This is a genomic window from Xenorhabdus sp. KK7.4, from assembly GCF_963876465.1.
Taxonomy (GTDB): Bacteria; Pseudomonadota; Gammaproteobacteria; order Enterobacterales; family Enterobacteriaceae; genus Xenorhabdus; species Xenorhabdus stockiae.
This window is the reverse complement of record NZ_CAWNQF010000122.1, coordinates 1-115,343: the sequence shown is the minus strand read 5'-3', so window position 1 is coordinate 115,343 and position 115,343 is coordinate 1. Positions and strand designations below refer to the sequence as shown.

The following is a 115,343-nucleotide window of genomic DNA, read 5'->3' as shown; positions in this document are numbered from 1 at the left end:
TCAATGACTTCTTCGATAGACATACTGGTTGAATCCAGTATTAAGGCATCCTGTGCAGGCACTAACGGCGCAACTGCCCGATTGCGATCGCGGAAATCTCGCTCCTGTATTTCGGACAAAAGGCTTTCAAAGTTAACACTAAAACCATTTTCCTGCAACTGTAACATGCGCCTGCGGGCACGTTCTTCCGCACTGGCGTCAAGAAAAATTTTCACGGGTGCGTCAGGAAAAACAACCGTTCCCATATCACGTCCGTCAGCAATCAGCCCCGGGAGAAGACGAAATGCCCTCTGCCGACGAAGTAATGCTTCACGTACACGAGGAAATGTTGCTGTCTGTGAAGCGGTATTACCAACCGCTTCAGTGCGGATTTCATTGCTGACATCTTCACCTTCGAGAATAACCCTGAGCCTGCCGTTTGCAGGGACAAAGCGAACATCCAGATTTGCAGCCAGAGGAACCAGGGCGTCTTCAGACTTGATATCCACCTGATGGTGAATAGCTGCCAGTGCCAGCACGCGATAAATGGCTCCTGAGTCAAGTAATTGCCAATTCAATGCCTCAGCCAGTGCCTGGCATAGAGTTCCTTTGCCAGCACCACTCGGACCATCAACGGTTATTACCGGGGCTATTATCGTCATTCATTCTCCTCCTTTTTGCTTTGCATGGCGCTTGTCGGCTCTTTTCTACACAGAATATTTCCCTATACAGAAAACAGGTCACTCACCTAATGCAGAACACTGCTCAATAAGCGAGCAGCAAAAATATGAGCTTATTATACCTACTCGGAGAATGAGTGGAATAAATACATCATCATTAATCAACAATTTTCACTAGGAGTATCACTGATAGATTTAAGTTGCTTAAAATAATCGGGGAATGTCTTGGCTGTACAGCCGGGATCAAGGATCGTCACAGGGGTATCTGAAAGAGCCACTAATGAAAAACACATTGCTACCCGGTGATCATTGTAGGTTTCAATTTCCGCATGGTTAAGTTTTGCTGGTGGAATAATGCGAATGTAATCATGCCCTTCTTCTACTTCAGCTCCCACTTTACGTAGTTCTGTTGCCATCGCATTAAGACGATCAGTCTCTTTTACCCGCCAGTTATAGATATTGCGGATGACTGTTTCACCTTTAGCAAACAATGCCGTTGTCGCGATAGTCATGGCCGCATCAGGAATGGCATTCATATCCATATCGATACCAGTCAGTGTGCCACGTTCACATTCTACAAAATCATCTTCCTTACGTATGATCGCGCCCATCTTTTCCAGAACATCGGCAAATTTTGTATCACCCTGTAAACTGTTTTTACCAATACCTGTAACACGCACGGTTCCGCCTTTAATTGCTGCGGCAGCAAGAAAATATGATGCGGAAGAAGCATCACCTTCAACCAGATAGCGCCCGGGAGACTGGTACTTCTGTTGCCCTTTGATCCGAAAAACCTGATAGTGATCATTTTCTACAGTTACCCCGAAACTGTTCATTAATGCCAGCGTAATATCAATGTATGGTTTAGAAACCAAATCTCCTTTGATATCAATTTCGCTATCATTTAATGCTAAAGGAGCGGCCATTAGTAATGCGGTCAGAAATTGACTGGAAACACTGCCATCAACAGTCACTTTTCCACCTGAGAAACCACCTCTAATTCGCACTGGTGGGTAATTTTCCTGCTCAAGATAGTCAATTTTTGCCCCAGCCTGACATAAAGCCTCCACTAAATGACCAATCGGACGCTCTTTCATCCGTGGCTCACCGGTTAACACTATGTCATTATTTCCGAGACACAATGCCGCAGCCAGTGGGCGCATCGCTGTTCCTGCATTTCCCAAAAACAGTTCCAGCTCATTTTTATCGGTTATTACTCCACCAATACCATCAACCTCACAGGTAGTACGATCTTCAGATAGCCGATAAGTAATACCCAGTGCTGTTAACGCATTGAGCATATGGCGAATATCATCACTATCCAATAAATTGGTCAGGCATGTTGTTCCCTGAGCAAGAGCAGCAAGTAACAACGCACGATTGGAAACACTTTTAGAGCCGGGTAAGTTAATAGTTCCATGAATGTGAGAGATGGGTTGTAACGTCAGGGATTGCATAAACGGCAGGACTCCGGTTGGTAATTCTTGTATTTTTAATTAGTTATCGATTTAAAAGATTCATATCGGGGGATTCATCCCCCCGATAAAGAAAATCATTATGCATTACGGCGTTCAAAATCAGCCATAAACTCAACCAATGCCAGTACCCCTTCATGAGGCATCGCATTATAAATTGAAGCTCTGGCACCTCCGGCAACTTTGTGCCCTTTCAATGCATGCAAACCATGCGCATGGGCTTCTTCTAAAAACTTACCGTCGAGAGCAGGATTAGCTAACTGGAAAGGTATATTCATAATAGAGCGGTTTTGTGGCGCAACACCGTTGATATAAAAATCACTGTTATCAATCGCCTGATACAGAGATTTCGCTTTGGCATGATTGCGTTTCTTGATTTCTTGTAATCCACCCTGCTCTTTCAGCCACTTGAACACCATACCGGAGAGATACCATGCAAATGTTGGTGGTGTGTTATACATAGAATCGTTGTTCACCTGTACGGTGTAATCCAGAATGGATGGCGTGTGCTTATGGGCCTTACCCAATAAATCTTCACGAATAATAACGACGGTAATCCCTGCCGGACCAATGTTTTTCTGGGCACCTGCATAAATAACACCATAGCGGCTCACATCAATGGGTGCGGAAAGAATGGTTGAAGAATAATCAGCAACAACAATTTTATCATCACCAAAATCAGGCTCTTCAAAAATAGCAATACCACCAATGGTTTCATTAGGGCAATAATGCACATAAGCTGCATCATTACTCAAATCCCATTCACTCATTGGTTTCACACTTTTAACGCCATCTGTTTCAGTAAGAATATTAATGACATTGGGTGTACAATATTTTGCGGCTTCTTTAGCTGCACTTTCTGCCCAATAACCGCCAACGATATAGTCTGCTGACGTTTTATCACCAAGCAGATTTAATGGTAGAGCTGAAAACTGACCACGGGCACCACCATGACAGAACAGGACTTTGTAATTTTCAGGTATCGATAATAAATCCCGGAGATCTTTTTCTGCTTCGGACGCAACCGACATAAACTCTTTACTGCGATGACTGATTTCCATAACGGATGTTCCCAGTCCATGCCAGTTACAAAGTTCCTGCTCTGCACGACGTAATACTTCTGCTGGTAACATGGCTGGACCAGCACTGAAATTATATACCTGACTCATTAACTCCACCCTATCATTACGGATACAATAAAATCGGATGTATTGGTTTTATCACTCCCGCTCTACCTCTGCAATGGTTATTACTAGATTGTTACCAACTAAATCATAATGGCTACCGGGGATTCTCTCCCTTGCTCATGCAACACATCTTGAACACATTGTTTATACTCAAAAACTCAGGAATTAAATAAAATACATTCAACTATTACTCCGAAATACTATCGTTCTGATTATATAAACCCAGCCTATTTAAATAAGAACATTACTATCAAATTATATGTAACACGGGTTTAAATTAATCATAATAAAATATCAATTAGGCATACTCTGTTAATCTGAGATAATTAAAAATAAACCACATGTTTTATTAAGTTAAAATATAAACTTTCTTTTTGGCTCTATGTACAATGAGAAGAAAACATATTTAAAAGAACAAAAACAATAACCTTATAATTCCTACGTTATAAAAAATTCAACACATTAATGAAGGACATTAAAAAACAGAAAGACGCCTAAAAGCACCTTTCTGTATATTTAATTCAGGAATTAATATTTAGAAAACATTTCCTGAATTTTTGCTGTGTCAGCAGTCTGAGTCAGAGCCAATTGCAGAAGAACGCGAGCTTTCTGAGGGTTCAGGCGTTCTGATGCAACAAAACCGTATTTGCTGTCATTGACTTCAGCATTCTGAGTAGTGAAACCGAAAGGAATACGGCTGGAACGAACAACAACAACACCATCTTTAGCTGCTTGTGACAAAGAGTCCAGAATAGACTTATAGATGTTACCGTTACCAACGCCAGCACTGATAATACCTTTATAACCATTCTCTACAAATGCTTTAACCGGCAAATCGGAAGCATTAGAGTAGTTATACACAATACCTACTTTTGGCAGTTCAGTCAGTTTGCTGACATCAAAAACAGCTTTATCTGCTTTCACTGGTGCTGCAGAGTAGTAGTTTACTTTACCGTTATGAATGAAGCCTTGTGGGCCTGCGTTCACGGCCTGGAAAGCCTGAACTTCAGTTGTGCTCAGTTTACCGATGTCACGTCCATGAATTACAGAATCATTCATAGCAAGTAAAACACCACGGTTTGCAGAATCTTTATCTGACGCTACAACAACAGCATTATAGAGGTTCAATGGACCGTCAGCACCCAGAGCCGTTGATGGACGCATTGCGCCAACCATTACGATAGGTTTATGACACTGAGTGGTCAGATCGAGGAAATAAGCAGTTTCTTCCATGGTATCAGTACCGTGGGTGATGACAAAACCGTCAGTTTTATCACAGTCTGCATTGATCTTTTTCGCCAGAGTCAGCCAAACCTGATCGTTCATGTCCTGAGAACCGATGCTAACAACCTGCTCGCCTTGCAGATTAGCAATATTTTTGATAGCAGGAACAGCATTCAGCAATGAATCAACACCGACTTGACCCGCAGTGTAGCTGGATTTAGTTGCAGACTCACCACCACCAGCGATTGTGCCACCCGTTGCCAGAACAGTAATGTTTGGCAGTGCAAATGCAGAACCGCTGACTAAAGCCAAAAAGCTGGCTATTGCTGTTTTTTTAATACTTTTCATCATTCAACCTCTTGTAAAAAAAGCTATTCTAGTATGTATTGGGGAAATAAATAAACTCTAATTAACAATAATTTTTGGGAATTAAATAGAGGAGACAAAAAAAACGCCGTATGATATGTAACTCTTTACAGAAATCAAAGTGAATAATGATGACGCAGACCTACATTCCAGGCAAAGATGCCGCATTAGAAGACTCTATTAATAATTTCCAACAGAAACTGAGCACACTGGGTTTCAATATTGAAGAAGCCTCATGGCTGAACCCTGTTCCTAATGTCTGGTCAGTACATATCCGTGATCGTGACTGCCCACTCTGTTTTACTAACGGCAAAGGAGCCAGTAAAAAAGCGGCATTGGCCTCTGCGTTAGGTGAATACTTTGAACGTCTATCAACTAACTATTTTTTCGCTGATTTTTATCTTGGTAAAGCCGTAGCTCAGGGCGATTTTGTTCATTACCCGAACGAAAAATGGTTCCCTTTACCTGAAGATGATTCCCTGCCAGCAGGTATTCTGGACGAACATCTGCACCGTTTTTACAACCCGGATAATGAACTTTATGCCAGCCAGCTGGTTGATTTACAGTCTGGTAATGAAGAACGAGGGATCTGTGCTCTGCCGTTTACCCGCCAGTCTGATCATGAAACCGTCTATATTCCAATGAACATTGTTGGGAACCTGTATGTTTCAAATGGCATGTCAGCCGGTAATACCAAGAATGAAGCCCGTGTTCAGGGGCTGTCCGAGGTATTCGAACGTTATGTGAAAAACCGCATCATCGCAGAATGCATTAGCCTGCCTGAAATTCCGCAGACTATCATGGATCGCTATCCCGGCGTTGTAGCATCAGTCAATAAATTACAGGAAGAAGGCTTCCCGCTTTATTGCTACGATGCTTCTCTGGGCGGTCATTTCCCGGTTATCTGCGTTGTTCTGTTTAACCCGAATAACGGTACCTGTTTCGCCTCTTTTGGTGCTCATCCTGAATTTGGCGTTGCACTGGAGCGTACCGTCACTGAGCTTTTACAGGGTCGCAGCCTGAAAGATCTGGATGTCTTCACTGCACCAACTTTTGATGATGAAGAAGTTTCTGAGCACACTAATCTCGAAACCCATTTCATTGACTCAAGCGGAGCAATCAGCTGGGATCTGTTCAAACAGGATGCTGATTACGAATTTGCCGACTGGAATTTCAGTGGTACAACCGAAGAAGAATTTGCAACCCTGATGGGCATTTTCAATACTCTGAGTGCCGAAGTCTATATTGCTGACTATGAGCATCTTGGTGTTTATGCCTGCCGTATTCTGGTACCGGGGATGTCAGATATTTATCCGGTTGAAGATTTGCACATTGCTAATAATACGATGGGAACTCACCTGCGTGATACCATTCTGGCCTTACCGGATAGCCAGTGGCAGCCTGAAGAGTATCTGGCGTTTCTTGAGCAGATAGACGAAGAAGGGCTGGATGATTTTACCCGTGTTCGCGAATTGTTAGGGATCGCCTCAGATAAAGACAATGGCTGGAGTAATTTAAGGATTGGTGAACTAAAATCTATGCTGGCGCTGGCTGGTAATGATCTGGAGCAAGCTCTGATCTGGGTTGAGTGGACACAAGATTTCAACTCTTCTGTCTTCACCGCCGAAAGAGCAAATTATTATCGCTGCCTACATACATTGCTGCTATTAAACCAGGAAGAAGATCGTAATCCAAGCCAGTATTATCAGGCATTTGTCAAAATGTATGGTCAGGATACAGTTGATGCCGCCTCTTCAGCTCTAACTGGTAAAAATTGTTTCCACGGGCTGTGGTCTGTCGATTCAGAATTAAAAGCATTACCCGCTCATCAGGCATTATTAAATGCTTATGAAAAACTACAAAAAGCTAAACGCACTTTTTGGTGTAAATAATCTGAAATATATAAACTGTTAAATTAATGCTTACTAATTAACAAAAGTAAAAATCAGGTTAAATTGAATTTTATTTAAAATAACAAATAAATGACAATTTAACCTGTTATTTTACCTTTCGTCTATTTCACACCGAATTCCTTATATAAAATTTTTTTATAAATTTTAAAAAATATTTTTAATTTAAAAATCAATTTGTTAGAATCGAAAAACGTTATTTAGCTGGTCATATATCACTGAACTTTCAATTTAATATGATCCATATCAAATTCATGTCAGTGTCCGTTTGTTACTATCATTACGTGCTATAATTAACCTAAGATAAAGAGAGTGTTAGTATGAAAACTGACGACACTTTTAACCTATTTCCACCTGCTGTAATGGCACAAATTGCTGATGATAGTGGTGTCTATAAAGTCAACAAAAATCCAGCAGTGACTTATTTATCAGCAATTATGGCTGGTGTATTTATTTCCATTGCATTTGTTTTTTATATTACGGCTACAACAGGAACTTCTTCTATTCCCTATGGTTTAGCAAAATTAACCGGTGGAGTATGTTTCTCTTTAGGGCTGATGCTGGTCGTCGTATTTGGTGTCGACCTCTTCACTTCCACAGTGTTAACTATTGTTTCGAAAGCAACCGGCCGTATTACCTGGTCACAAATGTTCAGAAACTGGCTACACGTTTATATCGGTAATCTGATCGGTGCCCTGTTCTTTGTCACCTTGATGTGGCTGTCAGGCCAATATGCCGTTGCCAATGGTTTCTGGGGGCTGAATGTATTACAGGTCGCTGACCACAAAATGCACCATACCTTTGTCGAGGCTTTGTGCTTAGGCATTCTGGCTAACCTGATGGTATGCCTTGCCGTCTGGATGAGCTACGCAGGCCGCAGCCTTATTGATAAATTATCTGCATTAATTCTGCCAATTGGTATGTTCGTTGCCAGCGGCTTTGAACACAGCATTGCTAACATGTTTTTAATTCCTTTCGGGATTGTTATTAAAGAATTCGCTCCAACTGAGTTTTGGGAAAAAGTCGGAGCAACACCAGAGCAATTTCCCCAACTGACAATTTCAAATTTCATTACTGATAATCTGATCCCTGTAACGATGGGTAACATCATCGGCGGTTCGATATTGGTTGGGTTGACTTACTGGTTCATTTATTTACGTGGCAGCCGCTGATCTTCATTTGCTTCCACACCCAATTTTTTACAAGTTCTACTGTTAAAAGGTAAAAATATCATGTCCGAGTTAAATGAAAAATTCTCCGTAGCATGGCAAGGCTTTAACGAGGGTAACTGGCAAAATGAAGTCAATGTTCGTGACTTTATTCAGAAAAACTATACTCCGTATGAAGGTGATGAATCATTCCTTGCGGGTGCCACAAAAGCGACAGATATTTTGTGGGAAAAAGTCATGGAAGGTATCAAAATTGAAAACCGCACTCATGCGCCGGTTGATTTTGATACTAACGTTGCATCTACAATAACCTCCCATGATGCTGGTTATATTGAAAAAACTCTGGAACAAATTGTTGGCCTGCAAACTGAAGCGCCTCTGAAACGTGCCATTATCCCATTCGGCGGGATCAAAATGGTTGAAGGTTCCTGCAAGGCATATGATCGGGAGCTGGATCCGAAACTGAAACAAATTTTTACTGAATACCGTAAAACTCACAATCAGGGTGTATTTGATGTTTATACCCCTGATATTCTGAAATGCCGTAAATCAGGTGTATTGACAGGTCTTCCAGATGCTTACGGTCGTGGTCGTATCATCGGTGATTACCGTCGTGTTGCTCTGTACGGTATTGATTTTCTGCGTGATGAAAAATATGCACAATTCACTTCATTGCAGGAAAAACTGGAAAACGGTGAAGACCTTGAAGCAACTATCCGCCTGCGTGAAGAAATTTCAGAACAGTATCGCGCTCTAGGCCAGATTAAAGAGATGGCAGCTAAATATGGCTACGATATCTCTGCCCCGGCGACTAATGCCAAAGAAGCAGTACAGTGGACTTATTTCGCTTATCTGGCGGCAGTAAAATCCCAAAATGGTGCTGCGATGTCTTTCGGTCGTGTATCCAGTTTTCTGGATATCTACATCGAGCGTGATATACAGGCAGGAAAACTGACAGAGCAAGATGCGCAAGAACTGATCGACCATTTGGTCATGAAACTGCGTATGGTTCGTTTCCTGCGTACTCCAGAATACGATGAACTGTTCTCCGGCGACCCAATTTGGGCAACTGAATCTATCGCTGGTATGGGCCTGGATGGTCGTACTCTTGTTACCAAAAACAGTTTCCGTTTCCTGAATACCCTGTACACAATGGGACCATCTCCGGAACCTAACATGACCATCCTGTGGTCTGAAAAATTGCCTGCTAATTTCAAAAAATACGCGGCAAAAGTATCCATTGATACTTCATCTCTGCAATATGAAAACGATGACCTGATGCGTCCTGATTTCAGCAGCGATGACTATGCTATTGCATGTTGTGTCAGCCCGATGATTGTTGGTAAACAAATGCAGTTCTTCGGTGCCCGCGCAAACCTGGCAAAAACCATGCTGTATGCCATCAACGGCGGTATGGATGAAAAACTGAAAATGCAGGTTGGTCCAAAAGAAGAGCCAATAAAAGATAACGTTTTGGATTATGACACCGTCACCGAACGTATGGATCACTTTATGGACTGGCTGGCAAAACAGTATGTCACCGCGCTGAATATCATCCACTATATGCATGATAAATACAGCTATGAAGCTTCTTTAATGGCACTTCATGATCGTGATGTTCACCGTACGATGGCATGTGGTATTGCAGGATTATCTGTAGCAGCCGATTCTTTGTCCGCGATCAAATATGCAAAAGTAACCCCAATCCGTGACGAAAACGGTCTGGCTGTTGATTTCAAAATTGAAGGTGAATATCCACAGTTTGGTAATAATGACGCGCGTGTTGATGATATCGCTTGTGATTTGGTTGAACGCTTCATGAAGAAAATTCAGAAGTTACAAACCTATCGCAATGCAACTCCAACTCAGTCTGTGTTAACTATTACTTCTAACGTTGTTTATGGTAAAAAAACCGGTAACACGCCAGATGGACGTCGTGCAGGTGCACCATTCGGTCCGGGTGCTAACCCAATGCATGGCCGTGACCAGAAAGGGGCAATTGCTTCACTGACTTCAGTGGCTAAACTGCCATTTGCTTACGCAAAAGATGGTATTTCTTATACCTTCTCCATCGTGCCTAATGCGTTAGGTAAAAATGATGACGTGCGCAGAGCCAACTTGGCAGCTCTGATGGATGGTTATTTCCATCATGAAGCCAGCAATATTGAAGGTGGCCAACACCTGAATGTTAACGTCATGAACCGCGAGATGTTACTGGATGCTATGGAAAATCCTGAGAAATATCCTCAATTGACAATCCGTGTATCCGGCTATGCTGTACGCTTTAACTCTCTGACTAAAGAACAGCAACAGGATGTGATTACCCGTACATTTACCCAGACAATGTAAACATCCTGCTGCGTATTACCTCAAAAATGTCATTGTTTTAATAAGACAATTTTGATGAAATGAAACAGCATACACTTCAAGGCCCCTTTGCAATCGGGGCCTTTATTATCCTGTCAGTTTTTGGAGAGATCTTCCCATGCCCGTACTTGGCCGTATCCACTCTTTTGAATCCTGCGGAACCGTTGATGGCCCGGGTATTCGTTTTATTGTATTTTTTCAGGGTTGCCTGATGCGTTGCCTTTATTGCCATAATCGCGATACATGGGACACTCACACTGGTAAAGCGGTAACAGTCGAAGAACTTATAAAAGAAGCGACAACTTATCGTCATTTTATGAATGCCTCCGGAGGTGGAGTGACAGCTTCAGGTGGGGAAGCAATCCTTCAGGCTGAATTCGTTCGTGACTGGTTCAGGGCTTGCCACGCCGAGGGGATTCATACCTGTTTAGACACTAATGGCTTTGTCCGACGGTATGAGCCGGTAATTGATGAGCTACTGGATGATACTGATTTAGTCATGCTGGATCTGAAACACCTTAACGATGATATTCATCGGGAACTGGTTGGTGTTTCCAATCATAGAACACTCGAATTTGCCCGTTATCTGGCAAAACGCAATCAAAAAACGTGGATCCGTTATGTCGTTGTTCCCGGATGGTCGGATGATGACAAATCTGTCCATATGCTGGGAGAGTTCACCAAGGATATGAAGAACATCGAAAAAATTGAGTTACTTCCCTATCATGAACTGGGTAAACATAAATGGGTTGCTATGGGTGAAGAATATAAGCTGGAAGACGTAAAACCACCGTCGAAAGAGACGATGGAAAGAGTAAAAGAAATTCTGATGAGCTATGGCCATCAGGTTATTTATTAATTAAATAGACTCATCGGCTTTCAAGTAATCCCCGGCGGGTTGCGATATAACTCAAAACCCATTGGATTAGGTGCATATTTATTATTTCTCAAAATAAATAACTACTGGCTCAATCATAAATTGCAGCCAGTTTTTTGCCCCAGATATCCTTTTATTTAACTATCGTTTAGTTTAAATTTTGACATTTTCCTGCCTTATTTCCCTCATAAACTATACTAGTTAATAGTTATAGAAAATCAGCCAATAATACATAAATCATCCTTCATATTTGGCGAGTAAATAAATTTAATTTTTACACACAAGAGGGCTACCCAATGAGGAATATAATCATTTCTATTTTAGCAGCTTATACCTTTTTTATTTCTTTGAGTACACAAGCAAGTGAAACAGAATTAAAGTCAGATAAACAAATATACCATTCTAATGATAAAATTTTATTAAGTTACAATGAAACAACGACTAGATATAAAAATTGGATTGGGATCTGGAAATTTAAAGCTACTTCCAATGCCCGTCTAAACTCTTCAGGTAGTGATTCCTGGTATCAGGACTCCACTAGTAGACCATATAAATTGAAATATATTATTGGAAAAAAAGGAATATACTCCCTGAATGCCAACACACTAAGCCCCGGACGCTATATTGCTTTTTTACTCAAAGGAAAAAATGACAATCAACTAAGTCATCCTGTCATTTTTGATATCGCAGATAAGAACAATAATATTCAACTAAAAGCTCTTACATTAAATATCTGGCAGGAAGGAACTCAAGTTACAGGAGGTTATGGTGGAATAGTAAATACAATTATAAACTCAAACGCCGATATTATTTCACTTAGTGAAGTAAGAAACTATCATTCTGATTTTACTTCACAGTTATCAAAAAGTCTTAATGATAAAGGCTATAAATATTATACTTATAGATCAGGAAATGATGTCGGTATTCTTTCGAAATATCCTATTAATCAACATAGTGATATTAATAGCTTTACAAAAGCATCAATTAATATAAGTGGAGAAAATATTGAGTTTTATGCAGGGCATTTAGATTACCACAATTATGCCACTTACCTACCCAGAGGATATGATGCAAATAACTGGAGTGAACTACCAAATGGCCCTGATACTAATCTAAACGATATCTTGAATGTAAATAATAATTCTGGACGCCCTGCTTCAATTCAGGCATTTATCCCTGATGCTAAGAATGAACTTAATAATAAAAAAATCGTTATCATGGCTGGTGATTTTAATGAGCCTTCCTGGCTGGATTGGACTGAGGCAACCAAAGAACTATTTGATCATCATGGAGCTATCGTTCCTTGGACAAGTACCAAATTACTAGCCGAAGCTGGCTATCTTGATACCTATCGCACTAAATACCCTGATCCAGTTAAATATCCCGGTTTTACTTGGGTAGCAAATAATCCAGATGTCGCAATCAATAAGCTTACCTGGGCACCAAAAGCAGATGAACGTGATCGGATTGATTATATTTTTTACTATCCTAGCCCACAGTTACTGGTGAAAGATGCGTTCATTGTCGGCCCTTCCAGTAGCATAGTTAAAAGCCAAAGGGTTAAAGAATCTTCGGATGATAAATTTGTAACACCAAAAGGAGTATGGCCATCCGATCATAAAGGCGTTTTAATTACATTTAATCTGAAAATCAAATAAATTTTAAATGAAAAATTATATTATATGATTATCTAACTACTAGTTTCATATGAAATTATCTTGAAATAGTACTGATTTAAAATAACTTATATAGTAAATACCCACTTTAATACAAAGGGCATTAACCTAAAATATTAAATAATCTTATTCCTCAATATAAATGAAAAATAGAATGATAATCCTTTAATCGGAAATAAATTAACCCTTGTTGATTAATGGCTTTCATGGAACAATTCTACCTAACTTATCCAGAAATCTTCCAGGATGGATTTAGTTAATATTTAATTTGGAAATTATCATTCAATCAAATAAAGCGAAAAAAATGAATAATCAAGATCTCGAACTCAACTCTGGGGAAGGTAATATTTCCCTAACTAAAGAAAAAGAAATTTTCATTCGTGAAGGTCAGGCTGTAGGTGCTGGTGCTGCAACTGAATGGATTGGCGATGCCTGGAAGCAAATCCATTACAGTGGATACTGTTTACATTAGTCTATTTCGCCATTATTTCAGTATTGAATTTTATTCCATTTATTAATTTTTTAGTGGGTTTATTTGGTCCGGTACTTGTTGCTGGTGTTATCGCTGCTGCTGAAAAACAGAGGACTACAGGGGACTTTAAGATAGATTTACTCTTTTACGGATTTAAAGAAAAATTAGGTTCACTGGTTGCTGTTGGTGCTCTTTACATAGGAATATGTGCACTTGGAATCATTGCTGCTATTTTTATTGCAGGCTTTGGCATGATCGATTTTATTTTAGCCTCTCAAGAGGTAAATCCAGACCCATTACTATTGATTCAGGCTATCCCTTCTTTTATGTGGGCGTGTCTTGTGTTCTGTGTTTTCGCCATTATTGCTCTTGCGTTTATCTGGTTTGCCCCTGCACTGATTATTATCAATAATCTGAAATTTGGTGACGCAGTGTCAATGAGTCTGAGTGCTGTAAAGAAAAATTTATTGGGTGGTTTTCTGTTTTTCTTACTCATGGGTATTATGATGTTTGCATCAGCGATCCCCTTACTTTTAGGCTTCATTATTACCTTGCCCATGAGCCTTATTGTTTATTATACAACGTACCGCAGCATTTTTTATGCACAGGAAGAAAAACAAACACAATCAGATTTAATTGTCTAAAGTTTTTTCTTTCAATATCTATAATAAGCGCTATTTCAGTGTTTATTATTTTTCTCTAACTAAAAACGTATATGTCATTAAATAAAAAAGCGCCTCACTAGGCGCTTTTTTATTACTTAGAATAATCAGTTATTAACCAATATATTCCAGTCCATTCATATAAGGGCGTAATACTGCCGGAACTTCAATTCGGCCATCTTCCTGCTGATAGTTTTCCATCACTGCAACCAGAGTACGACCAACAGCCAGACCTGAGCCATTCAGTGTATGTACCAGCTGGGTTTTCTTATCATCTTTACTGCGGAAACGAGACTGCATACGACGAGCCTGAAAATCCCACATGTTAGAACAAGATGAAATTTCACGATAAGTATTCTGGGCCGGTAGCCACACTTCCAAATCGTAAGTTTTTCTTGAACTTGCACTCATATCTCCGGTACACAACAACATCTTACGGTACGGCAGGTTTAGTAACTGCAATACTTTTTCCGCATGTCCCGTCAGTTCTTCCAGTGCTTCCATTGATTTCTCAGGATGGACAATCTGAACCAGCTCGATTTTATCAAACTGGTGCATACGGATCAGGCCACGGGTATCACGACCATAAGAACCCGCTTCAGATCGGAAACAAGGCGTATGTGCCGTCATTCTCAAAGGAAGATCTTTCTCATCCAGAATTTCACCACGCACTAAGTTAGTCACCGGTACTTCCGCAGTCGGGATCAGCGCATAGTTACTACCAGATTCTTCTTCCAGCGCTTTAGTATGGAATAAATCTTCACCAAATTTAGGCAGCTGACCTGTACCAAACAGAGTGTCATGGTTGACCAAATAAGGAACATAGGTTTCCAGATAACCATGTTGTTCAGTATGCAAATTCAGCATAAACTGCGCCAATGCACGGTGCAAACGGGCAATCTGGCCTTTCATTACCACAAAACGCGCACCAGTTAATTTCACTGCTGCCGCAAAATCAAGACCATCAGTCAATTCACCCAATGATACGTGATCTTTCACTTCAAAATTATACTGATGCGGCTCACCCCAACGGCTGATCTCTACGTTATCGCTGTCATCTTTACCATCAGGAGAAGAATCATCAGGAATATTCGGCATACTCAGTGCAAGATCACGGATCTCAACCTGTAATGCTTCCAATTCCGCTTTTGCTGTATCCAGCTTTTCTCCCAATTGATTTACTTCCTGACGCAGTGGTTCAATATCCTCACCACGGGCTTTCGCTGCACCAATAGATTTCGATCGGGAATTACGTTCTGCTTGCAGGGTTTCAGTTTCAACTTGTAAAACTTTACGGCGCTCTTCTTGTTTACGCACCGTCTCCACATCAAGGGTATAACCCCTGCGAGCCAGTTTTTCGGCGACTGCGTCTAGCTCATTACGCAGCATATTTGGATCGAGCATGCTATTCCTGTGCTTGTTTGTTATTGAGAAAAAAGTTATTGGTAAAACAGTAATAAAATCAGTCTAGACTAAGCAGACTGATAGAGGTTTTTTAACATACCAACATTACCGTATCAGCCACATTAACGATAGCGTTTTATTGGACTATTTTGATCCTGCGCCATTAGCCAGTTTAATTTTTCACCGATTTTACCTTCCAATCCTCTGTTAGTCGGATGGTAATAAGTTGTCTTTTGCATCTCAGGCGGAAAATAAATCTCTCCAGCGGCATAAGCATTAGGCTCATCATGCGCATAACGGTATGCTTCACCATATCCCATTTCTTTCATCAGCTTCGTTGGGGCATTACGCAAATGAGCCGGGACATCATAATCAGGCTTCTCCTGAGCATCGGCCATAGCCGCTTTAAATGCAGTATAAACAGCATTGCTTTTAGGGGCACAGGCAAGATAAACAATCGCCTGCGCAATGGCCCGCTCTCCTTCTGTGGCTCCGACACGCGTGAAACAATCCCATGCAGCAATGGCTACCTGCATCCCACGAGGATCTGCATTACCAACATCTTCAGAAGCTATCGCCAGTAAACGTCGGGCAACATAAAGTGGATCACCGCCGGCAGTAATGATCCGCGCATACCAATAAAGTGCAGCATCTGGTGCTGAACCGCGAATTGATTTATGTAAGGCCGATATTAAATCGTAATATCTGTCACCTTTATTATCAAAGCGTGCACTTCTTTCCCCACTGACCTCTTTCAGTAGTTCAATTGTCAGAGTCCGCTGACCTTTCGCATCAATTTCTGCCATATCTGACATCATTTCCAGCAGATTCAGTGAACGGCGCGCATCACCGGCTACCAGCTCTGCGAGTATCTGCCGGGTATCTTCCGGCAACACAATATTTTGTCCACCAAGACCACGTTCTTTATCATTTATGGCCTGAGTCAGCACTTGTTCTATTTCTGCTGGCGAAAGGGATTTCAGTAAATAGACTCGTGCCCGTGATAACAGAGCTGAATTTAATTCAAAGGAGGGATTTTCGGTTGTAGCACCAATAAATGTAATTGTGCCATCTTCAATATGTGGCAGAAATGCATCTTGCTGGCTTTTATTAAATCGGTGAACTTCATCAACAAATAGAATTGTTCTACGACCTGCATTGCGATTTTGCCGTGCTTTTTCGATGGATTCCCGGATCTCTTTGATACCAGAAGTCACCGCAGAAATACGTTCAATATCTGCCTGCGCATAATAACCAATGATTTCAGCTAATGTGGTCTTTCCCGTGCCAGGTGGTCCCCATAAAATCATAGAATGGAGTTGACCCGCACGAATAGCTCTCGGTAGAGGTTTACCTTCCGCTAATAAATGTTGCTGACCAATATAGTGATCTAACGTGATTGGCCGCATTTTTGCGGCCAATGGCTGAAATTCATTCTGTGAAAAATCAAGAGAAAGATTGTTCAATTAAACCTCACTGGCGTTGATCGTCCAGTGTCACACCTTCTGGCAGAGTGAATTTAAATTTTGACGCATCTACACTCGTGTTCTGCTGTCCTTTCAACTGATAAGCACTTTTCTGTCCATCTTGTTCAACAGCAGTAAATTTCTGAATAGTGCCATCTGGTGTCACTGTGATTGAAAAATACTTAAGATTCCTGCTAGCACTCTTAGGTGTCAACTCAAAATGATTACCATTTTGGGTCACTTTGTATTGTTTCCAATCAGCTGAATCATTACGGGCAATCAACATAAATGGCGTATTCCCCGTAGCATCTTTCAGCCAATTGGCCGTAACTTGTTCGACAAAGGGATTATAAAACCACAATGTCTTACCGTCAGAAATCAAAGTACTTTCATCAGGTGATGTCATATGCCAGTTAAACAAATTAGGGCGTTTAACCCAAAGTTGACCTTCACCATTTTGAATCGCTGAGCCATCATTACTGGTAACTGTCTGGGTAAAATTTGCATGAAAGCTATTTACCTTACTCAAACGTTCCTGCAAATCATGGGCAGCATCAGCCCATGCAGAACTCACGCTCAATCCCATCATCAGACAGCCAATCAACATCAGTTTTTTCATGTGTGAGTACCTTCAATTCATATTATTATCAGTGTTCGTGTGGCGGAGGAGCTAAAACTTCACGATTACCATTATGACCCGGCGTACTGACAATTTGCTGAGCTTCCATCTGTTCTACGATACGGGCTGCCCGGTTATAGCCAATGCGGAATTGGCGTTGTACTCCGGAAATAGACACCCGACGTTTTTCAATCACAAATTCTACCGCCTGATCGAACAGAGGATCCAACTCTTCATCACTATCCAATCCCAAACCGCCTTCGCCATCTTCACCCCCTTTAATAATACTATCAATATATTGAGGGCGACCACGTGCTTTCCAGTCATTAACAACTTCATGAACTTCCTGATCACGCACGAAAGCCCCGTGAACACGTACAGGAATAGATGAATTTGGCGCTAAATAAAGCATATCCCCCATACCAAGCAGTGATTCTGCACCTCCCTGATCAAGAATAGTACGGGAATCAATTTTACTGGAAACGGTGAAGGCAATTCGCGTGGGAATATTAGCCTTAATCAGACCTGTAATAATATCAACAGAAGGACGCTGGGTTGCCAGCACCAGATGGATACCAGCAGCCCTTGCTTTCTGGGCCAGACGGGCAATCAACTCTTCTACTTTTTTCCCTACTGTCATCATTAGGTCGGCAAACTCATCGACCATCACAACGATATAAGGCTCTTTTTTCAGAACAGGGTGTTCCACATCCATGCTGTCACCGGGTTTCCAGAATGGATCAGGAATAGGACGGCCCATTTGCTCTGCCTGTTTGATCTTATCGTTATAACCTGCAATATTGCGCACACCTAAAGCTGACATCAGTTTATAACGGCGTTCCATTTCATTAACACACCAGCGTAATGCGTTAGCAGCATCTTTCATATCTGTAACGACTTCAGTCAACAGATGAGGTATGCCTTCATAAACAGACAGTTCAAGCATTTTCGGGTCGATCATGATAAAGCGAACATCTTCGGGTTTTGCTTTATACAGGATGCTGAGGATCATCGCATTAACCCCCACAGATTTACCCGAACCGGTCGTCCCTGCAACCAGTAAGTGCGGCATCTTCCCTAAATCAGCCACAACAGGCTGCCCCCCGATATCTTTCCCTAAAACGATGGTTAAAGGAGAGGGGTTATCACGGAATTTTTCACAGTCCAATACTTCTCGCAAATAAACGGTCTGACGTTTTTTATTAGGTAATTCCAGACCGACGTAAGGCAGTCCCGGTATAACCTCTACAATCCTGACAGCTACAGCCGAAAGTGAACGAGCAAGATCACGGGATAAATTGGAAATACGCGAAGCTTTAACTCCGGGAGCCAGGTCCAGCTCGAACCGGGTAATCACAGGGCCAGGCGAAAACCCGACAACATCAGCTTTAACCCGATAATCGTTCAGGCGGGATTCAATTAAACGTGAAGTCTGTTCCAGAGCGAACATGTCGACAGGTTCTTCTTCTGCTGGCGGAGCAGCCAGAAGATCAAGAGAAGGCATCGGTGTAGTTGGTTTAGGTAATGGTTGATCATTACGCACCAAAAATGGATGGAACAGGCTTTGCTGCGGTTGCTGCGGTTGCTGCGGTTGCTGCGGTTGCTGCGGTTGCTGCGGTTGCTGCGGTTGCTGCGGTTGCTGCGGTTGCTGCGGTTGCTGCGCAAAATTATGCCGGATTTCTGCCTCATGTGAAGCACTCGGAACAGGAGAAGTTGCTGAAACACTTGAAACAGGCGGAACATTTTTTTCCTGTTCTGGTTGTGCAATATCTTCTACCGGTCTGAACTCAGAAGGCATAAATAGTGGCTCTGTCGGTTCTGATTTATCTGAACTATCAATTTGTGAAAGATATTCAAACACCGATTTTTCAGGCTGTTGGAAAGCGGTAGTCTGGTTTTGGTAGCGCTCACTCTGCTGCTGCTCAAATGCTTCCCGCAACATTTCTTCCTGCTCTGCCTGCTCGTCAACATTACTGATAGGTCGCTCAACTGGAGCCTCTACCGCTGTATCGTCATATGTGCTATCAAGAATAGTCTCGTTTTGAGCATAGTTAGACAGCTCTGCATTCTCTTTAGGCTCTTTTTCAACATCACTGCCGTAACGCTCACGTTGCTGATCAAGAAATTGCTGGCGCAGCATATCTTGTTGTTGCGCATCCATTTTCTGTTCTTCAGCCTCAGCATTGAGCTCTTCCTGTCTCTCTTTTTCTTTTCGCTGCAAATGTTCAGCCAAACGATGAGAAGGAACTTTAACGCCATATAATTCACGGCGAGTCGGTATCCGTACTGGATTCGGCCTCGGCATCTCGGGACCAATACCTTGTTTTACCTGGGGATTTCTTACTGACACAGCAGAAGTTGTGGCAGGAAGCTGTAACTCATCTCCATTATCAGGTGATGGCGACACAGCTAGAATATCCTGCGCTGTATCCACTGTAGCTGAATGAATATTGGCTGGAGATAAGTCAGATTCCGGCACAGTATGCGATGCATTACTGAACTCTGCGGTTATATTCCTTACTTGCTCATCACCCGGCAGTTCAAATGTATAACGGGTAGGTTCTGCTTCCTGAGTATTCTCAGCCTGCTCTGATATAACCTGAGCTGTTTCCGGAACAATAGAAACCAGAGGTTCAGATGAAGCACTCTCAGATGCAATGCTTTCAGATGAAATACTGACAGGAGAAAGGCTTTCTTCTGATTCTTCGCTTTCTGGCTGCTTTGAGTTAATATTCGCTAATTCTGTTACCGTTGGTGTTGCCAACAACGCATCGTCTTCATCGAAAGTACCTGAATTCTGCATAGTGTCAGTGGTAGCAGGTTTATTCCCATTATGACCGGATTCTTCTTCAGTTCCAGAGGAAGCGGATACCGCTTCTTTTTCCAGTGCCAGTTCTTCCTGTTCTTCATCATATTCAGATTCAGGACGGCTACGATTAAGCACAAAGCTAATTGAATCGAGAATACAAGCGCCAATTTTTTCTGCAATAGTAAGCCAGGACCAGCCAGTAAATAGCGTAAATCCGATAATCCAAATACCAAGCAGGGCCAGAGTCGTACCCAGAATATTGAGCCACGGCAAAACAGCGTTACTGAATAAACTGCCAACTACACCACCTGACGCAAAATCATTGAAATCATCAATATTAAGTTCTGCTAAACCACATGAAGTCAGGATAAGTGCCAAAGCACCAATAATACGTAATGCGAGCGTGAAAAAATCTACATACTCTTGCCTATCTTTCTGACGGAAAGCATTCCAACACCCTAAAAAGATCAATGGCGGGACTGCATAGGCAAGAATACCGAATGCGGAAAATAGTATGTCTGATAACCACGCACCAACACTGCCACCTAAATTATGGACAGGCTCATGCCAGGCAGTTTGGGACCAGCTGGGATCGGAAGGGTGAAAACTGACAAGTGCTACCATTAAGTAGACGGCACATATAGCAATAACCAACAGAATGGCTTCCAGAAGCCTGCGGCCACTGCTGACTCTTTTTAATTTAACACGTTTGTCTTCTGTATATTCCTGGTTCAAGAAAGGCTCTCCAGGTTTTCCTGTAGATTAAACGGAACAACGCTGAGGGCAGCTCAGCGTTGAAACTGTATGCATAAACAGGAGTGTACCTAACTTTTTCCTGTTTTGCATCTATACACTGTACATTGTAGACAAAAGCTTAACGAGTCTTAATTACCAGACGGTTACTCTGTTTCACTTCTTCCATAACTACATAAGTACGAGTATCGTTAACACCCGGAAGGCGTAGCAGGGTTTCACCCAGCAATTTACGGTACGCAGACATATCTGGTACACGTGTTTTCAGTAAGTAGTCAAAATCTCCAGAAACTAAATGACACTCTTGAATTTCTTCAAGTTTTTGTACGGCAGTATTGAACTGCTCAAAAACATCTGCTGCTCCGCGATTCAGGGTGATTTCAACGAATACCAGCAATGATGCATCCAGGTAGTGAGGATTCAACAACGCCGTATAACCAGAAATAAAACCCTGACGCTCTAAACGACGTACACGCTCCAGACAAGGAGTTGGTGATAACCCTACTCGTTTGGATAATTCCACATTAGAAATACGGCCGTCTTTCTGCAATTCATTAAGGATATTACGGTCTATGCGATCAAGATCTTTTCCTGGACGCTTCTTATTATCTATCATCTTATTGCTCTCTCTTTATATTCCTACACCCATAACATTTTCCCTATCTCTTTTAAGCAGTTGAGCTGGAAAAGATGTCTTCAAAGGCTAAAGCTCAATCTGTAACCAAGGTTTGGGGCCTGCACGTAATCTTCCAGAACACAATTTCCCAGAACTCGATTAACCAAAATACGACTTACTAGAACACCGTCTTCCAGAATGTAATTTCCCAAAACACGATTTTCCCAAAACATTGGGTTTCCCAGAAAGCAGCTTATCGGCAATTTTTAATATTCTATGAGAAAATCATCCCCTCAGAATTGTCTATTCTATAGAAACAATTGATTAGCGAGGTAGATAATTATCTCTTACACAGATGTTTTCGCAAATGCATAGCCGATTGTCAAAGTAAATGAACAAAAATCAGAACAACATACCAAACAAATTTTCGGTAAATCGCCTTAGCCGCTCGTTTCATGACTAAAACGCATAAATGATGTTCAATTCAAAATGTTAAGCACTTACTCCTTACATTCCCATTACATCATAGTTACTATCTATCGGTAAAATCGTTAATAACATGAATATTTTATCTGATAATCGCTTTTTTTAACTTATCATTTCTCCTACAATCCCTAAATCCACGATATGTGATAATGGAAATGAGGTATTCATGAGTACAGCCAAACACAGTAAGCTCATCATTCTTGGCTCAGGTCCTGCTGGTTATACTGCTGCTGTTTATGCAGCCCGTGCTAATCTAAGTCCCGTACTCATTACAGGGGTTGAGAAAGGCGGCCAATTAACCACCACGACTGAAGTTGAAAACTGGCCCGGTGACCCTGAAGGGCTGACAGGCCCTGGCTTGATGGAGCGTATGTTCCAACACGCTGAAAAGTTTCAGACAGAAATTGTTTCCGACCACATTCGGAAAGTTGATTTCTCAAAAAGACCATTCCATCTGTATGGTGATGATCAAGAATATAGCTGTGATGCTCTGATCATCGCAACTGGTGCTTCGGCTCGCTATTTAGGCTTACCTTCCGAGGAAGAATTCAAGGGACGTGGTGTTTCTGCCTGTGCAACCTGTGATGGTTTCTTCTACCGTAAACAAAAAGTTGCCGTTGTCGGTGGTGGTAATACCGCTGTTGAAGAAGCATTGTATCTGGCAAACATTGCATCTGAAGTTCACCTGATACACCGTCGTGATACTTTCCGTTCAGAGAAGATCCTGATTGATCGTTTAATGGATAAAGTTAAAAACGGCAATATTATTCTGCACACCGACCGCACTCTGGACGAAGTTTTGGGTGATGAGATGGGTGTAACAGGTGTTCGTATCCGCGATACTAAGAGCGATAACACCGAAGAACTGGATGTTGCCGGTGTTTTCATTGCTATCGGCCACAGCCCGAATACCGATATTTTTGCAGGGCAGCTTGAATTGGAAAACGGTTATATCAAAGTCCAGTCAGGTTTGCATGGAAATGCCACTCAGACTTCCATTCCGGGTATTTTTGCCGCTGGTGACGTAATGGACCATGTTTATCGTCAGGCGATTACGTCTGCCGGTACTGGCTGTATGGCAGCACTGGATGCTGAACGTTTTCTGGACGGGCTGGCAACCAAATAAAATTATCTTCCCTTCAAAGCGCTATTCCGGTAGCGCTTTTTAATAGGACGCATTTTTTGTAAGTAACATTTTGTAGATAGCTTAGTGTCGTAGATAACATGGTGTTGTAAATAAAATAGTGCGCGGAAGCTGGCAAGGTGGTTACCAGCTTGTTTTGATACTTTGTATCATCTGTTAATCTGAAATTTTTCTTATGGACAAAACAAGACAATCTGAACTGGTTCGATGGCTGAAGCAACAAAGTACTCCAGCTCGTCGATGGCTTCGTCTATCCATGCTATTAGGCCTGATTAGTGGCCTACTGATTATCTCTCAGGCCTGGCTGCTCGCTTCCATTCTTCAGGCGCTTGTCATGGATCATGTTCCCCGTGAAAATCTCATCAGCCAATTTGCGATGCTACTGGCTTCTTTTACCCTGCGAGCGATTGTCAATGCTATTCGGGAGCGTATCGGCTTTATCTGTGGCAAGGTTGTACGTCAGCAAATCCGCAGCATGGTTTTGGATAAGCTGACCCAATTAGGGCCTGTCTGGGTAAAAGGTAAACCTGCTGGCAGCTGGGCAACGATTATTCTGGAACAGATCGAGGATATGCAGGATTTTTATTCCCGCTATTTACCTCAAATGACCCTCGCAGCCACTATTCCAGTGCTTATTCTAATGACAGTATTTCCAATCAATTGGGCTGCCGGTGTTATTTTATTGGTAACAGCACCTTTGATTCCGCTTTTTATGGCATTAGTCGGATTAGGAGCAGCAGATGCAAATCGACGCAATTTTATTGCACTCAGCCGGTTAAGCGGTAATTTTCTTGATCGTTTGCGTGGTCTCGAAACATTACGCTTATTCCATCGGGGAAAAGCTGAAGTTAAGCAAATTACCGAATCAACTGAAGATTTTCGCCTCAGAACGATGGAAGTGCTGCGCATGGCGTTTTTATCTTCTGCAGTACTAGAGTTTTTTGCTGCTGTTTCTATTGCCGTTGTGGCTGTCTATTTTGGTTTTTCTTATCTGGGAGAATTGCATTTTGGCAGTTATGGCCTTGGTGTCACTCTATTTGCCGGTTTTCTGGCGCTTATCCTGGCGCCGGAATTTTTTCAGCCGCTACGTGATCTGGGCACTTTCTACCATGCTAAAGCTCAGGCTATCGGTGCGGCGGAATCACTTTTCACTCTGTTAACCAGCGATGGGGAACATGCCTCATACGGCGGGAAAAAAATCCTGTCAGATAAAAATGCTGTCAGTATTGAAGCAAATGAGCTGGAAATTTTGTCGCACGATGGTCACCGTCTTGCCGGCCCTTTGAACTTTACGATTGAGCAGCATCAGCGTATTGCATTAGTGGGTAAAAGCGGTGCGGGAAAAAGTTCTCTTATAAATGTCTTACTCGGTTTTCTTCCTTATCGCGGCTCACTAAAAATCAATGGAAGTGAACTCAATGAACTTGATCTCGACAAATGGCGTGAACAATTAAGCTGGGTTGGGCAAAACCCTCACCTGCCAGAACAGACCATACTTGATAATATCCGTCTTGGTCAGTTTGATGCGACACAGGAACAAATTCAGAGTGTCATGCAACAAGCCTATGTTACGGAGTTTGTCTCTGAACTGCCCGATGGCATAAACACCGTTATTGGTGATAATGCAGCACGGCTATCTGTTGGGCAGGCACAGCGTATTGCTGTCGCCAGGGCTTTATTGCATCCCTGTCAGCTTCTGCTGCTGGACGAACCCGCCGCCAGTCTTGATGCTCACAGTGAACAACGGGTAATGACAGCCTTGAATCAGGCATCCAGTCAGCAAACCACGCTGTTGGTTACACACTTACTGGAAGAAACGCCGGAATATGATCAAATCTGGGTGATGGAAAGTGGACTCATTATCGAAAAAGGCAACTATGAAAGCCTGAGACAATCTCAAGGCACATTTTCCCGTCTGTTGTCTCATCGCAGTATGGAGCTTTAATCATGCGTATATTACTTCCATTTCTCGCACTATATCGCCGCCACTGGTTTCTCATCAGCTTAGGGATGGTTTTAGCAACACTAACTCTGTTAGCCAGTATTGGCTTACTTACACTGTCTGGCTGGTTTTTGGCCGGTACGGCTGTGGCGGGCTTTGCCGGAAAATATACCTTTAATTACATGCTGCCTGCTGCGGGTGTCCGGGGTGCCGCAATTTTCCGCACTGCTGGACGTTATGGAGAACGACTGGTTAGTCATGATGCTACATTTCGAGTATTGGCCCATCTGCGGGTATTTACCTTTGAGAAAATCCTGCCACTTTCGCCGGGAGGGATTGCCCGTTTTCGTCAGGGGGAGCTATTAAACAGGATTGTGGCTGATGTAGAAACATTAGATCACCTCTATCTTCGTGTCCTGTCTCCATTGCTTGCTGCACTCGCTGTGATTGTAGTTCTGACATTAGGCCTAGGCTTTCTTGACTGGACTCTCGCCTATACTCTCGGCGGTATTATGCTGGGGTTATTACTGATCTTACCTTTTGTGTTTTATCACGCAGGTAAACCTTATGGCAGGAATATCACAGCATTACGTGGGCAGTATCGAACTTTACTCACCAGTACATTGCAAGGTCAGGCAGAATTAACCGTATTCGGTGCTCTTAAACGTTTTCGCCAGACAATGTCCGAAGTTGAATATCAATGGCTAAAAAGCCAACAACAGCAAGCCAGCCTGACCGGGCTTTCTCAGGCCATCATGATTTTTGCTACTGGCATGACGGTAACGTTAATACTGTGGCTGGCATCAGCTGATGTAGGCGGAAATAATCAACCCGGTGCATTGATTGCCCTGTTTACATTCTGTGCCCTTTCAGCGTTTGAATCCCTGGGACCAGTTACTGTTGCATTCCAGCACATGGGACAGGTGATCTTGTCAGCAACCCGCGTTTCTCAGCTAATGCATCAGAAAGCCGAAGTCACCTTTCCTGCAAACGGGCCAAAAAGTACAGGCAATCTCAGTCTTGAGATAAAAAACATAGAATTCACTTATCCTAACCAGCCTATGCCTGTATTACAGGATATTGCACTGTCTCTTCAGGCAGGTGAACATATCGCCTTATTAGGTAAAACTGGCTGCGGTAAATCGACTCTTTTACAATTATTAACCCGGGCGTGGGATATTGATAACGGAGAAATTCTACTCAACCAACAGCCTATTTCTCTTTATGATGAAGCCACACTGCGATCAATGATATCAGTCGTTCCTCAACGGATACATGTGTTCAGTCATACTCTGCGGGAAAATCTGTTGATGGCAAAACCGGGTGCCACAGATGAAGAATTAGAAACGGTATTGCAACAGGTTGGCTTAGGAAACTTGCTAGAAAACAATGAAAAGCTAAACTGTTGGATGGGCGAAGGCGGACGTCAGCTTTCAGGTGGTGAACAACGCCGCTTGGGTATTGCCAGAGCCTTACTACATAACTCACCACTCATGCTTCTGGATGAACCAACAGAAGGGCTTGATGCAGATACCGAACAACAAATTCTGGCACTATTGCGCCATCGTTGTCAGGATAAAACACTTATTGTAATTACCCATCGGTTAACAGGCTTACAACACATGGATCGGATCTGTGTGATGGATGGGGGACGTATCATTGAGCAAGGACAACACGATGTGTTATTGTCCCAACAAGGACGCTACTACCAATTCTATCAACGACAGAGCTATCCTGATCAGGAGTAATAAGTTTTATGTTGATAGCTCAATTGGATAACTCATATGAATTTCCCCATCCAGATACTGCGCTGGCAGAACCAAATGGCTTGTTAGCATTTGGGGGTGATCTAAGTGCAGAACGATTAAAGACCGCATATCGCAAAGGCATTTTTCCGTGGTTTTCACCGAATGAACTTCCTTTGTGGTGGTCTCCCGACCCCAGGGCTGTCCTGATCCCTGGAGAATTACATACCGGCCGAACTTTGCGACGTTTTATTCGCAAACATCCTTACCAAATTACGGTAAACTATGCTTTTGAACAGGTGGTCTATGGTTGTGCCCAGAGACAAGAAGGCACATGGATCGGTTCTGACATTCAATTGGGTTACCAAACACTGCATCAGGAGGGTTTAGCTCACTCAGTTGAAGTTTGGCATAAACAACAGCTCGTCGGCGGGTTATATGGTGTTAATATAGGAACACTATTTTGCGGTGAATCGATGTTTAGCAAAATGGAGAATGCATCCAAGTGCGCTTTTGTGGCATTCTATCACCATTTTTTGCGTCATGGCGGCCAACTGTTTGATTGCCAGGTGCTAAACCACCATACAGAATCACTGGGCGCTAAAAATATTCCAAGGAAAGAGTTTCTCCGGCATCTTGATCAATACCAAAAGCAATCATTGCAAGCTGGCTGTTGGGATGCGCAAACGTTGGAGTTATAGTCAATACTTGGTGGTTTATGCTGTTCACGGTGGGAGTGTCAATACCATTATGAGGAAAATAATGGTGTAAAATACGACATTCCTTTACATAATGAGGGTTTTTCGGCATTATCTTGCCGGTTAAAAACTATGGTTGTTACATTTAGAGGATTAGATGGCCAAAGAAGACAATATTGAAATGCAAGGTACTGTGTTAGACACACTGCCAAACACCATGTTTCGTGTCGAATTAGAGAACGGACACGTCGTTACTGCTCACATTTCAGGCAAAATGCGTAAAAACTATATCCGCATCCTGACTGGAGACAAGGTTACAGTTGAACTAACTCCATATGACCTGAGCAAAGGCCGTATCATCTTCCGTAGCCGCTGATTCCGATACCTTCTTACACACCACAGGTTATGTATTTTCAACATTCGCCTGTGGTGTTGCTCTTAACTTAGTTGCTAGTTTTGCATATACCGTACTGATTATAGTACGGCATCTTCTGATTTTTTCTTGTTTGATTTTCGTACGCTTTTGAAATCGTATTTCAGTGCATTTTTATCTTTATCAAGACTAATTCTGACTGAACCTCCATGCACTAAAGAGCCAAACAACAACTCGTTAGCTAATGGCTTTTTCAGGCTATCCTGAATCACACGGGCCATCGGACGGGCACCCATCGCTTTATCATACCCTTTATCACATAACCACTGACGGGCATCTGTGCTGATTTCCAGAGACACACCTTTTTCATCCAGTTGAACCTGCAATTCAACAATGAATTTATCAACCACTTGTTGAATAACTTCCGCAGAAAGTGAGTCAAACCAGATAATACTATCAAGACGATTGCGAAATTCGGGGGTAAAGGTTCGTTTGATCTCAGCCATTCCATCAATACTATTATCCTGTTCCGTGAACCCAATGGATTTACGCTGTATTTCACGTACACCCGCATTGGTTGTCATCACCAGAATAACATTACGGAAATCTGCCTTCCGGCCATTGTTATCAGTCAACGTTCCGTTATCCATCACCTGAAGCAGGATATTGAATACATCCGGATGGGCCTTTTCAATCTCATCAAGCAACAACACAGAATGAGGGTGTTTAATAATAGCATCTGTCAATAAACCCCCCTGATCATAACCAACATAACCTGGTGGAGCACCTATCAAGCGACTGACAGTATGACGCTCCATATATTCAGACATATCAAATCTTAATAATTTGATATTGAGGACCTTCGCCAACTGTACTGTAACTTCTGTTTTACCAACGCCTGTAGGCCCGGCAAACAAGAAAGAACCAACAGGTTTGTGCTCCTGCCTCAGCCCGGCACGGCTCATTTTGATGGCTTCGGTTAATACACCAATCGCTTTGTCCTGACCAAATACCAGCATTTTCAAACGATCATCCAGTGTTCTCAAGACATCTTTATCACTGGCTGAAACTGTTTTCTCCGGAATACGGGCAATACGGGCAACGACTGACTCAATATCCGCGACATTAATGGTTTTTCTGCGGCGGCTGACTGGAACTAACCTTGTACGCGCACCTGCTTCATCAATCACATCAATGGCTTTATCCGGCAAATGGCGATCGGTGATATATTTCACCGACAGTTCGACAGCCGCCCGAATAGCTTTTGCTGTGTAGCGAACATCGTGATGCGCCTCATACTTAGCACGTAACCCATTAATGATCTGTACTGTTTCTTCGGAAGAAGGCTCCAGAATATCAATCTTCTGAAACCGACGGGCCAGAGCGCGATCTTTTTCAAAAATATTGCTGAATTCCTGATAGGTTGTCGAACCAATCACGCGAATACGACCGCTGGATAAAAGAGGCTTAATCAGATTGGCTGCATCCACCTGCCCCCCCGAAGCAGCACCAGCACCGATAATGGTATGGATTTCGTCAATAAAGAGAATACTTTTGCTATCCTGTTCCAGGGTTTTTAACAAGGTTTTGAAGCGCTTCTCAAAATCACCTCGATATTTTGTCCCTGCCAACAATGAACCAATATCCAGCGAGTAAATTGTGCAATCCTTCATCACTGCCGGAACATCTTTTTGCACGATGCGCCAGGCAAGCCCTTCAGCAATCGCAGTTTTACCGACTCCGGATTCCCCAACAAGCAATGGGTTATTTTTGCGCCGGCGACACAGTACCTGAATTGTTCTTTCCAATTCATGCTGACGACCAACCAGCGGATCAATTTGCCCTTTTTGTGCAGATTGATTCAGATTTGTAGTGAAATTTTCCAATCTATCCTCACCTATCGCTTGTTCTTCCTGAACTGGATTAACATTATGATGGCTCTCATTATCGAGCTCATCTTTACGTGTTCCGTGAGATATAAAATTCACAACATCCAGCCGGCTGACGTCATGCTTGCGCAGTAAGTAAGCCGCCTGAGATTCTTGTTCGCTAAAAATTGCAACCAGTACATTCGCCCCGGAAACTTCTGAGCGGCCTGAAGATTGAACATGAAACACCGCTCGTTGCAACACACGCTGAAAGCTCAATGTTGGCTGGGTATCCCGATCATCATTCTCTGGTAATAAAGGGGTTGTTTGAGTAATAAAATTTTCCAGTTCCTGGCGTAAAACTGCCAGCTCGACCTTACAAGCCTCCAGTGCTTCTCGCGCTGATGTGTTACTTAACAACGCCAGTAGCAGGTGCTCGACAGTCATAAATTCATGTCTGTTATCCCTTGCTTTGGCAAAAGCAATGTTGAGACTCAGCTCCAATTCTTGATTGAGCATAAGCACCTCCTCCAAAATCAATAAGCCAGATCAGACTTTTTCCAGCGTGCAAAGTAACGGATGCTCGTGCTCCTTAGCATACATGTTCACTTGCGCAGCTTTAGTTTCTGCGACCTCTGCTGTATAAATACCGCAAATTGCCTTCCCTTGGTAATGGACATCCAGCATTAGTTGCGTTGCTCGTTCAATATCATAAGAAAAGAACTTTTGTAATACGTCAACCACAAACTCCATGGGGGTATAGTCATCGTTATTCAAAATTATCTTGTACATAGATGGCGGCTGTAGCGCTTGCTTTGCTTTGTCTTCTATAAATTCTTCAAGATTCAGGCTGTTATAAAACTGACTCATTGTCTTTCCACTGAGTATTATCTTTCTATCGGATTTTAGTATGAACTAATTCGTTCTACCTCTATATATTTTATCACTACATAAAGCACTCTGCTTATTCCCGTAGACGATCAGAGCCAGTATTCCACCTAAAAGTCTGATACCGTTATCTATATCAAACTTTAGCGATTTGAGACAACCTGTCATAACTTCTGCACTTGACGATAAAATGAATTTCACTACAGTGTATTTTATGAACACCATTCCTAGCTGGACGACTGTTCATGATCCTGAAATTTTTAGTGATTCCTAAACCCGAAATCATAATACGAGGGATAGAAAAGTATGGAAACAGGTACAGTTAAATGGTTCAATAATGCGAAGGGCTTTGGATTTATTTGCCCGGCAAGTGGCGGTGAAGATATATTTGCTCACTATTCAACCATTCAGATGGATGGTTATAGGACGCTGAAAGCCGGGCAAAAAGTGAATTTCAGCGTTAATCAAGGTCCTAAAGGCAATCATGCCTGTGTTATTGTTCCTTTGGAAGATGGCTCAAAATTAAAAAAGAGTAACCAATAGTTTCGTAATTCACACGCCACAGGTAAATTCCCCCTTTATTTGTGGCGTGTTATTTAGCGGATAACCTCACTATCTCTCTCCCCCTAAGAACCTATTCATGTTTAGTCACAATAAATATAATTGAGTGAGATGTAAATCAATTGGATTTAAATGAAACAGATGTAAAAATCAGGAGAGTTTTATCATCAAATATCAGTCATAACTGATGCATATCTCTAAGACAACCGTGTTCCATACCATACAAAAAGATATTACCCTGTTTTGCGTTGAATTTACTTGATTTTTTGTGAACCTCAAATGACAGGATAGCAAAAACGGGCTGAATTTCAGTAGGTTTCCCTTTCCTCGACATGTTATAGTAGTGTGAATTATTTGTTGTTACAGATTTTTTAGTTTTTATGACCAGCCAAAGATATACCAATGGATTTCGAAGTATGCCCTTCAACAAAAAAGCAACTTGAAAGACGAGCGTATAAAGCCAGATTAAAAGACGTTTATTATAAGGATATGTGACATGTTTTTAGGATTACTAATTATCCTCCTTCCATTGAGCCTGGGTTATCTGATTCGCCTAAATAACAAAACGATACTTACCAGAGTTCACCAATTGCTCAATGTCATGGTTTATCTCATTCTCCTGCTTATGGGGATCAGTCTTGCAATGCTGGATAATCTGGGTAGTAATTTGCTTTCTATCCTACTGTATGCGATGACATTTTTTCTGTGCATATTTGCAACTAACTGGCTTGCGCTTTTTTTTCTGGATAAAAAAGAACCGTGGATTATTACAGGGCATAAACAGGAAAGTCCCCCTTCCCGCCTGCATATGGCACTTGACTCCATCAAATTATGTGGCGCACTGATATTCGGTTTTTTGCTCGGCCTGACTGAATGGTCATGGTTTAATTTTGCCAGCAATGCCAGTAAAATCACATTAATTTTCTTACTGTTTTTTGTTGGTATCCAACTACGTAATAACGGCTTGAGCCTAAAGCAAACATTCATGAATCGCCGTGGAGCTGTTGTTGCAATTATTGTCGCTATCAGTTCACTTATTGGTGGCGTGATAGCAGCATTCCTGCTTGGCTTACCAACCAAGACTGGCCTGGCTATTGCATCCGGATATGGCTGGTATTCTCTTTCCGGCATTTTAATTTCTGATGCCTACGGGCCAGTATTTGGCAGTACAGCTTTTTTTAATGATCTAGCTCGTGAACTGGCATCTATTATGCTCCTTCCCATGCTAATCAATCGCTATCGCTCAACTGCACTAGGTTTAACCGGAGCTGCATCAATCGATTTCACATTACCCATATTACAGCGTTGTGGGGGTATAAGTATTGTACCCGCAGCTATCGTTCACGGTTTCATTTTAAGCCTAATGACGCCTATATTTATCGCATTTTTTACCCAATAGATTTATATAAATAAACGCATAACGTTATTTAATAATCTTATATTTATGCTAAAAACAGTACCTAACAAAAGGTAAAAAAAGAACACGACCTGATTATAAAACCCATAAAATTGACTAAAATAACGATTTTACGCGCGCATTATTGCATAGTTATTCTTTTGGGATTAATATCCCATCAACTAATTAACTATTCATAGTTTTAGCATGAAAATTCAATTAAAAAATATCAATTGTTTCTATGGAACTAATCAGGCTCTGTTTGATATCAATTTTAAATGTGGATCAGGGGAAACCGTCGTTCTGCTTGGGCCTAGTGGTGCAGGCAAAAGCTCCTTACTGAGAGTCCTGAATTTACTCGAGATGCCTCGTTCCGGCCAGTTAAGTGTAGCAAAGCATCAATTTGATTTTAAACAACCTCCTAATGCAAAAGAAATCCGTGCCCTGCGGCAGAATGTAGGGATGGTTTTTCAGCAATATAACTTATGGCCACATTTAACCGTAATGGATAACCTGACTGAAGCTCCCTGTCGGGTACAGGGGTTATCCAAACCACAATCCATGGAAAAAGCGGCCAAATTACTTTCCCGTCTTCGTCTTGAAGAATTCGCTAATCGCTTTCCGCTGCACTTGTCAGGGGGGCAACAGCAACGGGTCGCTATTGCACGTGCACTAATGATGGAACCTCAGGTTCTGTTATTTGATGAACCAACAGCTGCACTTGATCCCGAAATCACATCTCAGGTCGTTAACATCATAAAAGAACTGGCAGAAACAGGAATTACCCAAATTATTGTGACACATGAAGTGGAACTTGCCCGTAAAACGGCTAGCCAGGTTATCTACATGGAAAAAGGACGAATTATAGAAAAAGGTGATGCAAGTCATTTTTTAAAGCCTCAAACCGAAGCTTTTGCTCATTATTTGTCACACTAAGTTTGGCATACTGAGCCAGCCATACAGATAATTTCAGAAAAATAACCATCAATCACATGATCATCAGTTACAGGACATGGCTATGAAAAAATTCTTGCTTGCAGCTTTATTAACTACTGCCACCCTATCAGCAACCGCAGCGGAGAAAGAAACTCTGCGTTTCGCAACTGAAGCAACTTATCCTCCATTTGAATTCGTTGGTGATGACAACAAAATTCAGGGCTTCGATGTAGATCTGGCAGATGCTATGTGTAAAAAACTTAATGCCGAATGTAGTTTCACCAATCAGGCCTTTGACAGTCTTATTCCCAGCCTGAAATTCCGTCGCGTTGATGTGTTAATGGCAGGTATCGATATTACACCTGACAGAAAAAAACAAGTTGATTTTACTGATACTTATTATGATAACTCTGCCAATTTTGTAACTGTCAAAGGCAAGTTTTCCAAAATTGGTGAATTAAAAGGCAAATTAGTAGGCACTCAGAACGGCACGACACATCAAAAATACCTGATGGAACAGCATAAAGAGCTAGAAACAGTGCCATATGATAGTTACCAGAATGCAATTCTCGATCTGAAAAATGGCCGTGTTGATGCAATATTTGGTGACACTGCTGTTGTCAATGAATGGCTGAAAAAGAATAAAGAGCTAGGTACCATTGGTGAGAAAGTCACTGATAAAGATTACTTTGGCACAGGTTTAGGTATCGCTGTTCGTAAGGGCAATACAGACTTATTAAATAAACTGAATAAGGCTCTGGCAGAAATCAAACAGGATGGCACTTATGACACCATCTACGAAAAATGGTTTGGCAAAAATAATTAATTGAACGCCAATGAATGAATTTCAATCTTTAATTAGTGCCGCCGGTATCACCGTCGGCCTTGCTGTTTCCTCTCTTATAGTCGGTTTGATTCTGGCAATGATTTTTGCTGGCTGGGAATCTTCCCGCTGGAAAACCTTTGCACTTTTAGGCTCCTGCTGGGTTACCCTGATCCGGGGATTACCTGAAATTCTGGTGGTCCTTTTTATCTACTTCGGGAGTTCACAGCTTCTTATCATTTTATCTGAAGGTTTTGATATCAATCTGGTAGTCTGGCAGTTCAGAATACAGATGGAAATTGATAATTTTGACGTCAGCCCTTTCCTGTGCGGTGTCATTGCGCTTTCCCTCCTTTATTCTGCCTATGCATCCCAGACAATAAGAGGGGCATTAAAGGCTATTCCTATCGGGCAAAGAGAGGCGGGCCAGGCTCTGGGATTAAGCCAAAGTCGCATCTTTTTCCGGCTGGTCATGCCGCAAATGTGGCGTCATGCTTTACCCGGATTAGGGAATCAATGGTTAGTTTTATTAAAGGACACAGCTCTAGTCTCATTAATAAGCGTTAATGATTTGATGTTACAAACAAAAAGTATCGCCACTCGCACACAAGAGCCATTCACCTGGTACATGGTTGCCGCAATCATCTATTTAGTTATCACACTGGTGAGCCAATTTATCCTTAAACGACTTGAAGTTCGTGCGACTCATTTTGAACGGAGTGCTTCTGATGCTTGAGTATATAAAGGATATCTTACCGGGCCTACACACCAGCCTGAGTCTGACTTTCACAGCATTTCTGGTGGCATTTATGCTATCAGTCATCCTGACTGTCATTCTGACAATGAAACTGCCGGTGCTCACGCAATTGGTGAAAGGCTATATAACACTATTCACCGGTACTCCCTTACTCGTACAGTTCTTTTTGATTTACTATGGTCCCGGGCAATTTCCAGCCATAAAAGCATACCCGTGGTTATGGCAGTTGATGTCAGAGCCGTGGCTCTGTGCGATGGTGACGCTGGCGCTAAATAGCGCAGCATATTCCACTCAACTTTTTTATGGGGCAGTTAAAGCAATCCCGGAAGGGCAATGGCAATCCTGTTATGCACTTGGTATGTCACAGGCACATTCTATGCGCATATTACTACCGTATGCCTTCAAAAGAGCGCTCTCATCCTACTCAAACGAAGTTGTGTTAATTTTCAAAAGCACCTCACTGGCCAGTACAATCACTCTGTTGGATATTATGGGATACAGCCAGCTACAATTTGGCCGCAGTTATGATGCAACCGTTTTTGTTGCAGCCGGTATCATTTACCTCTGCATAAATGGTCTTTTAACATTGCTGATGCGTACTTTTGAACGGCGTACACTATCATTTGAGCAACGCAATTAAACAACCACTATTTATGATGTATCTTTGCTTCCATTGTTGATTACCAACAATGGAAGCTATTCCTTATTACGGGCTAACCGTTATTCAGAACCAACAGAGCCAGTGTTTCATAATGCTCAGTGTGTGGAAACATATCGAATAACTGCACTTTTTCTATTCGGTATCGTTCAAGCATGGTGATATCTTTTGCCATCGTTTCCGCATTACAACTTGAGTAAAGAATATACTCAGGTGCCATTCGGTTAAGATACTGGCAAAGTTCTTTACCAATTCCCCTTCGAGGCGGATTAACTAATACCAACTCTGGAGTTTGCGATTTCTCAAGGGCGAAATGCGTAGAATCCAGAGCCTGAAACTCAACATGTTTGAGCCCGAGACTGTCAGCTGAATTTCTGGCACAGGCAATAGCTTCCTCACTGATTTCAATGCCTGTCAGCTTGGTTTCTTTATCTGCACAATGCAAACCAAAACCTCCCGCGCCACAAAACAGATCCCACATACTGCCTATATTCAGCTCCCTGACCCACTGCCCTGCTGTCATATATAACTGCGAAGCAATAGCCGGATTCGTCTGGAAGAAACTCCGGGGCCGAATATACAACGGAATATTATTGAAATTTTCCTTCAACATTTTCTTTTCAGTGAAAATAATCTCTTTTTCACCTTCAAGGATCGCCATATGTGTCGGTTGGATATTCGCAGAAATTACCGTCAGCTGTGGTAACTGTTCCTGTAACCATGGTAAGGATCGTTGTAACTGTTCCAGTTTTTTTTCTGAACGCAACACAAACCTCAGCATCATCTCTTTATCAGCCCGGCTTTCGGTCAACAGAATGTATTTCAGTTCACCTTTTTTACGTGCAACGTTGTATGGGACTAACCCCGCTTTCGCGATAAATATTTTTATTACGTCAAAGACTGGCTGAAAGTGTTGCGGATACAAAGGACAATCACAAAGATCGACTGTTCTGCCATCCCTATGCAGCATTCCGAGCAGCGGGCGCTCAACACTGCCACTCACGACCATTTTAGCCTTATTACGAAACCCACTGAGCTGGCTGGCAACAGGGGGTTGCCAGCGCGTGTTTGGAGTATCTCGTAAAAGCTGTTGTAAATGTTCTTGTTTATCTGATAACTGATTTAAATAGGACTTATCAAGCCACTGGCAGGAGTGACAATGCCCCGCGGTATACTGCGCACACTGCATTGTAAAAAACCACTTAAAAAATATTAGTGCAAGGTAAACGTTGATGTTTCTGTCGAAGCCTGTGCCTCATCTTCTTCATCTTCAACTTCCATTTCACTTTCCATATCACTCGTGACATAAAGGAAATTGCTACTGTGAACTTCAAAGATCACATTGGCAATTTGCTCCTCACCGAGTTTCAGAAAATGAGAGAATTGCTGGAATGTCATACCGGCTGCGATAGGAAATGACTGACAAACAATAAGTTTTGGCAAATTTTCATCCTGTATATCAAGGAATGCCTTCACAGTCAGAGAACTGGCATTAATCTGGCTCAGATTCGCAACCAATGGAATGATCGCTGTTGGCCTGACTTCTGCCAAAGCGGAGAAAAAGACAACATCCCCCAGCAGATCAATCTTGGCATCAAACAGGCCTTCAATGTTCTGCATATGAGGCAAATGTAATACCTGGCTTGCTTCATTTTCAAAATAAGAAATTTTCAGCTTATCAAGCCAATTACGTAATGTTGCTAAATTTGGGGTAACCATAGAATCCATTGAATCAACCTCATATGACTAAAAGTGACACCTGCTACCTTCAGAAAACACTCTATTAGGATAGCAACATGAAATCGTTAACCTATTTTGTTTTTTCTCCATCAGAGACAACCCGATGATTGCTGCCCTCTTTCTTATGATCAATACCTAAGAAAGAAAGATTATAGATCGCACGCCAGATAATATGGATAGCTGCGGGAATCAAACAGCCGATACCCAATAAGATCATAGCAACGTGTGCTTCTGTCGTCATTAATAAAGGTGATAGAATTAGACTATCAGTTATCGATAAATAGACTAACGCTAATAACCCGATACCCAATATTTCCAATAAGATAACCATCTTTGGCATATCAGCCAACGAACGCATCTCTTGTGATGTACTTTTCTTCATTTGTTGACCACCTTCCAAATCTGATACGGATGATAAATTTTGACCATACCTCACCAGATAATCATGCCTGAACCGATTGTATTGGCAGGACTAATTAAAGCGAAAGGAAATTCCTGCTTTTTTTTACCGACACTTACAGGCATAGTAACTCAAGATGACATATCAATGTAGCCCATGATCATTACTACTTAAGGAGTTTATATGTACACTGTCATTTTTGGTCGCCCTGGTTGCCCATACTGTGTCCGCGCAAAAGAACTGGCTGAAAAATTAAAAACAGAGCGTGAAGACTTTGATTACCGCTATGTAGATATCTTGGCAGAGGGTATCACCAAAGAAGACTTGTCAAAAACAGTAGGCAAAACTGTTGAGACCGTTCCCCAGATTTTCATTGATGAAACACACATTGGCGGTTGCACTGACTTTGAAGCCTACGCCAAAGAAAATCTAGAACTGTATAAATAATCGCAGCACCATTGCTGTTCAGGCAAAAGAATTCTCTTAACTTGAACAGCAAATATCTCATTAATTCCAAAAGAAATTCCAGATCACTCCATTCAAAAAGCTCACCAGATAGAAAAAATTCTGTAATTTTTTTACGATCGTGAGAACTTTCAGGTTTTCGTACAGTCTCAATTAGTGCCACTGCTTTTCTTTGATGTCCCCATATTGAGGAGCCCGATAGTCATCCCCTTTGGTTAAAGACTATCGGGTTTTTTGTTTATGCGGGGTGTTAAGTAAGTGAAAAACAACTTATCCCATATCATGAATACATTATTGACCTACCCAACTGCAACAATCATTAAATAGAATAACAAATGAAGGCGATATCGCTTTACTGATCCACATGCTAAAATTATTGTTTTTACCGATAAATTGATAAACACGTTATCACATTTTTACTTCAAGGCACGTGTGAGGCTCATTTTGCTAGAACAACTGAACCACGATTTGTTTAACCTTATCAATGCAACACCAGATTCATCATCAGGCATGATCATGTTTTCAATCTTTATTGCAAAATATCTGGTGTATGTATATCCCATAACACTGGCAGTTTTCTGGCTTTGGGGGAAAAAAGAGGCCATCTCACATCAACGTGTTGTTGTCAGTAAATCCTGTATTGCTTTTGCCTTTGCCATAACAGCATCAACAATTATTGGAGCACTTGTTCCTCATGCCCGCCCGTTTGTAGAAGGGGTTGGCTATAACTTTCTCGCTCATGCGCCTACAGCTTCATTCCCCAGTAACCACGGTACAGCGGTGTTTACGTTCTCACTTGCATTTCTTTTCTGGCACCGTATCTGGTCAGGGTTGTGTCTGATGGCTATTGCTTGTGCTATCGTGTGGGCTCGGGTTTATGTTGGCGTTCATTGGCCAATTGACATGATTGGCGCTTTTTTAGTCAGCCTAATGGGGTGTGCATTTTCCCAAATATTCTGGCATCTATACGGCGCATTTTTACAAAATAAGCTAACTTTTCTTTATCAATTCATCTGTTCCTTTTTGATTAAAAAAGGCTGGGTGCAAAGTTAGCTTATCTTTTCCTCAGAAGGAAAAATATCCAATAAATTTCAAGTTGTAGTTTTGTTAGCTACAACTTGGAAAACGACAGATATAGATATGAAGCCCCCTCAGTCATCATAAAACGCTTCGTTATATATAACATCACACAATGAAATATCATTACTCTTTCTACATAAAAAATAACCAATGATAATTACCTTTCATATGACGACTGTTTAAAATTAAGATGTTTATTAAGTTATAATACTAAGAACCAAATTCCGATTCATAAAATTCACATCTTAAGCCAAACAAAAAAAACAGAATTATTTTACTTTTATTTCAGCATGATACAATAAAATAAGATAAATGAAATTTATATTTCAAATTATAAGAACTAATATTAACCACTTTAATTGGAATTAAAAATTTAAAATCTAAAAAATTTATTAATATTTTAATAAATATATTAATCGCATAATCAGAACAGGAAGTTTAAATTTAAATTATGATACTTATTACCTTCATTTTTTACCGCTGCGTTTTATTTAATATTTAATTAACATCATCATAAAGATTCGTAACATATTAACTTTACGATATAAATCTTGCAATTGCGAGAGCGATCACGGTACATTTTACTAAAAATAATTATATTTCCCTTAGCAAATGTCTGTGGTTAAGAATTTTGATTTAAATATCAAAAATAGGACTAAACGGGATCTCAGATCATTAGTTTAAAATGACTGTATTTTAAGCGATATTATTAGTATATAAATAAACATGTATAAATAAACGTCAGCTCAACATCTGACAACTTATTATTCATATAACGAATCCAACTCGCGCATTTTATTAATGTGCGGGTTTAGTAGTTTTTAAATTTTACTTTACCGCGTTATTTCGGAGATATTTATGGACACATCTCAAGCAGGTTCAATCGCATCCTCTGCTTCTGGCAGCAAAAGCGATTACTCTACCTGGCGTAAATCAGACACTGTATGGATGTTGGGATTATATGGTACAGCCATCGGGGCTGGCGTTCTGTTTCTTCCCATAAACGCCGGGATTGGCGGATTAATACCACTTATCATCATGGCTCTGCTCGCACTTCCGATGACATTTTTTGCTCACCGGGGAATGTGTCGTTTTGTCCTGTCCGGCAAAAATAGCGGTGAAGATATCACTGGTGTAGTAGAAGAGCATTTCGGGAAAGTAGCCGGCTTTTTTATTACTATCCTCTACTTCTTTGCTATCTACCCTATCCTACTGGTTTACAGTGTTGCACTGACCAATACGGTAGAAAGTTTCATCATCCACCAGCTGAATATGGATGCACCTCCTCGTGCGCTGCTGGCACTGGTCCTGATTCTCGGCGTTATGAGCATTATCCGTTTCGGTGAGCAAGCTATTGTTAAAGCAATGAGCGTGCTGGTATTCCCATTCGTCACTGTATTAATGCTGCTGGCTCTGTATCTGGTTCCTCATTGGAACACTGCGATTTTTGATACTCTGTCACTGGAAAATGCAGTTTCTTCCACAAACAGTCACGGCCTGCTGTTTACCCTATGGCTGGCTATCCCGGTTATGGTTTTCTCTTTCAACCATTCTCCAATCATCTCTGCGTTTGCTGTAGCAAAACGTGAAGAATACGGCGAGAACGCGGAAAAGAAATGTTCACGCATTCTGGGCTATGCTCATATCATGATGGTACTGACAGTCATGTTCTTTGTGTTCAGCTGTGTACTAAGCCTGTCACCTGAGAATCTGGCGGAAGCAAAAGCACAGAACATTACTATTCTGTCTTATCTGGCTAACCACTTTAATACACCACTCATTGAGTATATTGCTCCATTCATTGCCTTTATCGCTATTACCAAATCATTCCTTGGTCACTATCTGGGTGCTCGTGAAGGTTTTAACGGTATCGTTAGTAAAGCTATGAGCGCACGAGGCAAATCTATTCAGCACAAAACGCTGAATCGAATCACCAGCATCTTCATGCTGATTAGTGCATGGATTATCGCAACTCTTAACCCAAGTATTCTGAACATCATTGAATCTCTGGGTGGCCCAATCATTGCTATGATCCTGTTCATCATGCCAATGTATGCCATTTACAAAGTACCTGCTATGCGTAAATACGCAGGCAAGCCAAGCAATATCTTCGTTATTGTGATGGGCTCAATTGCGATTTCTGCCGCAGTTTACTCTGTGATGTAATCGGTATATCAGGGGGCAACTTTTCCAAGTTGCCCCCTGAAAAAAATGCCAGTCTCTTTTATAGGACTGGCATTTTTATATCGCTCTGGCTGTATGATACACAATGGATTTCAAGTTGCATCGCGACGGCAAGCAAGAGAGTAACAAATTCGTCGGAAACGAATTTGCCCAGCCAAAGGCTGGCCTCCGGTGAGAGGCAGGAGCCTCTCAGTAATCCCCAGGAGCATAGATAACCGTATGTTTATAAAAACGGTGACTGGGGTGAACGAGCGCAGCCAACAAAGAGGCAGCCTGAAAGACGAAGTGTATATATTTTCGTATTTTTAAAATCACTTATTAACTGAAAATTGAGTTAAACCAGCCACTAACCGTCTTCACAATAAAATCCCAGATATGGCCAAAAAATCCCGTTTCCTCAACCGCTTCTTTTACTACCAATGGGTGCTGTTCAACCACCTTCCCATCCAGCATAAAATTAACGGTCCCTACAACCTGATTTTTTGCCAATGGCGCTTCCAGCTCAGGCTGATTCAGAGTGAAACTCGCTTTCAAATTACCAGCCTGTCCACGCAGGAGAGTAACGGCGGCATCTTTTTCAACACCTAATGCTACTTCCGAGCGTGTTCCGTACCATACTTTTTGCGTGACAAAAACAGCATCAGCCTTTAATGGGATCGTCGTTTCATAAAAACGAAAGCCCCATGACAGAATCTTTTCACTATCCACAAAGCGCATTCGATCACTGGAAGCTCCCAAAACAACCGAGATTAAACGCATCGAGCCTTCTGTTGCAGATGCGACTAGATTATATCCCGCACCACTGGTATGTCCTGTTTTTATGCCATCCACATTCATATTCTGATTCCACAACAAACGGTTGCGGTTAGGTTGGCGGATTTTGTTAAACGTAAATTCTTTTTCTTTATTCAGCGCATATTCTTCAGGGACATCACGGATCATCGCCTGCCCCAAAACAGCCATATCACGCGCAGTACTGTATTGCCCTGAAGCATCTAATCCATGCACTGTTTTAAAATGCGTATTCGTCAGCCCCAGTGACTGAGAATATTTATTCATTAAATCAACAAAAGCATCCTGGCTTCCTGCGACATAATCAGCCAGCGCAATACTTGCATCATTACCAGACTGGATAACAATCCCGCGATTCAAATCAATAACTTTGACTCTATCACCCGGTTTTAAAAACATCAGGGATGAACCTTTGAGCACAGGATTACCTGTCGCCCACGCATCCTTTCCCACTGTAACCATATCGTCCTGAGAGATTTTACCTGACTTCATCGCCTGCCCAACGACATAGCTGGTCATCATTTTTGTCAGACTTGCAGGATCTAAGCGTTCATCAGCATTATTTGATGCCAGAATTTTTCCGCTGGCATAGTCCATCAAAACATAAGATTTCGCATCGACCTCAGGTGCTGCGGGTTCATCAATTGCATATGAGCTGGTACTCGCCAGCCAAAAAACACCCAGCCCCACCGTAAAAGACTTTATTCTCTTAATATGACCTCTTTTTTTCACCATTATCATCCACCTTCTCTCTCTCTGACAACCACATCCTATTCAACACTTGAAATACAAAACTCCTATTAATATAGATGTTATAGGATAAGACTCCAATCCAATAACGCAAAGATTCTCCTGTTATTTCTATGAATTTATTGTCATATTATCAAACGACTTGATATTGAGGAGAAAATGATGCTAACAGTCTGGGGCCGTAAAAATTCATCAAATGTCAAAAAAGTGCTTTGGTGTCTGGAGGAATTAAATATTCCTTACCAGCAAATTGATATCGGAGGGAAATTCGGCAAGCTTGATGATCCGAATTATTTACACATGAATCCCAATGGAGTAATTCCATGCTTACAGGATGGTGATTTTATTCTTTGGGAATCAAATGTGATCGTTCGCTACCTTGTCGAAAAATTCGGCGAAAACACTCTATATCCGAATGATATTAAAGAAAAATATAATATAGAAAAGTGGATGGACTGGACTGGGTGCAATCTCTTCTCCCCCATCAAACAACTCATGATAAGCCTTGTCAGGACACCTGAGGCACAGCGTGATCAAAAAGTCATCGCACAGGCTTTAGCTGAAATAGAAAGACTGCTGAAAATTGCCGATGAAGCATTAAGCCAACAAACATACCTTTCCGGTGATAAATTCGGCATGGCTGATATAACCTTGGCTCCGTTTATCTACCCGTGGATCAATGTGGTAACTGAACGCCCATCACTGCCAAACTTAGAACGCTGGTATCAATTAATGACCGAAAGGCCAGCATTCCAAAAAATCGTTATGATAGAAATAAATTAATTACAGACTCATCGGCATGCTCCCGGGATCTGGATACTGATATTCGAATCCCAGTTCCCGGCAAATACGGCTTCCATCCACTGTTTTACATTCTTCAGTGTCGCTTTCTGAGCCCTCATCTTCCGGCTGTAAAAATTCTGGCGGAGTCAGATTAAGCTGACAACAAGCCTGTGAGTAAAATTCTGATCTTTTAGGATGGACAGGTGCACATAAATTGTAGACATTTCCTCCTTCAGAACGCTGAATAAGCAACTTAATGGCAGAGATAGCATCATCCTGATGAACCAAATTAACCGCATTTTCTCCTCCTGAAATTGCCTTCCGCCCTGCCAGAAAACGCCCTGCGTGGCGACCCGTACCGACCAACCCTGCCAAACGTAAAATATCAACTGAAGTATTGGGTAACTGATGCAACCAGTTCTCCAGCTCAACCAATGCTCTGGCTGACTGAGTTTCAGGAGCTAATGGCGCATCTTCATTAAGATGACCAACAGACGAGCCATAAACGGAAGTTGAGCTGGTAAAAATAATATGAGGAACGGAGTGCGAAAGTGCTGTGTCTACAATCAACTGTATTGCTCTGACATACTCTACACCACCTCCTGCGATACCACTGGTTGGCAACATCAGAACCAATACATCAACTGACATCAGTTGTTCTAGCTCATCGGCTGCACAGACTATTTCAGGAACCAGATTTAATAAGTGGCAATCAATACCACACATACATGCTGCTTCAACCCCGTCTGGTGTTGTTTTACTGCCAATGACCTGTAAACCACTCCCTTGCAGGGCTTGCGCTAATGGCAGTCCCAGCCATCCCAGCCCGATAATTGAAACCTTTTTCACTATAATACTCTCCAGCTCATATGCTATTGATTATTAGGTAAAATAATTCCCATAAAAAATATTAATCAACTATATATTGATAAAAGAAAGAATAATTACTTATAAAACAAAAAGTTAATATCTAAAAGTCACTTTTTTGAAAAAAAGGTTGCTTTTCATACATAGAATCAGATAGGTTAAACGACAGACAGTTTATTATTTATTCTGGCAAACCACGTCAGCAGCATATAGACAAAGTTAAGCATAAAGTTACCCTGAAGTCACAAAATAGCCCTTAATACAAATAACACAAAAATCACATCAAACAGAGAACACACATATTATGAATCGTATTCAATTTAGCCATCATCATCACCATCATCCTGACTAGTCTTTCAGGCTGTTGTGTGCTGGAAGACATTTAGTAAGTCTTCCGGAGGCATGAATACGATAAAAACCCTCGGAAGATTTTTCGGGGGTTTTTTTATACCTAATAAATCCCGAGCCCAATGAATTTCGAGCTACAGAAAATATTCTGATTTATATATAGGGTAGACATAACATGTTAGATAAAACACGCTTGCGGATAGCCATGCAAAAATCAGGACGCCTGAGTGATGATTCCAGAGAATTACTGGCACGCTGTGGTATTAAAATCAATTTGCAACAACAAAGATTAATCGCTTTCGCGGAAAATATGCCTATCGATATCCTTCGTGTCCGTGACGATGATATTCCGGGCCTAGTGATGGATGGCATCGTTGATTTAGGTATTATTGGTGAAAACGTACTGGAAGAAGAGTTACTGAGCCGCCGGGCACAAGGGGATGATCCCCGTTATACCACATTACGCCGTCTTGATTTTGGAGCTTGCCGTCTTTCTCTTGCTGCTCCTCTTGATTACAACTATACAGGGGTGGAATGCTTACAAAATTCACGCATCGCCACATCTTATCCACACTTACTAAAGCGCTATCTGGATAAAAAAGGCATTCAATTCAAACCTTGCCTGCTCAATGGCTCAGTTGAAGTTGCTCCAAGGGCTGGATTAGCTGATGCCATCTGTGATCTGGTTTCAACCGGTGCAACACTGGAAGCAAACGGATTGCGGGAAGTAGAAGTCATCTATCGCTCAAAAGCCTGCCTGATCCAACGTGATGGCGAAATGCCGGAAGCTAAACAACAGCTGATCAATAAATTGATGACCCGTATTCAGGGTGTAATTCAGGCTCGTGAATCCAAATACATCATGCTACATGCACCAAGTGACAAACTGGAAGAAATCATCGATCTGTTGCCGGGCGCAGAACGCCCCACAATTTTGCCGCTGGCCGGAGCGCAGAATCGTGTAGCCATGCATATGGTAAGCAGTGAGACACTATTCTGGGAAACTATGGAAAAACTCAAGGCACTGGGAGCCAGTTCTATTCTGGTTTTACCAATCGAAAAAATGATGGAGTAAGCCCGATGAGCACCAATGTCAGTATTGTCGATTTTAGCACCATTATCCGTTGGCAGGCATATACACCGGAGCAGCAAAGAATGTTGCTGACCCGCCCTGCTGTCACCGCATCTGGAGATATTACATATACGGTGAGACAGATTCTGGAAGCAGTTAAAGAGCGCGGTGATAACGTGTTACGGGAATACAGCCAGCGTTTTGACAACACAACAATTGATGCAGTCCGAGTTCCAGAAGAGGAGATTCATGCTGCTGGTAATCACCTGACAACGGAAATCCGGCAGGCTATCCAGCAGGCAATGGATAACATTCGTCTGTTTCATGAAGCACAAAAACCTGTGGTAATTGAAGTAGAAACTATGCCCGGCGTGTGTTGCCAACAAATCACACGGCCAATTGATTCTGTAGGGCTCTATATTCCCGGTGGCTCAGCACCACTGCCTTCTACGGTATTGATGCTGGGGATCCCTGCCAGCATTGCCGGATGTCGTAAAGTAACGCTGTGTTCTCCACCACCTATTGCCAATGAAATACTCTACGCTGCGCAACTATGCGGTATCAGTGATATCTTCCAGATTGGTGGTGCTCAGGCTATTGCAGCAATGGCATTTGGCACAGAATCGGTTCCCAGAGTAGATAAAATTTTTGGCCCGGGTAACGCATGGGTCACTGAAGCTAAAAAACAGGTCAGTCAACGTATTGACGGTGCGGCCATTGATATGCCCGCTGGCCCTTCTGAAGTGCTGGTGATCGCTGATAGTGGTGCTAATCCCGTATTCACAGCAGCAGATCTACTTTCACAGGCAGAACACGGGCCAGACTCGCAGGTCATACTCGTTACACCTGACGAAAGCTATGCCGGGGAAGTTATCCGTGAAATTGAAAAACAGCTCCCAACCCTGCCACGCCAACAAATTGCAATACAGGCCTTACAGTCCAGCCGGATTATCGTCGCTGACGATATCGCCCAATGTGTGGCGATCAGCAATCAATATGGCCCTGAACATTTGATTATCCAGACACGACAACCAGAACAGCTTGTAGATAAAATTACCAGTGCCGGTTCCATTTTTCTCGGCGACTGGTCACCGGAATCTGCGGGAGATTATGCCTCCGGTACCAATCACGTTTTACCCACTTACGGCTATACCTCTACCCATTCAAGCCTTGGGCTGGCGGATTTTCTGAAAAGAATGACCGTACAGAAGCTAACGCCACAGGGCCTGAAAAAACTGGCTCCAACCATCGAAACACTGGCACAGGCAGAGCAACTCACTGCACACAAAAATGCAGTTACATTACGCATCGCTGCCTTAAATAATCCTCATAATACAAACAATAATGCAGACACTAGCTCTCAGGCTAAGGAGTAATTAATGAGCACTGTTTTTGATGTCACTTCACTGGCAAGAGAAAATATCCGCAAATTAGTCCCTTATATGTCAGCCCGTCGTTTGGGTGGCAATGGTGATATTTGGTTAAATGCCAATGAATATCACGCCGCACCTGATTTTCAGTTCTCTGAAAAAACACTCAACCGTTACCCTGAATGCCAGCCTGCGACAGTTATTCAACGTTATGCTGATTATGCTGGCCTGCAACCAGAACAAGTACTTGTCAGCCGAGGAGCGGATGAAGCTATCGAACTGCTGATACGTATTTTCTGTGAGCCGGGCAAAGATGCAGTTATGTTTTGTCCGCCAACCTATGGCATGTACAGTGTCAGCGCTGAAACCTTCGGTGTCGCACAGAAAAAGATCCTCGCTGGCACAGACTGGCAGCCAAATATAACGGCCATCAAAAATAATCTGGATCGCGTCAAATTAATCTATATCTGTAGCCCGAATAACCCAACAGGTAATCTGATTACACCCTCTACGTTACGCCAGATCCTCGAACTGGCCCGTAATCGTGCCATCGTTGCTATTGATGAAGCCTATATCGAATTCAGCCTGCAGAATACTACCACTCGCTGGCTAAAAGAGTATCCACATCTGGTAATTTTGCGAACCCTCTCGAAAGCTTTTGCTTTAGCAGGGCTGCGTTGTGGATTTACGCTGGCTTCTACCGATATTATCGCGCTAATGTTGAAAGTGATTGCACCTTATCCCCTTGCCACGCCTGTTGCAGAGATCGCAGCACAGGCTTTAACAGCATCGGGCATACGGGTAATGCAGGAGCGGGTGGAAGAAACGATTGCCAATCGCGCTTATCTACAGGATGCACTTGATAAGCTGATATTAGTGGAGAAAGTATTTCCCAGTGAAACCAACTATATTCTGGTTAGGTTCACCAATGCTGAATTTGTATTCAGGGCATTATGGGATCAAGGCATTATTCTTCGTGATCAACAAAAGCAACCGGAACTGGAAAATTGCCTGCGCATTACTGTTGGCAGTCGCAATGAATGTGAGCAGCTGATCACTGCCATTGACGCTCTTTGCAAACAAAATCAACAAGTACAGGAAACAGAGAATCCATGAGCCAGAAAATACTTTTCATTGACCGCGATGGCACGTTAATCACTGAACCACCAAAGGATTATCAGGTTGACCGCCTTGATAAGCTGGCATTTGAATCCGGGGTGATCCCTGCTCTATTAGCCTTACAAAAATCCGGTTATAAACTGGTCATGGTCACTAATCAGGATGGATTAGGTACAGACAGCTTTCCGATGACTGATTTTGAACCACCTCACGCACTGATGATGCAGATTTTTTCTTCACAGGGAATTCAGTTTGAAGAAATATTAATCTGCCCTCACAAACCCGCAGATAACTGTAACTGTCGTAAGCCAAAACTCGGCTTAATAGAAAAATATCTGGCTGATGGAATACTGGATACAAAAAAGAGTTACGTCATCGGTGATCGGGAAACTGACCTGCAATTAGCCCGAAATATGGGAATTCAGGGCCTTCTCTATCAACCTGAATCATTCGGCTGGTCAGCAATTTGTGAGCAGTTAACCCGCAAGGATCGTTATTCCAGTGTAAACCGCACAACCAAAGAAACAGCCATCAATATTGAAGTCTGGCTGGATCGTGAAGGAAAAAGCCGCATTAATACAGGGGTAGGCTTCTTTGACCATATGTTGGATCAAATTGCCACTCATGGTGGTTTTCGTATGAACATTCAAGTTGATGGTGATCTTTATATTGATGATCACCACACTGTTGAAGATACAGGCCTTGCTCTGGGGGAAGCACTGAAACAGGCGCTGGGTGACAAACTCGGTATTGCCCGTTTCGGTTTTACGCTTCCAATGGATGAATGTCTTGCCCGATGCGCGCTGGATATTTCCGGCAGACCGCACCTTGAATATAAAGCTGAGTTCAAACATCAGCGTGTCGGGGATTTGAGCACAGAAATGATCGAACACTTTTTCCGCTCACTCTCTTATACCATGGGATGTACTTTACACCTGAAAACTAAAGGTAAAAACGATCACCATCGTGCCGAAAGTCTGTTCAAAGTTTTTGGTCGCACACTGCGACAGGCTATCCGCGTTGAAGGCGATACCCTACCCAGTTCTAAAGGTGTTTTATAAGAGAGAATAATGATGAAAGTTGTTATTTTGGATACCGGCTGTGCCAATCTTGCTTCGGTTGACTATGCCATTCGTCGGTTAGGGTATGACCCAATAATCAGCCTTGATGCAGATGTTGTGAAATCAGCAGAAAAATTGCTCTTGCCGGGTGTCGGTACCGCTGCCACTGCAATGGCCCAGCTACAACAACGGGAGTTAATCTCTTTGATCACTTCCCTTACTCAGCCTGTTTTAGGCATTTGCCTAGGCATGCAGCTTCTGGCTGAAAGCAGCGAAGAAGGCGGTAATATCCCGCTACTGAAATTAATCAACGCTCCTGTTAAAAAGATGGCAACTTCTGGTCTGCCTTTACCGCATATGGGCTGGAATCAGGTTAATTTTCCATCAGAGCATCCTCTGTTTCATGGCATTGAAAATAATGCCTATTTTTATTTTGTTCACAGCTACGCACTGCCCGTTGGCAAATACACCATTGCTCAAACAGATTATGGCGGCTCGTTCAGCAGCGCTATTTCAAAACACAATTTTTTTGGTGTCCAATTTCATCCCGAGCGTTCTGGTGCAGCAGGAGAACAGCTATTAAAAAACTTTCTGGAGATGTAACCCCATGATTATACCTGCATTAGATTTAATCGATGGCAATGTTGTACGTTTACATCAGGGGGATTATGGTCAGTGTCGAAATTACGGTAGTTCTCCTTTATCCCGTTTACAGGAATACGAACAGACAGGAGCTAAACTGCTGCATTTGGTGGATTTGACCGGAGCGAAAGATCCTGCCAAACGCCAGATTTCACTGTTACGCAAATTACTGTCTGGTGTATCGGTTCCAGTACAGGTAGGAGGGGGGATCCGCTCAGAAAGCGATGTTGCTGCACTCCTTGAAGCCGGAGCAAGCCGGGTTGTTATAGGTTCAACTGCGATCACTCAGCCAGCGTTAGTTAAGCAATGGTTTGAGAATTATGGTGCGGAATCCATTGTGTTAGCGCTGGATGTCCGCATCAATACAGATGGTATTAAGCGAGTTGCTATCAGTGGCTGGCAGGAAAGCAGCGAAGCAACACTGGAACAGGTCGTTGACCAATATCTCCCTGTTGGTCTGAAACATGTTCTGTGTACTGACATTTCCCGCGATGGCACACTGAACGGTTCTAATATTGCACTCTATCAGGAGATTAGCCAACGCTATCCACAAGTTGCATTTCAGGCATCCGGAGGCGTTGGCAGTCTGGCCGATATTTCTTCTCTGCCTGCATCCGGTGTTACGGGTGTCATTGTCGGGCGTGCGTTGCTTGAAGGAAAATTCACACTGAAGGAGGCAATCCAATGCTGGCAAAACGCATAATTCCCTGCCTTGATGTGCGTGATGGGCAGGTAGTCAAAGGGGTACAATTCCGCAATCACGAAATTATTGGTGAGATTGTGCCTCTTGCACAACGCTATGCTCAGGAAGGTGCTGATGAACTGGTATTTTATGATATCACCGCCTCTTCTGATGGCCGTGTTGTGGATAAAAGCTGGGTTGCAAAAGTGGCTGAAGTAATCAATATTCCATTCTGTGTCGCTGGCGGGATCAAAACAGTCGAAGATGCCGGGCAAATTTTATCATTTGGTGCGGATAAGATTTCTATTAACTCCCCTGCCCTGTCAGACCCTTCTTTAATTAACCGTCTGGCTGATCGCTATGGAGTGCAATGTATCGTAATCGGCATCGATACGTGGTTTGATGAAAAAAGTAATAGCTATCAGGTATACCAGTTCACCGGAGATGAAAAACGCACCACAGCAACTACGTGGCAGACTCTGGATTGGGTCAGGGAAGTACAACAACGTGGAGCCGGTGAAATTGTCCTGAATATGATGAATCAGGATGGCGTTCGCAATGGCTATGATCTTACCCAGCTTAAACAAGTTCGGGAAACCTGTTCCGTGCCTTTGGTCGCATCAGGGGGAGCTGGCGCTCCGGTTCATTTTCTGGATGCTTTTAAACAGGCTAACGTTGATGGAGCTTTAGCTGCTTCCGTTTTCCATAAGCAGATTATTAACATTGGCGAACTGAAACAATATCTGGCGGAACAAGGAGTTGAGGTAAGAATATGTTAACGATATCACCACTAACCCCGCAGGAAATCGAAAAATTAGACTGGGAAAAAGTCGATAACCTGATGCCCGTGATCGTGCAGCATGCCGTATCTGGTACCGTACTGATGATGGGATACATGAATAGAGAAGCCCTGAATGCAACGCTAAATTCCGGCAAAGTCACCTTCTTTTCACGCACCAAACAACGGTTATGGACGAAGGGTGAAAGTTCTGGTCACTTTCTGGAATTATCCGAGATTTATCCTGACTGTGACAACGATACTCTGCTTATCCTTGCCAATCCTATCGGACCAACCTGCCATAAAGGGACTGAAAGCTGCTTTGGCCCAGCACAAACACAATGGGGTTTTCTTTACCAATTAGAGCAATTACTGGCAAGCCGGAAAAATGCTTCTCCCGATAGCTCCTATACCGCCCGCCTGTATGCCAGCGGCACAAAACGCATTGCACAAAAAGTGGGAGAAGAAGGTGTAGAAACCGCATTGGCAGCGACTGTTAATGACCGGGAAGAACTCACCAATGAAGCGGCTGATTTACTCTACCATCTGCTGGTGTTACTCCAAGATCAAAACTTAGATCTGAGCTGTATTATCCGTCAATTACAGAAAAGGCATTCAGTTAAAGATAACGCGCCCTTTTCTGCTCAGGAATAAAGTTCAGAAAACAGAGCCACTTCGTTAAATGACAGTAGCCGAATAAAACGAAGTGGCATTTTATGACTAAGGCCTATCTCTAGCTGGATAACTACATAGCCTCTTCGAAAATGGACACAATATCTTCGTGTGATGCCTGAATTGGATTAGTGAACCCACAAGCATCTTTTAGTGCATTAGCTGACAATACAGGCAAATCTTCCACTTTGACGTTCAATTCAGTTAATCCCGCTGGAATATTGACATCTTTTGCCAACCGGCGGATTTCCCGAATACAGGCTTCCGCACCCTCCTTGTCAGAAACATTCTCGACATTTACTCCCATCGCAGCTGCAATATCTTTCAGGCGGGGTGCTGCAACTTTTGCATTAAAACGCTGTACATGGGGCAGCAATACTGCATTACAGACACCATGTGGCAAATCATAGAAACCGCCCAACTGGTGGGCCATCGCGTGAACATACCCGAGAGAAGCATTATTGAATGCCATACCCGCTAAAAATTGGGCATAAGCCATATTTTCCCGCGCTTCCACATCACTGCCATTTTCAACAGCACGACGTAAATAACTGCTGATCATTTCCACCGCTTTCAGCGCACAGGCATCAGTAATAGGGTTGGCAGCCGTAGATACATAAGCTTCAACTGCATGAGTCAGCGCATCCATACCTGTCGCTGCGGTCAGTCCTTTCGGCATACCAATCATCAGAGAAGGGTCATTCACGGATAAAATAGGCGTCACGTTTTTATCCACAATCGCCATTTTGATGTGGCGCTCTACGTCCGTGATAATACAAAAACGCGTCATTTCAGAAGCTGTACCTGCCGTGGTATTGATCGCTATCAACGGCAACTGAGGTTTTGCGGAAACATCAACTCCTTCATAATCGCGGATATCTCCGCCATTTGCCGCAACCAATGCAATACCTTTAGCACAGTCATGCGGCGAACCGCCCCCCAGCGAAATCACAAAATCGCAGCTATGCTGATGCAAAATTGCCAGCCCTTCTTCGACATTAATCGTAGTTGGGTTAGGATTCGTTCCATCATACAGAGCGCTTTTTATCCCTATATTAGTCAATAACTTCTGAACTTTCCCAACAACACCAATCTCGTTCAGTACTCGGTCAGTAACAATCAGAGCCTGCTTGTAACCATAAGTTTTTGCTAACTGAATGGCCTCGTTCAGACATCCTTCACCGATTTTATTCACTGGTGGGATAAAGAAAGTTGATATTGCCATTAGGAACTCCTTAGGTTTTACTGAGGTATCTCAAATATTGAATAAGAGAAGTGATTTATAATTTCTCACTTATCCACATCAGTTATTTTGACTCAAATCAACAATCACAAGTGTAGGAATAAAAAATAAACGGAAACTCACTAAACTTCAAAAGGATAAAAATTTATTTAATAATCAGATGAATACAATTAAAAACACTCAGGATCAGGAGCGCATTTTGTTAAAAAATGATATTTTTGAACACATTACTGCCTTACTTGATACTAACCATGCCCGTTATCGGGTGATGGAACATGCCACTGGCGGGAAATCAGAGGAAGTCGCAAAAATACGTGGGACACATTTAGGTCAGGGGGCAAAAGCTTTAGTCTGCCATGTTAAGGGAAATAATTACCGTCAATATATTCTGGCAATCTTACCCGCCGACCAGCAGGCCGATCTGGCAGTTCTGGCCAAACAGGCAGGTGGCAACAGAGCATCACTGGCAAGCCCGAAAGAGGTTTCCGAATTAACCCGCTGTGTTTTTGGTGCCATCCCTCCCTTTAGCTTCCATCCTGATTTAAAGCTGATTGCCGACCCCCTTTTATTTGAACGCTATGATGAATTGGCATTTAACGCTGGCAGCCTGGAACGATCAATCATTTTAAATACAGAAGATTACCGCCGTATCGCTATGCCTGAGTTAATTGCATTTCGCAAAGTGATCAATCAGCCAGATTTAACCTGAGCAAAACTTACGTTCTGCTATACTTCAACCAGACAAGATGAGTAATTATCCTATGAATAAATTGTTTATTTTGATAATGCTTGGTCTGGTTATTATTACCTGCATCATATTACTGAACAATATGCTTGATGCTCATCTCGATCATTGGATGGAGCATGTTGCCCACTGGCTGTTAGAATAGTAATCATTTCTCTGAATTTGCTACTAGGAAATTGCCTGTAAAAAAGGTGCTGAATAATTCAGCACCTTTTTGAATAATAATAGTTAAATATTCACTTTCTATTATTCTAACCACTCGGTATGGAACACACCTTCTTTATCAGTGCGTTTGTAGGTATGCGCACCAAAATAGTCACGCTGTGCCTGAATCAGGTTGGCTGGCAGGACTGCGGAACGGTAACTGTCATAATAAGAGATGGCAGCAGAGAATGTTGGAGTTGGAATACCATTCTGTACGCCATAAGAAACGACATCGCGCAGTGCTTGTTGGTATTCATCAGCGATTTGTTTGAAATAAGGTGCCAGCAACAGATTAGCAATAGCCGGATTTTCGTTGTAAGCATCCGTGATTTTTTGCAGGAACTGAGCACGGATAATACAACCCGCACGGAAGATCTTAGCGATCTCGCCATAATTCAGATCCCAATTGTATTCATCGGAAGAGGCTTTCAGCTGTTGGAAGCCCTGCGCATAAGAAACAATTTTGCCTAAGTACAACGCACGACGGACTTTTTCAATAAATTCCGCTTTATCACCTGCAAACGGCTGCACTTCTGGGCCTGACAGAACTTTAGATGCGGCAACACGCTGATCTTTCAGTGAAGAAATGTAACGTGCGAAAACTGATTCAGTAATCAACGTTACCGGAACACCCAAATCAAGAGAACTTTGGCTGGTCCATTTACCGGTTCCTTTATTAGCGGCTTCATCCAGAATTACATCAACCAGATATTTACCTTCTTCATCTTTCTTACGGAAGATATCAGCAGTAATTTCGATCAGATAACTACTCAGTTCGCCTTCATTCCAGTCACTGAATACTTCTGCCAGTTCCTGATTACTCAGATTCAGTGAATGTTTCAATAAAGAGTAAGCCTCAGCAATCAACTGCATATCGCCATATTCAATGCCATTGTGAACCATTTTCACATAGTGACCGGCACCATCAGCACCAATATAAGTCACACAAGGTTCACCATCCACCTGAGCAGCAATCTCTTTCAGAATCGGCGCAACCAGTTCATAGGCTTCTTTCTGCCCGCCCGGCATAATTGAAGGGCCTTTCAATGCACCTTCTTCACCACCAGAAACCCCTGTACCGATAAAATTAAAGCCTTGCGCAGATAATTCACGGTTACGGCGGATAGTATCCTGAAAATAGGTATTGCCGCCATCAATCAGAATGTCACCCTTATCCAAGTGTGGCGTCAGAGATGCAATAGTTTTATCCGTAGCTTCACCGGCCTTAACCATCAACAGGATACGACGCGGTTTTTCCAGTGAATCGACAAACTCTTCAATGGAATAACTTGGAACTAATTTTTTCCCTGGATTTTCAGCGATAACTTCATCAGTTTTATCACTGGAGCGGTTGAAGATAGATACAGAGTAGCCACGGCTTTCAATATTCAACGCCAGATTGCGACCCATAACCGCCATACCGACAACACCGATCTGTTGTTTGGACATGAATAACTCCCGTCTGATAATGACTGCTATCTACCAAAATGTTGCACATATAACAATGTTGAGTACAACAAAATATAGTAGACAATTTGTTAATGAGATCACATGTTAACTCATGAATGGGCATTGGGGGTAGTTATTGATGCAATCGATATCGTCATACTGTTTTTTTGCTGAAAAAATTTCCAGCCGCAATAAATCATCTATTGATATTTTGACAGTCAATCCTCATTATTCAGGAGTCGGCACACGCCGTCATACTAAAAGGTAAAATAAACTGTATGGAATGGATCGCTGATCCGACGATATGGGCAGGTCTGGCCACTCTTATCGTTTTAGAAATTGTTCTGGGCATTGACAACTTAATATTTATTGCCATTCTGGCAGATAAACTACCGGAAAAGCAAAGGGATAAGGCAAGGCTCACGGGTTTATCCTGTGCTCTGTTAATGCGGCTTATCCTCTTATTCAGCCTCTCCTGGCTTGTCTCCCTGACAGCGCCATTGCTGACTCTGTGGGGTCATTCATTCAGCGCCCGCGATTCCATTATGCTGATTGGGGGTATATTCCTGCTTTTTAAAGCAACAATGGAACTGAATGAACGGCTGGAAGGAAAAAATCTGCATACCAATCAACAGCGTAAAGGAGCAAGTTTCTGGGCAGTAGTTGTACAGATTATTGTTCTGGATGCGGTCTTCTCACTGGACTCCGTGATTACTGCTGTCGGTATGGTTGATCACATTGGTATCATGATCGCTGCTGTCATTATTGCTATGATCCTGATGATATGGGCCAGTAAGCCGCTGACAAAGTTTGTCAACGCTCACCCGACCATAGTGATATTGTGTCTCAGCTTCTTATTAATGATTGGCTTCAGTCTGGTTGCAGAAGGCTTTGGTTATCGTATTCCCAAAGGCTACCTTTATGCCGCCATTGGCTTCTCTATTATAATTGAAGCACTGAATCAATTTGCCCAGTTCAACCGCCGCAAATTTCTGAGTGCTTCCCGTTCATTACGTGAAAGAACGGCAGAAGCAGTTCTGCATATTTTAAATGGTAAGCGTGAAAGGGCAAATCTGGATGATCATGCATCTAATTTGATTGCAGATCATGAAGAGCACAAAGAAGTCTTTGAACCACAGGAACGGCAAATGATTGCCCGTGTTCTTAGCCTTGCACAACGCACTGTCAGCAGCATCATGACTTCACGCCATGATGTCGTTTACCTTGATGTTCATTCACCCATGGACAAACTGGCTGTACTACTGAAACAAAAACCGCATACCCGGATTGTGGTTACAGATGAAAAAACCAGTGATGAGCCACTGGGCGTCGTGCATGTGATCGATATTCTTAATCAACAGCTTACTCATAATCCCTTTGATTTGCGTCAGTTAGTACAGCAGCCATTAATTTTTCCTGAGTCTCTTTCCTTACTTCAGGCATTAGAGCAATTCCGTCAGGCTCAAACACATTTTGCCTTTGTTGTTGATGAGTTCGGCTCTGTTGAAGGTATCGTTACGGTCACCGATGTAGTGGAAACGATTACAGGAAACTTACCGGTAGGTAGTGGAGAAATTGATGCCCGTCACGATATTCAGGTCACAGAAGAAGGGGACTGGATTGCCAATGGTTTTATGCCGCTGGATGACTTGGTGCTTTACGTTCCGCTACCGCTGGATGAAAAACGCGAATATCAGACACTGGCAGGCTTATTGATGGAGCATCTCCAACATATTCCACAACTGGGCGAACAGCTAAAGATCGGTGATTATCTTTTTGAACCGATGGAAATCACCAGCCACCGCATCAATAAAGTGAAAATCACATCGCTGAAAGTGGAAGAAGAAACGATCGAATAATCTATCAAATATAGATATGACTTACTAAAAAACCGGCATTATGTCGGTTTTTTTAGTTCTGACAAATTTTATTATATCGATTTAATGTGAATTTTCAGATAATTAAGCCTTAAAATCTTACGTATGCAATTGTATGTCTTACTTCATTGACTTGTCATTCATAAATATGGGGGTTACATGAGTAATAAATATTTTGCATTATTGACGGATTCAGGCGCCAATAAACTGGAAAATGCAGCAACCTCAGGAAATAAACTTGAGATCACACATATGGCTGTTGGCGATGGGCATTTACCAACACCTGATGCCAATCAAAGCCAATTAATAAATGAAAAGCATCGTGCAGAAATTGACAGGCTATTCATCGATCCCAATAACCCTAACCAAATTATTGTTGAGCAGATAATTCCGGAAACTGAGGGTAACTGGTGGATCCGAGAAATAGGCCTATTCGATGAAGATAATACGCTAATCGCTGTCGGAAACTGTGCTGCTCTGTACAAATCACAAATGCAGGAACAAACAGTTCGCATGGTTTTGCCTATTGGTGATAGAAATTTAACTGGCTGGATAGCAGAACTAATTTCAGGCTTAGCCACTCGTAGCTATGTCAGAGGGAAAATTAGAGATCACGCAGAAAGCCGTAATCATCCTGATGCCACATTAAAAAATAAAGGTTTTGTCATTCTGAGTAATGCTGTAGACAGTAATAGTGAGGCTCACGCAGCTACATCCAAAGCGGTGAAGTCTACCCATGAATTAGCCCAGAAAGCCTATAATTTAGCCGATCCAGTTAATGCCATGAAGAAATGGGTTCCGCTAACCCGTAAGATCAACCATAAAGAGTTGGTCAATGATATCAATCTAAACGCGGCGGATGTGGATGCCTACAACAGGACTGAAACCGATGCCCTGATTGCGCCCATTCAGCAGGATGTCGTACAGGCAATGAAACTGGCAGATACCGCCAATCAAAACGCCACCAGCGCCATCAACAATGCGGAAAGTAAAGTCCCGTTAACCCGTAAAATTAATGATAAAGAGCTGGTCAATGATATCCGCCTGATCGCAGCGGACGTGGATGCCTACAACAAGACTGAAACCGATGCACTGATTGTGCCCATCCAGCAGGATGTCGTACAGGCAATGAAACTGGCAGATACCGCCAACCAAAACTCTACCAGCGCCATCAACAGTGCAGAAAGCAAAGTTCCTTTAACCCGTAAAATTAATGATAAAGAGCTGGTCAATGATATCCGCCTGATCGCAGCGGACGTGGATGCCTACAACAAGACTGAGATCGATGCGCTGATTTCACCCATCCAGCAGGATGTCGTACAGGCAATGAAACTGGCAGATACTGCCAATCAAAACGCCACCAGCGCCATCAACAGTGCGGAAAGTAAAGTCCCGTTAACCCGTAAAATTAATGATAAAGAGCTGGTCAATGATATCCGCCTGATCGCAGCGGACGTAGATGCCTACAACAAGACTGAGATCGATGCGCTGATTTCACCCATCCAGCAGGATGTCGTACAGGCAATGAAACTGGCAGATAACGCTAACCAAAATGCCACCAACGCCATCAACAATGCTGAAAGTAAAGTCCCGTTAACCCGTAAAATTAATGATAAAGAGCTGGTCAATGATATCCGCCTGAGCGCAGCAGACGTGGATGCCTACAACAAGGCCGAGACCGATGCCCTGATTGCGCCCATCCAGCAGGACGTCGTGCAGGCAATGAGACAGGCGGATACTGCCATCAAGGATGCGGAAAACAAAGTTCCGTTAACCCGTAAGATCAACCATAAAGAGCTGGTCAATGATATCAATCTAAACGCGGCGGATGTGGATGCCTACAACAGGACTGAAACCGATGCCCTGATTGCGCCCATTCAGCAGGATGTCGTACAGGCAATGAAACTGGCAGATACCGCCAACCAAAACGCCACCAGCGCCATCCGCGATGCGGAAAGTAAAGTCCCGTTAATCCGTAAAATTAATGATAAAGAGCTGGTCAATGATATCCGCCTGATCGCAGCGGACGTGGATGCCTACAACAAGACTGAGACCGATGCACTGATTGCGCCCATCCAGCAGGACGTCGTACAGGCAATGAAACTGGCAGATACTGCCAATCAAAACGCCACCAGCGCCATCCGCGATGCGGAAAGTAAAGTCCCGTTAACCCGTCGGATAAACGGAAAAGAATTAGTCAATGATGTCAAATTAATAGCATCTGATGTAAATGCTTACGATAAAGAAGAAACCGATCAGCTTATTGATGGCGTCAAAGAACTAGCCAATGCTGCCAACAATAATGCCGATAGCAAAGTACCAGTGTTCCGTACGATAAATAATAAAGCATTATTGACAGACATTATGCTGAACGCATCTGATGTAGATACCTATGCTAAAGGAGAAATTGATCAACAAATTAATACCGTCAGAAAACTAGCAAATGATGCTAATAATAATGTCAATGGTAAAGTCCCACTGACTCGTACAGTGAACAATAAGGCATTACTAACAGATATTACCCTCACCGCATTAGATGTAGGCACTTATAATAAAAACGAGATCGATTCCCGCCTAGATAAAGTCACTAAAAACGCTAATGGCCGACTGGCAAAAGATGAGAATGGTGCCGATATTCCGGACAAAAACGCATTCGTAAAAAATATAGGTTTAGGTGATTTGATTGGTTCAAAAATTGAATCTCAACTAATCGGACAAGATGCTACGATCATTAACCTTGGGAAAATTACTCAAATAAGCGGCGTAGCGATAGCTAGTGTACCAATTAAGCAAGAAAACACATCGATTGTCGGTGGAGTAACATACTATACCAATTATTACAAAATCCGGTTACCGGTCAGCCTGCCCAATGGCATTATTTCGTGTCACGCCAGTATCGCTTGTAATAATTTCGATAGCCAAGGCCCAAGCCATCTGGCTGATGTTAGAACCCAAAGAAGTAATTCGGATGGAGTAGGATTATCTCAGGATACTTTAACCATATCAGTTACCACACCAGAATTAGGCTGGACTCCTGAGTTTTATTATGAAGTAACCGGATATTAACAGTAGCAGCGAGTAAAATATCCGCTTTATTATTCATCAGGTGATTGGCAAATTAATCACCTGATGATGCTCAAATTATCTATTTTTCTGCGGCTTTTTTCTTATTCTTACTGCTATCAATATTATCAAACCAGTTCTTTATAGATTGTTTAACTTTTTGTTGTAATTCATCATGCAAGATGGGTTCAACATTCAGAGCATATTGCAAATTGTTCCAATCACCATAAATCCGCAATGGTACTTTTAATTTTTCTAAATGGCTGACTAACTCATTTTGTTGCCCCCAGCCACCGGTTAACTGCACCAGCAATGCAACATCAACATTTTGTTTCAGTAAGTTTGCTTTGCCCTGCCCTTCAATCTTTGAATGCTCAGAAGTTGCAGAAAGGCCGTTAATTTTGATTTCGCCTTGCGCCAGTTGTGCCTTTACTGACAAATTTTGTGCGCCAGTAAAGTTCTGCGTATTCGTGGGCTGTTTAACCTGATCGGTTACTCGTGAAAAAGATTGTTGAATCAACATTGGAATATTCAACCCATCTAAACGCGCATTTTTTAGATTAACGTTCAGGTCTCCCTGCCAATAATGAGCGACGGCATATTCATCATACCCTTCCCCCAAAAGATCTCCGTCCAGCGCTAACTGTCCACTGAATACTGACGGTAAATCTAATGCTTTCAGCAGAGACTGTAAGTCAATATCTTGTAATAAGGGTTTCGCATGCAGTTTAGCCGGATTGACCGTTGCATCAACCGTTGCAGGAAGCTCAAAATATCCCCCAAATGCATTACCACTCAGCCTCAAGATATTTGCCATTCCTTCGTTATTGACAGCCTTGAAAACAAAGTTATCAATATCCATCCCCTGATAAATAAATTTATTTGCCTTAAATAACAAGTGAGCATTAAATCCTTTCAGGAAACTGAGATCATAATTGGATAAAGGTGTAACTGATTTTGCAATCACTGGCTTTACCGAGTTATTTTCCATCCGGTAATCAATTTTTTCCTGAAAACTATTCTTTACTAATTTATCCCATCCCAGCAGGTTATCTAAATTTAATTTTGGTGAAGATAAATTGATGGAATAGTCTGGTTTATCTTTCAGATTAATATCCACACCACCAGCTAATTCGCTCTCATTTATCTTAAGCGCAATTTTTTGTAACGAAATAAATGAAGACAAAGCATCATATCGTACAGTGGCAGAACCCTCCCCAGTAATACCTTCTGAGGGTAAACCAACGCCTGTGAGCTGATATTTAAACGAATTCATATCGCCTGTTACATACTGTGGATAATCAGCAATATTAATGTCAGCATCAAGTTCAAAAGCAAATTCCTGCTGATTTTTATTAATCTTACTATTAAGCTCAAGATTAATATGATGCTGATCCTGACGCTTCATCAGCAGGTTAATATCCCGTATGTTTAACTGCGAATGGGAGTTGGTTTGCCAAATTAGCAAACTATCTTCTACTTTGATCCTGTCAATATCCAATTTCCAGCTGTGACCATTGCCCTCTACCGGATAATGAATATCACTTTGCGGTGCAATAGGCGCTTCAGGCTTTTGTTGTGGCTGGCTATCAGGTGTATGGCGGAAAACAGCCCCTTTGAGCATGACTTCCTTCACCGCCAGCTGGTGGGATAACAGGGGCAATAATTCAACATCCAGACGCATATTTTCTGCCACAATTGCAGGCTTTTTTGCGCCGGGAGCAGTCAGTGATACCTGTCCGGTCAAAATACTTAATTTTGGCCAGACATGCCAACGCAGGTCATCCTGTAACACGAGCTGGTAGCCACTCTTTTTTTGTACTTGTTTTACTATGTAGTTACGAAAATCGTTCGGATTAATCAACATGACTAATGCCGTCAGACCTGCAACAACTACCACTAACAAAATAATGAGTGTCGTCAACAATCTTTTCATGACTTCCCCAGTCTCATGTCCACAAGATGATTATTTTCACCAAATGACTATACCCTTCGTCTTTCAAGCTGCCTCTTTGTTGGCTGCGCTCGCTCACCCCAGTCACATAGTTTTCTATGCTCCAGGGGATTCTCTCCCTTGCCGCCGCGATGCAACTCGAAATTCATTAGGTATATTTTACTAGATATCTGCATCAGAAAAGATTAGTCCTCGCTGATTCGGCTCCCTACAGCTCCTTTCTGATTTTTATATTTGGCATCCTGACGTCGGTTATAAGGACGTTCAGCATCACCTGAAAGCGGTTCAAAGCTTAAAGCCCCAATGACCATTCCAGGGCGCAGAGCTAATGGCAGTTTTCCTGAGTTATAGAATTCCAGAACAATTTGACCATGCCAGCCCGGATCGATCCGATGAGCCGTAACATGCACCATCAGCCCAAGGCGGGCCAAAGATGAGCGACCATCCAGCCACCCAACAAGATTAGCAGGCAATGTGACAGATTCCAGTGTGACTGCCAGTGCCAATTCACCGGGATGCAGAAAAAAAGCTTCCCCATCCGGTAAAATGATTTCATCGCTCATGACACGATCAAGCGCAGCATTGACTTCAGCCTTAGGGCCGCTCAAGTCAATATAAGCAGCGGTATGACCACGAAAAACGCGAAACTGATTCCCAAGGCGAACATCCGCAGTTGCCCCATTAATACGTTCGACGGGAGGACGTGGGGTAATTACCAGTTTACCTTCATCAAGCCATTTAATAATGTCACGGTCACAGAGTCGCATTACTTCCTCTCAAAATACGATGATTCTTATGAATACCTGTTCAACAGGTTATTCGCAAAATTGGCCAATTTTAGCTTTCAGTATGTCAATAGCCACACGGTTTTTACCACCACGGGGAACAATAATATCCGCATATTGTTTTGATGGCTCGATGAATTGCAGGAACATCGGACGGACAGTTTTCTTATACTGTTCCATTACAGAATCCAACGAACGCCCACGCTCATTTACGTCACGCTTAATGCGACGCATCAGGCAAATATCCAGTGGTGTATCAACAAAAATAGAGAAGTCCAGTTCCTGACGCAAACGCTTATCCGTTAATAATAGAATACCTTCAAGGATAATAACGCGCTTTGGTTCGAAGTGGATGGATTTTGATTTTCGTGTGTGTTCAGCGTAGTCATATTGAGGCAATTCAATGGAGTTACCGGCTTTCAATGCCTGAATATGCTCGAACAGTAAATCGTGATCCATTGAACTTGGGTGGTCATAATTGACTTTAATGCGTTCTTCCATCGGGGTGTTAGTTTGGTCTTTATAATAGCAATCTTCTGGGATAACACCGATATTATGATCGCCAACCTGAGCCCGTAATTCTCGATAAAGTGTGTTGGCAATAAGGCTTTTGCCCGAAGCGGAGGCACCTGCAATGCCTACGATTGTACACTTATGTGCTTCATCAGCCATACTAAAAATAACCTGGTTAGAAAGAAAAAATAAAGTGGGAAAAATAGCATTCTTTCATGCTATGTTTGGCGGATTATAGGGAGTTAGCTGCCGCTATGCCAGCGTAAACAGGATAAGTCGCATTTTTTTCGATACGCTTCGCATAAAAATTCCACAATCACTTGTTCAAAAACAAAAAAACACCTGCCAAAATAATATTCAAAAGCCAAAATCAAAGTAATCCCCAAAATCATTCCTGAAAACCATACCTAAAAATAATCTGAAGATTGAATCCAAAGTAATTTCTCATTTTTTAAGGGAGGTGAAATGTTCGTTATTTATTTGATGAGCAAGTGTTATTCATATGTGGTGAATTTATCCGAACATTAAATAAGACAGGGGCGTATTTAATAAAAAACAAAGGATAGTGATGCATAAATAATATTGACGATTTATCGCACGGAGCTGTATTAAAAAGCATCTTTCGAAATGTTAACAATGCTAGTCCGATTAAACCTGATTTACATTTTAAATCTTAGTCTAAAGGAATTTGCTATGGAAATATTCGATATCATGCAGCCGCTATCGCGGTACGATCTGGACGTAAATTTTTCATCAACTCTGCATATCTCAGGCGGTCAACATACTATCCACGTCGAAGAGAATAGTACTGCTTATGGATTCGTTCATCAGGGAGATTTAACTGTCTCCATCGATGGTACTTCACAACGACTACGCGAGGGGATGTACTTTTCCATTCCCGGACCTGCGGAGCTTTCTCCCTTTGTCGGTTTGATTTGTATCAGAAATGGCTTCAAAGGCTTCCTGTCATTTGGTGGCCCAGTGGAACGACTGGGACGGCTGAAATACATAGATGGCTGTTCTGATAGCCTTCTCATATCACCGCCACTTAAGGGAGATCCCTGTCTAAACTACCTGTATGTTCCACCAAGGCTGAATCAAACAGCCCATACTCATCCTTCGGTTCGAATCGGAATCGTCATTGAGGGGGCAGGCTACTGTCTGACTGAAAAGTCGAAAACCGACCTGATAGCCGGAGGAATATTCTTACTGCCAACAGACGAAATTCACAGCTTCCATACCGATGATACCCCGCTACGAATCGTGGTCTATCACCCTGATTCTGACTTCGGCCCCACCCATGAAGCGCACCCGATGATTAATCGAACTTGGGTAGACGGTATTTCTTTAGCGGGAGAAAACCGCTATCGCACCCGCCAGATAAACGAATTCGGAACGGAATAAGCATGAAGCCTGATGTCTATACCGGTTCACCCAATCCACAGGTAAGAGCAGATTCGCTGGGCGGCATACTGCCAACATTACCAGACTGGCTGACCCATGGCCCGAAACCTGCTATCAGCCAGCTGCCTTGGCCTGTATGTTCGTCTCAAACAACGACAAATTCTACGCTGGCTGCGCTGACAATGGGGGAATTCTCCCGTTCGCTCAAGCAGGCTGGCATTTGTGATCTCGGTATCGTCCCCATCCCAGGTGCAACCGTTCTACTTCCCTGGGGAGTGGCATTGAGCGAAATCATCGCCACAAGGATAAGAACGGCTTATGAGGCAATAGAGCTGGACGAATACGCCTATCCGCATGTTGTGGCAGAAAGCTGTTTTGAACCTATGGCTGATTTACTTGATATAGAGCGTAATCTGTTGAGAGTTGCGACCACCATAGACACCCAGAGCCAGCGTGAGCGCGGTATATTAATTCCGACGGGTGAGCAGGTCATTGCCAGTCATTGGAAAAAAATGATCAATACGCCAGACGTGATGCCAATCCGCATGTTCCAGCGAGCTCGCTATTTCCGTCCTCTCAGTTCGGCAGATCGCAGTGGTAAAGGGGTATTCAGTGCACTTGAAGCAGCTGACATATTCGAATTTCACTGCTGTCATCGGACTCCAGAGGCCGCATTACTCGATTTGCAACGTATAGATAGCTCCCTGATTGCTCTGTCTGCTTCCTTACCTCTACCACAAATAGTGGGCGTACGCCCTCCGTGGGGCAACCGTTCAGAACTGTATCAATGGGCTATAGGCAGCGATACTCCCCTTCCCAGTGGTGAATGCGTGCAAACGTCAGCGCTATATTTTCAGGGGCAGGAACTGTCTCGTCGTTACGATATCGGCTTTGGTAAAGGGGAACAAAGGCAACATGCCTGGCAATTGGATGGCTTTATCAGTCGCAGGGTGCTATACGCCCAGCTTTATCTGTCAGCCAGAGCCAATGGTTCACTGACTGTTCATCCCCGGCTTGCTCCCACACAAGTGGTTATTTTGGTACGTAGCCGGCACGATGATGAAAAAGAACGCATGCAGGAATTAGCTAGTATGCTGCAAGCTGCCGGACTTCGCCCTGTACTGCGTTACTGTGAGGAAAGTAAGGCGCTGACAGCAGCACAAAAACACTGGCGAGATCGCGGTGTCCCTCTTCTGCTACTATTTTTCGGTCGCCGGAACGCAAACGACTCTCCTCGCATCCGTTTGCTACGCACTGATAAAGAGCTGGAGTTAGACCAACCGGGAAATAGCTCTGCGGACTGGCTAACTAAACAAGTCACTCACGCCATTACCGATGTGGAAAACGATGTAAATTACACCATTATTCATCAGGCTCGAAATCAAATCTCATTTGCCTCCTCGGAGGCTGAAGCATGTCAGGCATTATCAGCACGTCAGTGCGTTATAGCTCCGATCTGCCCCACCAGAGCCCACACAGATAAAGTGGCATCCTGGAAAATGGGCGAACTATGCAGTTTTACTGCGGCTCCCGAACCACAACCCTGCATTCTGTCAGGAAGGCCAACCTGGGCGCGGGCATTATTGTCACGCCGGATATAACGTTGCCTATCCCCACCACTTTAAGGAGAAGATCATGACATACAGCCATAACGAGCAACCAGAAAACACGATACTGGAAAATATAGTCGGCCCGGTTTCTCTTCCACTGAAAATTGACGAAAGCGTCAATTATTTTCAGCTTCATTACTTTGAATGTCAGGGCAAACGCTGGGCCTGCGCTACGCTGGGAGACCTTAACTCCATGCCAGCCGTGCCGTTACGGATCGAATCGGCTTGTTTCTTCGGTCACGTCATGCACTCCCAACAATGCGATTGTGGCTTTCAGCTTGACGAAGCATTCCGGCGTATTGCCCGGAATAAAGGTGGAGTGGTGATCTATGGCATCGATCAGGATGCCCGTGGTTTGGGCATCGAAAAACACTTCCGCATTTATGACTACCGGCAGAATGAAAATCTGGATACTGATGAAATTTATAAGCGTTTCCATGCGCCTCTGGATAGTCGCTCATATGAAGCGGTAACAGCTATCCTGCACTTCCTCGGAATACGTAATATCTTATTAATGTCCAATAATCAGGAACGTTTGGCGTTTTTACGCAAGCAGGGATTCCAGGTAGAACGCGATGAGATTGAAGCACCACTGACACAATACAACATGGCAACAATGATGCTGGAAAAAGAGGATCTGAATTACCAGTGGAGTTTCCATACTCATGGCGATTGGTTGTTACCACTGCAACAACAGGCAGAGGAACACCCTGACTGCTATGTTGCCTGTGTAGTCAAAGACAACCGCGAAATTGTAGCTGACTGGATGGGAGAGAGCTGGGATGTCGCTACTTCACTGCTGGCAAAATTGAGCGATAGTAACAATAGTATTGAAAACGGTTTAGCGGTTTACCTAAGCGATCTCCCCCGTCTGGACGAACTGGCTTTGTATGCCAAAGCGGGTGTGAGATTTGTGGTTGTTCCCTTCCCTATCCTGCCAGACTACCTGAAAGCTGAAGCGCGCCGTCTGGGGATCCGGCTACAAGACTGGGGACGCGAAAATAAATACAAACAGCCGCGTCCACAATGGATTCTGGAAGAGCATAGTGATAACCAGCATATTTACATCCGCGAAGGTGAACGCCGGGTGATACATCTTGGTCATGGAGGTATCGTTTGAGTTCTCAGACTGTGCCTTACCGGGCTATTTTTGCCTCCAGACAGGAGGCACTTAATACCATGCTGGATGATACGTCGAACTATATGATGGTAGACAGTTTCAAAGGAGCGCCCGTTAACATGCGGGTGTTTGAGAGTTTTAATCCTTTCCATCTCTGGCCATCACCCTCCATTCCTGTACCGGGGCAGCCTAAACGGCTGGCCCGGTCCGTAGAATCCGTATGGCAGGGAGTAAAACTTGTCGATGGTATCACCGATTTTAACCAGTTCCTCGGCCAGCCAAGTAAACGACCTGACGATCATGAACGTCGGCAATTAAAAGGTTATTGCTACGCAGACAGCCTGTTCGTCTATGGTGATCGTCTGTTGGACTTGCTTAGCGCCCGATTTTTAATCTATCTGCCAACTTATCTTTTCATACTGGAAAAACTGGTACCCGAAGCATTACTGCGAGAGTTGAATCAGCACCTGACCTCTGTAGGGCCAGTACTGTTTTACGACTGGGATGCCAATCAGAACATTACTGACACCAGCAGCTCGTTCAGCCATTCAGCCTTGCTCGCGTCATGGTTCAACGGAACATTTGAAAATGACTATTGGACGTTAGCGCACCGCGTATTGCAGGAAAATGATTGGCTTACTTTCGACGCATCCATCAAAAATTTGCTTAATCGCTATTACGCTATACACAATGGATTTCAAGATGCATCGCGGCGGCAAGGGAGTAAATCCTTGGGAACATAGATAACCGTATGTTTATAAAAACGGTGACCGAGGTGAGCGAGTGCAGCCAACAAAGAGGCAACTTGAAAGACGAAGTGTATATGCAGAGAGAGAAACTATGAAGCTAAATACGAGTCTGGCCAACAAGCTATACTGGGCAAGCGAAAAGATGCAGGGTAAAGGCGAGGTTGCAAAACGATTGCAGTGGCTGGAAGAAACTCAATATCTGTCACTGCGGGAATGCCGAAAACTGCAAATGGAAAAATTGCACACATTACTGACACACGCTTATGAAAGCGTTCCCTACTATACCCGAGTTTTTAACGAGCGCGGTTTAAGACCCGATGATTTTAACAGCCTGTCAGATCTCGCCAAATTACCGTTGTTGACCAGACAGGAATTAACCCAGCATCAGGCTGAATTGATTTCGACACGGGCTGACCATGCCACGCTGCAAACTAACTATAGCAGCGGCTCTACAGGCAAACGAGCCTGTTTCGTTCAGGATGCTAATTTCCGGCTATGGATGCGTGCCCACCAGCTTAGAACCTATCAGTGGTGCTCCGGCTGGAAAGTTGGTGAGCCATTTGCTTTGCTGTGGGGCTCCTCCATCTATTGGAGCCTAAAAAGCGTTTCCGATCGACTGAAGAACCTCCTGAGCAACCGACGTGAATTTAACACTTTTAGATTATCCCCTGAATTAATCGGAGAGTTTACCCGGAATCTCGCCAGTTTTAATCCGGTACTGATCAGTACTTACACTAACGCAATGCACTTGATTGCCCGTCAAATGGAGCGTGAATCGATACGTGTACCTGCATTGCGCGCAATACAAGGGACATCAGAACCACTTCCTCCAATCATTCGTGAACGACTGCAACGGGTATTCCGCTGCGAAGTTTACGATAAGTACGGTTCACGCGAGACGAATATTGTCTCCCACGAAAGCCCTCATCACGATGGTATGCTGATTCAAGTAGAAAATGTGGCGGAAGAATTCCTGCGCGATGATGGCAGTGCCTGCCAACCGGGTGAGACTGGCCGGATCGTACTGACAACGCTGAATAACTTTGCCATGCCGCTGATTCGCTACGAAACCAGTGATCTTGCCTCACCGATGGCAGGCAACTGTACCTCCGGGCTTGGGCTTCCGCACATGAGCCATGTTGCGGGACGACAGCAGGATTTGATACTGACGCCGGACGGTGCCTATATCGATGCTTATCTGTTCTCTTTCTTGATCATGCGGTTTGAGGAAATTGAGTGGTTTCAGGTGGTACAGGATAGTCTGGAGAGCTTGCGAATCCGGCTAATGGTGCCTACAGGCATTTCCCGACAGCGTTGTGACGAAATAGTAGAACGCATCCACCATCACGCTGGATATCCGTTTCACATAGAATTTGAACAACTGGACAGAATGCCCGATTCCCCCACCGGTAAGTTCCGGTTATGTGTTTCGGCTCTCAGCGATATCGGTACCAGTAACCAAACGACGGTCAACTCATGAAGACTAAAATCGCAGTTCAGGAATTGCGTGAGCTTGGCCAGACTGCATTGATCAGGGCCAATACACCGGCGGAGGTTGCAGCTCTGGTGATGGATGACCTGCTAGAAAATGAATTAACAGGCTACCCCTCCCACGGTGTATTAAGGCTAGCGGACTATATTGGCGATATTCAGTCTGGTGTACTTAATCCTGCGGCTATTCCGGCTGTATCGCTGACCATGCCTAACATCGCTATTGTAGACGGCTGTCGAGCCTTTGGTGTCTTGGTGCGGCAAGAGTTAATACTCGTATTGCAAAAACTGGCTCTGGAGCATGGAATCGCTATCGCCTGCCTGCGCGATGCCCATCATCTGGGCAGACTGGCGGCTATCGGGCGCTCTCTGGCGGGCTTCAATGACCATCCCCTTGCTGTTATAGGATTCAGTAACTATCAGGGAAATGGAGCACGGGTTGCTCCAACTGGCGGTCATATGGCGAGATTATGTACTAATCCGCTGTTGCTCGCCTTCCCAACCCACACAGCTGATCCTTTTGTATTAGATATGAGCACTTCAACTGTTTCGGAAGGCTTTATCCGGCGTCACGTCCAAGAGAATAAACCAGTGCCACCCGGCTGTCTGGTCGATGCCGAAAAGAATGACATACGCGATCCTGCCAGTCTCTACGACATCCCACCCCGGGCAACGATACAGCCACTGGGAGGCAACCTTGCCGGACACAAAGGATACGGGCTAGCCGTAGCAATGGAATTATTCTGCGGTGCACTCGCGGGTGCCGGACATGTAGCCAGACCGGGTTCACCCGGCAACGGTGGCCTGTTTTTGGTTATCGATCCATCCAGAATGCCGGGGGGCATTGATACGATCCGGAGCGAGGCGGAAGCTATCATGAACTATTGTCGCGACTCAGGCCGCCCGGAAGCTCCGGCACGTATGCCCGGTGAAGGTTATTCCACCCGCCATAACGAGGCAAAAAATACAATAACGTTATCACTGCCAACTTCTGTGTTAGCTGAAATCCGTCATCTTGCCGGTGTTATTCTAAAGGAGGTTTAATATGCAATTTGATAGTGAAATCCATCCCCTGCTGTCTGCACATAACCGCTGCAAAAACCGGCTGGAAAAAAACCGCACCTGTTTCGGTCTGTTTTTAGTTTCAGCAAGTTCTTTAATCGCAGAATGTTGTGCGGTACGTGGCCCCGACTGGTTATTAGTCGATATGGAAGCATCACCGGCTGACAGACACGATCTGATCCAAATGTTACAAGCGATGAATGGATCTCGCTCCACAGGTATGGCTCGGGTGGCACGTAATGACCGCCAGCAGATAGAGGCAGCGCTGGATTCGGGAGCTATGGGGTTGATGGTGCCTAAGGTGGAATCCGCCGCTGAGGCTAAAATGGTCGCCGACAGCGTTTATTATCCGCCTAAAGGAAAACGGGGGGTCAACCCCATACGCTGCTCGGGTTATTTTTCACGCCTGCCAGACTACTTTGCAGAAGCCAATGATTCACTACTTACTATCGTTCAAATCGAATCAGCCAGAGCAGTGGCTGCCGCCGATGAGATCGCAGCTGTTGATGGCATCGATGTGTTATTCATCGGAAGTGGCGATTTAGCCTGTGATCTGGGGCAGGCCGGACAGGTAGAAAGCCCTGAGATGGAACAAGCATTTGAATGTGTACTTGAAGCCTGTCGTAAACATGGCAAAACACCGGGTATATTCGCAAACAGTGTCGAGTTAGCTCACCGTTATGCCAGTCAGGGGTTTCGTTTCATTGCGGTCGGCAATGACCTCAAACTCATTGCAAGCGGGCTGGAACAACAAATATATGCCCTTGAAGGCACAGACTTTGTTTAAATAATGTCATTTCCTCGTAGGATATACACTTCACCTTTCAGGTTGCTTCTTCATTAGCTGCGCTCATTCCCCCGGAACATAGTTATCTATGTTCCGGGGGATTACTGGCAACCGCAATGACGAGTCATTTAAGAAAAAAACTCAACATACATTTGTATTAGATGCAAAATTAAAAAATGAACAATAGCAATAGTGAAAATCCCCTTTCTACGAAAGGGGCATTGATATATCCCGGCAAGAGACGTTATTGAGGATAGTGAAGCAGTAAATACCGTTAAACAGAAAGTCATGTATCGTACTTTTTACACGTAAGCATCAGCCAACGTCTGGGCGATCAATGTTTCAAAATGTAATTCCTGCCCCGCTGGTATTAACTGACGGTGAATATTACGGCGCTTTTCATCATCGAATAAACGCTGGGCAACCCATCCCGTCAAATACATTGCTGATAAACAGCCTCCTGCAGTAGCGATATTGCCTTGACACCTTTCAGGTTGCTTCTTCATTAGCTGCGCTCATTCCCCCAACCACATAGTTATCTATGTTCCGGGGGATTGCTGGCAACCGCAATGACGAGTCATTTAAGAAAAAAACTCAACATACATTTGTATTAGATGAAAAATTAAAAAATGAACAATAGTAATAGTGAAAATCCCCTTTCGTAGAAAGGGGCATTGATATATCCCGGCAAGAGACGTTATTGAGGATAGTGAAGCAGTAAATACCGTTAAACAGAAAGTCATGTATCGTACTTTTTACACGTAAGCATCAGCCAACGTCTGGGCGATCAATGTTTCAAAATGTAATTCCTGCCCCGCTGGTATTAACTGACGGTGAATATTACGGCGCTTTTCATCATCGAATAAACGCTGGGCAACCCATCCCGTCAAATACATTGCTGATAAACAGCCTCCTGCGGTAGCGATATTGCCTTGAATAACAATCGGCGTGTTTTCCGGTTCAATGCCCATATCTCTAAATCGCCCCATGGCATCGGGATGCGTGGTAACTTTTAATCCATCCAGTAACCCCAGTTTATGCAAGATAAATGCCCCCGAACAAATCGAACCTATTAGTTGTTTTTGTGGGTTGAGTTGTAATGCATCCATAAAATCTGAATTGGCCAATGCCGCAGGAACTCCTTTATAACCACTACTGAAAACGACAACATCTGCGTCGTTCGCTAATGCCACTGGCCCATCCGTTTTTACTGCTTGCCCTAGAGTTGATACATGCTCTGGTTTGGTTCCCAGTACTTTAACCTGCCAGTTCTGTTTTTCCCGACCAAAAATGTCACGCATAAGGAAGTAGTCAATATCGGTAAATTCATCAAAGATCACTATAGCAATGGTATACATATACACCTCAGCAACAGGAAGACATTGTATGATGGCGCTGAAAGGCCAAATCCCAGAAAGAAGCTCAAAGCTTAAATGAAAACATTTTTACAGTACACATGATGATTGCTAATTAATTGGTTACTTTTATTGGCTAATTAAGACCGAAAAATAATTTATTGCTGGAATGGGTATTCTATACTTTCACTTATCTCAACCTTGATTGCTGATTTATCTGTAAATGAAGGCCAACCATATGACTTTTGTATAAATTTATAGGAATAATACTCTTTACCATCATCGATAAATTTCAGATTCAAAATGTTCCACCAGCCATTATGGCAATGCAAATTTTTTGCATAATCCTCTTCAGAAAAACATGCCCTTATCATTTGCATTGATGAAAAAGGAATATTTTTAAATGCCGCCTCATATGAACCATCGTTATTAAGCATCATAAAATCAGCATACTCGTATTCAAGGCCACCACCAGAATATCCTACTCCCCAATTCGAAACCAGGGCGACAGCCTGCTTAGTCTTACTCAATGGGTATAATGCTGGATATATATAAACACCGTTATCATTCAATTCCTCATCAGGATCAGCTCCCTCATAACTATGTTTGTAGTTACCAAATTCCCATAATCCATCTTGAATGTAAGCGCCGCTGACCTTTCGAATCTTGATAAGTTCAAGTGATGGGTTTGTGAAATAAAATATATCCTCTCCCCCTCTCACTTTCCAAATTTTGGCTTCACGTTCACACTTCTTTTTTAGTGCGTTACATACACCCTGATATTGTTCACTCCCTTCTTTCAACGCAACTAATACGGTTGGTTTGATTACGTTTAAAGTTTCGCTCGCCATCAAAGGGAAAGAGACAACCATAAAAAATAAAGCACCTATTCTTTTCATTATATTCATCCTAACCTAAATATATCCCGCAAATCTGTTATCACTATCTGTTACAAATAAGTCTTATTTGTATCTCAATTTCAGAATGTATATGCTATTTTTACCTATCCAATTAAGGAGCTCACATGAAAATATATACTTTTCCTAAAAGCCGTTCATTAAGAGTTTTATGGGTATTAGAAGAACTTGGTGTATCGTCCTACGATACGATCAGAGTTGATTTACTTAATGATAACCCCAGTATTACATCTCCTCACTCTCGAGGAAAAGTCCCTTTTATGATTGATGGCGATATATCAATAGAAGAAACATCAGCGATATGTCTTTATTTATGCGAGAAATATCCCAAAAAAAGCTTTTATTCGACTGATTTAAAAGAAAAAGCAATCATCAATTCCTGGCTTAGTTTTGCACTTACAGACTTAGAATCTCCAATCTGGAATTTACTAAAACAACTGATTTTTATCCCCGAAGAAAAACGCTCTTTAGAATTAGTTAATTATTTTAAAAAAGAATCCGAGAAAGTAATCAACCAGCTGAAATTTGATGAGGGTTTTGAGTGGATTGCAGGTAATAGTTTTACCTTAGCGGATATTTTTATGTCACATACGCTTCTTTGGGCTAAATTCGGTGGTGTCAATATAAGCCCGGCTATCAACGATTACATCAATAGAGCAACTAACCGGGTGTCATATTTAAAAGCCCAAGAGAAAAACAATCAGTAAACTGACATAAAAGTTGATATTAACCGGATTCTTAACATTACACTTTTTCATAATAAACAAAAATCTCATTAAGTAGTTCCTAAGTTTAATCACTTTGGTATAGGATAGTTTAACTTTAATTTATGGAGATTATTTTTGTGAAGGATAGCGCTTCGTTAGATAATAAATTTACAGAATTTAATGCCTTTAACTTAATTTCTTGGATTGCTGTTATTGGTGGGATAGTTGTTTATCTCTCAGGGCTTTGGCGTTCAGGTATGCAGTTAAATGAAAAAGGGTATTATTTTGCAATACTCATTTTAGGATTATTTTCTTCAATTTCAATACAAAAAACAGTCAGAGATAAAACTGATAATATACCAACAACACAAGCATATTATATTGCTTGTATCATCGCTTTTCTTTCCTCTATAGCATTAATCGCTATTGGTTTGTTTAATGCTGACTTACTGCCAAGTGAAAAAGGGTTCTATGGGATTGCTTTTTTCCTGTGTTTATTCGGCTCCATTGCTGTACAAAAAAATATCAGGGATATGGAGCTGACTAAATCACCAGTGAAAAAAGAATTTAATGCTAAATCAATCAGTGAAGATAACTGAGGAAAAGGCCAGTATTCAGCTGTACTCAGTTTACTGAAAATAAGGGAGTTGAGACAGACTCCCTTGCAAAAGTCTGTCTATACACTTCGTCTTTCAGGTTGCTTCTTTGTTGGCTTCTCTCGCTCACCCCAGTCACCGTTTTTATAAACATACGGTTATCTATGCTTCCGGGGATGAATTTCATCCAACGACTGACATCAAACTGCCCGGAAAGAAATTTCCGTCGGGATTTTTTCTCCCTGCCAGTACATTTGAGCGGCGATATTAGCAGCAATTTCCCGGTAAATATCAGCAAACTGACTATCAGGCTGGCTAATAACCGTAGGCTCTCCGCGATCAAGGTCTTCACGCAGTGAAATATGCAACGGGATTTTACCTAATAACTGGCACTCATATTTTTCCGCCAGTTTTTCAGCGCCACCCGTGCCAAAAATCGCTTCATGGTGCCCGCAGTTATTACAGATGTGTGTGCTCATATTTTCAATAATACCCAATACCGGCACACTGACTTTCTGGAACATCACAATACCTTTCATGGCATCAATCAGGGCAATATCCTGTGGGGTCGTAACCACTAAAGCGCCAGTCACCGGAATATTCTGCGATAGCGTTAACTGAATATCACCCGTTCCCGGTGGCATATCAATAACCAGATAGTCCAGATCCGGCCACAGGGTATCCTGTAACATCTGCATAAGCGCCTTACTTGCCATCGGACCACGCCAGACCATCGCGTTATCATCGGTGACAAGGTAACCAATAGAGTTTGTCGCCATACCATGCACCATAATGGGAGCCATATGCTGGCCATCAGGTGAGGTAGGACGTTCTTTGGCTGTTCCAAGCATACTGGGAACTGATGGGCCGTAAATATCTGCATCCAAAATACCTACTTTTGCCCCTTCCTGCGCCAAAGCCAGTGCAAGATTCACCGCCGTGCTGGATTTTCCCACACCACCTTTTCCTGAACTGACCGCCAGAATATTACGGACTCCATTAATTCCCGGCAGGTTATTGGCACGACGTAATGTACAGATATCATGAGAAAGCCGCCATTCGACGCCTTTTGCGCCAGTCGCATCTAATAAAGGTTGAGTGGTTTCTTCTTTCAGTGCTCCAAAAGCCCGTTTCCATACAAACGGCATCATGAGTTCAATATGCAGTACTCCATCAAGCACAGTGCAATGATGCAGTGCTTTCAGAGTCATTAAATCTTGTTCTAACGTAGGATGCTTAAATGCTGCCAGTATTTTCGCAACGCTTTCTTTCAGCAGGTCAGGATTGGTCTGCTCGGGGGATTGTGAGTTCATCCCGGCTCCTTTTCATTTTCTTTTTCAACCTCAAACTGTCTGGCCATCATAACAGAAGCAAACCGCTTGCGATAAGGACACAAACAAAAGTGATGAAGTTCTCGCATTGTGCCGAAGTCTGTTAACGTTTTATGTTCATCATTGTTACTTCATTGAAGAGTTCGACTTAATAATCACCCGAGTCTCTTTCGCCCTATCCCTGCGAAGAAATCAGGCGTTTCTTGCATTTGTTGATATTGGCACTCTTAAGCGGAGAGCCAAGCACACAAACTACCTGTGATAACAGTAAATCACGTTACATCCTTAGCTCTGGCTGTAAGTTTAACCCAAAGCACGATGAGAAACGAAAAGGTGGAGACAAAACATACTCAATGCATTCCGAATAATATTGCTTAAAATTAAGGTATTATCATGGCTGAAATATCATCGGCTCAACAAATAAACTCGTCTAAAGTAATGACTCATGTGTTCTTGCCTTTTGCATTCGGGCACGGTACATCATTCCTGTTCCGAAATATAAATGCTGTCTTAACGCCATTTTTGATTTCAGCAATGTCATTGTCCGCAGGACAACTCGGGATCTTATCAAGTGCTTACTTTCTTTCATTTTCCTTAGCTCAGCTGCCTGTTGGACTTGCCCTTGATCGCTATGGACCAAAACGAGTGCAACTGTTTCTTTTAGGTATTGCCGTGGTGGGAGCGTTACTATTTGGTATTGGGCAGGACTTCACTACATTATTACTAGCCAGGATCCTGATTGGACTGGGATTAGCAGCCTGCTTTATGGGTTCGGTCAAAGTGCTTTCCTTTTGGGTTCCTGACAATAAACTCCCCTCCATTTATGGGTACTTACTGGCTGTTGGAGGATTAGGTGCCATGCTATCGACATTGCCGGTTGCCTGGCTGGTCGGTTTTATTTCCTGGCGAACGCTATTTTTTGCTCTGGCTGGTGTAACTCTGATTGTTATGGTAGTTACCGCAATATGGGTTCCCAAAGATCCAATTGAACATAAAATGGTGAAGTGGCCCCGGATTACCTCACTAATTGAAGTTTACAAAGATCACTCCTTTCGCAAAGTCATCAGTTTGTTATTACTTCCTCATACAGTTGCTTTCGGGCTACAAGGATTGTGGATGGGAAAATGGTTACAGGATGTAGGGCATTACAGTAATAAACTCACTTCGGTCTATCTGTTTATAGGAATGGGAGCAGGCGTTGTCGGCTCACTTTTTGTAGGCGCTGTCACTGAATGGGCCGGTAAGTTCAATATTAAACCCATGGAAGTTGGCGGAATAGGCATTTTTTTGTTTCTGGTGGTACAAGTTTTATGTGCTTTAAACATCCTCCCGTTACTACCGCTACTCTCTGTCGGATTTACTTTGATAAGCGCCATTGCTGGTCTGGAATACTCTATCATGGCACAAAGTGTATCGCCAGCGATGACCGGTCGTGCTTCTACCTGCCTTAATCTGCTGATTCTATTTGGCACTTTTCTCATACAAACTATATTCGGTGTGATCATCGGTTTTTGGCCTATAGATGCAGCCGGGCATTATCCTCAGATCGCATATCAGGTAGCATTCGGATTTATGATCCTGCTACAGATCCCGGGGTTTCTAAGATGGTTACTCAGTGTCATTCAGCGCGGCACATTTAAATCAGTCAGCATATAACTTCAGAATAAATGAGTTCAGGATATTGTCTTGATACAGATAACTTATTTCGCATGAACCCTAACAATATACATACTGGCATGATGACTCGGTATAATCGTTTTTTGGCAAAGACAGCGATACCGGACATCATGCTGCTTAAAATCCTTCCCGAAATGCCAACCTCCCCTAGCGGCAATGCTCCTTATCAGGTAACATCAAAAACCCTTTTTAACTTATGGAAGTCAGATCCTAACTATGTCTCAAGTCGCGAAAAAATTATTGGTGACCTGTGCGTTACCCTATGCTAACGGTCCAATTCATCTCGGTCACATTTTAGAACACATTCAGGCTGATATTTGGGTTCGTTATCATCGAATGCGCGGCAAAGAGGTTCACTTTGTCTGTGCTGACGATGCCCACGGTACACCAATCATGCTGAAAGCTCAGCAGGCCGGGATCACGCCAGAAGAAATGATCGACAAAGTGAATCTGGAGCATCAACAGGATTTTGCTGGTTTTGCGATTAGTTATGATAACTATCACTCTACGCACAGCGAAGAAAACAGAGCTCTTGCATCCAATATTTATCTGAAACTAAAGCAAAACGGTTACATCAAAAACCGGACGATTTCTCAGCTTTTCGATCCGGAAAAAAGCATGTTTCTGCCGGATCGTTTCGTTAAAGGAACCTGTCCGAAATGTAAGTCGGAAGATCAATATGGCGATAACTGTGAAGTGTGCGGAACGACTTATGCGCCGACAGAGTTGATCAACCCGCGTTCAGTGGTATCCGGTGCAACACCAGAAATGCGTGAGACTGAGCACTTCTTCTTCGACCTGCCGGCATTCAGCGATATGCTGCAACAGTGGACTCGTTCCGGCACCCTGCAAGAGCAGGTAGCAAACAAAATGCAGGAATGGTTTGAATCCGGTCTGCAACAGTGGGATATCACCCGTGATGCGCCTTATTTCGGTTTTGAGATCCCTGATGAACCGGGTAAATATTTTTATGTCTGGCTGGATGCGCCTATCGGTTATATGGGTTCATTCCAGAATCTGTGTGACAAGCGTGACGACCTGAATTTTGACGAATTCTGGGAAAAAGATTCCAAAACTGATCTGTACCACTTTATCGGTAAAGATATCGTCTATTTCCATAGCCTGTTCTGGCCAGCCATGCTGGAAGGCAGCAATTACCGTAAGCCAACTAATGTGTTTGTTCACGGTTACATTACTGTCAACGGCACCAAGATGTCCAAGTCCCGCGGAACTTTCATCAAGGCAGAAACTTATCTTAAACATCTGGATGCAGATTGCCTGCGTTATTACTACGCTGCAAAACTCTCTTCCCGTATCGATGATATCGACCTGAATCTGGAAGATTTCGTTCAGCGCGTTAACAGTGACATCGTCAACAAAGTTGTTAACTTAGCTTCGCGTAACGCTGGTTTCATCAATAAACGTTTTGGCGGCAAACTGGCAGATCAGCTTGCTGATCCTGCTTTGTACCAAAAATTTGTCGATGCAGCACAGGGAATTGAAGAAGATTTCACTAATCGCGAATTTGGTAAGGCAATACGTGAAATCATGGCGCTGGCAGATCTCGCCAACCGTTATGTTGATGAACAGGCCCCGTGGGTTATCGCGAAACAAGAAGGCCGCGATGCCGATCTTCAGGCTGTCTGCTCAATGGGTATCAACCTGTTCCGCGTCCTGATGACTTACCTGAAACCAATTCTTCCGGGTCTGACTGAACGTGCAGAAGCATTCCTGAATACTGAACTGACTTGGGATGGAATTTCACAACCACTGCTGAGCCATAATGTTTCACCATTTAAGGCACTGTTTAACCGTATCGAAATGGCTAAAGTTGAAGCTATGGTGGCGGATTCCACAGAAAGCATTAAGCCACAAAAAACCGTGACAGGCCCTCTGGCTGATGAGCCTATTCAGGATACCATCACATTTGATGACTTCGCCAAAGTTGATATGCGTATCGCATTAATTAAACAGGCTGATTTTGTTGATGGTTCCGATAAGCTGCTGAGATTGATTCTTGACCTTGGCGGTGAGACTCGTCAGGTCTTCTCTGGTATTCGCTCAGCTTACCCAGATCCGAAAGCACTGGAAAATCGCCTGACGGTTATGGTTGCTAACCTTGCCCCGCGTAAAATGCGTTTTGGTATTTCAGAAGGTATGGTGATGGCAGCAGGTCCCGGCGGAAAAGAAATTTTCCTGTTAAGCCCGGATAGCGGTGCCCAACCGGGTATGCAGGTTAAATAATTACCAGCATAATCTGGCGAAAAGTTAATGCTAAAAGTAAAAATGCGGGTTTTTTAAGCCCGCATTTTTTATGTGACGTGTAGCACATTTACAATATTAGTCGTATGATAACCCTCTTTATACTGAGGAATTATACTTTATGTCTTTCCTGAACGTGTTGCTGATCGGCTGGCAATATCTGCGCGCATTTGCATTGATCTATTTATGCCTCATTGTCGGAAACTTCACCTCAGCACACCTCCCCTTCTCTCTTCCCGGCAGCATTATTGGCTTACTTCTTCTGTTCTGTTTACTGTCACTCCAGATTATCCCCGCTCATTGGGTAAAACCGAGTTGTAATTTATTGATGAAAAATATGACTCTGCTCTTTTTACCTATCGGGGTTGGTGTCATGCAGTATTATCCACAACTCAGCCAACAGATAATCCCAATTGCCCTTTCCTGCATTATCAGTACCGTTATTGTCATGATTACCGTCGCTTACAGTTCTCACTATATCCATCGCGAACGGACTATTATTGGCACCCGTCAGGCAGATCAACGATTACAAGAAAAGCCTCTACAAAATAAACCATCACAAACAGAGCTTTCACAACAGGAAGGAAACAAAAAATGCTAAGCCATATCTGGTGGTCACTCCCATTAACTCTGTCTGTTTTTTATGTTGCCAAAAAATTAGCCGCTCGGCTCAAGTTCCCTATTTTCAATCCATTATTGATATCTATGGCGGTTATTATTCCTCTGCTGCTGCTAACTCACACGCCTTATCAGCACTATTTTGCCGGTAGCGAAATATTGAATGATTTATTACAACCTGCCGTTGTTGCTCTGGCCTTTCCGCTGTACGAACAACTCCACCAAATCCGTGCTCAGTGGAAATCCCTCATCAGTATCTGTTTCATCGGCAGTATCACTGCAATGATAACCGGCACAGCTATCGCTTTATGGGCAGGAGCCACACCTGAAATCGCGGCTTCAATATTACCGAAATCAGTCACAACGCCTATCGCTATGGCTGTGGCTGATTCCATTGGTGGTATCCCGGCAATCAGTGCTGCCTGTGTAATTGCTGTCGGGATTCTGGGCGCCATTTTTGGTCACAATCTGTTTAATGTATTGAAGATTAAAACTAAAGCCTCCAGAGGTCTGGCAATGGGGACAGCTTCCCATGCCGTCGGGACAGCACGATGTGCAGAAATAGATCATGTGGAAGGGGCATATAGTTCACTGGCACTGATGACTTGCGGAGTGATTACTTCGCTGGTGGCACCGTTTTTGTTCCCTGTGATACTACACCTGTTCGGTTAGTGATATACCCTTCGTCTTTCAAGCTGCCTCTTTGTTGGCTGCGCTTCACATAGTTATCTATGTTCCCGGGGATGAACTCTCTTGCCGCCGCGATGCAACTCGAAGTCCATTGGGTATAATCATCAGAAAACTCGTTCAGATAGTAAAAATTTGACATAAGTTACTAAAATAATATTTTTGTTACAGAAATTTCATGAATTATATGGCATTCATCACATTACAAACCTGAGCACTCATCCTAGAATAACCTTTAATTAATTTGGAGATTATTTTATGCAAGCTCGTTTTCATGCTATCTGGTCAGAAATCACGCCTGAATTACAAAAGGCATTATTGCCCTATATTGGTAATGACGATTTTCCAGCTATGCTGACAGCAGAGCAGGTGGAGTCAATTAAGCAGACCTGTGGCCTTGATGATCATGCACTGGCACTGGCCCTGCTACCACTCGCTGCGGCCTGTGCCATTTCCCCTATCTCAAACTTTCATGTTGGTGCTATCGCACGGGGAGAGAGCGGCAACCTCTATTTTGGCGCGAATATGGAATTTACAGGTGTTGCATTACAACAAACTGTTCATGCCGAACAATCAGCCATCACTCATGCCTGGTTACGTGGCGAAAAGAAACTGGTATCCATCACCATTAATTACTCTCCCTGTGGTCACTGCCGACAGTTTATGAATGAATTAAACAGCGGAACACAGCTGGTAATCTGCTTACCTGATCGCCCACATCTGACACTGGCTGATTATCTGCCAGAAGCATTTGGCCCGCGTGACTTATCTGTCACTCAATTTTTGCTGGATAACATTCACCACGGCTATCAGCTCGATACTGAAGATGAATTCGTTCTGGCCGCATTAAATGCGGCGAATCAGAGCCATGCACCCTATAGCCAGTCCCACTCCGGTGTTGCCCTGATAGATGAACAAGATCGCGTTTATACTGGTCGCTATGCAGAAAATGCGGCATTTAATCCAAGCTTGCCACCTTTACAGGCAGCGCTAATATTAATGAATATGTCAGGAAGTGATTGTCATTCGATCAAGCGGGCAATACTTGTTGAAGGGCAAAATGGTCATCTGTCCCAGTGGAAAGCAACCGAATCTACTTTAAATTTGCTCGGCTGCAAACAAACGGAACGCCACACATTCTGACCACCCTGCAAGGTTTTTGGGCAAAAGTGAGAAATTAAATAACATTTAATTAGCCAATTCTGTATGTTATCTCTCATTTTTGCTCATGATAAACATATTTAAGTAACATTTACTGTACTTATTTTTTTATCTTCTTAGGATCTATACACAATGGATTTCAAGATGCATCACAGCCAATAAAGAGGCAACTTGAAAGACGAAGTATATGTAGCCGATTTTGTTATTGATTAGTCCAAAGAGTAAGCATCATGGAACTGGAACACGAAAGTAAACGTCCTCTTTATATTCCCTACGCTGGCCCCATCCTGTTGGAGTTTCCCCTGCTGAACAAAGGCAGCGCCTTTACGGAAGAAGAACGCAGCAATTTCAATCTGCATGGCTTATTGCCCCAAGCAGTTGAAACAATCGAAGAGCAGGCAGAACGCGCCTATCGCCAATACCGCGATTTTAAAAATGACGCGGATAAACATATTTATTTGAGGAATATTCAGGATACCAACGAAACCCTTTTCTACCGGCTCCTTGACGCACATCTCAGCGAAATGATGCCTATCATTTACACACCAACCGTCGGTGAAGCGTGCGAACATTTTTCTGATATTTACCGCCGTGCCCGTGGTTTGTTCATCTCTTACCCGAACCGGGCTTATATTGATGACATGCTGCAAAATGCCACCAAACAGAATGTTAAAGTTATCGTTGTGACCGACGGTGAGCGTATTCTGGGGCTTGGTGATCAGGGAATTGGTGGCATGGGTATCCCTATCGGTAAATTATCGCTATATACCTCCTGTGGCGGGATCAGTCCTGCTTATACTCTACCTGTCGTGCTGGATGTCGGTACAAACAATCCACAGCGCCTGAACGACCCGCTCTATATGGGCTGGCGCCATCCGCGTATTACCGGCAAAGAATATGATGATTTCGTCGATGAATTCATTCAGGCAGTAAAACGCCGCTGGCCGAATGTTCTGTTGCAGTTCGAAGACTTTGCTCAGAACAATGCCATGCCATTGTTGACCCGCTATCGTAATGATCTTTGCTGCTTCAATGATGATATTCAGGGTACTGCTGCTGTTGCTCTTGGCAGCCTGATTGCTGCCAGCCGTGCAGCAGGCCGTCAGCTGAAAGATCAGACAGTCACCTTCCTTGGTGCGGGTTCTGCCGGTTGTGGTATTGCAGAGCAGATCATTGCTCAGATGAAATCAGAAGGTTTGAGTGATGAACAGGCTCGTGCCCGTGTATTCATGGTGGACCGCTTCGGGTTACTCACAGATAAACAACCGAATCTGTTGGATTTCCAAAGCGTACTGGTTCAGAAAAGCAGCGCTCTGGATTCCTGGGATGTCGACAAAGACAGCCTGTCATTAATGGATGTTGTCCGTAACGCCAAACCTACTGTTCTGATTGGTGTTTCTGGTCAGTCAGGCCTGTTCACTGAAGAAATTATCCGTGAAATGCATAAGCACTGTGAGCGCCCGATTGTCATGCCGTTGTCTAACCCGACATCCCGCGTAGAAGCCCGTCCGGAAGACATTATTAACTGGACGGAAGGTAAAGCGCTGGTCGCAACAGGCAGCCCGTTCTCACCAGTACAGTATGAAGGTCAGGAATTCCCGATTGCCCAGTGTAATAACTCTTATATCTTCCCCGGTATCGGGTTAGGTGTTATTGCTTCAGGAGCCAAACGTGTAACAGATGACATGTTAATGGCAGCAAGCCGCTCATTGGCAGATTGCTCACCTCTGGCGCAAACCGGCTCTGGCCCGCTACTGCCATTGATTGATGACATTCAGGATGTTTCCCGCAAAATAGCCAAAGAAGTGGCGAAAAAAGCCCAGATTCAGGGTGTTGCAACGGTCACTTCAGAAGACGCTCTGGAAGAAGCGATTGAGCGTAATTTCTGGAAACCAGAATATCGCATCTATAAACGCACATCATTCTGATAATCTTAATGCCTGCCAGTATTTTCGGCAGGCATTTATCCCACAAAGCATATTTATATTAATGTGGTTAATCCAACACTTGCTTCAATATTCCAAGTAAAGTAGCCTTTAATGACTTGTTCATGGTTACATAAAAGGCAAAAATAATGTGGAAGCATCTAATTACCAGCCTAATCCTCATAATAGCTGTTTTTATACTATCAGCTATTATGCTTGATCGCTGGATCAGCTGGAAAACGGCTCCCTACATTTTTGATGACCTCAGACAACTTCCGGAACGAGAAGTGGGCATGGTTTTAGGTACATCCAAATATTATAAAGCCGGCGCATATAACCAATATTATTTCTATCGTATTCAGGGAGCTGTTAACGCCTATAACAGTGAAAAAGTTAAATATCTGCTATTAAGCGGAGATAATGCCCAACACAGCTATAATGAACCCAATACGATGCGAAGAGATCTCATTAAAGCAGGTATTCCAGCCTCTAAAATCGTGATGGATTTTGCGGGCTTCCGGACGTTAGATTCGGTTGTCAGAACTCGCAAGGTATTTGATACCAATGACTTCACCATTATCACCCAGCGCTTCCACTGTGAACGAGCTCTCTTTATTGCGATGCACATGGGCATCGAAGCGCAATGTTATGCTGTCTCTTCCCCTAAGAATATGATGACGATACGTTTTCGTGAAGTATTTGCCCGCCTTGGTGCCTGGGCTGACCTGTATATCTTAAAACGTGAACCCCGTTTTCTGGGGCCTTTAACCCCCATTCCCAGCCAGCAGATCGCCCCTACAGGCATTGAAGGCTATCCTGCGGTATCACCAGAAGAGTTACAGGGAATGGAGACGAGGAATCGCAGCAAATAAGAGCCTATTCTCAAAAGATAGGCTCTTAATCGTTTAAAATCTTTCTTGCAGTTTTCTGGTCAGTACCCGCCAGAGTTTTTCAGCAGGCCCTTGCTGATAACGTTTTAACCACCAGCAGGCAAACCCGATATTACATCCCCAAATAAAAGGGACGAATATTAACAATTCCCAGCGAGCAAATTTATTAAACAGCCCCAAATGATAAAAAAGTGTGGTGCAGATTAAAGTTTGCATTAAATAACAGCTCAGTGCCATTCTGCCAACCTGCTGTAGCCAGAAAACTACCGGGCAACGGGATATAACCGGCCAGAACCCATAAATCAGCGCCACATACGATAATGCTATAAATGGTGTCGCTAATTCTGTGATGGTCTGTCGGACAGTCCAGGCAGTGAAGTAACTATAAGGATATAAATACAATACTGACAGGGCGAGAGACTGAATCAACAAGCCAGTGACAAACAGCCACAGAGCGGCACGACGATAGTGATGAAGGCTGTACATGCCCTTCAGCCAACCATTACGTAATAGCATTGCGCCGCAAAGCATGGTTCCAATTATCTGCCAGCTATACTGCACAATAGTCACTATCATTACACCGCTGATCTGATTGATACGGTGTTCTATCGCCACTAACCCGCCATGGGTTTTCCAGTAGCTTTCATGCAAAATATCCTGCTCTAGCGGATGCCAGAACGTACTGTTTTCCTCTACCGGGAATAGCCCCAATAGATAGAACATCATCAGTCCAAATAAATATAAGACAATGCCCTGTTTGAATAAATTGGGACTCTTATTTATCCAATGTAATACCAGAAGGCCAACCAGACCATATGACAACAGGATATCGCCATCCCATAGCAAAATTCCGTGCAATAAACCAATAACAGCCAGAATCACTAACCTGCAACGATTCCAGTAGCGATCCCGCTGCCTCAATAATTCAAGTGATGCGCCAAATAACAGCGTTAAAATAAATAAAAATTTCCCCTGAGCAAATGTGTTCAGGACAGACCATGTTAATACATCAGAAAACAGAACATCGGCTTTATAAAAGAGATTAGTATAAGCGGCATAAGGCAACGCAAAGCCTGAGATATTCAGTAACAATATACCCAAAACAGCGAAACCACGTACGCTATCAAGCACTGCAATCCTGTGGCTCGCTGCTCCACTATTTAATTTACTACTTGTCATGGTAATGCAGGTTCATCACGATAAGTGCAAATGGCGCACGGCACGCAAAAATTCCTGTCGTGTATTTTGACTGGACTTAAACAAACCGCCAAGAGATGTGGTCGTTGTGGTACTGGTAGCATCACGGATACCACGCGCTTTTACACAGTAGTGCACAGCATCAATAGAAACAGCAACATTATTTGTGCCAAGCAGAGCCTGAAGGGCAATCAAAATTTGCTGTGTCAGTCGTTCCTGTACCTGTGGACGTTGCGCAAAAAACTGGACGATGCGGTTAATTTTCGATAACCCAATCACTTTATCCTTAGGAATATAAGCTACAGTGGCTTTCCCATCGATAGTCACAAAATGGTGTTCGCAAGTGCTGGTCAGTGTGATATCCCGCACTGTCACCATCTCATCGACTTTCATTTTATTTTCTATCAGCGTGATTTTCGGAAAATTTCTGTAATCCAAACCTGAAAATATTTCATCCACATACATTTTTGCAATACGGCTCGGCGTATCCGCCAAACTGTCATCACTCAAATCGAGGTTTAACAGCTTCATAATTTCTGTCATGTGTTCCTCAATGCGGACTTTTCGCACTTCAGGCTCTAAAGTCTGCTCACGCAAAGGGGTTTCAAGACCACGCTCAACCAGTGCCGAATGCACCAGCGCGGCTTCTATACTTAAGGATGACATCGAATTCTCCAAAGATAATACTTCCATTACATGATATCCATTGATGGGACATTTGCTCACATTGTTACCACGAACAACTATATCAACATTGAATATTGAATAGCTATACCTGCCAACATTCAAATCGTAGTCTTACAGGCTGTATCCTGAATCCCATCAGGACAGGCGCACAATATACCTGCACAGCACCAATGCGCCAAATCAGGATTATTCATGAGAGGTTTTATTGCGATTAAATACCAGCAATCCCGCAATAACCAAGCCAATAAATGCAACATAGAGCGCCGGTTCCAATTTACCGGTCAGCCATGTCGAAATAGCTGATAGCATCGGCCCGACCAATTGCCCCAGCGCATAACCGGTAGTTAATAGCCCGGCCATATAATGAGTATGGCTGGGAGCCAGTTCACGCCCATACAGCAATGCCAGCTGCACCACACACATAAAACCGCCTCCCACCAGGAACGCACCAATAACAAGGCCACTGATACCGGGTACAATTTCTGCTACCAATATACCCAGTGCCTGAAGCCAGAGTGTGATAGCCAGACGAATTTGAGCTGTTGAGACATGGCGCAACAGAATTCCCATCGCAATACCGATGACTGATGCTCCTCCGAATATCGGCCAGACAAACTGAGCAAACAAGCTACCGGGAAAACGTTCTGAAGCCATTTGAGAAAGAAATGTGGCGGGTAGAATATAGCCGAATCCGGCAAGGGTGTAACTCCATACCAGCCGCTTAATTTCAGGCGTTAAAGCAAGTTTTTGCATTGCCGTTTGCGGACGATGCAATTCTCCCCGGCGAGGTAAATAGCGACTGGCATAAACACTGCACAATAATGCCAGAATGCCATAAATAACCCATGCCTGAGCCGCATCCATACCCCACGATTGAATCCCTACCGCGAGCACTCCACTAATCAGAATACCAATCCCGGTTCCGGCAAAAACCGCGGCACTTAACCCCGGGCGATTCAGCTTTGCCAGTTCATCGTTTGACCATGCAGCAACCAATACCAATGTCCAGCCACTCGCCCAGCCAATAAAAAAGCGGGCAATACTGTGTAATACCGGGCCGTCAAGCAGGGCTGACAGCAGTGTAATAATGACTGCACCCCATAAGCCTGCCCACAAACGATATTCCACAAACCGTTTCGCCCGCATCGCATCGTAAGAACCTGCAAAGTAGCCAAGGTAATTAAATGCAGCCACAATCCCGGCTTCCGTTAGCGTGAATTGTGATTCAGCAATCATCAGTGGAACTTGTGGTGTGAAAGTAAAGCGCCCTATTCCCATCGCAACAACTAAAGCAAAAAAGCCGCTCAATGCAATTTGAATAGCCAGATAGTTACTATTATCAGATGTTGTAATTTGGTTATGGTTACTCATAGTGATTAAATTTTCATGTAATCGTTTGTTTTAATTGTCGTAATTTAGTTATAGCAAATCATGGATATGATATACATCTTTTATTAGTCAATCCGCACCGCTTTCTTTTATCCTTCAAGCAGTAATCCGGAATCTATTCGGTATAACAATTTCCCATTAAAAGGATCTTTGCCATAATGCCACCATGCTATTTGCCGCACATTGGGAGTTTTCATGGATCATTGTCATACCTCAGGCTTAATTTCACTCGAACAGGCGTTAGAAAAACTACTGGCCCAGACTTCTTCTCTCTCCGAAACGGAAACCATCAGCCTGATGCACTCAGCAGGCCGCATTACTGCCACAGATATTATTTCCCCAATTAATGTTCCCCCTTTTGATAATTCAGCGATGGATGGTTATGCCATTCGCCTTGCCGATTTGAACGAAACACAGACTTTACCGCAGGCAGGGAAAGCGCTGGCTGGTGTTCCATTTCAGGGAGAATGGCCCGCAGTTACCTGTATTCGCATTATGACTGGCGCCCCTATCCCCACGGGTACCGATGCCGTTGTTATGCAAGAGCACACAGAAACAACGGAAACAGGCATCCGGTTTACGCATCCTGTTCGTCAGGGGCAGAATATCCGCACTATTGGCGAAGATATTGCCCAAAATACAGCTGTCCTGCCACAAGGCATTAAATTATCTACAGCACAATTGCCTCTGCTTGCCTCACTGGGGATTGCAAAGGTTGAAGTGTTGCGCAAATTAAAAGTTGCTGTTTTTTCTACCGGCGATGAACTACAAGCCATTGGTGAGCCATTACAAACCGGGCAAATTTATGACACAAACCGTTTTGCTGTTCGCCTGATGCTGGAAAAACTGGATTGTGAAGTTATCGACCTCGGTGTTATTCCGGATGATCCTGATGCCCTGCGCCACGCTTTTATTCAGGCTAACGACCTTGCTGATCTGGTTATCAGCAGTGGGGGTGTTTCCGTTGGTGAAGCCGATTACACTAAACAGATTCTGGATGAGATGGGCCAGATTAGCTTCTGGAAATTAGCCATTAAACCCGGTAAACCTTTTGCTTTCGGTAAGCTGGAAAAAGCGTGGTTTTGTGGACTGCCGGGCAATCCGGTATCCGCAGTTCTGACCTTCTATCAGTTAGTACAGCCTCTGATTGCACATTTGTCTGGCTTCAGTTCATGGCAGCCTCCTATTCGGCTTAATGCCAAAGCGGTTACACCACTGAAAAAATCACCCGGCAGGCTGGATTTCCAACGTGGGATCGCGGTATTGAATGAACAGGGTGAATTAGAAGTAAAAACAACCGGTCATCAGGGTTCCCATATTTTCAGTTCATATAGTCTTGGCAATTGTTTTATTGTACTTGAACGGGAGCGTGGCTCCGTCACAGCAGGGGAGACAGTACAGATAGAATTTTTCAACCAGCTGCTGAAAAATCAATAAATGATTAAAGCAATGACTAGTGAACTCACAGATAAAGAAACCCTTCGTTACAATCGGCAGATTGTCCTGCGGGGTTTCGATTTTGACGGTCAGGAAAAATTAAAATCATCCAACGTGTTGATAGTCGGCTTGGGGGGACTCGGCTGTGCTGCTTCCCAATATCTGGCCGCAGCCGGGGTGGGAACAATCACATTATTGGATTTTGATACTGTTTCCCTGTCTAATTTACAGCGCCAGATCCTGCATCGTGATGAGCGTATTGGTATGGCGAAGGTGCATTCGGCTGCACTGACGCTGTTGGAGATAAATCCTCATCTTACTATCCGTCCCATTGAAGGATTATTAGATGATCCAGCTCTAAGCGAACTGATTATCCAGCATGATGTTGTGCTGGATTGTACCGATAATGTCGCCATCCGCGAACAACTTAACCGTCTGTGTTACCAGCATAAAACGGCCTTAGTTTCTGGGGCTGCCATACGAATGGAAGGACAACTGTCAGTCTTTACCTATCATGAGGAAGAGCCCTGTTACCGTTGTCTGAGCCGGTTATTCGGTGAAAATAGCCTGACCTGTGTTGAAGCGGGTGTCATGGCACCACTTGTGGGTACAATCGGCTCGTTACAGGCTATGGAGACAATTAAACTGCTGACTCAGTACGGAAAGGTTATCAGAGGTAAAATATTACTGTTCGACGCAATGACAATGCAGTTTCGTGAAATAAAACTGCCTAAAGATACGCAATGTGAAGTGTGCGGCAGTAAATAAGGATTGACCCCGTTAAACGGGGTCACCTGATAAGCAGGATTATTGCACAATTCCCTGACTTCTCAGGTACTCATCATATGTACCTTTAAAATCAACAACTGTATCGGATTTTATTTCCAGAATACGGCTGGCTAATGAACTAACAAAAGCACGGTCATGTGAAACAAAAATCAGCGTACCTTCATAAAGCTCCAGTGACAGGTTCAGTGATTCGATAGATTCCATATCCAAATGGTTGGTTGGTTCATCCATAACCAGAATATTTGGCTTTTGCATCATCAGCTTGCCAAACAACATCCGGCCTTTTTCACCACCGGACAAGACACCGACTTTCTTCCTGATATCATCCTGGTTGAATAATAAACGCCCCAGCACACTGCGCACTGCCTGTTCATCATCACCTTCACGTCTCCACTGGCTCATCCATTCAAACACAGTCAGATCACCATCAAAATCACTGGCATGATCCTGTGCATAATAGCCAATAGTGCTGTTTTCAGACCATTTAACCGTACCGCTGGTTGGTTCAGTTTCACCGATCAGTGTTTTCAGTAGTGTCGTTTTACCGATACCATTCTCACCAATCACCGCCATTTTTTCGCCAACTTCCATCAGCAGGTTCAGGTTCTTAAACAGCGGGCCATTGTCATAACCTTTCGTCAGACCTTCTAATTCCAGTGCATTACGGAACAGTTTTTTCTCTTGATCAAAACGAATATAGGGGTTCTGACGGCTGGAAGCCTTCACTTCTTCTAACTGAATTTTGTCAATCTGACGGGCACGTGAAGTTGCCTGTTTGGATTTAGACGCATTAGCGCTGAAGCGGCTGACAAAAGACTGCAATTCTACAATCTGCGCTTTCTTCTTAGCATTATCTGCCAACAGACGTTCGCGTGCCTGAGTTGCCGCCACCATATACTCATCATAATTACCCGGGAACTGGCGCAGTTCACCGTAATCCAGATCAGCCATATGAGTACATACGGTGTTCAGAAAATGGCGGTCATGGGAAATAATGATCATGGTGCTGTTGCGTTCACTCAGCACTTGCTCCAGCCAGCGGATAGTATCAATATCCAGGTTGTTGGTTGGCTCATCAAGCAGCAGAACATCAGGATCAGAAAACAGCGCCTGAGCCAGCAGGACACGCAGTTTCCAGCCCGGAGCAACTGAACTCATCAAACCATAGTGCTGCTCTACCGGAATGCCCACACCAAGTAATAATTCTCCGGCACGGGCTTCTGCGCTGTAGCCATCCATTTCACCATAAGCAACTTCCAAATCAGCAACACGATAGCCGTCTTCTTCGCTCATTTCTGCCATGGCATAAATACGGTCACGTTCCTGCTTCACTTCCCACAACTCTGTGTGGCCCATGATAACTGTATCCAGTACCGTATATTCTTCAAAGGCAAACTGATCCTGACGTAATTTACCCAAACGCTCATTCGGATCGAGACTGACATTACCGGAGGTCGGAGCTAAGTCTCCCCCCAAAATTTTCATAAAGGTTGACTTACCCGCACCATTAGCACCAATCAGGCCATAGCGGTTGCCGTTACCGAATTTAACAGAAATGTTTTCAAACAGAGGCTTACTGCCAAACTGCATAGTGATGTTGTTTGTACTTAACACAACTTTTGCTCTTAAAGTGAATAAAAAGGGAATTTGGAAAAATCGATAGTTGCCTATTATGCCACAATAAGAAAAAAGTATCGCCAGAATGCTTTCATAGCGCGCGTCAAAATCCATAATCTGGGCATTTCTATATCCAGCATATGATATCAGGCAATAAATTTTCCTAATGTAACAATATAAATTATCGTCCATAAAGACATAGAATAAGCAAAAAGGCTATTATAAAATCGAGTGAATATTTGCGATTCATAGATAAATATACCGGAAAAATAAAATGCAGAAAATCAGATGGGGTATTATTGGTTGTGGTAATGTAACAGAAGTAAAAAGTGGCCCCGCTTTTTATAAACTGGAAAATTCAGAATTAATTGCTGTCATGCGCCGAAATTCAGACTTAGCAAAAGATTTTTCCATCTAGCATATTGTCATTCAATTACGGAGTAATAATATGAAAATATTAGTGATAGGAGCAACAGGAAATATAGGAAAACACATTATCAGTAACATTAAAAAATACCATCCTTTGTTGGCTGATAACCCTACAGAGCTTGAGATTATTCAAGCCAGCCGTAACTCACCTGAATATTCGCTAGATGTGTTTGATAATCAAAAATTAGATAATTTTTTATCTAAAAACAAAATGTTTGAAGCTATTATATGTGCATTTGGTAAAACCAACTGGACGAAACCAGAAAGCCTGCGTGATTATGAGGAAAGCATCAAGAATAAAGCATTTGGTCAGATCAATGTTGCGCTTCAAGCCTTAAAATACATTAAACCCGGTGGTTCAATTACTTTAACATCGGGCATCGTCGGCAAAATAATGTCACCTAATGGTTCTCAAACTGCCGTAACCAATGGAGCTATTGAAGCTTTTGTCCGCTCAGCAGCGACGGAAATCACTGATGCCCGGATTAACGTAGTCAGCCCCAAATTATTGGATGAATCATTTACCAGTTACGCCAAATTTTTTCCCGGGCAGGAAACCTGCACAGGTGAGCAGATAGCCAAAGGTTATATACGCAGTATTTATGGTAAAGAAACAGGTATGGTAATTGAAATATAGGTGTCTGGTGATTAGCGATTATAAAAATCGCTAATCACATTTTGTTTTTAAACACTTTTCAATATTAAGCCGCATCAAGTTTTTCATTTTTACCGATTATTATTCCCAAAATCCCTTGAATTGCCAGAACGAGGAAAAGCAACCACAGAACAAGAGTCCAGGAAGAAGTAAAGTCATGGATATAACCAGAAACAAGTGGCCCACAAAATGCAATTAAATAACCGATTGATTGCATCATTGAGTTTGCTTTCGTAATATTAGTAGTATGATTAAAACGCAGCAGTGGTAACAAGAATGCAACTCCGGTACAAATACCTGCCCCAATTCCCATGATCATAACAGCAACAGGAATTAAATGTTTTTGACCATAAATAAATAAAATAATCCCCAGCATGCCAATAATAGGGTTAATCACAAACATGAATTCTTGTCTTTTTATTTTATAGATATAAAAGGCAGTCAATGTTGCAAAAGGTATTGCTACTAATGAGAATAGCGCGGCATAAGATGCAGCCTCAGTCTGGCCCATTCCATAAGAACTGATAATTTCGGGGAACCAAGCAGTAATAATATAAAAGTTAAACGATAACACAGAGAAATAGACAGCCATCATCCAGCATGAAATGCTTGACCACGGATTAATCACCTTCACAGGTTTATCATCATAATCATTACGGGCATTTGGGTTACTAACTGATTTTTTTTGTTTTTTATCGGAAAAGAACAGAATAAGGATCACTGAAAATATGGGAATGAGCACCCAAATCCAGGAAATTTCATTCCAGGAAAAACCCAGCATATGCTTAATCGGTAACGTCAGACCGGTCGCCATTGCCGGCCCCAAATACAAAGATGCCGTATAGGATGACGACAGAAGAGCAACCCTGTTACTACCCAGACTTTTAAAGAATGAAGGTAACGCAATATTTCCCAGTGCAATAGCAAACCCAAACATAACTGTAGAAGCCAACAGCAATATCAGGGAACTATTTAACCTTAGAATGTAAGCAACAATAGCAACCACAAATGTCATTAATAAGGTTTTATACAACCCTATTCTTCTTTCAAAATAAGGTGTTAAAGGAGAAAAAAAGAAAAAACACAGCGGTGACAGGGATGTGATTAAACCAAAGGTAGAATAGTTTATGTTTAAATCGTCAATAATTTCCTGAGACATTGGCGGGATATAAGATATTGGTACTCTCAACCCCAATCCCGCAATCATGATAAAGAGCAATAATTTGAAGATAAAGCTATTATTAAAGTGTTTCCCTATATTCATTATTTCACCACAGAAGTTTGAAGGCTTATCATATTTTTAATTAAAAAGTTTGAGGATATACCAAATAAACTTACTGCATAATTCGTTTTAAATTCTGGCAGACAAACCTTCATTTAGCAAGCTTCCAGAGAATTAACTTATCTATACTCAATGGATTTCAAGATGCATCACGGCGGCAAGGGAACTCATTCCCGGGAGCATAGACAACTATGTGACCGGGATGAGTGAATGCAGCCAACAAAGAGGCAACTTGAAAGACGAAGAGCATATAACTTTCACTACAAATGTTCACTATACGATAACTCTCTGTTCTTTTTTAAAGAGAAACTCACAGTTAACGAATTTTATTTTCTATAATAATTTCCGCCAGCATTTCCTCATACTCGTCACAATAACCTACTTCGGTAAAACCAAAACACTGATAAAACTGGCTATGACGTTGACTTGTTTCATCATAACAGACAGATATTTTGTAGCAATCAGCATATTGCTTCATTTCATCCAGTAATAATTTCATCGCAAGACTGCCAATTCCTTTATTCTGATGAAATTTGTCAATCATCATCCGATAAAGATTATACTCATTTGGCTTTCCTTCATTAACACAACGTTCATACATAGCAAAACCGACAATTTCTTCGCCAAAACAAATTGCTCTTGGCCTACAATATTGATTAAACTTTGATTCTGCAATTGACTCTGAATTTGGTGCAACAAACTGCTCCTGTCCAGATTCAACTTCGAGAGACATCACTTCTCGATAGTTATTTTTATTTATATCTATTAAAGCAACCTTCACATTTAACTCCATAATCACAATGTAATAACCATTAATTTATTGACTTCTTTATAACCTTCTCTTTCATAAAATTTTGTGGCCGAAATATTTTCAGATAAAACGGTCAGCTCAAGATGAGTAAAATTATTTTCCTTCGCCCACTTTTTCATTTCTGCTAATAACTCCTGCCCAATACCCTGACTTCTCACGTCTGGGCTGACAAATAAATCAATAACATAACCATATTTCCTTTGAACAAGGCAATTAAATGGTGGTGTCTGCTTTTTTTGTGCGATGCAAAAACCTTTTATATTTCCATTATTATCGTCTGCTACTAATAAATTAAAGTTATCATCACTAAGAGTGGAAATAATAAATGCTCTGTCCTGTTCAACCTTTTTCAGCCTTTCCGGCTGTAACTCAGCCATTTCTCTGAATAATGTTGTATAAAGTAATAAAATAGCATCAAGATCCTGCCCAGAAGCTCCCCTTATTAACATATCATTTCTCCTGAAAATCATGGTCTATTTATATTTAAGGAATAGCATAATAATCAAAGCCGATAAAACCATCAACGAATTCTACCGCCCTGATTTTATACAAGGATATCGCTTTCATAATATGTGGATTAAGAGGAACTAATGACTATACTTCATGCTTATTCTTTTATACGTCAGCCTAGCGCTCATAAGACATAATCATGTTGTATTCTGTCTATTTCACTGCGAAGATGGCACTTCTAAAATAACATGTTGTAATTGAGGTTTTCTGTAAATGTCCTTTTCTAAACATCGGGCTGCATCTTTTTCTCTGCTTCCGATATTTTTGTTATTAATTTCAATGACATCAATTCAGGCTGGCGCATCATTAGCTAAAACAGTATTTCATGTCATTGGTGCACCTGGTGTGACTGCCCTGAGACTTGCGCTGGGAACCCTTATTTTATTTCTGATTTTTAAACCCTGGCGTCTGAAATTTACACGGTCATCTCTCACTCCTCTCCTTGCTTACGGCATTTCACTCGGTGGAATGAATTATCTGTTTTACATGGCATTATCCAAAATTCCCCTTGGTATTGCCGTTGCACTTGAATTTACCGGCCCACTGGCTGTCGCTATGTTTTCCTCACGCCGTCCCGTGGATTTCCTTTGGATCGTATTGGTTATTGCCGGTTTAGGTTTTCTGTTACCTATCGGTGATGACGTCAGTACTCTTGATCCTGTCGGCATTTTATATGCACTGGGAGCGGGTGTTTTCTGGGCACTTTATATTATCTTTGGCCAACGCGCTGGGGCAGGTCATGGTGCAGCTACAGTTTCTATCGGCTCATTAATTGCTGCTGTTATTTTCTTTCCGGTGGGATTAATCCAAACCGGCCCGGCACTTCTGTTTGATGCCTCATTACTGCCTATTGCTCTGGGTATCGCTATCTTATCTACCGCACTTCCCTATACATTGGAAATGATCGCCCTTACACGTTTGCCAGCTAAAACATTCGGTACGTTAATGAGTCTTGAACCAGCATTGGGGGCTTTATCCGGTATCATTTTCCTGAATGAGCATTTAACTACGACACAATGGCTCGCTCTTCTGTGCATCATTTGTGCTTCAATTGGCTCTACTACAACCATGAAACAAAAAACTAAACTAGAAAAAGTTGAATAAAAACGGAAGATTATAGGAAACCATCTATGAAAACCGAAAGGTACTGATACCTTTCGGTTTTTACTATTACCGGGATTAATTACCGATGTTTTTATTAGCTATCAATTCGATAGCATAAAACGATATGACGTCTGCTCAATGTTCAGCTACTTTTAATGTATCCCATGTCATTAGTTTAAATTAAGGGAGCATTACAAATGAGTACTGCAAAATTTGTCAGAAAAAGTTCCTCCAAACTGATTTATACCCGTAATAATATCAGTGAGGGAGTCAAACAAAGTTCAATTTATGCACTAAATCATATGGTCATCCAGTTTACTGACCTGTCTCTGATGACTAAACAGGCACACTGGAATATCCGCGGCAGAAACTTCATCGCCATCCATAAAATGCTGGATGACTTCCGTACTGCGCTCGTTGATCATCTCGATACCTTTGCCGAGCGCGTCGTGCAGCTAGGTGGAGTAGCATTAGGTACACTTCAGGAAGTTCACAAAGGAACTCAGCTGGAAAGTTACCCGACGGGTATTCACGATGTACAGGATCACTTAAAAGCACTGGCTGATCGTTATGCTATTGTTGCTAATGATATCCGTCAGGCTATTGGTGATGCGGAAGATGAAGATACAGCAGATATGTTCACAGCTGCTTCCCGTGATCTCGATAAATTTTTATGGTTTCTTGAAGCCAATATTGAGCACTAAGATAAAAACACCATCATCATACACACTGGATTTCATGAAACATCGCTGCCGCAAGGAAGTTCATCCCCAGAAGCGTAGAGCTATGTAACTGGGGTGAACGAGCGCAGCCATCAAAGAGATAATTTGAAAGACAAAGTGATTTGAAAAACAAAGTGTATAGGCCGTTATTACGGCCTTTTTTATTATAAAAAACATCTAAAATAGAAGTTATAACCTAAAAAATCATACTAACCTTTAAAAAATTCATTTTTCTCTCTATAATCCCGTCTGCTTTAAAAATAAACATGAGGACAATATACAATGGATATCGAAGTTAAAGATTCCAACGGTGCCCTGCTGAATGATGGTGATTCAGTACAAGTTATCAAAGACCTGAAAGTCAAAGGCACCTCTAAAACACTGAAACGTGGCACATTAATTAAAAATATTCGCCTTACCCACCGTGAAGACGAAATCGAATGTAATGCTGATAAAATCAAAGGGTTAGTACTGAAAACCTGTTTCCTGAAAAAAATCGGATAAATAACAGTTATCAGCCTAACTTTGCCTTAAGGATAAATAATATTAACTTTTATATTATTTATCCTTTTTTCATTTTCAGTAATATTTCTTCCGAAGGTATATCCGGTTGTTCAATCGGAAAAACAGGCAATGCATCCAGCAAACGGGATCCATAACGCTTGGTCAACAGCCTTTTGTCATAAATTACCACAGCACCATGACACTCATGACTGCGTATGAGTCTTCCCACTTGTTGAATAAGACTGAAAGAAGCACTCGGCAAACTCTGCACTTCAAAAGGATAGCGTTTCAGGGATTTCAGCCACTCACTTTCAGTGATAATGACAGGGTTTGTGACGGGCGGAAAAGCAATTTTATGGATGTGTACCTGTGAAAGGTAATTACCTTTCAAATCCAGTCCTTCAGCAAAAGACTGCAACCCAACCAGAACACTGGGCTGCCCTTCGTCAATTCGTTTGCAATGGGTTTCCACCAGCCGATATCGTGGCTGATCCCCCTGCACCAATAACATCAGCCGTAAATCTTTTACAAATTGGAGAAACCCCTCCATCGCACGTTGGCTGCTAAACAGCACTAACATTCCCTGATGAGCACCCAACAGTATTTGCGAACGGAAATAACGCGCCATTTCCTCAAGGTGTTGCATTTCATTATGGATTGTAGGCTCCAGCGTCATTCGCGGAATAATCAGACGCCCTTGGCGAACATGTTCAAAAGGAGATGTCAAAGTAACAAAGCGATCATCATAATTTTCATGCAATCCTGTCAGCTCCTGAATACGGGAAAAGCTGTTAAGAGAGCGCAATGTCGCGGATGTTACGACAATATGAGGAATGTTTCGCCACAATAACTGAGTTAATTGTTCACTGACCCGAATACCCGCGCAGTGAAAGTAAAGGTGTGACTGATTCTTCTCATAACGGCGTGTCAGCCACTTTGAGATAGGAGCATGGGAGGATTCTTCCTGCGAAGTCAGACGCCACAGCTTTGCCATATTTTCGAAATAACCCAGTGTTCTGCTAGTCAGCAAGATAGCCCGATGCAGCTTGACAATATCCTGTTTCGCGGTTTGATCGGTAAGATCATTTAGAATCGCTTCAGATAAGCTGCGTAGGCCATCTGTCAGCTTAAATAGTGTCTGACAACACAGCAGCAAATTATCCGGTAATTTTCCCAGTTCAAACAGATATTCTTCCGCATCCCCTCGTTCGGGCAATAATGCCTGTATGATATCAGCCAGCTCCCTGAAACATTCGCGGATTTTTTCACAATGAGCCTGTAAACGGCTTATCTCAGCCAAAGCAGGCGGTTTCGCCGGACGGAACTGAAGCAAATATTGCTCGACATGACGAACAAAGGAATCCAACTGCCCATTCAGCTGAAATAGCGTAATCTCTCCTTCTACCTCCAGTGAATCCCTTGCAACATCCGGGATATGGTGACCTTCATCCAGAACCAGCAACATATTTTTAGCTTCCGGCAGGACAGATTCACTTTCCAATGCCGCCATCACCAAAGAATGATTAGCAACGACAACATCAGCATCTTCAATCTCCCTTCGGGCCAGAAAGAATGGACAACGGTGATAAAACTGGCAGTTACGGGCCAGACAGTTCATCTTATCAGTACTGACCTTTGACCATAGCGAATCCGACAATGCCAGCTGATGATGATCCCGCAAACCATCCCAGCCAAAAGAAGAGTAATCATTGCGTAACCTGCGACACAGTTCTCGTTCTTCACTATTTGCAACAGCGGTCTGATCTTCCACCAGCAGCATCAAATCAATTTGCTCTCCCTCTGCGGCGCAAATAGCTTCCAGATTACGCGGGCAAACATAACGCGCACGACCAAAAGCCCCGGTGAATTTCAAATCCGGGATGATTTTTCGTAATAGCGGTAGATCCTTACTGTAAATCTGATCCTGTAAAGCCACATTAGCAGTACTCACTACTAATGGTTTCTGCTCAGCCCGACTGACTGCAATACCAGGAATAAGGTAGGATAATGTTTTTCCCACTCCGGTGGGCGCTTCTATAACCAGATGCCGCCCTTCATCATCTGCCAGTGTTTTCGCCACTTCTGCAATCATCTGACGTTGGGGAGCCCTTGGAATGAAGCCGTCAATGTGGGTGGATAACGCCTTATACCATTGACTGATTTGATTTTTTATTGAACTGGAAAGTGCCATATGTTTTGCTGCATGAGAATTATCACCCCATTCTCCCACAGAGTTACCCTCAGATCAGCCTGATATCACGATTATTGGGAACAACTTTCCAGCTTTTTTACAGAAAAAACCAGAAAGTCGCTTATTGCTTGTCTGGAGTGTAGAAGCCGATATACTTCTATACCCGTTGTCTTTCAAGTTGTCTCTTTGTTATTGGCGGCGATGCAACTGGAAATCCATTGGGTATAACCTTCTACATGTCTAAAAATTTTATCGGGAACAAAGATGAAAAAGATCCTGCTTGTTATTATTGTACTATTCACCCTCGGCTCTATCGGAGGCATTATTTTAGCAGGAATGAACATGTATAACCGTTCAACCGCCTCAGCAGAAGAGACACAACAAGCACAGCCAGAAACGGTGCATCAGGAAAACATACAATCCGGGCAACAGTAATAGCCGATATACCCTCAGATTTATTGCAGTACCCAATTTAGTAGTATAACGCACGGAATATCCAATGACGGGGAAGCTTATGAACAGTCAATATTTTGTTACTCCACAATGGCTAAGCGAACATCTCAATGATGAGAATGTTGTTGTTATTGATGCCAGTGCTCCCATGCCAACTGAATCCATTGATTATCAGCAGAAATGGCTGGAGAAACATATACCGGGCTCCGGATTTTTTGATCTTGATAAAATAGCTGACCTTCAGAGCCCATTGCCACATATGCTCCCTGCTCCGGAAACTTTCCAAAAAGCCGTTAGCGAAATGGGAATCAGTGAAAATAATCTGATTGTCATTTACGATCAGGGAAATATGTTTTCTGCTCCACGGGCATGGTGGACATTTAAAACTTTTGGCGCAAAAAACATCCGTATTCTTGAAGGTGGTTTACAAGGCTGGCAACTGGCTGGTTACCCAACTGAATCGGGAGAAGTCAGCCACCATGCGCAGGTATTCAATATCCATTTTTCTCCCGAACAGGTCATTTCCCGGCAACAGATCCTTGATATTCTCCATAATGAGAAGGAAAAGACACAAGTTGTCGATGCCAGATCAGTCGAGCGTTTTCAGGCCAGAGCACCTGAGCCACGACCGGGCTTAAGAATGGGCCATGTTCCCGGTTCAAAAAATGTCCCGTGGACAGCGCTACTCGAAAATGGACATTACAAATCGCCAGATGAAATTAAACTTATCTTTAAACAACAAGGTGTCGATTTAGGGCAACCCATTATCACTAGTTGTGGCTCTGGAATGACAGCGGCTGTTTTAGTGCTAGGGCTTGATATAATTGGTCATAAAAAAGCAGCATTATACGATGGGTCATGGGCTGAATGGGGAGCTGATGATAATCTCCCATTAGAAAAATAAATAATAATGTACTTAATTGGTTGAGCTGTTTCACAGTGGCAAAAACAATTTAAAAGATACAAGGGCATCAAATTATCATGCCCTTTTTCTATCACTCATCTTAAATCTATTATTAAGATTAATAAGTACAATTAAATTAATTAGAGACTTTGTGATATATAAACAGGACAACCAGTGCACCAATAACAGCAATGGCAAAACTTCCCAAATTAAATCCATCTACTTTTCCCATGCCAAAAAATGTACTTATATAGCCCCCGACAACTGCACCAATAATCCCTAAAATCACCGTCATAATGATACCGCTGCTATTATCGCCCGGCATAATCCACTTCGCTATGATCCCGGCAATTAAACCGAAGATAATCCATGACAGAATACCCATGCTCAACCCCCTGATTTTATTAAACATACCACCTTATCTCAAACCACCTCTTTTTGGCTGGCTCATTCTCCCTGACCGCATACTTATCTATGCTCTCGGGAATAAACGCCCCTGACGCCGCGATGCAGCTCGAAACTCTGGGTATATTGGGTATCAATAAGAGCTAACGCCCTGATGAGATTTTACTGAGAATGTCTTAACTACATTCACTAATTTAAGACACGAACTAAAAAAATTGCAAATAGTAGAAAGCTGTCAGTTTATGAATAATCATAAGGAATTATAGGGTTCAGTTAAATCAAAATATGTCGTTAATTAATTTAATATCATTGTTGTTTTTGATTAATTAAACATTTCCTCAGATATTTAAAAATTGAATTAAACGAAAAATAGTCCGGACGTTATAATTATATGAATTCTATATACCCGATAAAAAAGAAGTGCAGATGTGCGTGTGCCACTGGGGAGGTAAATGTAAATATAGCCGCTCACCCTCGGTATGTGGTTATGAATATAGAATAGTCTGTATTTTGCAGGATTACTGAGAGGCTCCTGCCTCTCACCAGAGGCCAGCTTTTGGCTGGACAAATTCGTTCCTGATGAATTTGTCATTCCTTCGCCACTACAACATAACTTGCAATTCGTTGGTATATTTCAATTATTTTGCCATATCCAATGCCTGTGCAAGGTCTGCAATAATGTCATCACTGTGCTCAATGCCAATAGACAAACGGATCAGATCTCGTGATGCGCCAGCTTTTATCAACTCTTCTTCATTTAATTGACGATGAGTTGTAGATGCAGGATGACAAGCCAATGATTTAGCATCACCAATATTAACCAAACGTGTAATCAGTTGCAGAGCATCAATAAAACGTGTCGCTGCTTTTTCCTCTCCCTCAATACCGAAAGATAAAATAGCCGAAGGTTTCCCTCCCATATAACGTACAGCCAAATCATATTCAGGATGTGTCGGTAGTCCGGCGTATTTAACCCAGGATACCAGAGGATGTTGTTCCAGATACTGAGCAACTTTCAAGGCATTTTCAGTATGGCGTTCCATACGAAGAGCGAGTGTTTCAAGGCCCTGTAAAATCAAAAATGCATTAAAAGGAGAAAGGGATGCACCAGTACTACGCAGCTGCCCAACACGACAGCGGGCAATAAATGCTGCTACACCAAAATGTTCGAGATAATTTATACCATGATAGGAAGGATCTGGCGTATTCAAAACAGCAAAACGATCCTTATGGTCTGCCCAGGGGAAATTGCCTGAATCAATCACCATTCCGCCCATGGAATTTCCATGACCACCAATATACTTGGTCAGGGAATGTACGATAATATCGGCACCATGTTCAAACGGACGACACAAATAAGGTGTTGCAACGGTATTATCGACAATAAGTGGAATCCCGTGCCGATGAGCAATATCAGCGAATGCACGGATATCAACAATATTCCCGCTTGGATTACAGATCGTTTCACAAAAAACAGCTTTGGTTCTTTCATCAATCATCGATTCAAGAGCAGCAAGATCGTCATGATCAATAAAACGGACTTCAATCCCAATATTTTGGAAATTATGTGTCATTAAGTTATAAGTTCCGCCATACAATTTTGCTACAGAAACAATGTTATCTCCCAGGCCAGTAATTGTCTGAATAGCATAGGTGATTGCTGCCATGCCAGAAGCAACAGCAAGTGCACCCACTCCCCCTTCTAAAGCAGCAATACGTTTTTCCAGCACATCATTAGTCGGGTTCATAATGCGGGTGTAAATGTTGCCTTCAACTTTTAAATCAAATAAATCAGCGCCATGCTGTGAGTCATCAAAGGCATAAGACGTTGTTTGATAAATTGGGACTGCAACCGCTTTAGTTGTAGGATCAGGAGAGTAACCGGCATGAATGGACAGTGTTTCTAATTTCATTGGCATTTCCTTCATTGAATTACAAGTAAGGTCATAATGAAATGGACATTTCTCAGGCCCGCTTCAGCATCCGATGATGAATAACATCAGCAAAACATGAAGAAGTGTCTCACGGAACAAATGATCAAATTTGTGACAATCTAACTGACTGAAGTGGTCAATTCAGACAATTTGCTTATGAAATCCTCAATATGTGTACACAATGTATTTCAGGCTACATCGCGGCAGCAAGGGTGTTCATCCCCAAAAGCATAGATAACCGTATGTCTATAAAATCGGTGGCAGGGGTGAATAAGTGCAACCAGCAGAGACGCAACCTGAAAAACGAAGTGTATAGCATCTTTCAGAATAGAGAACAATAACGATAAAAATAACATCATTATCATCATAGAAACTTATAGAGACCTGAAGATACGTTAACTAAACTGCTTCATTATCAATTAAATACATATCATTCTCTACAACTCGAGAAATCACTTCAGCTATAGCCGATGATGTTTTTAATGCCCTGACTTGCATAAATAACTCCTCAGCTTCACGGTATTCTCTGCGTAGATAACCAAGCCATTGCTTAATGCGGGCAACATGATATAAACCGGTATCCCCTTGTTTTTCCAACAGGGTGTATTTCTGTAATAGCCGGAGCACACCATGCCACGGCATTTTCGGTTCATTAAATTTAATCACCCGGCTTAAATTCGGCACATGCAGCGCTCCACGGCCAATCATCACGGAATCACATCCGGTGACTTTGAGACACTCCTGTGCACTTTGCCAGTCCCATATTTCTCCATTTGCAATGACCGGTATGGCAAGGCGACGGCGGATCTCGCCAATCGCCTGCCAGTTTATGCGTTCTGCTTTATAGCCATCTTCCTTAGTACGTCCATGCACTACCAGTTCAGTTGCACCTGCCTGCTGAACAGCATCTGCAATTTCAAACTGCCGGGCATCGGAATCCCATCCCAGACGTACTTTTACTGTAACCGGTAATTCTGCCGGTACAGCTTGCCGCATGGCTTTGGCTCCACGGTAGATAAGTTCTGGATCTTTCAGTAATGTAGCCCCGCCACCATTACCATTGACGGTTTTGGAAGGACAGCCACAATTTAAATCAACTCCCCACGAACCCAATTCCACCGCTCTGACTGCATTTTCAGCCAGCCATGACGGATCTTGCCCTAAAAGCTGTATCCTGACCGGTGTTCCCGATGGCGTCCTGCTCTGGCGATGCAGCTCAGGACACAAACGGTAAAAAGACCTTGCCGGCAATAAGCTATCCACGATCCGCAGGAATTCCGTAATACAGAGATCGTAATCATTGACCTCACTAAGCAATTCCCTGACCAGTGAATCCAGAACTCCTTCCATCGGAGCCAGCAAAACGCGCATTGTATTACTCTCCTGCTACCGCTTTAGCTGGTCTGCGATTGCGAGGTTTCTGTGATGAAGCACTCTTTGGCCATACATTCTTGTTGCGTGAATGGCCATGATTTTGCCGGTTAGCGCCCTGTTTATCACCGGTACGCTGAGCTCGGGGCTGGTTACTGCGCCCGTTACGACCATTCTGAATAGGCTCTGCTTTAATCGAAGGATCAGGTTCATAGCCGGGAGTGGTGATACGCGGAATTTCCCGCTTCAGCAAGCGCTCAATATCTTTCAATAATTTATGTTCATCAACACATACCAGAGATATTGCCTGCCCTGTTGCTTCGGCACGACCGGTACGACCGATACGATGCACATAATCTTCTGCAACATTCGGCAATTCATAGTTAACAACATGAGGCAGCTGGTCAATATCCAGCCCACGGGCCGCAATATCCGTTGCAACTAATGCCCGTATCTGACCACTTTTAAAATCAGCCAATGCACGGGTTCTGGCACCTTGGCTCTTATTGCCATGAATCGCTGCCGCAGTAACACCATCTTTATTGAGCTGTTCTGCCAAACGGTTTGCGCCATGTTTCGTACGGGTAAATACCAGTACCTGCTGCCAGTTCTGGCTGCCAATCATATAAGAAAGCAATTCCCCTTTGCGTTTCTTATCTACAAAATGAACAGCCTGCTCAATTTGCTCAGAAGCTGAATTACGACGGGCAACTTCTACACTGACCGGATCACGCAGCAACTTGTTAGCCAGATTTTTTATCTCATCCGAGAATGTTGCTGAAAACAGCAGATTCTGACGTTTGGCTGGCAGTTTATTCAGTACCCGACGAATGTCATGAATAAAACCCATATCCAACATGCGATCCGCTTCATCCAGGACCAGCATTTCCACGTGGGATAGGTCTACGGCATTTTGGTGTTCCAGATCCAGCAAACGCCCTGGTGTTGCGACTAAAATATCGACTCCACCACGCAATTTCATCATTTGCGGGTTGATACTTACCCCTCCAAATACCACAAAGGAACGTAGCCGGAGATATTTGCTGTAATTGCGGACATTTTCCCCCACTTGTGCCGCCAGTTCACGGGTTGGCGTCAGGATCAAAGCCCTGACCGGGCGACGCCCTTTAGATTGAATGGGAGATTCACTCAATAACTGTAAGATAGGCAAAGTAAAACCTGCCGTTTTCCCCGTTCCGGTCTGGGCACTCGCCAGTAGATCTTTACCGGACAACACAACAGGAATCGCCTGTTGCTGAATAGGGGTAGGCTCTGCGTATCCTTGTTCTTCAATGGCACGCAAAATATCAGCCTTCAAGCCGAGTGACTCAAAATTCATAAATAAGAAATACTCCAGACTTCACCATTCCTGATATCAATTCAGGGGCAGTTTTATGGGAAGAGAAAAGACGCGATAAAACGCTTAGAAATTACATAAACTGCAATGCACCATAGGTGCGGCATTATAACAGATATGTTTTTTCAAACAGCATGAAGCATAGGTAAATTTATGTCATCTTTACATCAGGATGCTTTAGTTTTAAAGTTAATCATACGATTGATATATTTATGACCATTTTTATGGCTCTTATCACAGGATATTTTCCAACATGGCAGCGAAAACGGCTCAGACGTCACGAGGCGAACAAGCTAAGCAACAACTTCTTGAATCTGCACTAGAGATTTTTGGTAAATCAGGTCTGGAAGGTGCAACTACCCGTAATATTGCTCAACACGCAAAACAAAATATCGCCGCCATTGCTTATTATTTTGGCTCTAAAGAAGGGCTATACCTTGCTGTCGCACAACATATTGCCGACAGACTGAAAACAGAATTTTCCCTGCTGATTGCGTCTATTGACCAATTTTTTATCACAACGCCTCAACCTTATCCGCAAGAACAGATACTGGCATTTATTCATCAGGGGCTGATTAGCTATAACCATCTCATTTTCGATAAAAGCAGCCTTAATCTCAGCCGCATTATGTCGCATGAACAATTGACGCCTACAGAAGCTTATAGCGTTATTCATGAACAGGGGCTTGCTCCGATTTATTCCCGCCTGAATAAACTCATCGCCCATTATATCGGCGCTGATGAAGGTCACGTTTCCACCCAAATCCACACACATGCCTTATTAGGGGAAATCCTCTCTTTCCGGCTGGCACGGGAAGCTCTATTACGTCAGACCGGCTGGGATAATATTGGTACCCGAGAATATGAGTTAATTAATCAGGTATTAACTCAGCATATTAATATATTACTTAATGGACTGAGGAAAAAATAACCGCCCGCAGGACGATTCGAAAATTTAATAACGTATAAGGGATAGTAGTATGAACACTAAAAAGTTTGCTCTTGTCCTATTAGCGATCATCATTATTACTGCTGCCATTGGTATTTACTATTATCAGGAACGAAATGACAAAGAGTTAACCCTGTATGGCAATGTTGATATCAGAACAGTCAACCTTGGGTTCCGGGTCAATGGCAAGCTGGAAACCCTGCAAGTGGATGAAGGAGATGCCATCACCGCTGGCCAGCTTCTGGGCCAGCTCGATAATTCTCCCTTTATTAATGCCCTGAATCAGGCCAAAGCCAATCGCGATGCCGCTAAGGCAAATTTTATAAAAGCAGAAGCAGGTTATCGCTTAGAAGAAATTGCACAGGTGCGGGCTGAAGTTGCCCAAAAAGAATCTGCGTTCCGTTTCGCTGACAGCTTTCTGAAGCGTCAACAGGAATTATGGCAACGCAAAATGATTTCAGCCAACGATCTGGAAAATGCGAAAACCGGGCAACATCAGGCATTGGCCGTTTATCAGGCAGCCAAAGATAAATTACGTCAGTTTGAGGCGGGAAATCGTAAAGAAGATATTGCTTCTGCCAAAGCCCAGTTCGCTCAGGCTGAGGCAGCAGTCACTCAAGCTGAACTCAATTTACAGGACACTCATCTTATTTCCCCCTCCGCCGGAGTTATCCTGACCAGAGCCATTGAGCCGGGTACGATTCTGGCCACCGGCAATACGGTCTTTACGTTATCACTGACTAATCCGGTCTGGATAAGAGCATACATTGATGAGCCGAATCTCAGTCAGGCAACAGCAGGACGAGATATTCTGATTTATACCGATGGCCGAAAAAATCAGCCTTACCACGGCAAAATTGGTTTTGTTTCCCCGACCGCAGAATTTACCCCGAAAAATGTTGAAACTCCCGATTTGAGGACAGATTTAGTTTATCGCCTGCGTGTTATTGTCAGTGATCCGGATGAAGGACTAAAGCAAGGAATGCCGGTTACGTTGCGTTTTACTGACTCAGACAAGTAAGGCAGCAATATGACCAGTTCAGCCTATACAATAAAACTGAACGGTGTGGAGAAAACTTTTCCGGGGTTAGAAATTCCGGCGGTATCGCAATTAAATGCTGAGCTGTTCGGGGGATCTGTTACCGGGCTTGTCGGCCCGGATGGAGCGGGAAAAACCACACTGATACGAATGTTGGCCGGGTTACTGAAGCCAAATCACGGCACTATTGAAATCATGGGGCTTGATCCCATCAAAGACAGTGTCGAAGTTCGTTCTAAACTGGGCTATATGCCCCAAAAATTTGGGCTGTATGAAGACTTAACCGTACAGGAAAACCTCGATTTATATGCAGACCTGCGTAGTGTAACTGGAGAAGAGCGACAATCCACTTTCCGGAAGCTACTGACTTTTACTGATTTAACCCGCTTTACTGGCCGACTGGCAGGTAAGCTCTCCGGCGGGATGAAACAGAAGCTAGGTCTGGCCTGTACATTGGTCGGCAGCCCTAAAGTGTTATTGCTTGATGAACCCGGTGTGGGTGTAGATCCCATTGCCCGACGGGAATTATGGCAAATGGTGCATGAACTTGCTTCTGATGGCATGCTGATTTTATGGAGCACCTCTTATTTAGATGAAGCCGAACTTTGCCCTGATGTTTTATTGCTGAATCAGGGTGAATTACTTTATCGCGGTCAGCCACAAAAACTGACTCAGGGTATTGCCGGACGCTCTTTTCTGCTTGATATCAAACCAGACTCCCGCCGGAAAATTCTGCAACAGGCACTCACGTTGCCACAAGTCACCGATGGCGTAATTCAGGGCAGATACCTTCGGCTGATTTTAAGAGCCGGCGCTGACAGTGCTGAGCTATGTCAGCAACTAGGTCTACCTGATATCAAGCTCTTTGATGCGGAGCCACGCTTTGAAGATGCCTTTATTGATTTACTGGGTGGCATCCCTTCCCGCCGTTCAGAGCTGGCAGAAATCATGCCGCAGATCCCGCCAAATCCGACAGAAACCGTAATAGAAGCCCGTAATCTGACAAAAAAATTCGGCGACTTTACTGCTACAGATCATGTGAACTTTCAGGTAAAACGTGGAGAAATTTTCGGCTTACTGGGGCCCAATGGAGCCGGAAAATCGACGACATTCAAAATGATGTGTGGGTTGATGCTTCCAACACATGGCAATGCGCTGGTATTGAATATGGACTTAAAAACCGATTCAGGGCAGGCACGTCAGCACCTCGGTTATATGGCACAAAAGTTTTCACTCTATGGTGATTTAACTGTAGAGCAAAACCTGAAATTCTTTTCCGGCGTTTATGGTTTAAGTGGTCGCCATCAGAAGAAAAAAATGGCAGAAATGATCAGTGCTTTTAGCCTGAAACCTATTTTGCAGCAAACGACCGACAGCCTGCCACTCGGTTTTAAACAACGGCTGGCCCTTGCCTGCGCTCTGATGCATGAACCCGATATTCTGTTTCTGGATGAACCGACATCAGGTGTTGATCCTCTGACACGTCGTGAATTCTGGTTACACATCAATGGAATGGTGGATAAAGGTGTTACCGTGATGGTCACGACACATTTCATGGATGAAGCAGAGTATTGTGACCGTATCGGTTTGGTTTTTCGCGGAAAATTAATTGCAGCAGGCACACCTGACGAATTGAAGCGACAGGTATCAACGACAGAGCGCACTAACCCGTCAATGGAAGATGTTTTTATCGACCTCGTGGTGAATTACGATAAGGAGCCGCAATGAGTCGTAATGAAGAAAATCATGCTGAACAAGCTCCCAAAACTCAAAAAGCAGTCAGTTTTTCATGGCGGCGGCTAAAAGCACTTTGTATTAAAGAGAGTAAGCAGATTATACGTGATCCCAGCAGTACCTTAATTGCTGTCGTGATTCCACTTATGCTGTTATTTATTTTCGGTTACGGGATTAATCTTGATTCCAGTAAACTTCGCCTCGGTATCTTGATGGAACAACAAAGCAAAGATGCACAGGAACTGGTTCATGCATTCACCGGGTCACCTTATATTGATGCCACGATCAGCAATAACCGCCAGCTTTTGATCAATAAAATACAGGCCGGTGAAATTCGCGGCATTATTATTATCCCGGTCAATTTTGATGCACAGCTTGCCCGGGTTGGTGATCATGCTCCAATTCAGGTGATCACAGATGGCAGTGAACCTAATACAGCCAATTTTGTACAGGGTTACGCTAAAGGGGTCTGGCAAATCTGGTTACAGCAACGAGGGCAAAATCAGGGAACCTCAACAACCCCACTCATTGATATGCAAATCCGCTACTGGTTTAATCCGGCTGCAATCAGCCAGCATTTTCTTATTCCCGGTGCGATTTCAATTATCATAACAGTTGTTGGCGCAATCCTGACTTCTCTGGTTGTCGCTCGCGAATGGGAACGGGGTACAATGGAAGCCCTTTTATCCACTCAGGTTACCCGAACCGAATTATTGCTTTCCAAATTATTGCCCTATCAGGTTCTCGGCTCTTTCGTCATGGTACTTTGCATGGTTTTTGCCGTCTTTATTATGGGTATTCCTTATCATGGCTCGCTTTGGATACTGGCTTTAATTTCCAGCTTGTATCTCGCTACTGCTTTAGGAATGGGGTTATTAATCTCAACAGTGACCCGTAACCAATTTAACGCGGCAATGATTTCCCTTAATGCTGCTTTTTTACCCGCCATTATGCTATCCGGCTTTGTATTTGAAATAAATAGTATGCCGTGGCTGATTCAGCTTTCTACTTATATTGTTCCTGCCCGTTATTTTGTCAGTAGCTTACAAACGCTGTTTTTGGCAGGTAATATCGGCACCGTTTTAATCACAAATTTGCTGTTTTTAATTGCCAGTGCCATCGTATTTATTGGCCTGACTGCATGGAAAACCCGCCGACATCTGGATTAAAAAGGAAAGAACATGTTTCATCGCCTATATACACTCGTCATGAAAGAATTACAGTCTCTCCTGCGAGATCCTCAGACACGGGCGACTCTGATTCTGCCCGTTATTTTTCAGATGATACTGTTTCCGTGGGCTGCAACTCTGGAAGTTAAAAATGCCACTATCGCAATTTATGACGAAGATAAAGGACAGGCATCCATCGAACTGACCCAACGGCTGGCGAAATCTAAAGCCTTTCCTGATCTTATTATACTAAACAGTTCTCAGGAGATTCGACCGACACTGGATAACCGTGATGCCTTGCTATTAGTTCGTTTTCCACAAAATTTCAGTGCTCATATTGCCAGCCATTCCCCTACTTCCATTCAGGTTCTGCTTGATGGACGTAACTCAAACAGCGCACAAATTGCTGCCAACTATCTTCAACAGATTGTGATGAACTATCAGAAAGAGTTACAGGGCAATACACCGGGATTAAATAACAGCGAACTGATTATACGTAACTGGTATAACGCCAATCTGGATTATAAATGGTTCGTGGTTCCGTCTCTGGTTGCCATGATAACAACCATTGGCGTTCTGATCGTCACTGCTCTTTCCGTTGCCCGTGAGCGAGAACAGGGAACATTGGATCAATTGCTCGTTTCCCCTCTGACCACATGGCAAATTTTCATTGGTAAAGCTATTCCGGCGTTAGTGGTAGCAACCGTGCAGGCAAGTATCGTTTTGCTGATTGGAACATTGTGTTACCAAATTCCTTTTTCAGGCTCACTACTGCTGTTTTACGGCTGCATCCTGATTTATGGGCTATCTCTGGTCGGGTTTGGCTTGCTCATCTCCGCTATTTGTTCAACACAACAACAGGCCTTTATCGGCGTTTTTGTATTTATGATGCCTGCCATCCTTCTTTCTGGATATATCTCTCCCGTTGAGAACATGCCCATCTGGTTACAGGATATAACATGGATAAACCCAATCCGGCACTTTACTGACATCACTAAACAGATTTATTTGAAAGGCGCTGATTTTTCGGTGATCTGGCACAGCCTATGGCCTTTACTGGTGATTATTGTGACGACAAGTGGAATTGCTTATCGGTTATTCCGGAGCAAAATTGCGTGATGTTTTAATTTATAATGATCTGACAGGTGAAATTTAATAATAGAGATATAAAATAGGGTAATGAGACAACGGCAATATTCACAATACTCTTTATCTAAAGAATATTTAAATTTTGTGAATACAAGTTTAATATTAACCGTTGTCATATAATACACTCTCATACAACTGAAAATATAGAATTATCTTATTAGGAGAATCCAAGCCATATAAATACTACATAAACATGTTACTTATCCTGACCTACAAAGGCCTTAGTTGGTCTTGGAGTCAAGAACATAACACACACACCAGCCAAAGATATTATAACTCCACCTAATGCAAGATAAATAATAGATGCATGAGAAATAATGACTCCTCCAACAACAGAACCTAAAGCTATTCCTGAGTTAAAACCTGCAATATTAAGTCCTGAAGCCACTGGAATTGCTTCAGGAACATAATTCTTAGCAATATTTATTACTCTAAATAACTTTTCATAATAGTGGGACACTCGATTTACTTTATCTGAAAGAATCTATTTGCAGATTTTTTCAAGAATTTTTTCACATTACTGAGCAGTTGCCACATATACCGACAACAATGGTTACGTGTAACTGTTTCATGTAACGTGTG

The 115,343-nt window shown here is 42.9% G+C and carries 103 protein-coding genes and 1 other annotated feature (1 of these 104 running past the window's edge); of the genes, 65 read left to right on the top strand and 38 right to left on the bottom strand.

Going from position 1 to position 115,343, the window contains the following annotated elements:
• The 4 genes from cmk to ansB all read right to left on the bottom strand — a co-directional run.
• Positions 1 to 641, bottom strand: partial view of a (d)CMP kinase gene (gene cmk / locus AACS90_RS20250; protein ID WP_099110698.1) — the 5' portion only. Its footprint begins 46 nt before the window's first position; only the first 641 of its 687 coding nucleotides appear in the window; the start codon lies at positions 639 to 641; its stop codon lies beyond the left edge, outside the window.
• 179 nt (positions 642 to 820) lie between these two features.
• A complete protein-coding gene (gene aroA / locus AACS90_RS20245) occupies positions 821 to 2,116 on the bottom strand; it encodes a 3-phosphoshikimate 1-carboxyvinyltransferase (RefSeq protein ID WP_099121277.1) in 1,296 nt (431 codons plus the stop codon).
• A 98-nt stretch (positions 2,117 to 2,214) separates the two neighbouring features.
• Positions 2,215 to 3,303: a 3-phosphoserine/phosphohydroxythreonine transaminase gene (gene serC / locus AACS90_RS20240; RefSeq protein WP_099121276.1), complete on the bottom strand. Its 1,089-nt coding sequence runs from the start codon at positions 3,301 to 3,303 to the stop codon at positions 2,215 to 2,217.
• A gap of 546 nt (positions 3,304 to 3,849) precedes the next feature.
• The gene (gene ansB, locus AACS90_RS20235; protein WP_099121275.1) at positions 3,850 to 4,893 is read right to left on the bottom strand and encodes an L-asparaginase 2; all 1,044 of its coding nucleotides are present in this window, start codon (positions 4,891 to 4,893) and stop codon (positions 3,850 to 3,852) included.
• Positions 4,894 to 5,042: 149 nt separating this feature from the next.
• Here ansB and ycaO point away from each other — a divergent pair, with 149 nt between their 5' ends.
• From ycaO to AACS90_RS20200, 7 genes are all read left to right on the top strand, one after another.
• Positions 5,043 to 6,803 (top strand): 30S ribosomal protein S12 methylthiotransferase accessory factor YcaO, encoded by a 1,761-nt coding sequence (gene ycaO, locus AACS90_RS20230; protein WP_099121347.1) that lies wholly within the window; start codon positions 5,043 to 5,045, stop codon positions 6,801 to 6,803.
• 338 nt (positions 6,804 to 7,141) lie between these two features.
• On the top strand, positions 7,142 to 7,993 hold the full coding sequence (gene focA, locus AACS90_RS20225; protein WP_099121274.1) for a formate transporter FocA: 852 nt from the start codon (positions 7,142 to 7,144) through the stop codon (positions 7,991 to 7,993).
• Between the two features lie 60 nt (positions 7,994 to 8,053).
• Positions 8,054 to 10,339, top strand: coding sequence for a formate C-acetyltransferase (gene pflB / locus AACS90_RS20220; protein WP_099121273.1), 2,286 nt, complete (start codon positions 8,054 to 8,056; stop codon positions 10,337 to 10,339).
• A gap of 136 nt (positions 10,340 to 10,475) precedes the next feature.
• Entirely contained in the window at positions 10,476 to 11,216 is a 741-nt protein-coding gene (gene pflA, locus AACS90_RS20215; protein ID WP_099121272.1) for a pyruvate formate lyase 1-activating protein, read from the top strand.
• Between the two features lie 314 nt (positions 11,217 to 11,530).
• Positions 11,531 to 12,892: an endonuclease/exonuclease/phosphatase family protein gene (locus tag AACS90_RS20210; protein ID WP_099121271.1), complete on the top strand. Its 1,362-nt coding sequence runs from the start codon at positions 11,531 to 11,533 to the stop codon at positions 12,890 to 12,892.
• 322 nt (positions 12,893 to 13,214) lie between these two features.
• Positions 13,215 to 13,382 (top strand): hypothetical protein, encoded by a 168-nt coding sequence (locus AACS90_RS20205; RefSeq protein WP_241538203.1) that lies wholly within the window; start codon positions 13,215 to 13,217, stop codon positions 13,380 to 13,382.
• On the top strand, positions 13,328 to 14,026 hold the full coding sequence (locus AACS90_RS20200; RefSeq protein WP_241538202.1) for a BPSS1780 family membrane protein: 699 nt from the start codon (positions 13,328 to 13,330) through the stop codon (positions 14,024 to 14,026). The genes AACS90_RS20205 and AACS90_RS20200 overlap by 55 nt, the downstream gene beginning before the upstream one ends.
• Positions 14,027 to 14,158: 132 nt before the next feature.
• Here the strand turns inward: AACS90_RS20200 and serS are convergent, their stop codons facing one another.
• From serS to lrp, 5 genes are all read right to left on the bottom strand, one after another.
• Positions 14,159 to 15,448, bottom strand: a complete 1,290-nt coding sequence (gene serS, locus AACS90_RS20195; protein WP_099121270.1) for a serine--tRNA ligase — start codon at positions 15,446 to 15,448, stop codon at positions 14,159 to 14,161.
• 122 nt (positions 15,449 to 15,570) lie between these two features.
• Positions 15,571 to 16,914 carry a replication-associated recombination protein A gene (locus AACS90_RS20190; protein WP_099121269.1) on the bottom strand — a complete coding sequence of 448 codons (1,344 nt, stop codon included), beginning with the start codon at positions 16,912 to 16,914 and terminating at the stop codon, positions 15,571 to 15,573.
• Positions 16,915 to 16,921: 7 nt separating this feature from the next.
• Positions 16,922 to 17,533 carry an outer membrane lipoprotein chaperone LolA gene (lolA, locus tag AACS90_RS20185; RefSeq protein ID WP_099110688.1) on the bottom strand — a complete coding sequence of 204 codons (612 nt, stop codon included), beginning with the start codon at positions 17,531 to 17,533 and terminating at the stop codon, positions 16,922 to 16,924.
• Between the two features lie 28 nt (positions 17,534 to 17,561).
• Positions 17,562 to 21,077, bottom strand: a complete 3,516-nt coding sequence (locus AACS90_RS20180) for a DNA translocase FtsK 4TM domain-containing protein (RefSeq protein WP_099121268.1) — start codon at positions 21,075 to 21,077, stop codon at positions 17,562 to 17,564.
• A gap of 139 nt (positions 21,078 to 21,216) precedes the next feature.
• Complete coding sequence (gene lrp / locus AACS90_RS20175; RefSeq protein ID WP_004256338.1) at positions 21,217 to 21,711, bottom strand: leucine-responsive transcriptional regulator Lrp; 495 nt, start codon at positions 21,709 to 21,711, stop codon at positions 21,217 to 21,219.
• A gap of 652 nt (positions 21,712 to 22,363) precedes the next feature.
• Here lrp and trxB point away from each other — a divergent pair.
• The 5 genes from trxB (at position 22,364) to infA (ending at position 28,102) form a co-directional block, all read left to right on the top strand.
• A complete protein-coding gene (gene trxB, locus AACS90_RS20170; protein ID WP_099121267.1) occupies positions 22,364 to 23,323 on the top strand; it encodes a thioredoxin-disulfide reductase in 960 nt (319 codons plus the stop codon).
• A gap of 193 nt (positions 23,324 to 23,516) precedes the next feature.
• On the top strand, positions 23,517 to 25,286 hold the full coding sequence (cydD, locus tag AACS90_RS20165; RefSeq protein WP_099121266.1) for a heme ABC transporter permease/ATP-binding protein CydD: 1,770 nt from the start codon (positions 23,517 to 23,519) through the stop codon (positions 25,284 to 25,286).
• A 2-nt stretch (positions 25,287 to 25,288) separates the two neighbouring features.
• Complete coding sequence (cydC, locus tag AACS90_RS20160) at positions 25,289 to 27,031, top strand: heme ABC transporter ATP-binding protein/permease CydC (protein ID WP_099121265.1); 1,743 nt, start codon at positions 25,289 to 25,291, stop codon at positions 27,029 to 27,031.
• 8 nt (positions 27,032 to 27,039) lie between these two features.
• Positions 27,040 to 27,729: a leucyl/phenylalanyl-tRNA--protein transferase gene (gene aat / locus AACS90_RS20155; RefSeq protein ID WP_099121264.1), complete on the top strand. Its 690-nt coding sequence runs from the start codon at positions 27,040 to 27,042 to the stop codon at positions 27,727 to 27,729.
• A gap of 154 nt (positions 27,730 to 27,883) precedes the next feature.
• A complete protein-coding gene (infA, locus tag AACS90_RS20150; RefSeq protein WP_004244560.1) occupies positions 27,884 to 28,102 on the top strand; it encodes a translation initiation factor IF-1 in 219 nt (72 codons plus the stop codon).
• Positions 28,103 to 28,200: 98 nt separating this feature from the next.
• Here infA and clpA read toward each other — a convergent pair whose 3' ends face one another.
• Together clpA and clpS are read right to left on the bottom strand one after the other, a co-directional pair.
• Positions 28,201 to 30,486, bottom strand: coding sequence for an ATP-dependent Clp protease ATP-binding subunit ClpA (clpA, locus tag AACS90_RS20145; protein ID WP_099121263.1), 2,286 nt, complete (start codon positions 30,484 to 30,486; stop codon positions 28,201 to 28,203).
• A 30-nt stretch (positions 30,487 to 30,516) separates the two neighbouring features.
• On the bottom strand, positions 30,517 to 30,837 hold the full coding sequence (gene clpS / locus AACS90_RS20140; protein ID WP_099121262.1) for an ATP-dependent Clp protease adapter ClpS: 321 nt from the start codon (positions 30,835 to 30,837) through the stop codon (positions 30,517 to 30,519).
• A gap of 324 nt (positions 30,838 to 31,161) precedes the next feature.
• Here clpS and cspD point away from each other — a divergent pair, with 324 nt between their 5' ends.
• The 6 genes from cspD (at position 31,162) to artM (ending at position 35,968) form a co-directional block, all read left to right on the top strand.
• Positions 31,162 to 31,398 carry a cold shock-like protein CspD gene (gene cspD / locus AACS90_RS20135; protein ID WP_099110679.1) on the top strand — a complete coding sequence of 79 codons (237 nt, stop codon included), beginning with the start codon at positions 31,162 to 31,164 and terminating at the stop codon, positions 31,396 to 31,398.
• Between the two features lie 514 nt (positions 31,399 to 31,912).
• Positions 31,913 to 32,815 carry a lysine exporter LysO family protein gene (locus AACS90_RS20130; RefSeq protein ID WP_099121260.1) on the top strand — a complete coding sequence of 301 codons (903 nt, stop codon included), beginning with the start codon at positions 31,913 to 31,915 and terminating at the stop codon, positions 32,813 to 32,815.
• A gap of 204 nt (positions 32,816 to 33,019) precedes the next feature.
• Positions 33,020 to 33,748, top strand: a complete 729-nt coding sequence (gene artP / locus AACS90_RS20125; protein WP_099121259.1) for an arginine ABC transporter ATP-binding protein ArtP — start codon at positions 33,020 to 33,022, stop codon at positions 33,746 to 33,748.
• A gap of 82 nt (positions 33,749 to 33,830) precedes the next feature.
• Entirely contained in the window at positions 33,831 to 34,574 is a 744-nt protein-coding gene (artJ, locus tag AACS90_RS20120) for an arginine ABC transporter substrate-binding protein (protein WP_099121258.1), read from the top strand.
• 10 nt (positions 34,575 to 34,584) lie between these two features.
• A complete protein-coding gene (gene artQ, locus AACS90_RS20115) occupies positions 34,585 to 35,307 on the top strand; it encodes an arginine ABC transporter permease ArtQ (RefSeq protein WP_099121257.1) in 723 nt (240 codons plus the stop codon).
• Positions 35,300 to 35,968 (top strand): arginine ABC transporter permease ArtM, encoded by a 669-nt coding sequence (gene artM / locus AACS90_RS20110; RefSeq protein ID WP_099121256.1) that lies wholly within the window; start codon positions 35,300 to 35,302, stop codon positions 35,966 to 35,968. Before artQ ends, artM begins: the two co-directional genes overlap by 8 nt.
• Positions 35,969 to 36,041: 73 nt before the next feature.
• Here the strand turns inward: artM and rlmC are convergent, their stop codons facing one another.
• The 3 genes from rlmC to AACS90_RS20095 form a co-directional block, all read right to left on the bottom strand.
• Positions 36,042 to 37,175, bottom strand: coding sequence for a 23S rRNA (uracil(747)-C(5))-methyltransferase RlmC (gene rlmC, locus AACS90_RS20105; protein WP_099121255.1), 1,134 nt, complete (start codon positions 37,173 to 37,175; stop codon positions 36,042 to 36,044).
• Positions 37,176 to 37,198: 23 nt separating this feature from the next.
• Positions 37,199 to 37,714, bottom strand: a complete 516-nt coding sequence (locus AACS90_RS20100) for a YbjN domain-containing protein (protein ID WP_099121254.1) — start codon at positions 37,712 to 37,714, stop codon at positions 37,199 to 37,201.
• A gap of 82 nt (positions 37,715 to 37,796) precedes the next feature.
• The gene (locus AACS90_RS20095) at positions 37,797 to 38,108 is read right to left on the bottom strand and encodes a YbjC family protein (RefSeq protein WP_099121253.1); all 312 of its coding nucleotides are present in this window, start codon (positions 38,106 to 38,108) and stop codon (positions 37,797 to 37,799) included.
• Between the two features lie 201 nt (positions 38,109 to 38,309).
• Here AACS90_RS20095 and AACS90_RS20090 point away from each other — a divergent pair, with 201 nt between their 5' ends.
• From AACS90_RS20090 to AACS90_RS20080, 3 genes are all read left to right on the top strand, one after another.
• A complete protein-coding gene (locus AACS90_RS20090) occupies positions 38,310 to 38,573 on the top strand; it encodes a GrxA family glutaredoxin (protein ID WP_086953673.1) in 264 nt (87 codons plus the stop codon).
• Between the two features lie 462 nt (positions 38,574 to 39,035).
• Positions 39,036 to 39,644 (top strand): undecaprenyl-diphosphate phosphatase, encoded by a 609-nt coding sequence (gene ybjG, locus AACS90_RS20085; RefSeq protein ID WP_099121346.1) that lies wholly within the window; start codon positions 39,036 to 39,038, stop codon positions 39,642 to 39,644.
• Between the two features lie 885 nt (positions 39,645 to 40,529).
• Positions 40,530 to 41,837, top strand: a complete 1,308-nt coding sequence (locus tag AACS90_RS20080; protein WP_099121252.1) for an HAAAP family serine/threonine permease — start codon at positions 40,530 to 40,532, stop codon at positions 41,835 to 41,837.
• Between the two features lie 336 nt (positions 41,838 to 42,173).
• On the opposite strand, the gene AACS90_RS20075 is transcribed toward AACS90_RS20080, so the two are convergent.
• On the bottom strand, positions 42,174 to 43,382 hold the full coding sequence (locus tag AACS90_RS20075; RefSeq protein ID WP_099121251.1) for a serine hydrolase: 1,209 nt from the start codon (positions 43,380 to 43,382) through the stop codon (positions 42,174 to 42,176).
• A 177-nt stretch (positions 43,383 to 43,559) separates the two neighbouring features.
• Here AACS90_RS20075 and AACS90_RS20070 point away from each other — a divergent pair, with 177 nt between their 5' ends.
• The gene (locus AACS90_RS20070) at positions 43,560 to 44,180 is read left to right on the top strand and encodes a glutathione S-transferase family protein (protein WP_099121250.1); all 621 of its coding nucleotides are present in this window, start codon (positions 43,560 to 43,562) and stop codon (positions 44,178 to 44,180) included.
• On the opposite strand, the gene AACS90_RS20065 is transcribed toward AACS90_RS20070, so the two are convergent.
• Positions 44,181 to 45,029: an SDR family oxidoreductase gene (locus AACS90_RS20065; RefSeq protein ID WP_099121249.1), complete on the bottom strand. Its 849-nt coding sequence runs from the start codon at positions 45,027 to 45,029 to the stop codon at positions 44,181 to 44,183.
• A gap of 322 nt (positions 45,030 to 45,351) precedes the next feature.
• Between AACS90_RS20065 and hisL the strand changes: the two genes are divergently transcribed.
• The 9 genes from hisL (at position 45,352) to hisIE (ending at position 52,773) form a co-directional block, all read left to right on the top strand.
• On the top strand, positions 45,352 to 45,399 hold the full coding sequence (gene hisL, locus AACS90_RS20060) for a his operon leader peptide (protein WP_139837445.1): 48 nt from the start codon (positions 45,352 to 45,354) through the stop codon (positions 45,397 to 45,399).
• Positions 45,375 to 45,496 (top strand) — a sequence feature (His leader region). (Overlaps the previous gene by 25 nt.)
• Positions 45,497 to 45,570: 74 nt before the next feature.
• Positions 45,571 to 46,470 (top strand): ATP phosphoribosyltransferase, encoded by a 900-nt coding sequence (hisG, locus tag AACS90_RS20055; protein ID WP_099121248.1) that lies wholly within the window; start codon positions 45,571 to 45,573, stop codon positions 46,468 to 46,470.
• A gap of 5 nt (positions 46,471 to 46,475) precedes the next feature.
• A complete protein-coding gene (hisD, locus tag AACS90_RS20050) occupies positions 46,476 to 47,843 on the top strand; it encodes a histidinol dehydrogenase (RefSeq protein ID WP_099121247.1) in 1,368 nt (455 codons plus the stop codon).
• Positions 47,844 to 47,846: 3 nt separating this feature from the next.
• On the top strand, positions 47,847 to 48,953 hold the full coding sequence (gene hisC, locus AACS90_RS20045; protein WP_099121246.1) for a histidinol-phosphate transaminase: 1,107 nt from the start codon (positions 47,847 to 47,849) through the stop codon (positions 48,951 to 48,953).
• Positions 48,950 to 50,017 (top strand): bifunctional histidinol-phosphatase/imidazoleglycerol-phosphate dehydratase HisB, encoded by a 1,068-nt coding sequence (gene hisB, locus AACS90_RS20040; protein WP_099121245.1) that lies wholly within the window; start codon positions 48,950 to 48,952, stop codon positions 50,015 to 50,017. Before hisC ends, hisB begins: the two co-directional genes overlap by 4 nt.
• Positions 50,018 to 50,029: 12 nt before the next feature.
• The gene (hisH, locus tag AACS90_RS20035) at positions 50,030 to 50,620 is read left to right on the top strand and encodes an imidazole glycerol phosphate synthase subunit HisH (protein WP_099121345.1); all 591 of its coding nucleotides are present in this window, start codon (positions 50,030 to 50,032) and stop codon (positions 50,618 to 50,620) included.
• A gap of 4 nt (positions 50,621 to 50,624) precedes the next feature.
• Entirely contained in the window at positions 50,625 to 51,362 is a 738-nt protein-coding gene (hisA, locus tag AACS90_RS20030) for a 1-(5-phosphoribosyl)-5-[(5-phosphoribosylamino)methylideneamino]imidazole-4-carboxamide isomerase (RefSeq protein ID WP_099121244.1), read from the top strand.
• Positions 51,344 to 52,120 carry an imidazole glycerol phosphate synthase subunit HisF gene (hisF, locus tag AACS90_RS20025; protein ID WP_099121243.1) on the top strand — a complete coding sequence of 259 codons (777 nt, stop codon included), beginning with the start codon at positions 51,344 to 51,346 and terminating at the stop codon, positions 52,118 to 52,120. The genes hisA and hisF overlap by 19 nt, the downstream gene beginning before the upstream one ends.
• Positions 52,114 to 52,773 (top strand): bifunctional phosphoribosyl-AMP cyclohydrolase/phosphoribosyl-ATP diphosphatase HisIE, encoded by a 660-nt coding sequence (gene hisIE / locus AACS90_RS20020; RefSeq protein ID WP_099121242.1) that lies wholly within the window; start codon positions 52,114 to 52,116, stop codon positions 52,771 to 52,773. Before hisF ends, hisIE begins: the two co-directional genes overlap by 7 nt.
• A gap of 91 nt (positions 52,774 to 52,864) precedes the next feature.
• Here hisIE and yiaY read toward each other — a convergent pair whose 3' ends face one another.
• On the bottom strand, positions 52,865 to 54,016 hold the full coding sequence (gene yiaY, locus AACS90_RS20015; protein ID WP_099121241.1) for an L-threonine dehydrogenase: 1,152 nt from the start codon (positions 54,014 to 54,016) through the stop codon (positions 52,865 to 52,867).
• A 178-nt stretch (positions 54,017 to 54,194) separates the two neighbouring features.
• Between yiaY and AACS90_RS20010 the strand changes: the two genes are divergently transcribed.
• On the top strand, positions 54,195 to 54,743 hold the full coding sequence (locus AACS90_RS20010) for a YbaK/prolyl-tRNA synthetase associated domain-containing protein (RefSeq protein ID WP_153043646.1): 549 nt from the start codon (positions 54,195 to 54,197) through the stop codon (positions 54,741 to 54,743).
• A 52-nt stretch (positions 54,744 to 54,795) separates the two neighbouring features.
• Positions 54,796 to 54,924, top strand: a complete 129-nt coding sequence (locus AACS90_RS20005) for a hypothetical protein (protein WP_255705591.1) — start codon at positions 54,796 to 54,798, stop codon at positions 54,922 to 54,924.
• Positions 54,925 to 55,025: 101 nt separating this feature from the next.
• Here AACS90_RS20005 and gndA read toward each other — a convergent pair whose 3' ends face one another.
• On the bottom strand, positions 55,026 to 56,432 hold the full coding sequence (gene gndA / locus AACS90_RS20000; protein WP_099121240.1) for an NADP-dependent phosphogluconate dehydrogenase: 1,407 nt from the start codon (positions 56,430 to 56,432) through the stop codon (positions 55,026 to 55,028).
• 278 nt (positions 56,433 to 56,710) lie between these two features.
• Between gndA and AACS90_RS19995 the strand changes: the two genes are divergently transcribed.
• Together AACS90_RS19995 and AACS90_RS19990 are read left to right on the top strand one after the other, a co-directional pair.
• Complete coding sequence (locus AACS90_RS19995; protein WP_099121239.1) at positions 56,711 to 58,291, top strand: TerC family protein; 1,581 nt, start codon at positions 56,711 to 56,713, stop codon at positions 58,289 to 58,291.
• Between the two features lie 177 nt (positions 58,292 to 58,468).
• A complete protein-coding gene (locus AACS90_RS19990; protein WP_099121238.1) occupies positions 58,469 to 61,375 on the top strand; it encodes a phage tail protein in 2,907 nt (968 codons plus the stop codon).
• Between the two features lie 79 nt (positions 61,376 to 61,454).
• Here AACS90_RS19990 and asmA read toward each other — a convergent pair whose 3' ends face one another.
• From asmA to udk, 3 genes are all read right to left on the bottom strand, one after another.
• On the bottom strand, positions 61,455 to 63,308 hold the full coding sequence (gene asmA / locus AACS90_RS19985; RefSeq protein ID WP_099121237.1) for an outer membrane assembly protein AsmA: 1,854 nt from the start codon (positions 63,306 to 63,308) through the stop codon (positions 61,455 to 61,457).
• A gap of 203 nt (positions 63,309 to 63,511) precedes the next feature.
• Complete coding sequence (dcd, locus tag AACS90_RS19980; protein WP_099121235.1) at positions 63,512 to 64,093, bottom strand: dCTP deaminase; 582 nt, start codon at positions 64,091 to 64,093, stop codon at positions 63,512 to 63,514.
• A 48-nt stretch (positions 64,094 to 64,141) separates the two neighbouring features.
• Positions 64,142 to 64,783, bottom strand: coding sequence for a uridine kinase (udk, locus tag AACS90_RS19975; RefSeq protein WP_099121234.1), 642 nt, complete (start codon positions 64,781 to 64,783; stop codon positions 64,142 to 64,144).
• A 552-nt stretch (positions 64,784 to 65,335) separates the two neighbouring features.
• On the opposite strand from udk, the gene AACS90_RS19970 reads away from it, so the two are divergent.
• The 7 genes from AACS90_RS19970 (at position 65,336) to AACS90_RS19940 (ending at position 72,847) form a co-directional block, all read left to right on the top strand.
• Positions 65,336 to 66,028, top strand: a complete 693-nt coding sequence (locus AACS90_RS19970; protein ID WP_193757157.1) for an AraC family ligand binding domain-containing protein — start codon at positions 65,336 to 65,338, stop codon at positions 66,026 to 66,028.
• Between the two features lie 2 nt (positions 66,029 to 66,030).
• Positions 66,031 to 67,629 (top strand): hypothetical protein, encoded by a 1,599-nt coding sequence (locus AACS90_RS19965; protein ID WP_099121232.1) that lies wholly within the window; start codon positions 66,031 to 66,033, stop codon positions 67,627 to 67,629.
• Positions 67,630 to 67,663: 34 nt separating this feature from the next.
• Positions 67,664 to 68,758 (top strand): hypothetical protein, encoded by a 1,095-nt coding sequence (locus AACS90_RS19960; protein ID WP_099121231.1) that lies wholly within the window; start codon positions 67,664 to 67,666, stop codon positions 68,756 to 68,758.
• Positions 68,755 to 69,501 carry a DUF6939 family protein gene (locus AACS90_RS19955; protein ID WP_099121230.1) on the top strand — a complete coding sequence of 249 codons (747 nt, stop codon included), beginning with the start codon at positions 68,755 to 68,757 and terminating at the stop codon, positions 69,499 to 69,501. The genes AACS90_RS19960 and AACS90_RS19955 overlap by 4 nt, the downstream gene beginning before the upstream one ends.
• A 97-nt stretch (positions 69,502 to 69,598) precedes the next feature.
• Positions 69,599 to 70,987, top strand: coding sequence for a phenylacetate--CoA ligase family protein (locus tag AACS90_RS19950; RefSeq protein WP_099121229.1), 1,389 nt, complete (start codon positions 69,599 to 69,601; stop codon positions 70,985 to 70,987).
• Entirely contained in the window at positions 70,984 to 72,042 is a 1,059-nt protein-coding gene (locus AACS90_RS19945; RefSeq protein ID WP_099121228.1) for an Ldh family oxidoreductase, read from the top strand. The genes AACS90_RS19950 and AACS90_RS19945 overlap by 4 nt, the downstream gene beginning before the upstream one ends.
• Position 72,043: 1 nt before the next feature.
• Complete coding sequence (locus tag AACS90_RS19940) at positions 72,044 to 72,847, top strand: HpcH/HpaI aldolase family protein (protein WP_099121227.1); 804 nt, start codon at positions 72,044 to 72,046, stop codon at positions 72,845 to 72,847.
• Between the two features lie 302 nt (positions 72,848 to 73,149).
• On the opposite strand, the gene AACS90_RS19935 is transcribed toward AACS90_RS19940, so the two are convergent.
• From AACS90_RS19935 to AACS90_RS19925, 3 genes are all read right to left on the bottom strand, one after another.
• Complete coding sequence (locus tag AACS90_RS19935; protein WP_206601834.1) at positions 73,150 to 73,353, bottom strand: hypothetical protein; 204 nt, start codon at positions 73,351 to 73,353, stop codon at positions 73,150 to 73,152.
• A gap of 249 nt (positions 73,354 to 73,602) precedes the next feature.
• On the bottom strand, positions 73,603 to 74,205 hold the full coding sequence (locus AACS90_RS19930) for a DJ-1/PfpI family protein (protein WP_099121226.1): 603 nt from the start codon (positions 74,203 to 74,205) through the stop codon (positions 73,603 to 73,605).
• A gap of 155 nt (positions 74,206 to 74,360) precedes the next feature.
• Positions 74,361 to 75,101, bottom strand: a complete 741-nt coding sequence (locus AACS90_RS19925; RefSeq protein ID WP_099121225.1) for a hypothetical protein — start codon at positions 75,099 to 75,101, stop codon at positions 74,361 to 74,363.
• 125 nt (positions 75,102 to 75,226) lie between these two features.
• On the opposite strand from AACS90_RS19925, the gene AACS90_RS19920 reads away from it, so the two are divergent.
• Together AACS90_RS19920 and yiaA are read left to right on the top strand one after the other, a co-directional pair.
• Positions 75,227 to 75,826 (top strand): glutathione S-transferase family protein, encoded by a 600-nt coding sequence (locus AACS90_RS19920; RefSeq protein WP_099121224.1) that lies wholly within the window; start codon positions 75,227 to 75,229, stop codon positions 75,824 to 75,826.
• A 137-nt stretch (positions 75,827 to 75,963) separates the two neighbouring features.
• The gene (gene yiaA, locus AACS90_RS19915; protein WP_228863464.1) at positions 75,964 to 76,425 is read left to right on the top strand and encodes an inner membrane protein YiaA; all 462 of its coding nucleotides are present in this window, start codon (positions 75,964 to 75,966) and stop codon (positions 76,423 to 76,425) included.
• A 197-nt stretch (positions 76,426 to 76,622) separates the two neighbouring features.
• Here the strand turns inward: yiaA and apbC are convergent, their stop codons facing one another.
• The gene (gene apbC / locus AACS90_RS19910; protein ID WP_099121222.1) at positions 76,623 to 77,735 is read right to left on the bottom strand and encodes an iron-sulfur cluster carrier protein ApbC; all 1,113 of its coding nucleotides are present in this window, start codon (positions 77,733 to 77,735) and stop codon (positions 76,623 to 76,625) included.
• Between the two features lie 411 nt (positions 77,736 to 78,146).
• Between apbC and AACS90_RS19905 the strand changes: the two genes are divergently transcribed.
• The 7 genes from AACS90_RS19905 (at position 78,147) to sanA (ending at position 86,955) form a co-directional block, all read left to right on the top strand.
• Positions 78,147 to 79,409: an MFS transporter gene (locus tag AACS90_RS19905; RefSeq protein ID WP_099121221.1), complete on the top strand. Its 1,263-nt coding sequence runs from the start codon at positions 78,147 to 78,149 to the stop codon at positions 79,407 to 79,409.
• 237 nt (positions 79,410 to 79,646) lie between these two features.
• Entirely contained in the window at positions 79,647 to 81,674 is a 2,028-nt protein-coding gene (gene metG, locus AACS90_RS19900) for a methionine--tRNA ligase (protein WP_099121220.1), read from the top strand.
• Positions 81,675 to 81,813: 139 nt separating this feature from the next.
• Positions 81,814 to 82,293 carry a CidA/LrgA family protein gene (locus AACS90_RS19895; protein WP_099121219.1) on the top strand — a complete coding sequence of 160 codons (480 nt, stop codon included), beginning with the start codon at positions 81,814 to 81,816 and terminating at the stop codon, positions 82,291 to 82,293.
• The gene (locus AACS90_RS19890; protein WP_099121218.1) at positions 82,287 to 82,982 is read left to right on the top strand and encodes a CidB/LrgB family autolysis modulator; all 696 of its coding nucleotides are present in this window, start codon (positions 82,287 to 82,289) and stop codon (positions 82,980 to 82,982) included. Before AACS90_RS19895 ends, AACS90_RS19890 begins: the two co-directional genes overlap by 7 nt.
• Before the next feature lie 273 nt (positions 82,983 to 83,255).
• Complete coding sequence (gene cdd, locus AACS90_RS19885) at positions 83,256 to 84,140, top strand: cytidine deaminase (RefSeq protein WP_099121217.1); 885 nt, start codon at positions 83,256 to 83,258, stop codon at positions 84,138 to 84,140.
• A gap of 248 nt (positions 84,141 to 84,388) precedes the next feature.
• Positions 84,389 to 86,086 carry an NAD-dependent malic enzyme gene (locus AACS90_RS19880; protein ID WP_099121216.1) on the top strand — a complete coding sequence of 566 codons (1,698 nt, stop codon included), beginning with the start codon at positions 84,389 to 84,391 and terminating at the stop codon, positions 86,084 to 86,086.
• 146 nt (positions 86,087 to 86,232) lie between these two features.
• Entirely contained in the window at positions 86,233 to 86,955 is a 723-nt protein-coding gene (gene sanA, locus AACS90_RS19875) for an outer membrane permeability protein SanA (protein WP_099109164.1), read from the top strand.
• A gap of 33 nt (positions 86,956 to 86,988) precedes the next feature.
• Here sanA and yeiB read toward each other — a convergent pair whose 3' ends face one another.
• The 3 genes from yeiB to AACS90_RS19860 all read right to left on the bottom strand — a co-directional run bounded on the left by yeiB (position 86,989) and on the right by AACS90_RS19860 (position 90,183).
• On the bottom strand, positions 86,989 to 88,152 hold the full coding sequence (gene yeiB / locus AACS90_RS19870; RefSeq protein WP_099121215.1) for a DUF418 domain-containing protein YeiB: 1,164 nt from the start codon (positions 88,150 to 88,152) through the stop codon (positions 86,989 to 86,991).
• Between the two features lie 15 nt (positions 88,153 to 88,167).
• Positions 88,168 to 88,836 carry a GTP cyclohydrolase I FolE gene (gene folE, locus AACS90_RS19865; RefSeq protein WP_099121214.1) on the bottom strand — a complete coding sequence of 223 codons (669 nt, stop codon included), beginning with the start codon at positions 88,834 to 88,836 and terminating at the stop codon, positions 88,168 to 88,170.
• 207 nt (positions 88,837 to 89,043) lie between these two features.
• A complete protein-coding gene (locus AACS90_RS19860) occupies positions 89,044 to 90,183 on the bottom strand; it encodes a YbfB/YjiJ family MFS transporter (protein WP_193757161.1) in 1,140 nt (379 codons plus the stop codon).
• A gap of 258 nt (positions 90,184 to 90,441) precedes the next feature.
• Here AACS90_RS19860 and moeA point away from each other — a divergent pair, with 258 nt between their 5' ends.
• Positions 90,442 to 91,683 (top strand): molybdopterin molybdotransferase MoeA, encoded by a 1,242-nt coding sequence (gene moeA, locus AACS90_RS19855; protein ID WP_099121212.1) that lies wholly within the window; start codon positions 90,442 to 90,444, stop codon positions 91,681 to 91,683.
• A gap of 12 nt (positions 91,684 to 91,695) precedes the next feature.
• Positions 91,696 to 92,451: a molybdopterin-synthase adenylyltransferase MoeB gene (gene moeB / locus AACS90_RS19850; RefSeq protein ID WP_099121343.1), complete on the top strand. Its 756-nt coding sequence runs from the start codon at positions 91,696 to 91,698 to the stop codon at positions 92,449 to 92,451.
• A gap of 39 nt (positions 92,452 to 92,490) precedes the next feature.
• On the opposite strand, the gene AACS90_RS19845 is transcribed toward moeB, so the two are convergent.
• A complete protein-coding gene (locus AACS90_RS19845) occupies positions 92,491 to 94,086 on the bottom strand; it encodes an ABC-F family ATPase (protein WP_099121342.1) in 1,596 nt (531 codons plus the stop codon).
• Between the two features lie 277 nt (positions 94,087 to 94,363).
• On the opposite strand from AACS90_RS19845, the gene AACS90_RS19840 reads away from it, so the two are divergent.
• Positions 94,364 to 94,507: a hypothetical protein gene (locus tag AACS90_RS19840; RefSeq protein ID WP_241538201.1), complete on the top strand. Its 144-nt coding sequence runs from the start codon at positions 94,364 to 94,366 to the stop codon at positions 94,505 to 94,507.
• Positions 94,508 to 94,537: 30 nt separating this feature from the next.
• On the top strand, positions 94,538 to 95,155 hold the full coding sequence (locus AACS90_RS19835; RefSeq protein ID WP_099121211.1) for a short chain dehydrogenase: 618 nt from the start codon (positions 94,538 to 94,540) through the stop codon (positions 95,153 to 95,155).
• A gap of 64 nt (positions 95,156 to 95,219) precedes the next feature.
• On the opposite strand, the gene AACS90_RS19830 is transcribed toward AACS90_RS19835, so the two are convergent.
• The 3 genes from AACS90_RS19830 to AACS90_RS19820 form a co-directional block, all read right to left on the bottom strand.
• Positions 95,220 to 96,380 carry an MFS transporter gene (locus AACS90_RS19830; RefSeq protein WP_256376529.1) on the bottom strand — a complete coding sequence of 387 codons (1,161 nt, stop codon included), beginning with the start codon at positions 96,378 to 96,380 and terminating at the stop codon, positions 95,220 to 95,222.
• A 391-nt stretch (positions 96,381 to 96,771) separates the two neighbouring features.
• Positions 96,772 to 97,236 carry a GNAT family N-acetyltransferase gene (locus AACS90_RS19825; RefSeq protein WP_099121341.1) on the bottom strand — a complete coding sequence of 155 codons (465 nt, stop codon included), beginning with the start codon at positions 97,234 to 97,236 and terminating at the stop codon, positions 96,772 to 96,774.
• 14 nt (positions 97,237 to 97,250) lie between these two features.
• The gene (locus AACS90_RS19820) at positions 97,251 to 97,715 is read right to left on the bottom strand and encodes a GNAT family N-acetyltransferase (RefSeq protein ID WP_099121209.1); all 465 of its coding nucleotides are present in this window, start codon (positions 97,713 to 97,715) and stop codon (positions 97,251 to 97,253) included.
• A 274-nt stretch (positions 97,716 to 97,989) separates the two neighbouring features.
• Between AACS90_RS19820 and rhtA the strand changes: the two genes are divergently transcribed.
• The 3 genes from rhtA (at position 97,990) to AACS90_RS19805 (ending at position 100,106) form a co-directional block, all read left to right on the top strand.
• Positions 97,990 to 98,880 carry a threonine/homoserine exporter RhtA gene (gene rhtA, locus AACS90_RS19815; protein WP_099121208.1) on the top strand — a complete coding sequence of 297 codons (891 nt, stop codon included), beginning with the start codon at positions 97,990 to 97,992 and terminating at the stop codon, positions 98,878 to 98,880.
• Positions 98,881 to 99,077: 197 nt separating this feature from the next.
• Entirely contained in the window at positions 99,078 to 99,584 is a 507-nt protein-coding gene (dps, locus tag AACS90_RS19810; protein WP_099121207.1) for a DNA starvation/stationary phase protection protein Dps, read from the top strand.
• Between the two features lie 300 nt (positions 99,585 to 99,884).
• A complete protein-coding gene (locus tag AACS90_RS19805) occupies positions 99,885 to 100,106 on the top strand; it encodes an alkylphosphonate utilization protein (protein ID WP_045969765.1) in 222 nt (73 codons plus the stop codon).
• Between the two features lie 58 nt (positions 100,107 to 100,164).
• On the opposite strand, the gene dinG is transcribed toward AACS90_RS19805, so the two are convergent.
• Positions 100,165 to 102,297, bottom strand: a complete 2,133-nt coding sequence (gene dinG / locus AACS90_RS19800) for an ATP-dependent DNA helicase DinG (protein WP_099121340.1) — start codon at positions 102,295 to 102,297, stop codon at positions 100,165 to 100,167.
• Positions 102,298 to 102,561: 264 nt separating this feature from the next.
• Here dinG and AACS90_RS19795 point away from each other — a divergent pair, with 264 nt between their 5' ends.
• The gene (locus tag AACS90_RS19795) at positions 102,562 to 102,732 is read left to right on the top strand and encodes a hypothetical protein (protein ID WP_193757156.1); all 171 of its coding nucleotides are present in this window, start codon (positions 102,562 to 102,564) and stop codon (positions 102,730 to 102,732) included.
• A gap of 79 nt (positions 102,733 to 102,811) precedes the next feature.
• A complete protein-coding gene (gene sseA / locus AACS90_RS19790) occupies positions 102,812 to 103,654 on the top strand; it encodes a 3-mercaptopyruvate sulfurtransferase (RefSeq protein WP_099121206.1) in 843 nt (280 codons plus the stop codon).
• Between the two features lie 136 nt (positions 103,655 to 103,790).
• Here sseA and AACS90_RS19785 read toward each other — a convergent pair whose 3' ends face one another.
• The 4 genes from AACS90_RS19785 to rhlE form a co-directional block, all read right to left on the bottom strand.
• Complete coding sequence (locus AACS90_RS19785) at positions 103,791 to 104,039, bottom strand: GlsB/YeaQ/YmgE family stress response membrane protein (protein WP_099109153.1); 249 nt, start codon at positions 104,037 to 104,039, stop codon at positions 103,791 to 103,793.
• 658 nt (positions 104,040 to 104,697) lie between these two features.
• A complete protein-coding gene (locus tag AACS90_RS19780) occupies positions 104,698 to 105,972 on the bottom strand; it encodes a bifunctional O-acetylhomoserine aminocarboxypropyltransferase/cysteine synthase (protein ID WP_099121205.1) in 1,275 nt (424 codons plus the stop codon).
• A gap of 420 nt (positions 105,973 to 106,392) precedes the next feature.
• Positions 106,393 to 107,364 carry a tRNA dihydrouridine(16) synthase DusC gene (dusC, locus tag AACS90_RS19775; RefSeq protein ID WP_099121204.1) on the bottom strand — a complete coding sequence of 324 codons (972 nt, stop codon included), beginning with the start codon at positions 107,362 to 107,364 and terminating at the stop codon, positions 106,393 to 106,395.
• Positions 107,365 to 107,368: 4 nt separating this feature from the next.
• On the bottom strand, positions 107,369 to 108,703 hold the full coding sequence (rhlE, locus tag AACS90_RS19770) for an ATP-dependent RNA helicase RhlE (RefSeq protein ID WP_099121203.1): 1,335 nt from the start codon (positions 108,701 to 108,703) through the stop codon (positions 107,369 to 107,371).
• 271 nt (positions 108,704 to 108,974) lie between these two features.
• On the opposite strand from rhlE, the gene cecR reads away from it, so the two are divergent.
• From cecR to AACS90_RS19745, 5 genes are read left to right on the top strand one after another with little or no spacing between them, the layout of a single operon-like run.
• Entirely contained in the window at positions 108,975 to 109,652 is a 678-nt protein-coding gene (gene cecR, locus AACS90_RS19765) for a transcriptional regulator CecR (protein ID WP_099121202.1), read from the top strand.
• Positions 109,653 to 109,701: 49 nt separating this feature from the next.
• Positions 109,702 to 110,691 (top strand): secretion protein HlyD, encoded by a 990-nt coding sequence (gene hlyD / locus AACS90_RS19760; protein ID WP_099121201.1) that lies wholly within the window; start codon positions 109,702 to 109,704, stop codon positions 110,689 to 110,691.
• 9 nt (positions 110,692 to 110,700) lie between these two features.
• Entirely contained in the window at positions 110,701 to 112,437 is a 1,737-nt protein-coding gene (locus AACS90_RS19755; RefSeq protein ID WP_099121200.1) for an ATP-binding cassette domain-containing protein, read from the top strand.
• Complete coding sequence (locus tag AACS90_RS19750) at positions 112,434 to 113,612, top strand: ABC transporter permease (RefSeq protein WP_099121199.1); 1,179 nt, start codon at positions 112,434 to 112,436, stop codon at positions 113,610 to 113,612. Before AACS90_RS19755 ends, AACS90_RS19750 begins: the two co-directional genes overlap by 4 nt.
• A 12-nt stretch (positions 113,613 to 113,624) precedes the next feature.
• Positions 113,625 to 114,731, top strand: coding sequence for an ABC transporter permease (locus tag AACS90_RS19745; RefSeq protein ID WP_099121198.1), 1,107 nt, complete (start codon positions 113,625 to 113,627; stop codon positions 114,729 to 114,731).
• A 226-nt stretch (positions 114,732 to 114,957) separates the two neighbouring features.
• Here AACS90_RS19745 and AACS90_RS19740 read toward each other — a convergent pair whose 3' ends face one another.
• Positions 114,958 to 115,221 carry an MFS transporter gene (locus AACS90_RS19740; RefSeq protein WP_193757155.1) on the bottom strand — a complete coding sequence of 88 codons (264 nt, stop codon included), beginning with the start codon at positions 115,219 to 115,221 and terminating at the stop codon, positions 114,958 to 114,960.
• Positions 115,222 to 115,343: the final 122 nt, after the last annotated feature.

Bases quoted from the DNA above. Each gene is read 5' to 3' on its own strand.
- AACS90_RS19795 (WP_193757156.1), top strand. From the start codon at position 102,562: ATGAAAAAGATCCTGCTTGTTATTATTGTACTATTCACCCTCGGCTCT.
- AACS90_RS19925 (WP_099121225.1), bottom strand. From the start codon at position 75,101: ATGAAAAGAATAGGTGCTTTATTTTTTATGGTTGTCTCTTTCCCTTTG.
- ansB (WP_099121275.1), bottom strand. From the start codon at position 4,893: ATGAAAAGTATTAAAAAAACAGCAATAGCCAGCTTTTTGGCTTTAGTC.
- hisG (WP_099121248.1), top strand. From the start codon at position 45,571: ATGTTAGATAAAACACGCTTGCGGATAGCCATGCAAAAATCAGGACGC.
- AACS90_RS20200 (WP_241538202.1), top strand. From the start codon at position 13,328: ATGGATTGGCGATGCCTGGAAGCAAATCCATTACAGTGGATACTGTTT.
- AACS90_RS20205 (WP_241538203.1), top strand. From the start codon at position 13,215: ATGAATAATCAAGATCTCGAACTCAACTCTGGGGAAGGTAATATTTCC.
- cydD (WP_099121266.1), top strand. From the start codon at position 23,517: ATGGACAAAACAAGACAATCTGAACTGGTTCGATGGCTGAAGCAACAA.
- hisH (WP_099121345.1), top strand. From the start codon at position 50,030: ATGAAAGTTGTTATTTTGGATACCGGCTGTGCCAATCTTGCTTCGGTT.
- udk (WP_099121234.1), bottom strand. From the start codon at position 64,783: ATGGCTGATGAAGCACATAAGTGTACAATCGTAGGCATTGCAGGTGCC.
- AACS90_RS19935 (WP_206601834.1), bottom strand. From the start codon at position 73,353: ATGAAGAAGCAACCTGAAAGGTGTCAAGGCAATATCGCTACTGCAGGA.
- clpA (WP_099121263.1), bottom strand. From the start codon at position 30,486: ATGCTCAATCAAGAATTGGAGCTGAGTCTCAACATTGCTTTTGCCAAA.
- AACS90_RS19820 (WP_099121209.1), bottom strand. From the start codon at position 97,715: ATGTTAATAAGGGGAGCTTCTGGGCAGGATCTTGATGCTATTTTATTA.
- lolA (WP_099110688.1), bottom strand. From the start codon at position 17,533: ATGAAAAAACTGATGTTGATTGGCTGTCTGATGATGGGATTGAGCGTG.
- AACS90_RS19840 (WP_241538201.1), top strand. From the start codon at position 94,364: ATGCAGAAAATCAGATGGGGTATTATTGGTTGTGGTAATGTAACAGAA.
- AACS90_RS20075 (WP_099121251.1), bottom strand. From the start codon at position 43,382: ATGGTGAAAAAAAGAGGTCATATTAAGAGAATAAAGTCTTTTACGGTG.
- asmA (WP_099121237.1), bottom strand. From the start codon at position 63,308: ATGAAAAGATTGTTGACGACACTCATTATTTTGTTAGTGGTAGTTGTT.
- AACS90_RS20005 (WP_255705591.1), top strand. From the start codon at position 54,796: ATGAATAAATTGTTTATTTTGATAATGCTTGGTCTGGTTATTATTACC.
- dcd (WP_099121235.1), bottom strand. From the start codon at position 64,093: ATGCGACTCTGTGACCGTGACATTATTAAATGGCTTGATGAAGGTAAA.
- AACS90_RS19780 (WP_099121205.1), bottom strand. From the start codon at position 105,972: ATGAAATTAGAAACACTGTCCATTCATGCCGGTTACTCTCCTGATCCT.
- cdd (WP_099121217.1), top strand. From the start codon at position 83,256: ATGCAAGCTCGTTTTCATGCTATCTGGTCAGAAATCACGCCTGAATTA.
- AACS90_RS20095 (WP_099121253.1), bottom strand. From the start codon at position 38,108: ATGAAGAAAAGTACATCACAAGAGATGCGTTCGTTGGCTGATATGCCA.
- AACS90_RS19965 (WP_099121232.1), top strand. From the start codon at position 66,031: ATGAAGCCTGATGTCTATACCGGTTCACCCAATCCACAGGTAAGAGCA.
- hlyD (WP_099121201.1), top strand. From the start codon at position 109,702: ATGAACACTAAAAAGTTTGCTCTTGTCCTATTAGCGATCATCATTATT.
- AACS90_RS19990 (WP_099121238.1), top strand. From the start codon at position 58,469: ATGAGTAATAAATATTTTGCATTATTGACGGATTCAGGCGCCAATAAA.
- AACS90_RS19830 (WP_256376529.1), bottom strand. From the start codon at position 96,380: ATGATTGCGGGATTGGGGTTGAGAGTACCAATATCTTATATCCCGCCA.
- AACS90_RS19805 (WP_045969765.1), top strand. From the start codon at position 99,885: ATGGATATCGAAGTTAAAGATTCCAACGGTGCCCTGCTGAATGATGGT.
- AACS90_RS19895 (WP_099121219.1), top strand. From the start codon at position 81,814: ATGTCTTTCCTGAACGTGTTGCTGATCGGCTGGCAATATCTGCGCGCA.
- hisC (WP_099121246.1), top strand. From the start codon at position 47,847: ATGAGCACTGTTTTTGATGTCACTTCACTGGCAAGAGAAAATATCCGC.
- AACS90_RS20210 (WP_099121271.1), top strand. From the start codon at position 11,531: ATGAGGAATATAATCATTTCTATTTTAGCAGCTTATACCTTTTTTATT.
- clpS (WP_099121262.1), bottom strand. From the start codon at position 30,837: ATGAGTCAGTTTTATAACAGCCTGAATCTTGAAGAATTTATAGAAGAC.
- AACS90_RS20090 (WP_086953673.1), top strand. From the start codon at position 38,310: ATGTACACTGTCATTTTTGGTCGCCCTGGTTGCCCATACTGTGTCCGC.
- rlmC (WP_099121255.1), bottom strand. From the start codon at position 37,175: ATGCAGTGTGCGCAGTATACCGCGGGGCATTGTCACTCCTGCCAGTGG.
- focA (WP_099121274.1), top strand. From the start codon at position 7,142: ATGAAAACTGACGACACTTTTAACCTATTTCCACCTGCTGTAATGGCA.
- rhtA (WP_099121208.1), top strand. From the start codon at position 97,990: ATGTCCTTTTCTAAACATCGGGCTGCATCTTTTTCTCTGCTTCCGATA.
- serC (WP_099121276.1), bottom strand. From the start codon at position 3,303: ATGAGTCAGGTATATAATTTCAGTGCTGGTCCAGCCATGTTACCAGCA.
- ycaO (WP_099121347.1), top strand. From the start codon at position 5,043: ATGACGCAGACCTACATTCCAGGCAAAGATGCCGCATTAGAAGACTCT.
- moeB (WP_099121343.1), top strand. From the start codon at position 91,696: ATGACTAGTGAACTCACAGATAAAGAAACCCTTCGTTACAATCGGCAG.
- AACS90_RS20080 (WP_099121252.1), top strand. From the start codon at position 40,530: ATGGACACATCTCAAGCAGGTTCAATCGCATCCTCTGCTTCTGGCAGC.
- hisB (WP_099121245.1), top strand. From the start codon at position 48,950: ATGAGCCAGAAAATACTTTTCATTGACCGCGATGGCACGTTAATCACT.
- AACS90_RS19960 (WP_099121231.1), top strand. From the start codon at position 67,664: ATGACATACAGCCATAACGAGCAACCAGAAAACACGATACTGGAAAAT.
- cspD (WP_099110679.1), top strand. From the start codon at position 31,162: ATGGAAACAGGTACAGTTAAATGGTTCAATAATGCGAAGGGCTTTGGA.
- metG (WP_099121220.1), top strand. From the start codon at position 79,647: ATGTCTCAAGTCGCGAAAAAATTATTGGTGACCTGTGCGTTACCCTAT.
- AACS90_RS19750 (WP_099121199.1), top strand. From the start codon at position 112,434: ATGAGTCGTAATGAAGAAAATCATGCTGAACAAGCTCCCAAAACTCAA.
- AACS90_RS19950 (WP_099121229.1), top strand. From the start codon at position 69,599: ATGAAGCTAAATACGAGTCTGGCCAACAAGCTATACTGGGCAAGCGAA.
- sanA (WP_099109164.1), top strand. From the start codon at position 86,233: ATGTGGAAGCATCTAATTACCAGCCTAATCCTCATAATAGCTGTTTTT.
- AACS90_RS20100 (WP_099121254.1), bottom strand. From the start codon at position 37,714: ATGGATTCTATGGTTACCCCAAATTTAGCAACATTACGTAATTGGCTT.
- artQ (WP_099121257.1), top strand. From the start codon at position 34,585: ATGAATGAATTTCAATCTTTAATTAGTGCCGCCGGTATCACCGTCGGC.
- serS (WP_099121270.1), bottom strand. From the start codon at position 15,448: ATGCTCGATCCAAATATGCTGCGTAATGAGCTAGACGCAGTCGCCGAA.
- AACS90_RS19745 (WP_099121198.1), top strand. From the start codon at position 113,625: ATGTTTCATCGCCTATATACACTCGTCATGAAAGAATTACAGTCTCTC.
- dps (WP_099121207.1), top strand. From the start codon at position 99,078: ATGAGTACTGCAAAATTTGTCAGAAAAAGTTCCTCCAAACTGATTTAT.
- artM (WP_099121256.1), top strand. From the start codon at position 35,300: ATGCTTGAGTATATAAAGGATATCTTACCGGGCCTACACACCAGCCTG.
- cydC (WP_099121265.1), top strand. From the start codon at position 25,289: ATGCGTATATTACTTCCATTTCTCGCACTATATCGCCGCCACTGGTTT.
- lrp (WP_004256338.1), bottom strand. From the start codon at position 21,711: ATGATAGATAATAAGAAGCGTCCAGGAAAAGATCTTGATCGCATAGAC.
- yeiB (WP_099121215.1), bottom strand. From the start codon at position 88,152: ATGACAAGTAGTAAATTAAATAGTGGAGCAGCGAGCCACAGGATTGCA.
- AACS90_RS19945 (WP_099121228.1), top strand. From the start codon at position 70,984: ATGAAGACTAAAATCGCAGTTCAGGAATTGCGTGAGCTTGGCCAGACT.
- AACS90_RS20130 (WP_099121260.1), top strand. From the start codon at position 31,913: ATGTTTTTAGGATTACTAATTATCCTCCTTCCATTGAGCCTGGGTTAT.
- AACS90_RS20010 (WP_153043646.1), top strand. From the start codon at position 54,195: ATGAATACAATTAAAAACACTCAGGATCAGGAGCGCATTTTGTTAAAA.
- rhlE (WP_099121203.1), bottom strand. From the start codon at position 108,703: ATGAATTTTGAGTCACTCGGCTTGAAGGCTGATATTTTGCGTGCCATT.
- moeA (WP_099121212.1), top strand. From the start codon at position 90,442: ATGGATCATTGTCATACCTCAGGCTTAATTTCACTCGAACAGGCGTTA.
- aroA (WP_099121277.1), bottom strand. From the start codon at position 2,116: ATGCAATCCCTGACGTTACAACCCATCTCTCACATTCATGGAACTATT.
- sseA (WP_099121206.1), top strand. From the start codon at position 102,812: ATGAACAGTCAATATTTTGTTACTCCACAATGGCTAAGCGAACATCTC.
- dusC (WP_099121204.1), bottom strand. From the start codon at position 107,364: ATGCGCGTTTTGCTGGCTCCGATGGAAGGAGTTCTGGATTCACTGGTC.
- hisA (WP_099121244.1), top strand. From the start codon at position 50,625: ATGATTATACCTGCATTAGATTTAATCGATGGCAATGTTGTACGTTTA.
- pflA (WP_099121272.1), top strand. From the start codon at position 10,476: ATGCCCGTACTTGGCCGTATCCACTCTTTTGAATCCTGCGGAACCGTT.
- artP (WP_099121259.1), top strand. From the start codon at position 33,020: ATGAAAATTCAATTAAAAAATATCAATTGTTTCTATGGAACTAATCAG.
- AACS90_RS19940 (WP_099121227.1), top strand. From the start codon at position 72,044: ATGCAATTTGATAGTGAAATCCATCCCCTGCTGTCTGCACATAACCGC.
- yiaY (WP_099121241.1), bottom strand. From the start codon at position 54,016: ATGGCAATATCAACTTTCTTTATCCCACCAGTGAATAAAATCGGTGAA.
- hisD (WP_099121247.1), top strand. From the start codon at position 46,476: ATGAGCACCAATGTCAGTATTGTCGATTTTAGCACCATTATCCGTTGG.
- AACS90_RS19880 (WP_099121216.1), top strand. From the start codon at position 84,389: ATGGAACTGGAACACGAAAGTAAACGTCCTCTTTATATTCCCTACGCT.
- apbC (WP_099121222.1), bottom strand. From the start codon at position 77,735: ATGAACTCACAATCCCCCGAGCAGACCAATCCTGACCTGCTGAAAGAA.
- AACS90_RS19995 (WP_099121239.1), top strand. From the start codon at position 56,711: ATGGAATGGATCGCTGATCCGACGATATGGGCAGGTCTGGCCACTCTT.
- AACS90_RS19905 (WP_099121221.1), top strand. From the start codon at position 78,147: ATGGCTGAAATATCATCGGCTCAACAAATAAACTCGTCTAAAGTAATG.
- AACS90_RS19930 (WP_099121226.1), bottom strand. From the start codon at position 74,205: ATGTATACCATTGCTATAGTGATCTTTGATGAATTTACCGATATTGAC.
- trxB (WP_099121267.1), top strand. From the start codon at position 22,364: ATGAGTACAGCCAAACACAGTAAGCTCATCATTCTTGGCTCAGGTCCT.
- pflB (WP_099121273.1), top strand. From the start codon at position 8,054: ATGTCCGAGTTAAATGAAAAATTCTCCGTAGCATGGCAAGGCTTTAAC.
- AACS90_RS19755 (WP_099121200.1), top strand. From the start codon at position 110,701: ATGACCAGTTCAGCCTATACAATAAAACTGAACGGTGTGGAGAAAACT.
- folE (WP_099121214.1), bottom strand. From the start codon at position 88,836: ATGTCATCCTTAAGTATAGAAGCCGCGCTGGTGCATTCGGCACTGGTT.
- AACS90_RS19920 (WP_099121224.1), top strand. From the start codon at position 75,227: ATGAAAATATATACTTTTCCTAAAAGCCGTTCATTAAGAGTTTTATGG.
- infA (WP_004244560.1), top strand. From the start codon at position 27,884: ATGGCCAAAGAAGACAATATTGAAATGCAAGGTACTGTGTTAGACACA.
- aat (WP_099121264.1), top strand. From the start codon at position 27,040: ATGTTGATAGCTCAATTGGATAACTCATATGAATTTCCCCATCCAGAT.
- hisIE (WP_099121242.1), top strand. From the start codon at position 52,114: ATGTTAACGATATCACCACTAACCCCGCAGGAAATCGAAAAATTAGAC.
- artJ (WP_099121258.1), top strand. From the start codon at position 33,831: ATGAAAAAATTCTTGCTTGCAGCTTTATTAACTACTGCCACCCTATCA.
- AACS90_RS19785 (WP_099109153.1), bottom strand. From the start codon at position 104,039: ATGGGTATTCTGTCATGGATTATCTTCGGTTTAATTGCCGGGATCATA.
- cecR (WP_099121202.1), top strand. From the start codon at position 108,975: ATGGCAGCGAAAACGGCTCAGACGTCACGAGGCGAACAAGCTAAGCAA.
- gndA (WP_099121240.1), bottom strand. From the start codon at position 56,432: ATGTCCAAACAACAGATCGGTGTTGTCGGTATGGCGGTTATGGGTCGC.
- dinG (WP_099121340.1), bottom strand. From the start codon at position 102,297: ATGGCACTTTCCAGTTCAATAAAAAATCAAATCAGTCAATGGTATAAG.
- AACS90_RS20070 (WP_099121250.1), top strand. From the start codon at position 43,560: ATGCTAACAGTCTGGGGCCGTAAAAATTCATCAAATGTCAAAAAAGTG.
- AACS90_RS19970 (WP_193757157.1), top strand. From the start codon at position 65,336: ATGCAGCCGCTATCGCGGTACGATCTGGACGTAAATTTTTCATCAACT.
- AACS90_RS19890 (WP_099121218.1), top strand. From the start codon at position 82,287: ATGCTAAGCCATATCTGGTGGTCACTCCCATTAACTCTGTCTGTTTTT.
- AACS90_RS19835 (WP_099121211.1), top strand. From the start codon at position 94,538: ATGAAAATATTAGTGATAGGAGCAACAGGAAATATAGGAAAACACATT.
- hisF (WP_099121243.1), top strand. From the start codon at position 51,344: ATGCTGGCAAAACGCATAATTCCCTGCCTTGATGTGCGTGATGGGCAG.